Here is a 115,343-nt window from a genome sequence, read left to right as displayed (position 1 = left end):
CTGTGCTCATCTTATCCATTTCATCCACTGCGGCAATACCCATGTCTGCCATGACAAGAGCACCTGCTTCCAGAGTCCAGCGACCGTCCCCCATATCATCACGCACTGCAGCAGCAGTAAGACCACTTGAAGAAGCACTTTTACCCGATGCAAAGACGCCCCTTGGAGAGATTTTTACCATGTAACGAAGTAACTGACTTTTTGCAACACCCGGATCACCCACAAAGAGCAGATGGATATCCCCACGTACCCTGGAACCATCAGGAAGATGTTTTGCAACACCTGAAAATAACTGAAGGGAAAGAGCTTCTTTTATATCTTCATAACCATAGATCGAAGGAGCTATCGACCCTATCATTTTATTGTAAACTTCCGGATCACGGCTCATAGCAAGTATTTCTTCTTCCTCTTCTGAACTGATCTCAAGTTCGTCAAACTCCTGATCCATATATTCAATGGAATTGGCCTGAACTACCAGATCGTAGAATGGAGATTTACCTTCCCTAGTAGTTCTCTGGTGTGAACGCAGGACACCGTTGATTATAACGCGGTCTCCAGGCCGTACAATACCGGCAAGATCGTCCTCAGCATCAATATCAAGACTTTGGGGTTGTGAACCACCTTTGAGGTTCTCCGGAGATTCCTGCACCTGGAGTTTCTGGGCATCGATAAAAACGGACTGATTGATTAGTATCTTAAAAGGACCTTTTCTTCCACATGTCTCATTCTCACACTCAATAGGTTCCACGAATTTAATTTCATTCTGTGGAATCATTGTCACGTGTTCACAACGCATGCACTGGAATGCAGCATTGAGCACTTTAGGACGTACTTCAGTTGCCTTGCGGATCATACCTTCGATGGCAACGAATTGCAGGAGATGTTTGCTACGAAGATCCCTGTTGGGTATCTTATTAGGTATTTTTACGAAGCGAACCTTTGCATCAAGAAGAGTTTTCTCTATAGGAAGATCAATCTGCTGAAGTGCATTGTCTGCGCTGGGCAGTACTTCATCAGGATTGAAAAGAAGTTCATTGGCAATTTCCCTGTCAAAAACTTCAAGATCAGAAAAATCCACTTTCAGACTACGCTGATCAGGATAATTGTTCGCAAGCTGCAGAATACTATCCCAATAATATTTCTTAAGGAACACTACGAATTTTTCGTCCCACTTACCTTCAGTCATAGTTACACAATAATTAGTTAAAAATCATTTAGGGAATGCAACATAGGCTTCAAATGATATGAACATTTCGAAACATACCCTGGCTATCAATCATCATACTCGTTAGCATAATCATCTTGTTCAGCTTCGCTTTCATAAGTCCTCTGGACCTTACGTATAATACCACGTAGTGTCTGCACTTCACGGGGAAGCAGACATGCTCTTCCAAATATTCTCCTAAGCATCAGTTCGGTTTTTTCCTTTTTATGATCAGGATAGTCAATATCATCAAGAAGCTCTGAAAGATGCTCATACAACAACCCTATGTCAAACGGATCAGCAAGGGGAGTGTCACCCATTACTATACTACTGAATTCATAGAGGACAACAGCTACTGCGTGGGATAGGTTCATGACCGGATATACCCCGGATGTTGGGATTGTCATTATCATATCACATCTTTTGAGTTCCTCTTTTGTAAAGCCGTTATCTTCCCTTCCAAAAAGAACTGCTACCCTGCCACTTATACCATTAAGGCGCTCTTTCATCTCACCAGGGGAGTAACCCGGCACGCGAAGGTGCAGATCAAAACGAGAACCTGTTATGCCCGTAGTTCCTATAATAATACTGCAGCCATCGATAGCCTCTTCCAGAGAGGACACTATTTTTGCGTTCTCCAGCAGATCCCTGGCATGTGAAGACATTGCCCTTGCTTCCCCCTCAAGTTTACAGGGGTTTACAAGTACAAGATCAGAGAAACCAAAATTCTTCATTGCCCTAGTGACAGAGCCCACATTTCCCTGATACAAAGGTTCAACGAGTATGATTCTGAGGTCCATTTTATAAATACAACCTTTTGCTTCATTTTGTTTTTTGCCTACTTAAGCATGTAACGACATATAAGGTTATTTAACCATGAATTGGTCCCTATGCGATAAATATACACAACAATACGGCTCCTGATGTAGATTTTACCGATGAAAATGTTTAAATAATATCGACACCACACTCATGCAAACCAAACCGGTTACTTATAAGTAAAAAAATTTCAATTCTTGTAATAATTATACTTATATCGATATTAGGAGAAAATTAAATGGCTATGGAGTATTTTGCAGGCGTAAGTGACGCCTTAAGGCTTACATTTGTGCAGGTTATGATAATGGCGAACCTGTCTATTGGCATTTTCATTATAGGAATGTATATAAACATTAAGAAGTGGGGAATGGGTTCCACCGGCTATGGACAGGCACCTTCAAAAAGCATCCTTGCCTTCCCTAAAATGCTCATGTACCAGATGAGCGAGCATGCCCATGTACACAACCAATCCATTCTGGAAACCTTTGTTCTTGACATAGTATTCCAGAGAAGAATACTAAGAAGAAGCCCTCTCAGATGGTTCATGCATTTCACTATTTTCGTTGGCTGGATGGTCCTTTTCGTAATGTCCCTTGCAATGTTCCTTGTCGAAATGATACACATGGTAACTGCGAAGATGGGAATTCACGGACTTCCTGAGTTTTTAGACCCTGAGATATTCAGAGAAATACTTGCAGTACCAAACGACATATTCAGTTACATACTGCTTGTAGGAATTATAATCGCAATCTACAGGAGACTATTCGTTGCAAAAGCAAGAGAAGCTACCATTGCGTACGACTCAGTACTTCTTATCGGACTTACAGTTATCACAGTATCAGGATTCATTGCAGACGGAATCAGAACCGGAAGATTCTGGGGACTTGATATGCCTGTTGAATGGGCACCACCAGCATCACTGTTTCACGTAATCATTTCACTGCTGTTCTGTATAGCATACATCCCATTCAGCAAATACATACATATGATCGCAATACCACTCGCACTCCTTGCAAACAAGGGAGGAGAATAAAATGGCAAAACGTGAAGCTTCCATTAATACAGAGAATTTTACAGCAGTCCAGCTTATGGAACTGGATTCATGCAGTCGCTGTGGCGAATGTGTGGACTGGTGTCCAACATATGATGCATCCGGAAAAGAACCGGGACTTGCACCAAGAGACAAGATTCTCAGGTGGAGAGAGTACATGAACAAGTCCTACGGACTTCGTGCAAAGCTCTTTGGTCCAAAAGAGATCCCTGAAGAAGAGATAGAGCAGTTCAAGAACGATGTATACGGCTGCACAACATGTGGAATGTGTGCAACTGTCTGTGAATCAGCAATAAACACTGTAGAACTCTGGGAATCTATGCGTGCAAACCTTGTAAAACGTGGAAACGGTCCATTCGGTAAGCAGGGCGCTTTCCTCAAACTCATCGGAGAGTACAAGAATCCTTACATGGAAGACAACAAGAACAGAGTCAACTGGTTCCCTGAGGACATCAAGGTAGAAGACAAGGCAGAGATCCTTTACTTCGGAGGATGTACCGCAGAACTCAAGCAGAGGAAACTTGCACTTGCAACCACACGTGTACTCAACAAGTTGGGAATCAAATTCACAATGCTCGGCGAAGATGAGATCTGCTGTGGTTCCGCACTTATCAGGACTGGACAGTACTTCATCAATGACACTGCAAAAATTAACGCCCAGGCGAACATCGACAACATCAAGGCAAAGGGTGCAAAGATAGTACTCTACGCATGTGCAGGTTGTTTCAGAGCATCACTCATCGACTGGCCAAGACTCACAGGAAAGGAACTTCCATTCAAGGTAATGCACATCACACAGTTCCTGCAGGACCTTATCGAGAAAGGCGAGATCAAATGGGAGAAATCCATTGATAAGAAGGTCACATATCACGACCCATGCCACCTTGGACGCCACGTTGGTGTCTTTGAGCCACCAAGAGCTGTTCTTGAAGCAATTCCAGGTATCGAATTTGTCGAGATGGAAAGGATTGAGAATAACCAGCGCTGCTGTGGTGCTGGCGGTGGTGTGAAAGCAGGTATCCCTGATCTTGCACTAGGTGTTGCTTCAACACGTGTTGAAGATGCACTTGCAACAAAAGCAGACCTTCTTTCAAGTGCCTGTCCATTCTGTAAGAGAAACCTCAGTGACGGAAGGGATGCTATTGGCGCAAAAGAACTTGAAGTAGAAGATGTAGTAGTTCTTACAGCTGAAGCAATGGGAATTGATCTCAGCGATGCACCAGAGTGATTTTTATCACTCTTCCTTTTTTATTTTTAGGGCAAACTGAATATACTTATAAGGACAATTTACTTTTCGCATGCAAATTCCATACGAATTACTTGGCAAGATATTCATTTTACTTGCAATAACTGCGCTTATAGTGCTGGGAATAGCATTGTTGCTTGGTGCATACAGTTTCAGAAAACAAAGGATACTGTTCCCTAATTTTGTACTCTTCATCCTTTACCTGTTTTACGGCCCTGCAAAATGGATGTGTAGAATATTTGGTATTAAGGACACTCTGGTAGACGAAATTCTGGTTGAGGTCCGCAATGCTGTCATGCTGGAAGCATTTCGGAAAATAAAGAACGGACGAGTTATATTTTTACCACAATGCCTGAGACACCCTAATTGTAAAGCCCGTTGCGACCCTTTGATAGGATACGAATGTAAAATGTGCGGCCTTTGTGACATAGGAACTATATATAAAGCTGCCAACGAGAGAAAATTCGAAGTTTATGTCATACCTGGTGGCAGCTTTGTTAAGAAAATAATAAAAGCTCACCGACCTGAAAGTTGTATAGGTGTAGCGTGTTATCCGGAACTGGCAGAATCAATGCAGGGAGCGTCACCTTTCATGATAGTCCAGGGAGTTTCACTCCTACAGGATGGATGTTATAATACTAGAGTCGACGTCGAGGAAGTGATAAGGAAAATGGAGGAGTGCGATGTATAGAACAATCGGGATTATTGTAACTATTATTTTCATATCATCTCTTTTACTTGCAACTCTTGCATTAGCTATGAGCCGTATCAGTCTTAATAGACATGTATGGCTTTCAGGATTCTTCGCAGGGATACTGGATTTTTTCTACATGCCCTTGAAATACTTCTTCTACAAATTCTCAGATCCCCGGATACTAGATAAATGGATGGTATCCCTGAAGAACATATCCAATAAGAACACCTTCATGAAAACGAATAAACGCATGATAATAGCCCCTCATTGCATGCGTGCCATGGATTGTCCGGCATCTTCCACAAAAACAGGCATACAATGTATTTCCTGTGGAAAATGCATATTTAGCAAACTTAAGGACGATTCCAAAACGTATGGATATGACCTATACATCGTAACAGGTTCCTCATTCGTAAAACATGTTCTCAAAGAAAAGAGCTACGATGCAGCTTTATTAATAGCCTGTGACTATGAACTGAACAAGGTCATGATGGGCCTTAAAGGCAAGAAAATTGTTACCTATGGAATTCCTATGCTCAATGACGGATGTTTCAATACGGAAGTTGAGTATGAAAAAGTAATAGAGACTTTGGAAATGCTTTCAAATTAACCCTTTGAGAAATGTGGTGCACATATGTATGACCTTATAATCATTGGTGCTGGACCTGCCGGTTCGTCTGCTGGAAGAATAGCAGGAAAGAACGGACTTAAAACGCTTGTAATCGAGAAAGAAATGTTCCCCCGATACAAACCATGCGGAGGAGCATTATCTGAACATGCGAAATCCTATCTTGATTTTGAAATACCGGAAGAGATCATAGAAAGGAATATTTTAGGAGGAAGGGTTCGCTTCCGTGGAAAAAGTATAGAGTATTTCAAAGATTACCGGCTTTCTGTAATTGTAACAAGAAGTATATTTGATAATTTCCTGCTTGAAAAAGCAAAAGAGACGGGCATTGATATTCATCATGGGGAAAAAGTTACAGATATATCCCAGAGTGATTCACACGTTTCCATAACAACAAATAAAGATAGTTACAAAGCCAGATATGTGATAATTGCGACCGGTTCACAGGGTAAGCTTAAAACAGTAGTCAGAAGAGAGGACAACAAAAGTGAATGCGGTGTTTGTCTTGTCACTGAAATTGAGGAAAATGATGAAATTATTGACCAATACATAAAAGATGCTATCGAAATGCACTTTGGTGTATCCGGAGTAGGATATGGATGGGTATTTCCACACAAAGGATACTATTCAGTAGGTGCTGGCAGTGTGATGGCAAAGCATCTACCATACCCTAAAAAAGCAATGCAGGATTATCTGAAAGTTAATGGTTTCACTGGAGAATACAAACTCACTGGGCATGTGATCCCATGTGGCGGCCACAAAAGAAAACTGGTCGAGGGAAGGATAATATTAAGTGGTGATGCAGCAGGCTTTGTTGATGCATTTACAGGTGAAGGACTGGCCTATGCCATCCGCTCAGGACAACTTGCAGCAGATATCATCACAGAGAATGCAGGAAACGGGTCAAATCTTCAGGAACTCGTAAATTATGAAAAAATATGTTACTCTGAATTTGGGGAGCATCTGAAATATTCACTTATTTTCACAAAGATAATGCACTATTTCCCTGAACGGTCTTTCAATGCTTTTATAAAAGAAACTGATATCCTTGATATGTTCCTTGAAGTAGTGACTTTTAATAGAACGTACAAAGACCTTGTTAAATGGCTTATATTCAATTTCAAATTACGCTGGCTCAAAAAATAAGAAGGTATTGAGTGAGGAGAGTAAGCTCCCTTCTGTTAATGCAATATATTCATCCCGCATGGCAGGATTATACGCTCCTAAGAGCTGCATTGACGGCATTCGGCTACGCGTCCACAAACTTCGGGAATGGTCTAAACAACCATTGCCCCCTACTTCTGACTTGCACCCACGAGGATTCGCCGTTCCATCCGCGATCCATGCGACCTCAGCTTTTCAGCATCATAGCATTAACATGGTACGGTATCGTTTCTGTGCCAGCATGCAGCGAACTGCATGAGTTGCAAAGCAACTGCCCGGGCTCTCGCCCGATGTCCTTTACAGACATTCGTGTGTTTAGAAGGTGGGGAGACTTTCCTCAGGTCAAATGACCCGGCGACCGTCCTTCCTCTCTCAGGCACAGACTGGATACCATGTGATATATACCTTATGATTAAAAGAACAGGGCTAATCATTTAGTGTTCATAAACAAAAAAATAAGAAAAATGAATTTAATAAGTCAGAGCTTTAGTACGCCACAACCACAGCCACGGTTAAGCAGGAAATCTACTTTTGAAATAATCTCGTCCTGATGGAAATCAGATAGCTCTTCGAATTCATCCTTATGTTTAGTCTTCACATGTTCTATCATTTTTTCCTTTGCTGCTTTGGGATCATTGTCAATCACAATGAAATCATCATTGAATCCAAGGTCTCTGCATTTTAGTATATGTACTATAATAAAACCTCCCTGAATAAAATAGAAGCTTCTGATTTATTAATTTTTGTTTTAACTGCTAAAAAGAAGGGTGTAACCACCGTACTTCAGAGGAAGAACGAAACACCGATCAGAATGAACAAAATACCAGCTACTGTTGAAATCGTCCTCTTGTTGATCCTCTCCATAAGCACCTTACCTACAAAAATCGCCAGGGAGGAAAGAACGAACAATGCAATTATCACACCTATAAAGACCAGAACAGGATCATACTGTGTAGCAAAAAGAGCAGAGGCAAGTTGTGTTTTATCTCCCATCTCAGACACAAGGATCAACGCAAATCCTGAAATAAAAGGACTTTTCAGTTGGTAAGAACCATCATCGTCATCATCCTCCCTGTTCAGCAGAGTTGTAATACCAAAAATAATGAACATGATACCCGCTCCTATGCGCACATAATCCATTGGGACTTTATTTGCTATGAAATTTCCTAAGAGAATTGCAAGACCGTCCGTCAATATGAATGCAAGCATCACACCTGCGAGCAATGATGCATACTTTTTTGTCTTGGTGGATAATACAAGCACTGCAAGCTGAGTTTTGTCACCCAGTTCAGCAAGACCTACAAGCAGGAACGGTATCAAAATGTCCTGGATCATACTCCATTATTCCCTAACCTATTATTTAAACTATGTTAAAGCAGTCTTTAATTTATAATAAATCTAAAGGACAAAAAAAGGACAACAATATGTTTCCTGCTTCAATAAAAGATAGACAAAAAAGCACCATGGAAAAAACTTGCAGGCCAACTTTCCATTGGATTTTTTATTAATTATATTTCTGTGTTAAAAATAGAAGTTGATTAGTCCTCAACTTCAAGTGACTGGATTATATCATGGACGGTAAACTCGCCCTTTGCAACTCTGAGCACCATTGGATATATGAAAGAACAATCATCAATTGCACTCCAGCGTTTCTCCCCAATTGTCCTGATAACTTCATCCATAACTTTTCCGCACTCATTACAATACTTTGTTTCACTTTCAATACCACAAACAATACAGTTCATGAATCTACCTCCACTTGTTGTTTCCCACAGGCAAAATCTATGGTTATTTGAACTGTTTGTGCTGATAGTATATAGTCTTTGAGTTGTGAGAAAATAAAAATATACATGAATAACAGCCTGCAAAAACAAGCCATCTTTACGACATCTTTTAGTAGATTAGTTTAAAAACACTAAATAGACAATTTTACAGGGGACATAATAGTGATAACAAACAACATTGAAAGGATTCATTTTGATAGTATGAATACATGTCATCTGTGCATGATGGAGCTGGAGAACGTGTACGAGGCCCTTGTATTATCTCCGGAAGAGATAGATCTGCTTGACATGCCAAAACGTTCCTTCACCGTACATTTCCCTGTGCGCATGGATTCCGGAAAAACAAAAATGTTTGTAGGTCACAGAGTTCAATATAACGATGCCCGTGGACCTACAAAAGGTGGAATCAGATATCATCCCAAACTTGAACTGGATGGTCTTAAGAATCTAGCATTTCTGATGGCACTTAAATGTGCACTTGTAAACATACCCTTTGGCGGAGCAAAGGGTGGTATCGTCGTTGACACGAAGAAGATAAGCAGAGGCGAACTGGAAAGTATAACGAGAGCCTATATACGTGAGATATCGGACATCATGGGACCTTTCAAAGATATACCGGCACCGGATGCATATACTGATGAAAATGTCATGGTCTGGATATTGGATGAGTTCGAAAGGATAAAGGGCAGACATGTACCCGCAATAGTTACAGGCAAACCGATTGAACTGGGCGGCAGTCAGGTAAGGACCATTTCCACGGCACTTGGAGGAATCTTTGTACTTGAAAAAGCACTACAGACCATTGAAATGGAAGTAGGATCTCCATGTGTGGCGATTCAGGGATTTAGGAATGTGGGTAAGAATGCTGCAAAGATACTTCATGAAAAAGGATACCGCATCTGTGCTGTCAGTGATTCCAGCGGAGGAATACGCAACGTTAATGGAATTGATATTCCAAAACTTATCGAACACAAACATCAGACAGGTTCTGTACTTGACTTCCCGGATACCACCAAAATAAGTAACGAAGAATTATTGGTATCTGATTGTGGTATCCTCATTCCTGCAGCCCTTTCAAAACAGATTGGAAAGGATAATTCAGCAGATATAAAGGCAAAAGTAATACTGGAACTGGCAAATGCACCTACAACTCTGGAAGCTAGTAGATCTCTGGTAGACAGGGGAGTACTGGTGATACCTGATATACTGGCAAATGCCGGCGGAGTTGTTGTAAGCTACTTTGAGTGGATTCAGAATCTGAATCAGGATTACTGGAAAGAAGAAAAAGTGCTGGAAAGACTCAGATATACAATGACAACGGCTTTCGCAAGTGTTCACAATGTCTGCACGAATCAGAACTGCAGTATGAGAAGAGCTGCTTTGCAATTTGCTATCAGAAGTATACTTCATGCTGAAAGATTGAGAGGAAATCTGCAACCATAAACCGTTATATTAATAAAATCACTTCGTAAAAAGAGTTATAGTACTTAGTTTATTTAATGTCTGCAATGTATATTAATTTTAGTGTTTCTGCTTTAACCATTGGAAATACATCATGAATTGATAGCAACAATAGTACCCTATGCTCTAATTAATGTATCCTCACATATTATCCAATAAGTTACTACTTTTGATATAGGAAGGATAATGAATAGATTCATCAAAATAGAAGTAGCTTTATGAAATACCTTTTTTGAAGCTCTTCGCTTTCACTCTGCCTGAAGCATATGCATATTATTGCAGTTTCAAAAACCCAATAATGATCTTACCACTTGAACAAGAAACATATAAGAAAGTAAACCTCTATCGTCAGCAATTCCGAACATCCGCATTAACTTCATTGGATACACTGACATTTGCAAGTATCAAAATGAAGTGTTTTATCCGTGAAATGTTTGCCGAAAGCACCAAGTAGCTACATAATATCAGCAAATTCTACTATCAGAGGCATATGGTCACTCTTGAGAAGGCGCCAATCAGCATATTTACCTACAGAGAACGATTTCATTTTATCGATTATGTCTGCTGATGCAAACATGTAATCTGTGTGATATGGTTTCTGTTCATTGAATGTGAGAAAGAACGTAGGGTCTTCTTTTTCAGCACCAAAGTCTAGATTGTTGTAAGAATGATACATGCTATGAATGTTGTACTGTTCAAGCAAATCCCGTACATCTGCAAATGTCCCTCTTAATGGAGCATCAGCATCATAATCCATCTTGATGTTCCAATTGAAATCACCTGCAATTATTACAGGGGATTTAAGCAGGTTTTCATAGTAATCCAATGAACTGTAAACCTCTCCAATATATCGTCTGTTTCGCTCTTCTTTGTTATTTTGTGACCAGATGGCGATGAGGTTTACACTTCTTTTGTTCTCAGAATTGGTGACCACGACGGGAACAGCATACTTGTATTTGTCACAATACGACTCATGTATTTGAATATTGATGTTATTAAAGCTGAATACTCCCAACCCTTTGTTTTCATTGTCCCCGACCCATACAGACTGATGATAAAATTTCGTGTTAATCTTGTAAGGATTTTCGCATTCAAGTATAACTAATAAATCAGGATTAAGTGAAAGAAGATGAACATGCTTCTTTTTGAAAGCTCTACAACAATTCCAAGTTATGACTTGCATATCAAATAATTGTTCATGGCTGTATTAAATCTTATTCAAATGGATGTTTATCACATTTCTCGGAACTGATTTGTGTAATATGATAAAGTCTTCATGCGCTTCGAACCCCAAGTCAACACTAAAAGTATTGACTTTGAATTAAAATTATTATAAAGTTTTATATATACGTTTGCACTGGAAATGGAGCTTACAGAAATTGTTTATGATAATATGAGGATTAAAATAGAAGCCAATAGAGAAAAGATATTGTGGAATAGGCATCTTATTAAAGATCTGGATAAGATGGTTGCTAAAATGCAATATCAAAAGAAATATAGCGAACCTCTTTAAAAGACGAAGACGTATAAGTAATTGACTATGAACGAAACAAAAGATTTCAGTGATATGGAAAAATCATGGAAGGTCTTGTTGGAACAACTAATTCCAGAAGGCAATGATTTCAAGACGGTTGGCATAAAACGTAGGAAGGATGACAATTACTTCAATGCTAGGGTTGCAGGGCAACAGATAGTTGTAGACGTTGCCAAGATGCACAAGAGTTCATCACATCTAAAGGCAGAGAGGTACATTAATTTCAATCAATTCAAGTGTGTTGCAGGCAAATTTAACAAATACGTCTCAGGCGTTAAGGGTGTCAGACCTGAGATGATAGATGAATGTGGTCAGAACACATCGTACTTGATATCATTGATTTATCATCTATTGTGAATGTTCAATACTTTTTTCCATACATTTCAATATATTTGAAAACTTTCAATATTTTCATATATAATGTTGCCACTTGTATTTATATACGAATTTAAATATATTACAAACAATTTTTTAAACACATTGTGGATATTCAATGAAAATAAAAGGCTTCCATCCTGCAAAGTGCTTGAGTTGCGATTCAGTAAGTTTTCCTGCTAAACGGGTAGCTGCGCCGTGCCTATAGAGATGAGGGTACACGGTGCGTTAGACACCTATCGCTTTAGCAGCATCTTTTACAATTCTCTGTGCTCTGGTGTCAGACATCCTACCGTTTTTTGTCCTGATAAGATACCTTCCTCGTACAAGAGTCTGCATATACTGCTTCAGATATGGAACACTCATGAAAAGTCTCACAGGCCTTGGTCCGGTATTTCCCCCAAACGACCACTCGTATCGTATAATATTGATATGAAAAGTTGGTCAGGTGTTGTTATTTTCTGTACCTGTTTTATTTCCATCCAATCTACACATTCCGGGTATAATCCCTTCTTTTTCATCTGTGCAGCCCCCCGGAAGTGAACCCACTTGAAAAATGACCGAATATTGATTCCGTAATATCCTAATGTTGATTGTGATATTTCATTTCGTCCGGGTTGACTATTACACCTGAATGCATCGGAATCAATATAATCTTCAATATAATCTTTTGTCAAGTCCTCGAATGCTTTATCACGATAGTAAGCACCTATCGCTTTGATAGTGTGTACCTTACCTGAGATTGTCCTTATACTCTGATTCTGGTCTTTGCAGTATCTGACATATCTCTTAATCGTTTCCTGCTGCATAGGGTTCTCTATGCTATCGATGTGTTGTAGTACCAGTTTTTCATAATTTCTTACCATTTTAAGCACCTATATTTTTTTATTTAATACATATATTTACTTGTTATTTTTTAAAATTCTTTTGTATAGTTCGCATGTATGCACTATATAAACAGTTGGGTACTAAAACGCAATTTACACCACAATTTTAATAATAGAACCAATCATTAAACAGCGACATAAATAGTAATTCGAAAATTACAATTAAAATTAATATTTACCCGAGGTAAAAACGTGTCTGATAATCTTTTTGATATTAAAATAGGAAATGTTTCTTTTAGAAACCCTATTGCGCTTGCCCCAATGGGAGGAATAACCGACAGTCGTTTTGCAAATGAAAAGGCAAAGGATGCCGGACTTGTAATACTTGGAGGATACAACCTTGATGCTGCAACACAGAAAGCAGCATCAGAGATTGTTGCAAGAGGCAGGGAAGAGTTTGAATCCAGTGAACCTTTGAAGCTTATTGAAAGCGAAATCAAGGCAGTAAATAATGGACCTGTGGTAGCTGTCAATGTGAGAAGCTCAACAGTAGAACCCCTTATAGAAGCTGCAAAGCTCGTAAAGGATGCAGGTGTTATCCTTGAACTGGATGCTCATTGCAGGCAGAAGGAAATAATAGATATCGGTGCAGGACAGGCACTACTAACGGATCTGGCTAAGCTCTGTGACTGGATCAAGCACATAAAAGAAACAGGTGTCGTGCTCTCTGTGAAAGTACGTGCAAATGTTGTGGATGACATTGAGCTGGTGCAGCAAATCGAGTCTGCTGGCGCAGACATACTCCATCTTGATGCTATGCAGGAAGGTGCAGGTGCTGATCTGAAACTCATAAAGAACATAAGGGACTCCACAAGGATGTTCCTGATATGCAACAATTCAGTAACAGACATCGAGATGGCAAAAGATATGTTCTCAAGGGGGGCAGATATGGTTTCCGTTGCACGTGGAGTTCTTGAAGACTCTGCACTTGTCAGCCAGCTTGTAAACAATATATCAACACAACAAAAAGACATGGGATGGTACAATGCACCAAAACATGTATGCAGAGGAGAAGGTGACCTAAGAGGACTTGCTTTCTGCTGTCTGCCAGTAAAACCATGCCCTGTACACAACACCATCAAGAAGCTGGGGTACAGCGCACAGGAATTTACGGATGTCAAAATGGAATATGCCAAAGATACGATGCTTGAATTTGGCGATAGCACGTGCTTTGGAAGCCTTGTGTGGTGCTGTAAAATATCAAAACCATGTTATCTGAGGGATGGAGTACTGGAAACACTTGGTGTTTCGGATGCAGAGTACATGCGCCTTAAAAAAGAACTTGCAGACTATATTATCGACAATGCCAAAAAACCAATCAATGGCTAACAGAAATGAATGATGCACTTTACACAATAAGCAGGGGAATTTACCCCCTCTCATCTTATATTGCACGCTGTGCACAGCTTGCAATGTGCATGGAGGTTTCCGCATCTCCAAAACCAGGCAATATTGACAGGCATGATAACTATGCTGATACACGCTATGAGCATTTTCTGACATCAGCCAGTTCCGTATATCCCGTTGTGGAGGAGGCATCATCACACGAAAAAGGAGTTGGGCAGTTCATCAAAAAAGCTGTAATAGAAAGTGTGAACTGGCAAAACGGAGGAAATACCCATTTTGGAGCATTCATTCTACTAATCCCTCTTGCAATGGCTGCAGGAGAGATATTCCAGGAAGATGAGACTTTTACTATCCAACAACTGGTTGAAAGCGCATACAGGATAGTTAAAAACACTGACACGGAAGATTCGATTAATTTTTACAGTTGTTTTGATGCGGCAGGTGTGAAAGTAAATCCTGTAGATGAATTTGATTTGCGTGACAGTACCGCCATTGATGAACTAAATGATAAAAACATGACCCTTTACAAACTCATGGATATTGCCAGGGGATATGACATAATTGCCAATGAGTGGGTAACAGGTTTTAAGAGATGTGTCCGATGTGCTGAAACAATAATTGATGGCATGAACGGGCTGCATGCCCCGAAGATCGGAGCTGATATCAACGATGTTACAGTCTATGCATTCCTGAAGATACTTTCGGAGAATGAGGACACATTCATCAGTACAAAATACAATGCGCAAACGGCGTTATATGTCTCTGGCAGGGCAAAGAAAATAATTGAAGAAATATATAAAATCAATGAGAACTTTGATACTATATTACCGATGATAAAGAAACTGGATAGTGAGCTTCTTGAGAAGAAGATAAATCCGGGTTCCACGGCAGACATAGTAATTGCCGGTCTCTTTATTTCATTGCTTGCAGGAGTTAGATTCTAATGTCTAAAAATTTAAACCTTGATGATTTTGGCATTTATGAAGGTATATCAGAAGTTATAGTGACAACCATCCATGGATGGACACCAAATGCTGCCCCCATGGGTATCATCCGGAGGAAAGGTAAGTTATTCCTGCGTCTGTTCAAGGGTTCCACAACCTACAGTAATGTGCTTTCCGAGAAGATGATCGTTGCAAATGTTGTATGGGATCCTGCAATGTTTGTGTGCTCTACGTTTACAGACCTGGAAGATTCTCATTTTGAAACGGTTAATTTTAAAGGCAGGAATTTTGTCACACTAAAAAATGCCCAGTGCTGGCTTGCCTTTGAGTGTACTAATACAAAACTGACCTCAGATGCACTTGTAACAGAACTGGTGCCCATGAAGGTCCACATAAACAAATGCATCATCAGAGCGCCTAACAGAGGCCTTTTTGGAGTTATCGAATCCTGCATACATGCAACCAGATACCAGCTTACAGGCGAAGAAAAATATCTTAAGCTCATAAAGGCCTACGGGGATATTGTAGACAAATGCGGCGGAGACGAAGAAAAAGAAGCAATGAAACTGCTTTATGGTTTACTCTGATACTTCCCGGTCAAAAGACTATTAATAAGAAAAAGCCTATTTTCTCCCTATGACAAAAACGATAGCATGGGGAATTACCGGAGCTGGTCATTTTCTTGCATCCAGTTTTGAGGTATTCAAACAGATTAAAAGTGAACACGACATTAGAGTGAATACATTCCTTTCCAGCGCCGCCGAAGAGGTTGTCAGGATGTATGGACTTGAAAAAGAATTGGAAACAATATCCTGTGGAGAATATCTTGAAGAGATTTTTCTTGAAACACAGCAGGGCAAAAGCTGGCCAAAAACAGGCCGTTTCCTGCTTGACAAATATGATGCCCTTATAGTTACACCTGCCACTTCCAACACTGTATCCAAGATCGCACACGGTACAGCAGATTCACTTGTGAGCAATGCAGTTGCTCAGGCTGTAAAAGGAAGTGTTCCTGTCTATGTTGTCCCTGTTGACATAGCAGGCGTTGTGATATCGGAACTTCCCTTTGGTATTGCCAGGGAACTGTGCCAGAAATGCGACCCTTGTCCACCCGGGGATAACTGTCCCAATGATGCAATTACTGACCAGATAGACCTGCTGAAATGCAGTGGATGTGGAATATGCAAGGAACTCTGCAATTTCAATGCCATTAAAGGCGGGCCGGTTGAACTGAAAGTAAGGGATATAGATGCGAGGAATGTGGATATCATCAAGGAACTTGAAGGCATTAAAGTACTGGAAAAGCCTGAAGATATACTAAAAATTCTTGCAGACACCTAATCCAGACAAAATCAGATATGTCATCTTATTCCAAGACGCCTGCCAAGTTTATTCAAATGACCAATGAACATCTGTTTAACAACAAATGACATTGGAGTTTTTCCACCACCGGGACGAGTATTACCTTTACGTATGGCATCCAGCACGCTTTCAACTGTTCGAAGCTGCGCATCGATCTCAGTGTATGACCTCCCCACCATCTCTGCTTCGTGTGAATCACTACCGCCTACCATGGGAAATCCAAGTTCCTGAGCAGCTTTTCTGGCCTTGTTGTTAGGACCATCGGTCACACAGCGGGAGTTCAATACCTCGATCGCATCGGCATCCAGTCCTTCAATGTAGCCAATGCCATGAGATGTCATCTTGAAGGGATGAGGGATTATTACCACAGCACCCTGCTGACGTGCTCTTTCAATCGTTTCTTCGGGGCTAAGCCCTGGCTCTATGAGTTCACGAACACCAAGAACAAGCACATGGCCTTTGGAAGAACTAACTTCCACGCCAGGTATGACTATCATATCTGAGCCGATCTCCTGTGCCCTCCTGGAACAGGCAATTCCACCTTCTATCCGGTCATGGTCACATATGGCAAAACCATCAAGACCATTTCGGGCTGCGTGCTCAAGAATATCATCAAGACTGGCATTGCTATCTTTTGAATAACAGGAATGGACGTGAAGATCGAACTTCATGAAAATACCATAGTCTTCAGAGTTTATAAAGATATTTTAAGAATAGAAGCTATGGATGGTAATGCGAACGGGTAATAGAATTTATTGGTTGGTTGGTGGTTGGATAGGATTGGTGGTACATTAGAGAAGTAATCCCCGTTCGCATATATACAAACTATCTTATTGTATATACACTTTACGGTTGTTCATAGATAGCCCATTTATTACAAAAACAAGGCTAAAGATAGCTTTTCAACTAAAGAAACAGCTTTGCTTATTATCTTGTCTCTGGCTTCAAAATCTATTGAGATCCCATTATCATAATTCACACCATGAACAAAGCCTTCATTAAAGATCCATGCAACTATAGACATCCCCTCTTTAGAGATCGGAAATGAAAGGGTCACACGCTTCCATTCAGGAAGTAGATCACGCATCTGTGATTTTAGTCCATCAAATCCAGAGCCTGCTTTTGCTGACACAGCCACGGGATTGGGGGCAAGATAACCAAGAATTAACATACATTCCTGTAATTCTTCCTCCGATATAAGGTCTGTTTTATTGAAAACTGTAACAATGCCTACGTCCTGTAACTGATCCCACATCGTTTCATGACATACAAGCAGTTTCTTGCGTATTATTTCAAGAGGTTCAGATGAATCCACAACAAGCAGAACAACATCTGCAAGGAATATCTCATCAAGGGTTGACCTGAAAGCATCAACCATCCAGTGAGGAAGGTCCTCAATGAAACCAACGGTATCCGTGAGCAGGACATCACGTCCCTGTACGTCCAGAGATCGGGTGATGGGGAGCAGTGTTGTGAACAACATGTCCTTAGATTCTACATTTTCAGCCACAAGAGCATTGAAAAGAGTACTTTTTCCTGCATTAGTATATCCGGCAAGTGCAATCAGTGAGAAACCCTGGGAATGCCTGTGTGCCCTGAGGGATTCATTATCCTTCTTTATAGTCTCCAGCTCGCTTTTGATGCGGATCATGCGGTTCTTTACATCCTGTGCATAAGAATCCTCATAGCCACCAAGACCCATAAAACCCGGTCTTTCATCTTTTTTAAGTATGGAAATTACAGCCCGGGCACGGGGGAGTTCGTATTCCAACCTTGCGAGTTCCACCTGTAATTTGGAACGATGAGTGGTTGCTCTGGTTGCGAATATCTCAAGGATGAGCTGGAACTTGTCAATGGTCTCGCAACGACATGTCTCTGATATATTGTATATCTGCATGGTTGAGAGTGGATTATGAAATATCACTTTATCCGGTTTAAGATCAGCAACAATCTGTGCCAGTTCATCGACCTTGCCCCTTCCAAGATGATACTTCCTGTCCGGATGTCTTGTTTGGGTCATCTCAGCAATGACACTATAGCCTGCTGCTTCGGCTAGTTCCCTGAGTTCATTCATCTGAAGTTCGTTCTTTTCATCTTCAGATCTTGGATCATTCCTTTTCACTAGAATAGCACGCATCATAGGAGTTCCTGTTTGTGGATATATTACTGGATACCCAGCTCTTTAAGAAGAAGTTTCCTTGAGCTAAGGGATACATGATGAGCAATCTCAATGCATCGTCTTTCGCTAAGGGATTCCTGATATTTGAAATCGTGGGTAAACATGTTGTCAATTAACCATTGGGGCTTATTATAGAAATCACCTGCTTCTGTGACAATGGTACCAGAGAACTTCAGCTCAGAAACAGTATCTTCAACCATCTTCACAACATACAGGATATCAGGTGCAGAGTTACTCCTGAAGGACCTTATAGCTACCTGGTTGACCTTCTCGATATGGTCAGCAGTAACAGATGCAGCAACAGAAGCACAGACCATGAGATATTCATCTTTTACCTTATGACGTCCCGAAATGTCTACTGCTATTATATCAAACATCTTTTAAAACAAATACAGGTATATTATATAAGTTTGAGCAGACGAGTATAGACGGCAGTTTACTTAGAAAACAATCACAAAAAAGAAAAAAGCTGACAGGACATCCGTCCCGTCATAGATATTTTAATTATTCATTCTTTCTTAAGAACAAGCAGTGCAAGAGATACAACGCCAATTCCCATAAGTGCACCGAATCCGGGAGAATCCTTTGTATCTTCTTCTACTGGCTCGGTCTCCTCTTCAGGCATAGGTGCTGAAATCGGAGTTTGTTCTGCAATTGAACCAATCTCATCTCCCACTACACTGAATATAGAGAAAACCAGTGTTTCAGAGTAGAAATAGAGGTAACCGTCCTCCTCCCTTTCCTGATATGTTGGAAGGTCATTCCACTGCTCACCATGATACCGTGTCATACGAATGGTGGAAACATCGATGTCATTCTCTTCTATCCATTCCTTACTAACCTTAAAGCGGATCATGATGTTGTCGGCATTACCAGAGGAAATAGTACCTTCACTTCCCACATCGATACTCATGACCGAATAGGAATTACCTTCTGAAGCAGGTACATCAGATGGTCTGCTGTTAAGGACCTGTACCTTCGTTACAACCAAGCCTTCATCGGTCTTTGCATTGAAACTTACACCAATTACAGGGTCATCTCCACCTGAAAGATCGAAATCCGCGGAAACACCACCTACAACACGCTTTACGGATATATCGGTGCTTGTTACTATTTCAGATGGCTGTCCCGGACTGACGGATGCACGGGTTCTGGAACTGGAACGTGATGGACTGCTACTTGGAGTATCTTCAACGTAAAAAAGTCCAAACGTGCCAAACTCAGAGAGGTTTGCAGAGACATAATTGCCTATTGTGTTAAGAGAAGTACCATTTATTTCAGTCCAGTTGCTTCCACTTAACATGTAGAGATTTACTGAAGATTCTTCGGAACTGCTCATTCCGGAATCATCATAGAGGAAATCAAAAACCATTGTGTCAGGCTGAGAAATATCATCAGGATTGATAGTGGAACGTGTAATCGTCACGTACCCATTGACATTCTCCTTACCTGAAAAAGCATTTGAATTTGTGTCATTTCCACTTATTCCTAATGCAGATTCATCATTCTCAAAAGAGAGCTGAGTTGGAGTATCTGATAATGACAGAGTGTCCACGGTGCCTGTAGAGTATCTTGAATAGAAATCATAGTCACCATTTCCTATGGCTGTATTGTCTGTCAAGGTTGTGTTTTCAGAAAAATACACTATGAAACCACATGAATACTCAGGAGCAGGTATACTATCAGGAGATACAATACTATTTGTGACAGATGAGACGGAAGCACCACTACCAGAATTGTAGTTGGCAGTATTATTGGTCAGAACATTGTTGTCAGAACTTCGAATATAGATACCTGTAGCTGAATCACTAATCACGATCATAGGTTCTGCGACAGAATCCAAATTCACTGAACCAACTTCAGCATGATTATAAATGTTGTAACTGGCAACATTGTCCGCCAGGGTATTACCATCACTTGACATAAGATAAAATCCATATAATTCATTTGAATTGGCATTGTTACTTAGCAATAAGTTGTCATTTGAATCTTCAAGACAAATACCATAGTAATCGTTGGAATTGGCAGTATTATTAGTCAAAGTGTTATTACTTGAACCTTCAATATAAATTCCATACTCATTATCACTGGCATTATTGTTGGTCAAAGTATTATAATTACATGAATCATAAAGATAAATACCCGTATTATCGCCGTAACTGGCTGAAATACTATCCAGATTATTGAATGAAGAATTGAACAAATAGATTCCCTCATACGTATTTGACACAGTCACGTTTTGTATTGTGGAATTATCAGTGTATGCAAATGTAACACCATAATCTATAGTGGAGAGTTCAATATCCCTAACAGTGATGTTAGTGGAGTGGATTGCATACACAGTTCCTGCATCCAAAGGCACTTCTGCATCTGAAGCGTTAATCCAGTAATAGATTGGTTTGCCATCAACCAGATTGGACACGCCTATATCATGCAAGTACTCTCTTAAATTCTCACCCTCAACTCCAAAATTAGAATATTCATTTGAGGACATCACATTATTGATCAAAGTGCTATTGCTGGAATAGTCAATCCAAATGCCGTAATCGTTGGAACTGACAGTATTGTTAGTCAAATTATTGTAATCTGAATCTTCAAGTTCAATTCCTTCATCATTGTTATTGACAGTATTGTTGGTCAAGCTATTATAATCTGAATCTTCAAGATAAATTCCATCATCATTGTTACTGACAGTATTGTTAGTCAAATTATTGTAATCTGAATAGTAAAGATAAATTCCTTGATCAGAGTTGAAACTGAAAATATTGCCAGTCAAATTATTAGAATCTGACTCTCCAAGATAAACACCTACCGACGTGTTAATTATGTAGTTATCCGAAATATTACAAAAGGAAACGTCATACAAGTAAATACCAGATTCATAATAATCAGACTCAGCATCTTGAATAGTAAATCCTTGAATAGTTACATTGTTGGCGTTTATATCAAATACAGTGTAACCACTCCCATCAACGATAGTATATTCATAACCATTCTCAGAGCGAATTGTAATATTGTCTGTCCAAATATCTATATTTTCATTGTAAGTACCGTCAGATACAATGATAGTATCACCGGGGTCTGCAGCATCGAGTGCGAGTCCAATAGTTGCATATGTCTTCTCACTACCAACCGTTAGATTAGCTGCGGAAACTGTCCCTGCACATAATAGTAAAATCAATACTATTATTGAATATTTTAGAATTGGATTGTCTTTTGGTAAAATGTTACTCACCAGCCCATGTTATCAATATGTCTCGCTCATCTTATTAACCAGATAATGAAACAGTATTATTAATACAATAAAGAACAATAATAACATAATAATAGATTGAAATATATATAAGTATTTTGATGTTTCCTTATATAGTTGAATTATCCATATGATAGACTCGTTTCCAGTTTGGACATGAAAATGACTCATTGTCATTAAAAAGAACAAATTCGGATCAGACTTCCAAAAACATGAAATCACAGTGTTTTTGATATGAGATTACAGAGCTACACCTACAGTTCACTTAACTTTCGTTTTAGTACAGACAGCGATTTAGCTGGAGGATAGTCAAAAAAATAGATTAATGAGATAAAAGAATAAGAAGGACTTTAAAGTCCTCCTTTGCCTTGCTGTTATTTGACCACCAGAATTTCCAAGGTGCGAGGTTTTTTACAACGCCAAAATCATTACATCTTTATTCTGCCGATGTCGATATACTCGATACCACTTGCAAATTCTACAGAATATAACATCTGTTTCCTGACACTGTTGGCAAGTCTCACTGCCCTTGACATAAGAGGAAGGAAGAATTCATAATCCTGTGGAATTGCATGTACCAGATAATCCGAATGAGGAAGCTTGTTCAGTGATTTAACTTCATTGTATACCCTGAAATGAGTACCGAACTTAAAACCGGTCTTTGGAACAAATCCCCTGCTGCGGAGGTCAATATATGTGCTGTACTTGCGTTCAAAATCAGGATCAATGGATGCTGCTGTCTCTGAAAATACGCCAAGGTCAGGAATATTACCTGTTGTGCCATCCTTTATCTCTATGAGACCCTGCTCAAGCAGGTATGCAGATTCAACAAGTGATAACTGGAGACGCTCATTGTCAAGAGGTTTACCGTAAAAACCGTTTTCATAAAGCAGATGTGAAGCCTCTTCATTCCATATCAGGACACGGTCCTCCAGCATCGTTGCAGGAACAGGATCATCCTCTGGAAGGATTGCATCCATACTCCCTTTGATATCAGCTTTCTTCACTTCATAATATGTGAGATCACTTTCTTCATCAACTATAGCAAGCACCATTTGCTTGCGAACATTTACCGCTGCAGTGTACTGAGACAGAAGATCCTTTATAGGCATTGGAATACGCTCGGACCTTACATAGACAAACATCTTTGCCTGTGTCTTGCCTGGGTGACCACCCCTTGGATATACTCTGAAATCCGTAACACTGGGCTGAACATAGTAACCTCTCTCACGGAGGTCTTTGTAAACGATGTATTTCAGCTCGAAAAACTGCTGTCTGTTAGAGGCTTCTATGAAAAATTCCTGAAATGTAAGGGTCCTTTCATCCATGGTGATTTCAAGCCTGTTCTTGTAAAGCAGATATGCTGCTTCAATAAGCGTGAGCTCAAGAACATCGCCCTTTGGACGTCCGTAATACCCGGTATTATACAGCTCATTTATAGCCTGTTTCCCGGCTTTTACCCTATCTTTAACAAGTTTTCCAATCAAAAAATTCACCTGAATTAAGTAAGAATATGAAAATAATGTATATGAGTTCAAATATTGAACTACCTATTTAACTATAGTGGACTGGAAAACTCAGACAGCATCATTTTTCGCTAAAAAAGAATATCAAAAGCTTACTCAAAGGTAAGCTTCAGTGACATAGCGATGCATCATCCGGTGAGTGTTGAAATAATAGGCTATCATTTCAATAGAATTGTTCATCAGGTTTATCCATTCATCTTTTCTGTTATAGTACATAGGGATCATTATGTATTCCAGTTTATTATAAAGGTCATCCAGCTCCATTATCCTGATCTGCTCAGGGGGCTTCTCAACCTCCGGTTTGGGACCAATTGCATAGCCCGTGACACCTTCCACACAACCTTCTATCCACCAGCCATCAAGCACACTAAAATTTACAACACCATTATGAGCTGCTTTCATTCCACTTGTACCTGATGCTTCCAGTGGTTTTTGTGGATTGTTGAGCCAGATATCTACACCAGAGACCATTTTCATAGCAATACCCATATCATAATTCTCTAGGTAAGCAATCTCGATCTCACCTTTTAGCTCCTTAGCATACTGATGTATCCTTTCTATGAACACCTTGCCCATGGTATCCCTTGGGTGGGCTTTTCCTGCAAATATCAACTGGATCTTTCCTGCATCGTTAACCTTTTTGAGCCTTTTCAGGTCTGAAAAGATAAAAGTCGGCCTCTTATATTCAGTAACGCGCCTTGCAAAACCGATTGTAAGCGTATCATAGTCCATGTTAGCATCGCATTTGCTGTTCACAAAATCGATAAGTTCCTTTTTTGCAGATTTGTGGGCATCCCATATCTCATTATCAGGTATACTCCTGACTCTTACAAGGAGTTCCGGTTCGTTTGCCCATCCCGGAAGATACTGGTCATAAAGTTTCCTGAAATGTGAACTTACCCATGTATAGGAATGGACTCCGTTTGTGATGGAAGAGAACTTGTATCCAGGGAACATCTCCTGAGAAATTTCCCTGTGTCTTTTTGCAACTCCATTAACATAGTTGGAGAGATTCAAACCGAGGACAGTCATGTTCAATTCATACTCTCCACCATACTTTTTAATGGTTTCAAAGTCCACATAATCTTCCATTAATTCCATTACAATATCATGCGAGAAAACATCATGACCACTTTTTATCGGTGTATGGGTTGTGAAAACACAGTGATCTTTAACTCTTTCAGCGTTCATTCCATTCTGACGTAATAGTTCAATAGCAAGCAGGCTTGAATGACCTTCATTCATATGATATTTGGATATGGAACAACCCAGACTGTTCAGCATCCTAACGCCACCAATACCAAGCACCATTTCCTGCTTAAGCCTGTATCTCCTGTCACCACCATAGAGACTATGTGTGATTTGTCTATCATCAGAAAAATTACCTTCAAGGTCCGTATCAAGGAAAAGCACTGGAATTTTTTCTTCAGTGAGACTGCGGTGTTCATAGAGCCATGCCTTGACCTTTACATCCCTTTTCTGTATCTTAACGGTCACCTCGTATGGCAAAAGCTCCATGTAATCCTCTGGAGACCAGTCCTGATGATGTTCGGTCTGCCTGCCTTCTGAATCGAGTCTCTGCATAAAATACCCTTTCTTGTTAAGAAGGGTAACAGCGATCAAGGGAAGACCCAGATCTGCACTTGCTCTTATGGTATCCCCTGCCAGAATACCCAGACCACCACTGTAAGTAGGCATCTCGTTATTCAGTCCGATCTCCATTGAGAAATAGGCGATCTTCCTTCCATTTGGGCCTAAGATATTATACATGTTGTCTATACACCTTTTCATTTAGTAAATATCACTAAATATCAATTAATATATTATATAGAAATGCCTTTAAGAAATAAAAAGACTTTTGGATAGGAATCTACAATTAATGCAGATTCTTTGTTTTATAGAATCAAGATCCTGTAAAACTGCAAACCTTAAAAGTTCCCTAAGATCAGGTAGCTGTTGACAATGCCCTCTTCCAGTCAGCATCTGTATGCTTAAGAGGGGGGCAAAGTAAGAAGTAACAGTCTTTGCAATATTTTTGAAATATAGCTACTCGAATTCATTCCCCATCATGCAGTCAACGAAGCTCCTCGCAAACTCCCTGTAAGAACTCGCGACCAGATGAGCATAGCACCCAAGTGTATTGTTAACTGTAAGCCCATCCCATCCATCAATTATACCAGTGCCACGGGAGAGTTTTATAGCAAACTTCGCATCCTTCGGCATATCTGTCACTTCGGAGTGGTGGAACTCGTGTCCACGGAAGGAGTTTCCTGCTTTACCGATGACTGAATCAATTGCAAGTGAACCGATATTGTAGCTGACAACACGTTTGTGACCCATGAGAGTATGCCCCGGAAGAGCACCAACCATATCATGGGTGGATTCAGGCATATCTGCCATGTTATGTGCTCCCTGTCCTTTCACTCCTGTGCTGAGTTTCTCGGTCAGATACATCAGACCACCACATTCTGCATAGATAGGCAGGCCGGAGCGTGATACATTCAGTATATCTTCACGCATTGAAACATTGTTCTCAAGCTCTGCGGCGAAAAGTTCAGGATATCCACCGCCAAGGTACAAACCGTCCACATCCGGGAGTTTTTTGTCGTGGATAGGACTGAAGTATTTTATATCTGCTCCTGCCATTTCGAGCAGTTCAAGATTGTCGTGATAATAGAAATTGAAAGCTTCATCAAGGGCAACGCCAATTACCGGACGCTCACCTTCGATCTTGCGAGGAGTGAAAACAGTCTTTTGCGGACGCTCAAGAGCCGGAGCTGTTTGAGCCATCTCCAGAAGGCGGTCTATCTTAATACCATCCTTGATTGCATTTTTAATGAAATCTATCCGCTCATCATAATTATCAGCCCGGCGGCGTTCCTCTATTGCCGGAACAAGGCCGAGATGCCTCATGGATATCTTCATTGAATTGTTGCGGCGAATCACACCGATAACAGGAATACCGGTATAGTATTCAATAGCTTCAGTGGCTTTTTTCTCGTGACGCAGGCCGCCTATGTTGTTAAGAATGACACCGGTTATGTGCACATCCTTATCGAAATCCTTGAAACCATTAACAAGGGCAGCCGCCGAGCGAGTAATGCTCCTTGCATTGATTATAAGGATAACAGAACATTTCAGTATCTTGGCTATCTGTGCAGTACTGCCAGTATCCGAAAAACTGTCAAAGCCTTCAAACAGACCACGAACACCTTCGATTATAGCGATATCAGCCTCACCGTCTGCTTCCGTACCATGGATGAAAACATCCCGCACACCCTCCTCGTCCATGAGGAAACCATCGATATTGCGAGCTCTGCGACCCGTTATCTCAGAATAGTAACTGGGATCTATGTAATCCAGCCCAACCTTATACGGCTGGACCTTATACCCGGCCTCTGTAAGAGCCGCAAGCAGACCGATAGTAATAGTGGTCTTGCCTGAAGAGGAACTGCCTGCTGACAAGAGTATCCTCGGCATTTCCTTTTTTCCTTCCTTTCTTTCCGGAACCGGAGGATTGTCGGACATAGTATCAACCTTTAGCGTGTCAATTCACGGAGTCTTTCATCTTCAAGAGCTACAGGCATGACAGAACCTTCATTGGACATGATGGCATGTGCAAGTTCACGATAGACACCTGCAACAGGTGAATCTGGGGCTTTTTCAAGCACAGAGAAACCATCCCTCTCGCAGTCCTGGACAATCTGTTCCTTTGGAATAAAAGCCATGAGCCTGCTGCCTATCTCATCTGAGAACTTCCTCACAATCTCCTCCTCCCTTGTTACACTTCTGGAATTGCATATAATGCCAGAGAGAGGAGTATTTATTTTGGTAAGTCCTCTGCAGATATTATTTGCAGCATAAAGCGGCATATATTCACCCGACGTAAGAATGTAAGCCTGATTCACAAGACCTTTGCGTATTGGTGCGACAAACCCACCACATACGATATCCCCTGGGACATCGTAGATAATGAGGTCCATGTCATCGATGGACTTGCACATCTGCTGCAACTTCTGGATGGCAACGATTATACCTCGTCCGGCACAACCAATTCCAGGCTCGGGGCCGCCTACTTCCACGCATTTTACACCTTTGTAACCTTCATGAACGATGTCCTCTTCCTTGACATCAATTTTCTGCCTTAGAAGGTCAAGGATAGTTGGTATTCTCTTACCGCCAAGAAGTGTGATGGATGAATCGCTTTTAGGATCACAACCAATTATCATTACTTTAAAACCTTCATCTGCACATGCAGCCGCAACATTAGAAGCAGTGCTGGATTTACCGATGCCGCCTTTGCCGTAAATGGCTATTCTTTTCTGTGCCATCAAGCAGCCTCCTGTTCTCCATTCAGCATGTCCTTTGCAACTTCACGCATCGTTGCCCCGAATTCGGATTCAACAATGTGATTCACACCAAGTGTCTTGGGATGCAGGTCTATCTCCACAATAACGTTCGCATGTCCCATATCCTTTAGCGGGAATACCTGTCTTGGACCATTGGTAACTGAAATTACCTCCATTCCCTGAAGGTTGTCCATGGGTATTGCATGAGGTACACCGGTGATAACGGCAAAATCAAAGTCACTGTATTTTTCAGCTATCAGTTCACTAACCCTGTCACCTGTAATAGGATACTCATCCATACCACCTATATTCTCATGGATGATGATTCCTTTCTCATTGAAATCGTTCATGATGCATGTCGCATGATGACGAACACGTGGAAGACCAAGAGTATCATCCACATTTGCCATATTGATAACATTCCCTTCGACACCAAGTTGTACAGCCACCTCATTGATTGCAACAGTAATATCGGCAAACATGTAACCAGTTTCCTTCTTGGCATTCATAATAGTAAGACAGCGTTTGCCTTCTTTCAGGTAACTGATAATTTTTTCAGCTACCTTGTATTTCAGGTCTCCACGTGAAGGGACAAGGTATTCCTTACTTGCTGCACCATGGCGCTTCTCAACATTGGTTGCTTCCTCAAGAAGGATCTTCTGCCTTTCAAGTTCCCCTACATCAATGACACCTGCTTCACATGCAGATTCCAGAGCTATCAATACACCTTTGGTATTGTTTGGGTATCCGGCATGGACTTCCACCTCTATAACAGGTACATCCAGGTTCGCATCCTGTATAGGCTCACGAAGTTCCTCACCAATGATCATACTGGCACACGTACCCACCACACCAATGAGTTTAGGATTGAACATCTCATTTACTTTTGCAAGCAAAGATGAGAGCTCATCACGTCCTCCAAAGACAAAGCCATTCTCATCAAGAGCAGTGGTCACAACATGTATGCCGTCCTCTTCAAGGAGCCTTGCATGTTTGAATGAGCAACCTGGCGGACCGTGAAGTATAGCAACATCAACATTCAGGTCACGTAATGTGTATAATGCAGCCACGATAGAACTTGGCCGCGGGTGTATTATTGAGATATCTTTTTCTGCCATATCTATCCCTTTTATTAATTCAGGAGTTATGCAATATTATATTTGTTAAATTTAGTAATAAATAGTATACTTAAAGTATCACTGTTTTTCTGCACTATCTAGTTCTTTATTGTATAAAAGCACTAATCATAATAAAAAAACAAAGAATAAAAGTCAGACAACATAAAAGATAAAGAGGCTAACCTCACCTGAAACATTTGACACACGACAGTATGATATCGCTCTTAGAAGAGGATTCAAGTGCCATACTTAGTCCTTCTTCAAGTCCTAGAGCATACACAACATTCTCCCCATCTATGCCCTGCATTCTTTCACCCACAAGTATCAATTGTCCGATATCCATACCACGCCTGCTAACAAACTCTGAAACATTATCAGGAGGTAGACCTTCACAAACCTGGGCAGCTTCCTCACCAAGTACCATAATAACACTACCTGAAATAGCAAGCTTACGCAGAGCATAATCAAGTGCTTTTTCCGCTGAACGTATATCCATACCGGAATTGGAATTATCAATGAGTTTCCTGCCGGATAACTCTTTCTCCTGCATTCTTCCCTGCAGACCTTCAAAAGAAGCAACAACAGATAATATATTTTCCATAGACACATGCATTCGGATAGCTACGGAAGCTGAAGCAGCGAAGGCAGTCGCATATGAACTATAATTGTAATTAGGTGACAGGGATGAGATAAAATACCCATCTCCTTGTCCATACCTGTATTTTATAACTATATTGCCATTATCAAAATGAACCTGCAGGTCAGCTTCCACTTCTTCTGAATCACTGAATGTGAAATATTTTCTGTTATTGTCCCCTGCTTTATCCAATGCCTTTCTGTCCCTGGAATTCAAGAAGAAGACCTCCTCGGATCCACCATCGGAAAGTACACTCATCTTTGAATCACTGGCTTTTGAACTTGAAGCTGCGATCAGATAATCTGGTTCCAATGTAGTGATAAGGCCTATGTCAGCAAATCCAGTCAGACCGATTGAAACCTCAAAAATATAGTAATCTGCGACAATACCAAGCTCATTCAACCTGTCAGTTGCAAGTAGTATACTTCCCGGAGCGATACTTAACCCCAGTTGGAGTATTGTTGAGTAGCCCATTTCCCACAACTCCAGACCCCTGGAAGTGTGAAGTACTACTTTCTTCTCCATAGAAAGCATTTCAGCAAGCAAGGATGCAGAACTGGTCTTGGCTTTTGACCCTGTGACCTCAATAACTGTGGCATTATCGAAGGAACCGATTATGGATAATATGAATCCTACAGCCCGGTGATGGGTCATTATCTCAATATTTTGTTCCCTTGCAGCAACAAGCATTGGATAAACGGGGTCCAGATGTGCCGGGCTTACCACCATATCAAATTCATCCACTGGTAGCGGGTATTTTGAAGAAATAATGCCATATTCGGACAAAAGTCCTGAGAGAATATCCTCATCCACTGTTTTGTAGACGTCTATTGCAGTTACATTAAAACCAAGACTTGCGAATTTCTCAGCAATAATAATGCCTGCATGAGTCAGGTCAAGAACTGCAATATTGGTATGATCTAACATAATACCTGTTTAATATTGAATTCAAAAGAGAAGGAATAAGTTAAAAATCAGAATGAAAAAGAAAGAATAGGAAAAACCTAGTTCTTTCCATCATCTGCTTCATCGTCTTTGTAACTGTCAGAACCTACCATTGCAGCGGAAATTGAATCAATGCCATCAAGCCATTCTGCAACCAGGCCATAAGGAACTTCTTCCATTACTTTTTCAGATAACTCTTTACCACTAATTACAAGGGCACCTATTTCTGCAACTGTGCCAAGAGCTATCGCAATATCATCAGAGGATTCTGCTTCAAGAGCAACCTTCACAAGATCCCCGATATCAACACTGCTATCATAGTCGCCACTCACGTAAGCTTCACATGCTGCAAAACCACCCATGAGAGATGCCTGAAGAGAATCAATCATCATATCTGCATCCTCTGAGATCGAATCTATCTCTGCAAGTGCAATATCCCTGATCAGTACAAGATATTCCAATGCAGAGTCCTGGGAGATCTGCTCTTTTTCATATTTCGCGATTATCTTTAAACATGCGAGAATTATGTCATCCTCCATGTTTACAAATATCGCTCCTTCCTTTCCATCTGGTTCATCAGATTCTTCAAACTTGAAGTCACTGTCCTTTACCTGTTTGATCCAGTTGTTCCAGCGTTCTGCTGTATAAAAATCATGATGTAATACACCACCTGCCTTCCCTGACATTTAATTACCTCTATAATATTGATAAATCTTATTTTTTATTTATTCCTACGAATTGCTTTTTTATATAAAAGATATTCGCAACGAAACTATAGTTTTAGCTCCACCTTTTTTAAAGAACATCCAGGCACCATGGTTTCATCCATCGGACCAAGTACCTTTACAACTGTACATTTGTCCCCTTCCTTAAGGCATTCAGGATAGAGGATATCATATACACTATCATCGAACTCCTTACATTTAGGAAGCTCATAGCTTATTTTTGATCCTTCTACTGCCTTTCGTGAATCGATTGCCGCAACTATTGGAGAGTTTTCCACCTCAACTGTCAGTACTCCACCTTCATGAACGAAGCAGTCGTGGACAGTATCCCCCCTGAGTTTTACAACACGATACTTACGGCCAGGATCAAGATTCATGCATGTCCGCCTTAGCTTGCATTTTACACACTCACGGGATTCACCCACGAATATGAAATCCTCGCCTTCTTTTGCAAGTCTTGAGCCGATAAGTGTAATAGTATTATTATCTGTCATATATAGTCACCTTGATTTACCAAATATGGATAGTGTGGAATTATGAAATTACTTTTGTTAAACGTGCGACCTTCTCCGCAGCCTCTGGAGTCAGGCCCGCCCCAAGTACAGTATATCTCTCCGGACGTATCTTATGTGCAACAAGAAGCGCCTCTAATATATACTTATCTTCAATTCCAAGTTCTTTTGCTGTTGTTGGGGCACCGATAATGTCCAGGCATTCTTTAATTTTCTTCCAGTCGCCACCATGAAGGTACATCATCATTATAGTCCCCACACCACACTGCTCACCATGCAGAGCTGCTTTTGGTGCAACCATATCCAGGGCATGACTGAACATATGCTCTGAACCGGAAGCCGGTCTTGACGAACCTGCTATGCTCATGGCAACACCACTTGAAACCAGAGCCTTCACAACTATCCTCACAGAACTTTCAAGTTCAGGCTTGATATCTTCCGGGGAATCCATCAAAATCTTGGCAGTCATCCTGGAAAGAGCCGCTGCATACTCACTGAAAGGCTCATCCCTTAACCTGTGAGCAAGTTCCCAATCCAAGACTGCAGTATAGTTTGAGATAATATCCCCGCATCCTGCAGCAAGCAGGCGATAAGGCGCACTGGATATGATATTAGTGTCAGCTATTACAGCCATGGGAGCATTCACCTCAATGGAAGTCTTCTTCCCCTTATCATGTATTGAAGCTCTGGAAGACACAATACCATCATGTGAAGCAGCCGTGGGAACACTTATGAACGGAAGATCGAGCTGTGTGGCTGCAAGTTTTGCCACATCTATGGACTTTCCACTCCCGACACCCATAAGATACTTTGAATTTGAGTCTTTGGCTGCAGATACTACTTTTTGGACCTCTCCCATAGATGCTTTGTTTGAGATAATTATGCCCGGATTGTACCTGCATTCATCCAGCAGGTCAAATACCACATCTCCTGCTATCTTTTTAGTATTCTGTCCCGTGACAATAAAAGCACCTTCCATGAGTTTAAGGTCATCACAGACATCCTTCACATCATAGATTACATCAGGACCCACAACAACATCCCTTGGTAACTGCATCCACTTTTTTTTGCCTTTTGTCGGGATCACTTCAATACCTGCCAAAAAATGAATTATTAAATGTTATTTCATAACCGAATTGAATTCGATTCCTATTAACATCTGATTAAATTATATATAAATGTACAGCCTGTGAGTAAAACAGGCATTTAACAGGGAAAATTCCTCCATGAAGTCCGCATTTCCCATACATAAATCTATTAAGTGTTAGTTGTATTAGGATATTCCTATATTACGTTACTGCTGTGATTATAATGTCATTGATAGATAAACTTACCCAATTCATTAATAATTATTACATAGACCCTATTCTGCACGATAGTGGATACAATATCGTCAATACTATTACGTGGGCAATAATACTGGGAATATGTATATTCGGTGTGGTCAAGCTACTTAAAAAGCTGGATATTGAGATAGATGACAGGCTTACAACATCAATTGTTCCCTTTGTCCTTGCTGGTTCGTCCCTGAGGGTTATAGAGGATACAGGAGTACTCACATCCCCTGCAAGTTATATTTTCATAACCCCGAACATCTATTTTGTGGTTTTCGCAATAACTGTGTTCTTCCTTATACTTTCAAAATGGCTTGTTAAATTGAAGGGAAGAGGAAATTATATGAAGGTCTTCGCAGGTTTTGGATTTGCATGGTTTGCTGTAAACCTTATGATCCTGTTCCACCTTGAGGACATGGTCCTACCATGGTTACCTGTATTTGTCATCGGTGCAGCAGGCATAATCGTTCTCCTGACAAGATTCGTATTTGACCGCGTAGGTTTTGACCTGCTCAAGAGCAAAATCAATATGGCAATTCTCTGGGTGCATCTTATGGATGCTTCATCCACAATTGCAGGAATTGATTTTTTAGGATATTATGAAAAACATGTGGTTCCTGCATATCTCATTAATCTTACAGGTACTGCATTTGTGATGTATCCGTTAAAACTATCTATATTCATTCCGGTATTATATATACTGGACAATCATTTTGATGAGGATGAGGAATCACAGACATTAAAGACCTTCCTTAAGCTTGTGATTATAGTTCTTGGATTATCACCCGCATGCAGGAACACCATCAGGATGGCATTCGGGGTCTAAGTCATGCACGACGAAAATACAAGAGAGAAATTCACAACATACCTGAAAGAGCTGAAACCTTTTGTAGGTTTAAGTCTCGCACTTTTTATATTGTCAACTATTGCAGGCTACATCTATTATTCCCTGGACCCTTCGTATGCCTTGAATTCACTGGCAGGACTGGAAGAACTTGCAAAAATGCTTCAGGAGCTTTCGGCCTTTGAAATAATGCTGCTAATCTTTGTGAACAATGCCGTTAAAATGTTTTTCTCAATATTGCTGGGTTTTGCTTTGGGCATTATCCCATTTGGATTTTTAATCATTAACGGTTTTGTTATAGGCATCTTTGCACATTACCAGACAGTTGAGAACGGAGCATTGTTTGTACTAGCAGGCCTGACACCCCATGGGATAATTGAGATCCCCATGCTGATAATATCATCTGCTATCGGGATGAAGATAGGTTATGTAGCACTTCAGGCAATCCGCTTGGAACCTGTGAGCCTTAAAGAAGAGATTATTCAGGGGATTAAGTTCTACTTGCACTGGTTATTCCCACTGATATTTCTTGCAGCTGTAATTGAGACGTTCATAACACCTGTGGTAATTTATCTGGTTGCCAGCGTTTAAAATATCAAATAAATCATTCTGGCGTAAACAGGTTTATTAATAGTAAATACAATGTCTGGAAAAAACCGAGGGCAAATAATGATAGATAGAAAAGAGATCACAGAGATCATTGAAGATTACGATTTAGATAAAGTCAAAATCGGTGCTGTTGCCTCACATTCAGCACTGGATGTCTTTGACGGTGCAATTGAAGAGGACTTCAGGACATTTGCTGTATGCCAGCAGGGACGTGAGAAGACCTATACGGATTATTTCAAGTCACAGAGAGACAGCAATGGTAAGATCGTCCGTGGTATCGTGGACGAGCACATAATACTGGACAAGTTCAGCCAGACAACCTCACAGGAAGTCCAGAAGAAGCTGGTCGAAGAGAATGTCCTTTTCATCCCTAACCGCTCATTCACATCCTACTGTGGAATCGATGAAGTGGAGAACGATTTCAAGGTACCGCTTGTAGGAAGCAGGAATATGCTACGCAGTGAAGAGAGAGGTATAGACCAGGACTACTACTGGCTCCTTGAGAAGGCAGGATTGCCATTCCCTGAAAGGATTGCTGACCCGCAGGACATCGAGGAACTTGTGATGGTAAAGCTCCCTCACGCAGTTAAGAAACTGGAAAGGGGTTTCTTCACAGCAGGAACCTATGAGGAATACCAGCAGAAGGCCCAGTCTCTGTTGAAACAGGGCGTTATCACACAGGATGCACTTGACAACGCAAGGATAGAGCGCTATGTCATCGGTCCGGTGTTCAATTTCGATATGTTTTACTCACCTGTTGAAACAGAGATGAACAAACTTGAGATCCTTGGTATCGACTGGCGCTTTGAGACAAGTCTTGATGGACATGTACGTCTGCCTGCACCACAGCAGATGACACTTGCAGAACACCAGCTCACACCAGAATACACCGTATGCGGTCACAACTCAGCCACACTCAGAGAATCACTCCTTGAGAAAGTATTCGAGCTTTCCGAGAAATACATCAAGGCTGCAGAGAAACACTATGACCCTGGTGTCATTGGTCCGTTCTGCCTGCAGACATGTGTTGACAAGGACCTTAACTTTTACATATATGATGTAGCACCACGTGTCGGTGGCGGAACAAATGTGCATATGTCAGTTGGTCATCCATACGGTAATACTATATGGAGAAAGCCAATGAGCACAGGTCGTCGTGTTGCCTTTGAGATTAGAAGGGCAATTGAAACCGATCAGCTTGATAAAATCATTACATAAAAAGAAGTGGCCTTGCGAAGTCTGAACATAACGTTCAGACTCACATCATCATGTTTTTTGCACCCGCGTTGTTTTTATCCTCTTAATAATAGTTTTTTTATATAATTACATGCATAATATAGTGAGAATGCATATTGAAAGAATCCCAACCGGAATCAGAGAACTAGATGAAATTATACAGGGAGGCTACCCACTCCAACAGGGAATTTTGATAAGTGGACCACCAGGCTCGGGAAAATCCATACTTGCAACTCATTTTCTTTACAGGTCATGCAAAGATGGGAAAAAATGCATGCTTATGCTAACTCACGTTAATGTAGAGAGTTTCCTTGAACAGGCCCTGAGCATAGGAATAGACTTCCATTCCTGTATCGAGAAAGGTACTTTGCTCATCACAAAATCATTTGAAACACGCACAAATAAAATATACAATGCTGCAAGACACGGAACAGGAGTCGGATTCCTAGAGAAAGATTGTGTCCAGAGCGTTCAGGACATACCTGATGATGTGGAAGTCGTAGTAATAGATAATCTTGACATGCTATCCCTTTATCACAGTACAGAGGATTTTGCTGATAAGTTCTTTACTATAAATGACATTCTTTTTTCTAAGAAATGCACCACGCTCTTTTTGATAGGACAGGAAGATAAAGCGATAAAGCATATCATTGCGCAGCACACAGCCTTTGGAAACATCGAACTTTTCATGGACCGTGAACCAGTCACAGGAAAAGGCATCCGCCAGATGCATATCCCTAAAATGAGATGCACATATCTGACACTGGAACCTCTTAATTTCAAGATCACAAAGAATGGCATAAAGATAGAGAAGATATTCCAGCGGGACGAGATAATAAATGATGCTTTGAACTCTATATTGTGAATCTATGCATGAGATTAAAACTTTTTTGCATTGCTTTTCATAGTAAGTTATATACATTATAAAAGGAATAAGGCATGGTTTGCCATACCAATTGGTATTTGCATTTTCAGATTGTTCGAAATCATTTAAATATGATTAATCGAATGATAGACCAAAACCTTAACAGACAATATATTAAACTTATACTAAACTTATTACACTTTTAGAACATTGCCCAACCGGGAGGGAAATCAAAAATTGAGTCAACCTAGTGTTAATATCGGCATGGTAGGCCATGTCGACCACGGAAAAACCACACTTGTCAGCGCGCTGTCAGGAGTCTGGACAGACACACATAGTGAAGAGATGAAGCGTGGTATATCTATCAGACTGGGATACGCAGACACGACTTTCAGGAAATGTCCTGATTGCCCTGCACCCCAGTGTTATACTGTTGCAGATAAATGTGAGGGATGCGAAAAACCATCAGAGGAACTCAGGACTGTGTCATTTGTAGATGCACCTGGCCACGAGACATTGATGGCTACCATGCTATCCGGCGCAGCTATCATGGATGGTGCAATACTGGTTATTGCAGCAAACGAGACTTGCCCGCAGCCACAGACAAAAGAACACCTGATGGCATTGAATATCATTGGCATCAAGAACATTGTCATTGTGCAGAATAAAATAGACCTTGTATCCAGGGAAAAGGTCATTGAACACTATCATCAGATTAAAGAATTTGTAAAGGGAACAGTTGCAGAAGGTGCTCCTATTGTTCCAATTTCAGCACAGCAGAACATAAATGTCGATGCGCTTATCATGACGATAGAAGAAATGATCCCATCGCCAGTATATAAGATCGATAGGCCACCACACATGCTTATTGCAAGATCCTTTGACATTAATAAACCAGGAACTCCTATTAAGAAAATCACAGGCGGCGTCATCGGAGGAACACTTACAGAAGGTGTACTCCATCCAGAAGATGAACTTGAGATCAGGCCAGGAAGAAAAGTAGAGAGCGATGGAACTACCAGATGGGTACCAATTACAACAAAAGTATCGTTGATAATTGCAGGCAAGGACACTGTTGAAGAAGCAACCCCTGGAGGATTGCTTGCTGTTGGTACTACTCTTGATCCGACACTTACAAAAAGCGATTCCCTTACAGGACAAGTAGCAGGCCTGCCTGGAACATTACCGCCTACCCGTGATGATCTCAAACTTGAGCTTCACCTGCTGGAAAGAGTTGTAGGAGTCTCCGACGAGGAAGAGATCGGCCCTATAAAGACCAGCGAACCACTTATGCTGAATGTTGGTACAGCCACCACTGTGGGCGTAGTAACCAGTGCCCGTAAGGACATTGCAGAGGTTAAATTGAAGAGACCTGTGTGCGCAGAAAACGGTTCTACTGTAGCCATCAGCAGACGTGTAGGTTCACGCTGGAGACTTATTGGTGTAGGAGTTATTGAGGATTGAAAGTAATAATTGATACCAATGCATTGATGATACCTGTTCAGTTCAATGTTGATATTTTTACAGAGCTGAAAAGGCTGGGATATGACACACATATTGTCCCTACAGCTGTTATCAATGAACTGGATAAATTGATTAAAAATCTCAAAGGCGAAGACAGAATAGCTGCAAAGGTTGCACGGGCAATGGCAGACAGATGTAAGATCATTACAGCAGAAGGGCATGCTGACAACGTCATTCTGGATCTTGCAACTGGCCTTTCGGCATCTGTACTCACAAATGACATAGGACTTCGGAAAAGATTGGAAAAAAGACATGTTCCGGTCATATGTCTGAGGCAGAAAAACCGACTTGAGATAATATCATAGATCAATCATAGATCAGTTTAAAATCATATAAGTTGTTAAACTAGTATACAGGATTATTGGAGTCAGTTACATGTACAAAAAGATGAAACTTGCCGACACAATTCGAGTTGCACCTGATCTTTTAGGCAAGGATGTTAACCAGAATGTCAAGAATGCTTTGAGAAGGAAACTTGAGGGCAGGATAGACAAGGAAATTGGAGCCATAGTTGCTATCACGCAGATTGATGAAATTGGTGAAGGCCATATTCTGGTAGGCGACGGTGCTGTATATTACGATGCAAAGTTTGAGGCAATAGTGTTCGTGCCAACTATCCAGGAAGTTATTGAGGGAGAAGTTGTCGAAACTGTCGATTTCGGTGCTTTCATAAGTATCGGTGCTATGGACGGACTCCTGCACGTGAGTCAGGTCACTGATGATTTCATGTCGTATGACGGAAAGAATGGAAGGCTTGTCAGCAAGGCTGGCGGCAAGTCACTTTCTGAAGGAGACAAGATCAGAGCACGTATCGTTGCGGTGAGTATCAATGAAAGGGATCCAAGGGAAAGCAAAATAGGACTTACCATGCGCCAGCATTCCCTGGGTAAATTTGAATGGCTTGAAGAAGCCAGAAGACCATCTGCAGAGAGAGTAGAATAAGAATTATATTGGAGAGATTAGATGAGTGAACAGGTTTGTCGAGAATGCCACCGAATAATCAATGGCCAGACATGCTCTATTTGCGGTTCAAGCAATCTAAGTGCTGACTGGAGCGGGATGGTAATAATCATCGATCCGGAACGTTCAGAGATAGCAAAAAAAATGGACGTAAGGGTTGCAGATAAATACGCATTGAAGGTGCGCTAATTGGGCCTTCATTTAACATTACCAGATACACTTCGCCCACGTTTTCGTGAGAGTTTCGGACGTCTTTACAAAGGAAAAGGCGACGATACCATAGAAAAGCTTTCCAGAGATCTTGGTAGTCCCACAAAACTTATATCCGTGGGTGATGTTACTACATTCCACTTGCTCAATCTTGGAATAATACCGGACATCCTTATAGTGGATGACCGGACAAAGCGCGAACCGGCATCATATCGGGTCGTAGTAGGTACCAAGCATAAAGGGTTCACCGAAATATCCGTTGACAATCCAGCCGGGGTCATAACCGAAGATCTGATAGACGCTGTAGGAAATGCGTTGAAAACAGATGAACATGTCAGGATATTTGTGCGCGGCGAGGAGGATCTGGCTGCTGTGCCTGCGATTCTTATGGCACCTGAAGGGTCAGCTGTTCTTTATGGACAGCCAGACGAAGGTGTTGTACTTGTTAAGATTACATTAGATAAAAAGGATCAAATGAAGGACCTGTTAACAGAGATACTCAATGAGCAGGACCATTCTAAAGAACAAATAGAAACTATTCGGAGGAAACTGGATGGATATCAAAATCATTAAAGATAAAAATAATGCGCTCCTCAACAGGCGTGAATTAAACATTACTGTCACTTTTGACGGAGCAACACCATCAAGAGATGATGTGAAAGGTAAACTTGCAGCTATGCTCACAGTACCATTGGAACTATTGATCGTTCAGAAAATGGATAACGAGTTTGGTATGCAGGAACTAAAAGGATACATTAAGATCTATGAAGATGAAAACCGCATGAAGCAGGTTGAAGAAGCATACGTTCTTGAGAGAAACAAGCTTCCTGAGCCAGAAGTTGTTGAAGAAGCTGCAGAGGAATAATCATGGCAGTAAAAGATTACTACAAAATCAACGGCGATTCCATCGAGCGCACCCACCAGTCTTGCCCACGCTGTGGAGAAGGATTTTTCCTGGCAGAACACAAGGACAGACGCTCCTGTGGCAAGTGTGGATACACCGAATTCAAGAAATAATTTTCATATATACAACCCTTTACGGGTTGTCTTTTTTTATTTTTAGTTTTATTATGTCATTGAGTAGTGGCATCTATGTATTCAAATTGTAGACATCTGTGGTTGGTCTACGAATGGATAACACCTATTGCAAAATAACCAAATAATAAATTATAAAATATAATACTTTTTTTATACGTTGTGCTTCGACACATTGATAATTTTTATAGCTACTGCTATGTATTTTGCCACATCAAATCCGAAATGTTTAAGTATAGGAACAATGTTGCATATATTAGTTTTAAAACAAACACACATAATGAAAAATGATTATTACTATAAAGATATAAGTTACATGCATCTTGTTATAATTCATTGTAATTAGTCATTAACAAATATATATAACCGTCAAAAAGGAGAATCACATGAATTACGTTTATGCGGCTGTAGCTGGTATACTAATAGGCATATTTATATTTGGCTTAAAAACAGGAGTAGGATGTGGATTTTCCACGGTCAGAAGAAGAGATGTCCTGATACTTGCAAGCAGCTATTTCATTATTTCAATAATACTTGGAAGTCTGGTTGAAATGGTAGACCAGTCATACCTGGAAAGTGTTTCCAATCTTGGGATGGCGCTTCATGTTTTCATAGCACTTGTGCTCATTATTGCAGGAATATATACACAGAAAAAATGGAACTGTGGACTTGACGTTTCAAAGAAGACTTTCCTTGTTATTTCCGTACCCTGTCCTGTTTGCCTGACAGCACTTTTTGTATCCTGTATGATACTGGCTTCAACCCTTGAGGTCAGCGGGTGGAAGGTCGGGGTCCTTGTAGGATTTGTCTTTTTCATATCAGTAATATCATCAACATGGGTTTTCAGGAAGATGAAAAAAACACCTGAAGATCTGGGAACAGCAATGATGTTTTTGGGAATTTTCTATCTTCTTGGAGCAATGGTGGTTCCTGCCTATATCAAAGCAAAAAAGCTCAATATGATGCTCAACAGCGGCGGAGAGTTTGAAATTATCCCATTGTTGATATTCACTATTTTCATAATTGGAGGCTATGCCCTCAACAACATAAGAGGTCAATAAAAATGGATGCAACATCTTCGTTGTTTGGTATATTATACACATTTTCAGCTTCATTGCTGTACCCGGTGATAATCCTTCTGATATTACTGGTGGTATTCTCCTTAATGCTAATTGGGGAATTCCTTTCAGAATACTCAAAAAGACACCGTGATATCGAAAATCTGGAACTCTGCTGTAACAGTGTCAGAAAACATGTAGCTTCTCAGGAATTTGGAATTGCTGCAAACTCACTGCGTAATATCAAGCAGAATTTCATGGTTACAAATTTTGCAGTTTCTGCTGCAGACCATCTTGAAAAGAATATGATACCAGCCATCGAATGGCTGTCACAGGAATATGAGATTAAGATGGCAAAGAGACTAGAACAGACTAGGATCGTTGCAACAATCTCACCAATGCTTGGTCTGATGGGAACACTCATTCCCCTGGGACCTGCTCTTATTGGTCTTTCACAGGGTGACATTGTACAGCTTGCCAACAATCTCATGATAGCTTTTGCTACAACTGTTATTGGGTTGTTTGCCGGAACTATCGGATACGTTTTAACCCAAATCAGAAAAAGATGGTACTGGCAGGACATGGCTGATATAGATTACGTTCTGGATACCCTGGAGGTAGCGGAGTGAAGAAAAGAAGATACAGACGAACTGGACTCATAGATAATGAGGACGAACAAAACCCCCTGACCGGGGTTGCCAACCTTTTTGACATCGCCATGGTCTTCTCAGTTGCACTTCTAGTGGCACTGGTCATGTCATACCAGTTGCCGGAGCTGCTCAGTCCCACCGATGATATAGTACTAGTCAAAAACCCGGGTGAGAAAGATATGAAGATAATCATCAAGGAAGAAGGACAGCCTATTGAAGTCCTGAATATGACAGACCAGATCGGTGGTGGACAAGGTGAAGCCCTGGGTACAGCCTATAAACTGGCTGATGGAAGAGTTGTTTATGTGCCAGAGGAGGGTAATACCACCTCTACTTAGTTTTTTTAAATTTTGGAACGAGCTGCCTTGTTTTAAATCAACTTTTATTTCAAATGAAATGGATGGAAAATAAACGATTAAAAGAAAGTGCTAGAGCATTTCAGTACCGCCTCCAAGCAAAGTAACTGAAATGCCCGCACGCTATCGGGTGATAACATGCAACTAAAAAGAAGATTGATATTATTCATAAATTTATTGTTACTACTATCGCTAACAACCGTAGTATCAGCAGAAGAAAGCCATTACAAACTAATTGCTAATACAACCAGTAACTATGATGGTAATTTTATTTTAGAAGATATTCCTAATGGAGATTACACTCTGGTGGCAGTGAACTGGTCTGAGCAGAAGATGTTATGGTACACAGGAATAAAAAATGTAACATTACAGAGTACAGACCTAACAGACCAAACCATAAAGGTAAACAGCACAACAGATGTGGACATCAGTTCTATTTATGGATTATTTAACAGCTCATCTATCTCAGGCATGACCTATGTCATGAAAACTGATTATCCAAGGGAGAGTACTGTAGTTCTCCTTGACAAGCAAACAAAGAAACTGATAGTAGACACAAACTCAGATGAAACTGGAATATACACTTTTACAGACATCCCTGATGGAGACTACAGTATAGTTGCAGTGAACTACTCAACTGAAAAGGAACTATGGTACAAGGGAATCATCAATGTGACACTTACAGGTACCGACCTTACGGACCAGAACATAAAGGTAAGCAGTTCAACAGACATAGATGAAAACTACGTACTGGGACTTGTTAGCAGCTCATCTATATCAGGTATGACATATGTCATGAAAACGGACTATCCAAGAGAGAGTACAGTAGTCCTCCTTGACCAGCAAACAAAAGAGTTGATAGCAAATACAAGCTCGAATGAAACTGGAATTTACACATTTAATGATATCCCAAGTGGAGACTACAGTGTAGTTGCAGTAAATTACTCAACTGAAAAGGAATTGTGGTACAAAGGAATTATCAATGTAACACTTAATGGCACTGAACTTACAAACCAGAACATAAAGGTAAGCAGTTCAACGGATATTGATGAGAACTATATTCTGGGAATGCTTAGCAGGTCATCCATATCAGGTATGACCTATGTAATGAAAACAGATTACCCCAGACAGTGTCTTGTTGTTTTGCTTCAGAGAAAAGGTGATGGTGAATATACAGACATACCTTCTGCATCTGATGAAGAGGAAGAACAGAACGATACCAGTACTGAAGAGCCAGCAGATGATACAGGAGACACATCTGAGAATACAACTGATAACACTTCATACAGCACTGGTTCTGCCTATGAATACTTCCTCAGCCTTACAAGCAATGAACTGGGTGATTTCATCTTTGAGAATATCCCCTACGGTGAATACCAACTCTCAGCTGTGAACTGGAGTTCAGCAATGGGAGGAACCTGGCTGACAAACGTAACAGATGTCACAGTTAAGAGCGGAATGCCGGTTGAAATCGGCAACATAACAATGAGAAGTAACGATGACATCGACCACGATGCAATACTCTCAATGATGAATGAGACTTACATTTCAGGCAGGACCATCGGTAAAAAAGGCGATTACAAAATTTCAGATCTGGTACTAACAAACCAGCACGGAGAATACATGGCTGATACCACAACAGACACTGAAGGAGAGTTCCTGTTTGAAGGAATGAGGAATGGTGAATACACAGTGTCCGCCGTGAACTGGAGTTCAGCAATGGGAGGAATCTGGCTGACAAATGTAACAGATGTCACAGTCCAAAACGGAATGCCAGCTGAAATTGGCAACATTACGATGAGAACGAATGCTGACATTGACCACGAGGCTATTCTCTCAATGATGAATGAAACTTCCATCTCAGGAAAGACAATTGGAAAGAAAGGTGACAACAAGATCAGTGAAATAGTGCTGATGAAAAAAAGGGCTGTAGCTTCATCAAATGAGCCACACCTGAATGTCGCCTTTGTAACCGGCTATTCATCATATGAAAATGAATTCATCGCCCTGGAAGAAAGAATCGATTCCAACAGTGAGCTTAATATTGACTTCAGTTACTATGTCACAACCAGTCTTCCTGATGACATTGACCTGAGCAATGAAGATATAATTTACATTGTCATGGTCACCCAGAGTGCGGCTATCCTTGAGGATAATGTCCAGGATGCAATTGATAACGGTGCTGTGGTAATAGGTTCGAACACCTATCTGCCTGAGAGCAATTATGCCGTACCGGGTGAATTTGCAGATCAGAGCGAGTTTAAGACCCATCTTGCACAATACTGGTCAGGTGGATCTTCAGACGGATCAAACTTTGATAGCCTTATTTTCTACCTTGCACAGGAATATTATGAACGTGACGATCTTACTGTTGAAGAACCAACCGGCTTTGACAGTGCCATCTACCATCCTTCAATGACAACAACACCTATGGAATACTTCACCGGTGATGCTGATGAGTATTTCAGCTGGTATGCAAACAGAACTGACGGACATACTTTTGATGCGAATGCCCCAACAGTTGGTATCACATTCTATAATTCCTACTATCCGGATGATATGGACCCCATTAACAAGCTCATTGAGGGCTTTGAGAATAATGGTGTCAATGTTGTCACATGTTATGGAAATGCCAATAACTATCTTGACGGCTACCTCAACCACAGCTGTGAAACAAAGGTTGATGCAGTGGTTTCATTCCACTACCGTGGCAACTACTTTGACATAGAAGGACTTGGAGTTCCTGTAATGAACGCCGTGCTTAACGGCTATATGAACACAAGCGAGTGGATAGAAAGCACCACACCTCTGCCTGTGACAAATATGCTCAGGATCTACGGTCCTGAGACAGAGGGACTCATTGATCCGATTATGATCGGTGCAAAGGAGACAATAACTATTGACAACAGCACTGTGGAGAAATACATCGGTCACGATGAGCAGATCGACTGGCTTGTTGAACGTACAATTGCACAGGCTAAGCTTGGAACAGAAGAAGAGGCTGACAAGAAAGTCGCTATTATCTATTACAACCACGGTGGCGGTAAGGACAATATCGGTGCATCATACCTTGAGGTCACACCAAGTATCGTGAACCTGCTTGAGGGAATGGCAGATGACGGATACGATATTGACAGCAGCCTTATACCAAACAAGACAGAACTTGTGGATCTAATGGTCCATCAGGGAAGAAATGTTGGTACCTGGGCACCCGGAGAACTTGAAGCGCTTGTTAAAACAGATGAAGTAGAACTGATTCCGGAAAGCACATACCTTTCATGGTTCAACGAGCTTCCTGAAGAGAGAAGGGAAGAAGTAATAGAAACGTGGGGAGAGGCTCCTGGCGAGATAATGGTCTACACAGATGATAGTGGAGACAAATTCATCGTCATCCCAACAATAAGTGTCAGTGACAATGTGATACTTGCACCACAACCCACAAGGGGATGGCTGCAGAACAATGAAGTACTCTACCATGACACAGAACTGGCACCACACCACCAGTACATCGCATTCTACCTATGGATGCAACATGAATTCGATGCCGATGTAATGGTAAACATGGGAAGGCACGGAACAGTGGAGTGGCTACCCGGAAAGGACTTTGGTCTGCTAAGCGATGAGTGGCCAGCAATCATGGTTGGTGACATACCAGTTATCTATCCATATGTAATGGATGGAATGGGTGAAGGTTTGCAGGCAAAACGCAGGAGTAATGCCATAATTATTGACCATCTAATACCACCAGTTGTTTCCGCAGGTCTTTATGGAAATTACAGCCTACTCAGCAGTGAGATCACTACCTACCAGACATCACTTACAGAAGACGCATCCTTAAATCAGGCACATATACAGGAAATTGTCAACCTGACACTTGAACTCAACCTTGATGAACAGGTAAATGTCAGTCTGGCACAGGACAACGAGACAGTGGAAGTGTTCCTCGATGAGCTTGGTGACATCCTTGATGATCTCAAAAGCCAGTCCATGCCTTATGGACTACACATACTTGGAGAAGCACCAGAAGGAACGGCTCTTGTCGGAATGGTAAACTCCATGCTTGGAGATGGTTTCTCAGATCAGGTGACAGCATATAATACTACGGATTCCGCAGCTATTGACCTGTTATCACTTGTACTGCTGGATAATGTGTCATCTTCCGATGCACAGACACGTATTCTAGGGACAAATGACACTGCCATAGATGCAGAGCTCAGCGCTGCCATTGACTATGCAGAACTGCTTGGTAAAGCCGACAACGAGATCGAGCAGGTACTTGCAGCCATGAATGGTGAATTTATCAGTCCGAATCTTGGCGGGGACCCTGTACTTAAAACTGAAACACTGCCATCCGGTAGCAACTTCTATGCATTTGACGAGCTGTTGATCCCTACAAAAGAGGCGTGGGAAGAAGGTAAAGCCCTTGTGGACGAATGGCTTGCCTCATACTACGAAGAGAACGGGGAATATCCAACAAAGGTAGGATATATCCTGTGGGCAGGAGAATCCACACGCCACGAAGGAATAATGGAAGCACAGATCCTCTACCTCATGGGAATTGAACCTGTTTGGAATGAAGACAACAATGAAGTTGAAGATGTACAGGTCATCAACCCCAGCGAACTTGGAAGACCACGTATTGACGTCATAGTCCAGATATCAGGTTTGTACAGGGATACCTTCCCGATGAAGGTTGAACTCATTGACAAAGCTGTAAGACTTGCATACGCAGAAGGTGAGACGGATGAGTACGAAAATCACGTTACCCTGAACACTGATGCACTGCAGGTTACACTTAACGAAACAATACAGGATGGAAACCTGTCACTTGATATTGCACAGTTCAGGATATTCGGTCCTGCAGATAGGGCATACGGCACAGGAATGGCAAATGCTGTCAGTGCCAGTGATACCTGGGAAAACAATACCGAGCTGGCTGAACTGTATATTGACAAAATGAGCTTTGTTTATGGACAGAACATCTGGGGACATAGCATAAGCGACTATATAGAACTGCAGACAGGTCAGATTGTTGATATTGACAGTACAGTTGTCTTTGAGAATAATCTCAACGACACCCAGGCGATATTCCACAGCAGAAGTTCCAGCACATACGGTTCCCTTGATACTGATGATTTCTACCAGTACATGGGTGGACTGTATAACGCTATTACTTACGTGTCAGGAGAAGCACCGGATGCATATGTTGTGAACCTGCAGGATCTAAGTGACCTGGAAGTACAGACACTTTCAACCTATATATCCAACGAACTCTATGCAAGATACTTCAACCCAAGCTGGATAAGCGGAATGCAGGCGCATGGTTACGAAGGAGCCAGGGAGATGGAAAGCTTCATTGAGAATCTATGGGGATGGGAAGCACTTGACCCGGGCCTTATCAGTGATGATGTATGGAACAGTGTTTATGACACCTATTTTACAGACGCAGAGCTTAGTGGCTGGCTGAAAGAGAACAACCCATATGCCTATCAGGCAATGGTTTCCAGAATGACAGAAACTGTTCGTAAGGGTAACTGGGATGCCTCTGATGAAGCCCTCCAGAGTCTTGTTGAAGAACAGATTAAGTCTGTGAACGAGAACGGTGCTACCTGTTGTCATCACACCTGTGGAAATTTCCTTAACCAGGAATTTGTGGATGGAATTGCACAGACTCTGGTAGAGGCTGGCGAGATCAGCCAGGCTGAACTGGATTCATACAGGGAGATTTTAGAAACAGCCACCACTGCGACAGAAATCTCTACAAGCACATCAACAAAATCCAGTTCATCCTCAAGTTCAAGTTCCAGCAGTAGCAGATCAGAACTCAAAATAGTAGAACCAAGCTCAGGCTCAGGAAACCAGGCTACAGTAAGTGATGCAGGTGCAGGTGAAGACCTTGACACAGAAGCTTCATTGAAATCTCCTTCCGAGGATAACTATGTGGAAGGTTATGAGATGACAAAGGAGAGTACGGATCAGAATGCATCAAGCACCGGAACCTCAATTTCAGGTTCTGATATCCTTGCCTCTCTTTTAGTACTGGCAGGTGTTGGAGCTATGTATATTGGATTTGTGAAAAGGAAACAATAGTAAAATTGAATTCGGGCACTTTTCTTTTTTTGTGCCTTTTAATATATGAATTGATAAAAATACATACAAAACAAATGTGTACACTCCCCCTAAAAAGCCGCCAAGCATGATGGAGGAGTGTCACTACAAGTTATCGGGGGATAACATGCAACTGAAAATTAGATCGATATTAGTATTAAGCATATTGTTGGTATCATTAATTGGTATAGCAGCGGCAGATGAAGACAAAGTAAATATAATGTATATAGCATGGATGCCTGACCCGGCACTGGAAATGGCAAGTCAGAACGCATCCTTTGCCGATGACATCAATTACATCTACATACCGTCATTTAACACCACAACATGGACCGGACCCAGCGACGAACTCATTGAAGCTGCAAACAACGGACTACTGGAAAAGCAGGATGTGATCTTCTGTGACATGCTGTCCGGAGCGGTCTACGATCCTATCAATACTTCTTTTAAAGAGGCACACGACAACGGAACATCCCTTGTGGATATTAACCCCATTGACACTCCATCTTATTTTGATTATGTGAGCGATGGAACAGATGATGACACTATCTGTAACCTGTACAATAATATGGGAGTAGATACAGAAACCAGCAGAGAGAATGCAGAAGAGCTTCTGAAATATCTGGCTATGGAGTATGGAAACTGGGAAGACATAACTGACCTATGGGAAGAGGCTGCTGATACTATCAATATCCTCTATATCGCATGGCAACCAAGTGATGCACTGGAACTTGCAAGCCAGAACAATGTCCACAGCGGCGATATAGAATACACTTACATCCCTTCATATAATACAACAACATGGGCAGGTCCAAGTAATGAAATCATCGAAGCTGCAGAGAGCGGACTTCTCAATGAGCAAGACGTGATTTTCTGCGACATGTTATCGGCAAGCATTTATGAACCGCTGAACGATTCATTCAACTCTGCTCATGATAATGGTGTTTCATTGGTGGATATCCGTTCTATCAACACACCGGAATACTTTAATTACGCATCTAATGGTTCAATAGATGACCCGATTTGTAACTATTACAACAGCATGGGAACAGATACCGAAGTTGAAAGAATGAATGCAGATAACCTGTTGACATACATTTCAAAAGAGTACGGCAACCATCCTGAAATTACCGATTACTGGCAAACAATAAAGATACTCTACATCGCATGGGCACCAAGCGACGCCCTGACAAATGCAAGCCAGACAAACCCATACAGCCAGAATATCGAGTACAAATATTTACCATCCTATAACACTACAACATGGGCCGGACCTAGTGATGAACTACTGGCTGCTGCCAAAGGAGGACTGCTGGATGAACAGGATGTAATATTCTGTGATATGCTTGCAGGCAGTATTTTTGAACCTATAGACCAGTACATCACTAGCGCACATGATAACGGTACTGTGCTTGTTGACATACGTTCCATGGATACTCCTGAGTATTTCGATTATGTTTACAATGGAAGCGAGAACAATACCCTTTGTAACTATTACAACAACATGGGAACTGCAACCAGTGCCCAATTGAACAATGCAGAGAACCTGTTGATACACCTTGCAAAACTCGGTAATCAGGCAGAACTTACGGATGAATGGGAATACGTTGTACTTGATACTGCCTCACTCCCGGATATTGGACTCTACCATCCGGATTATGAAGGAAAGTTCTTCGAAAGCACCGAAGAATACCTTGCCTGGTATTCTGATGACAGCGGAACCCACAGAGTATACGACCCATCCAGACCAACTATCGGCATGTGGATGCACAGGTCGGATGTCAAGGAAGGACATACTGAGGTTGCAGAGGCTATCCTGAGAGACCTCGAATCAAAGGACTGCAATGTGATACTGGGATTCGATACTTTTGATGACATTGTCAAGTACTACTGTGATGAGAACAACCAGTCCCTTGTCCAGTGCGTTATCTCAATGAAGAGTTTCAGGCTGAACTATTTCGATAATGAGAAGGGGTTACGTGAACTCGAAGCACTGGATGTTCCCGTATTAAGGGGAATCGTAGTCGAAAGTACGAACACATACGACCCTGCAGATGCAAACCGTGGAATTCCAAATGGACAGGTTGTCCGTAAGACAATAGGTCCTAACGTTGATGGTATCTTCGAGTTTATAGTCGTTGGAGACAGCGTATATGACCCTAACACAGAAACCAGTGTACAAACACCAAGTGATGCACAGGTTGACTGGATAGTTAACAGGTCCATAAACTGGGCTGAGCTTAAACTCAATGAGAACAAGGACAAGAAAGTAGCAATTATCTACTACAACTATCCTTCAGGAAAAGACAACATAGGTGCAAGTTATCTTGATGTGATATCCAGTATGCGACTGATGCTCAACAAGATGAATGAGAGTGACTTTACGGTCACAGATATCCCAGAGAACAACAGTGTACTCCTTAACAAGATATGGGCACAGGGTATCAATGCAGGTTCCTGGGCACCCGGTGTCATGTACGAGATGGTGGAGAATAGGACTGAATGGGGACTCCAGCTCATACCAATGGACACTTACAGGCAGTGGTTCGAGGAGGACATACCTGAAGACCTAAGAGATGACGTCATTGAACAGTGGGGAGCACCCTGGGATGAGGATCTTCCGCAGAACCAGAGCCTCATGATATGGGAAGATGACAATGGAGAGAAGTTCATAGTAATACCAACTGTGCAGTTTGGAAACGTCTGGATAATGCCACAGCCTGCAAGGGGATTCATGCAAAATGATGATACGCTCTACCACAGCAGTATTGTGCCACCACCCCACCAGTATATTGCATTCTACCTCTGGTTGAATAAGGACTGGGATGCAGATGCAATAATTCATCTTGGTACCCATGGTACGCATGAATGGCTGCCAGGACAGGCATACGGTATGAACCGTTCTGCCGAATGGGCACCATTACTATTGCAGGATCTTCCAAACATCTACCCATATATCATGGCAAACGTAGGTGAAGGACTTACTGCAGAATGCCGTGGTAATGCGCTTATCATTGACCACCTGACTCCAACACTTGAAAGGTCAGGAACCTATGGCCAGCTTGAGAACATGTCACGATTCATACAGGAGTACTACGGACCTGAAATGTCACTCCAGACAAAGCAGGCCTACCAGATGCAAATCATAGATGAAATGATAGAAGCAGGTGTAGACAGTGACCTTAAGATTAACGGATCTGAACTCTACCTGTACAATGAGTCACAGTTTGATATATTCGTCAAAAATACTCTTCATGAATATCTGGAGGATATTGAAGGCGAGAACATACCATATGGAATGCACGTACTTGGAGTAGTTCCTTCCACAAATTCAACTGACCCGGCCTCCGATGAACTTTCAGCTATGGTCAGAGCAATGATGGGAAGTTACTTTGAGGATAACATTACAGCAGCGTATTATCCTGCTGATGAATATCCTCTTGGTATTCCCTTCAACGATACAAAAATTGACCAGCTTGTATGGGAGATTGTTACCAACGGAACCAAGCCATCTGATGCACAGATGATGGTCTACGGTGAAGTTGATGAATCACTTAACCTCGACCTTGAATTTGGTCTTGATTGCAGGCAGAATCTGCTGGACAGTTCCATTGAAATGGACCGTGTGATATCGGCCCTTAGTGCCGGATTTATTCCTGCAGGACCGGGAACTGACCCTGTGATGAATCCAAATGCAGTGCCAACAGGACGAAACTTCTACGGTGTCAATCCTGAACTCTATCCTTCCGAAGCCACGTGGAAACTAGGAAAGATGCTTGCACAGCAACTCATAGATGATTATTACCAGAACCACGGAGAATATCCGGATAAAGTCTCATTCTCAAGGTTTGGTGTGGAGTTCATCCGGGACCACGGCACACTGGAAGCAGAAGCACTTTATCTGCTGGGTGTCCAGCCTGTCTGGGACAGGAATGGAAAGGTAACTGGTGTGGAACTGATACCTGAAGAAGAACTGCTTCCTAACTACAATAACTCTACTGCTGGAAGACCACGTATTGACATAGTATACACCACTGCAGGTATGCGTGATGCATTCCCTGACAAGCTGAAGATGCTTGATGAAGCCTCAAAGCTGGCAAACCTTGCAGAACCAGGCAACTATCCGAACTACGTCAATAGCAGCACACAGGCAATCTATACAGACCTTTATGCATCCTTCTTGAACAGCACAGGTAACGAGACATATTCAGCAGAGATGGCAACTACATTATCCACCATGCGCTGCTTCGCAGTCCGTGACGGAACTTACGAGATTGCTGTTGGAAATGCTATCGTATCCAGTGGTACATGGGAGAATGAGTCGGAAATTGCTGAGTTGTATCTTGATAAGATGGGATATGCCTATGGTAGCGAACTCTGGGGCTTCGACAGTTCCGAACTGCTTGAAGGCAACCTGATGAACGTGGACGCTTCTGTGCATTCAGATTCATCTAACCTGTATGACACTCTGGACAATGATGATTTCTTCCAGTACTTCGGTGGACTGAACCTTGCCACAAGATACGTTAGCGGAAGCACACCTGACATGTATGTCTCCGATACAAGGAACCCTGATCAGGCTGAAATCGTGGAACTTGGCAGATACATCAATGTGAACATCCGTTCTAGGTATCTCAATGACAAGTGGATAGATGGTATGATGAATTCCGGTTATGCAGGTGGCAGGATGATGTCCGAGTTCGTTGACAATCTCTGGGGATGGGAAGTCTCTAATCCGGAATTGGTCGACGACCAGATGTGGGAGAATGTGTACTACAGATACGTCAATGATGACATGGAGAGTTTCTTCAATGAAAACAATCCCGGAGCCTACCAATCAATTACAGGTAGGATGCTGGAAGGGGTACGCAAGGGATACATTGACCTGCCTGATGATGTTGTCAACGACCTTGTGAAAGAGTATATTGAATCTGTGGCAGAGAACGGTGCGACATGCTGCCACCATACCTGTGGAAATCCACTCCTTGATGATTTCGTGCAGGGTAACATGGGAGCAGCAGGTCTTTATCAGGAAGTGATGGATCAGTATGACAAGAAACTTGCCGATGCTACAAAAATACCAGAATCACAGTCAAACCCTACTGAAACAACTTCTACATCTTCATCCAGAAGCAGTTCCAGCAGTAATACTGGAACCGAACTCAAAGTAACTGAATCAGGTTCCGGTTCATCAAACCAGACTCTGATGTCCGGAGCCGGAATGGATATGGAAACACCTGCAGAGGATGCTGTGAAGTCAACTACTGACAACTATGTTGAAGGCTATGAGATGACTAAGGAAAGTACCAGTGCACCTGAAAGCAGCAGCTTTTCGTTTACCGGTTCGGATATATTTGCATCCGTGTTTGTACTAGGAATGCTTGGAGCTATTTACGTAGGTTTCTGGAGAAGGAAGAATTAAAATGATTAAGTTTTAGGGTGTTTTTACTTTTTTGAAATGCCACTTTATCCAGTGCCTGAACCAAAAGGCATTGGATTTTACTTAAGAACAAATATAGTCCATATTTACTTTTTTTATATAAAAATGAATAAACTTAAATGTTTGAAAGACAATATAGGAGCTTAATTATTTATACTAATTATTATAAACTGAAGGCTTAATTATGTATATCTTAATAACTCCTGCTAAAAATGAAGAAGTAGACCTCCCTTCAGTTGCTGATTCTGTCATCAATCAGACAATAAGACCATTAATTTGGCTTATTGTAGATGATGGTAGTACAGATAATACGCCGGATATAATCGAAGGTCTCAAGCAGGATCATAGCTGGATAAGGAGTATCAAACTCCCTCCAAAACCCAGAGACATTACTTTTCACGTAGCTTATGTCTACAAAGAGGGTTTTGATAATATAATCAGGCTTTGCGATAAAGAAAACATCCAATATGATTATATTGCATCATTAGATTCAGATTCTATAATAGAGCCGGAATACTTCGAAAAACTTATCAATGAACTTAAAGCAAATCCTAAGCTTGGAATTGTTAGTGGCGGAATCTACGAAAAAATAAATGGTAAGCTTGAATGGCGCAAATCGAATGAAACAATTCCTTCAGGGTCAGGAAGGATATGGAATAAAACATGTTATTTTGAGACAGGAGGTTATACTGGTGAACCTTCATCGGATTCAATATCGAATACCAAGGCTTTGATTAAAGGATGGGAAACAAAGCAACTTAAAAATGTAGTACTTGCCCAAACAAGATTAACCAGTAGTGCTGAAGGACTATGGAAAGGCTATAAAGCAAATGGATTTATGGCATATTATGTAAACAAGCATCCTTTATTGTTCGCTCTGACTGCAATGAATTTGATTTGTAAAAAACCATATTATCTGTTTATTCCTTATTCATATGGTTATTTATCATCCTGGATTAAAAAAGAGAAAAAAGTAGAGGATGAGGAAGTTAGAAAATACCATTGGGAAACCCGACTGAATGAATACAAAATTATGTTCATGAATAAACTGAAAGGTTCTCGAAAAAGTAAAAAGTAGCTGTCATTACTAAAGAATTTTAGCTTATAGAACTCATTAATAAATTAGAGTGGAGGATACGGTCAAGGTACATTTCACTCAAATTGCGTTTACAAACATCAGGAATTTGCACTTGAAATTCCTGAAGACTACAACTCCACGTTTCCAGAGTCATATACACTTCTCTTTTTTGTCTAACATCGAGATTTTCCATACTGATGACTACAAAGATGTCATATAACAATTTTAGTAAATATATTTATTTTTGAATGTGTGCCCTGTTTTATATAGAATATGATGAGAATACATTGCTAGAACTATACTTCTATTTTTACCCACACAAAACAGGAACCAGTTTCATGAATATAAAAACAGTTGTGTTTATCTCTTTCGTATTGATTTTGCTTTCTTCCCTCATAGTAACAGCAAGCGATGACAATACAATATACCTGAAATCAGGTAACATAGATACAGACATTTTAGATGAACAGACTAGATCAAAAATAGCAGGAATAAAAACATCTTCTGCACCTGAACCCATTGAAGACTCTGAAAAATATTATATTGTACAATTTGACGGACATGTCACCCTGAAATGGAAAGATGAAATCAAAAACATCGGAGTTGAATTCTTTGATTACATCCCGAACAATGCTTATGTGCTAAGGATGAATGCAACTGAGAAATATCAGGTTGAATCGCTTGAATTTGTACAATGGACAGGGGAATATCTGCCGGAATACAAATATGAATTTGAATTGGCAGATCTGGAAATACAAGATACTACAGTTTATTTATTGGTTGTTCTTTTTGAATCATCGAATAATGAACTGATCACAGAGGAAATCACGTCAATTGGTGGAACTATACTTGGCAGTTCAGATACAATTCTAAGTATTTCAGTATCTTCTGACAGAATAAATGAACTTGCAGCAATTGAGGGAATCTGCTGGCTAGAAGAAAACTCAGAACCAGCCCTTTTCAGTGATGTAGCAGCTGGAATTATAAATGTGAACAGTGTGCACGATGACATTGGTTTGAATGGAAACGGACAGATAGTAGCAGTGTGTGATACAGGACTTGATACAGGGACCAACGACAATTCCATGCATGCTGATATCCGTGGAAGGATACTGTCAATAATAGATTACAATGGAGATGGTGCAGAAGATAATGGAGGTCATGGAACCGTTGTAGCAGGATTGGTTATGGGAAACGGAGCAATGTCAGGTGGACAATACAGCGGAATGGCCCCGGAAGCCAGCCTTGTATTTGAAGCAATAATGGATGATAACGGAAATTTGAACGGGATTAACAAAGAAAACCTGAACATCATTTTTCAAGACGCATACGAACAGGAAGCCCGAATACATACCAATAGTTGGGGTTACACCACCGGACTTGGTGATTATTCATCAGTATCAGAGCAGGTTGACGAATTTATCTGGAACAATCCGGATATGCTAATACTGTTTTCTGTGGGTAATGAAGCTACTGATTCTAATAAAAATGGGGTTATGGACAAAAATTCAATAACTCCACCAGCAACCTCTAAAAATGCTCTTTCTGTAGGTGCATCGGAAAATTACAGACCGGATAAAAATTCTTTATACAAGCTCTCTGTATTTCCTTTTAATAGAGATTACGTCGCAGATAATATAGAAGGCATCTATGCAACCAGTGGCAGAGGACCTACTGATGATGGACGAATTAAACCGGACCTTGTTGCTCCGGGAACATTCATTGCTTCTACAAGATCTAGTATCGTTGCAGACAGTTTGTATAACTGGGGAGTAATTAACCAATACTATGCTTATGAAGGTGGAACGAGTTTTGCCACTCCACTTATTGCTGGTGCTGCAGCTCTTGTGAGGGAGTACTATACTGATATTGAACGGCTTGAAAGCCCGAGTGCTGCACTGCTAAAGGCAACACTGATCAATGGGGCATACGACATGAGCCCGGGGCAATATGGAACAGGAACTTACCAGGAGATTGAAGGAAGACCTGATTACTCACAGGGGTGGGGACGTGTTGATGTGGGAAACTCAGTACTTGCAGCCTATCCGGAAGTCATTGCATATTATGATTATGTCCCATTATCTGATTCACAGTCATGGGTACACACATACGAATATATAGAGAATGGACAACCTGCCAAAGCAACACTCGTCTGGACAGACTACCCTTCATCTTTAACTTCATCCAAAACACTCTATAACGACCTCGATCTAACCCTTTCAGGTCCTTCTGGCACATACTATGGAAACGGTAAAGCAGATCACATAAACAATGTGGAAGGTATAGAGCTCGATAATGTGGCAGAAGGCGACTATACAATAACAGTTGATGGGTATAACATTCAGGAAGGACCACAGAACTTTGCACTCGTATTTTCATTCACCTGTGACAACAACGAGTATCCTGCTTCTGAAACCTATGCAACGAACACTACAACAGCAGTTTCCACAGATGTCGTGCACCCCGGGGGTGTGAAACAGGATTCCATACAGATGATTATCGACGGTGTCGCCGTTACTTTCACTGCCCAGGCAATAAATGATGGATACACCATACAGTACAATACGCCTGCCTCTTACCAAAGTGGAGAACACAACGTATCAATAACAGCTCAGACAGACAGTGGACAGCAATTCTCCTACGCATGGAATTTCAAAGTAAGACCTGCAATCACAGCTTTTGGATTTACAGATCCTGTAGCTGACGGAGTGGTCAATGAGGAAACTAAAACAATAGCAATAACAGTGCCATTCGGAACAGAGGTGACAGCACTTACTCCAACGATAACATATACAGGAACAAGTGTAGCACCGGCAAGCGGAACAGCACAGGATTTCACTGAACCGGTAACTTATACTGTTACGGCACAGGATGGATCAACACAGAGCTACACAGTTACCGTGAACGTCATGGCAAGCACACAAATGTCAATTACAGCTTTTGGATTTACAGATCCTGTAGCTGACGGAGTGATCAACGAGGAAGCTAAAACAATAGCAATAACAGTGCCATCTGGAACAGAGGTGACAGCACTTACTCCAACGATAACATATACAGGAACAAGTGTAGCACCGGCAAGCGGAACAGCACAGGATTTCACTGAACCGGTAACTTATACTGTTACAGCAGAGGATGGATCAACACAGGAGTATATAACTACAGTCAATGTGATGCCAAGTGCAGATAAGTCAATTACAGCTTTCAGATTTGCAGAACCTGATGTTGATGGGATCATTGACGAAAATGCAAAGACTATAACTGTGACAGTACCGGAAGGAACAAACGTAACAGCACTGGTGCCAACTATTATTCACACAGGAGTCAGTATATATCCAGAGAGTGGAGTGGTACAGAATTTCACAAATCCGATAAACTATAGAGTAAATGCAGGTGACTCAACTACCCAGAATTACACAATATCGGTTAAAGTACAGACCCAAAGCACCACAAGCAGTGCATCCACCAGCGGCGGGGGTGGAGGAGGAGGTGGGGGCGGTGGCACCACAGGTGAAGAGTTTGAAAATATAGAACTCAAGGATGTCAGTTCCATTTTTGTGACAAAAGACATGTCTGTGAAATTTGAATTTCAGAAGGAAGGAAATGATATCCAGTATGTAGGTTACGAATCATTGAAAAATGCAGGAACCATTTCTACAACAATAGAAGTCCTGAAAGAGAAATCGACTTTCGTTGATACACTCCCATCCGGAGAAGTTTACAAAAACATTAATATCTGGGTTGGAAAAGTAGGTTATGCAACTGAAAGCAACATTGTTGATCCAGTAATAGGCTTCAAGGTCGCAAGAGACTGGATAGAGGATAGTGGCATCATTGAAGACACTATTGTGCTTAACAGATACGATGGTGACTGGAGTGGACTTACAACTGTGCAAACAGGCTCAGATGAAGACTATCTATATTTTGAAGCATATACATCAGGGTTCTCATCGTTTGTAATTACTGGTGAAAAAAAACTGTTTTCTGTTCCTGATGAACAGTATTCCACTATTGATGAAAGTGAATCTGGTGTCAATATTTCAACAGAAAGTGAAACGCAAGAAGAGAACACGCTTGCGACACTTTCCGCTTTGATGAGTATATTGATAATCTCTTTTGTGTGCTTCCTTGTCAGGAAGCACTAACTTTTTTTAAATGATTATGCCTGCACAAACCACATGATATATTTTTGTTATTATACCTGCGAATATATAAATATGGTTAAGTTATAATATATAGCTATTCTGAATACAAGTAGGGATGGCACTTAATGTACAGAAAAACAGTATCCTGATACTAGTTATGCTTATGATCATAGCAACAGCTTTCAGCACCAATACAAGTGCAGACAATGAAAACAACAGTAAACTCCTGCTATTAAAAGCAGGACAGGTAAATACCGATACAATTACTGAGTCTGAAAAATATGCAAGCCAGAGTTTCAACACCCGGTCCGCAGAGGAAACAGAACAATACTATATAGTACAATTTACCGGGCATGTTGACGAAAAATGGAAACAGAACGTAACATCAACCGGAGCCATCATATACAACTATATCCCTCACAATGCATTCGTATTCAGAATGAACGAGGATGTAAAACTTCAGGTTCAATCACTGGATTTTGTCCAATGGGTTGGTGAGTACAAACCCTCATATAAATATGAAGCTGAATTACCGGAAAAAAACGATATTCAGCTTTCCAGTTCAGATCAAGATAATGATAACACATATACAGTACTGCTTTTCTCTGCATCAGACAACAAAAGAATAATTACGGAAATCGAAGATTTTGGTGGAAATGTCCTTGCAAACTCAGGAAAAATATTGCAGATAGAGATTCAGACAGACAATTTGTCCGAAATAGCCTCCATCAATGGTATAAGCTGGATAGAGGAATATATCCAACCAACCCTGAACAATGATGTTGCTGCAACCATTGTTAATGCAGCTACCGTTTATGAGACCTACGGACTGAAAGGAAACGGACAGATAGTAGCTGTTTGTGACACCGGACTTGACACAGGAGTTAATGATAATTCAATGCATGCCGATATTAGAGGCAGGATATTGAACATCACTGATTACTCTGACAACGGACCGGAGGATGATGCATCTACTATGTATGGTGGAGGACATGGCACCCATGTTAGTGGTTCTGTTTTAGGAAACGGAACAATGTCAGATGGACAGTATGCAGGAACGGCTCCTGAAGCAACGCTTGTCTTTCAGGCAGTACAAGATTCCGATGGGAGTCTTGGTGGAATAGATAATATGGCCGACATTTCAGTATTTTTCCAAGATGCCTACGAACTGGGTGCAAGAATACACACCAACAGCTGGGGAATGTCCACATATGGAGCATACACGATTGAATCACAGCAAGTTGACCAATTCATGTGGGACCATCCTGACATGCTTATTCTTTTTTCCGCAGGGAACGAAGGAAGAGATACAGATAACAACGGAGTTATTAATACAGATTCTATCGGAGCACCCGGAACTGCAAAGAACTGCCTTACTGTTGGTGCATCTGAAAACTACAGGCCTGAGATCACTACTATATATGGAGCATACTTTTCTTCAAATGATGTAATAAAGTATGATTACAGAGCCGATAACGACGAAGGAATTGCTGCATTCAGCAGCCGAGGACCTACCGACGATGGAAGAATTAAACCAGACTTGGTAGCCCCTGGTACATATATAAATTCTACAAAATCCAGCTTGACCAGCGGGACCGGAGATTACCTCTACATGAGCGGGACAAGTATGGCCACACCAATTACTGCTGGTTCTGCAGCTATTGTCAGACAGTACTATACAGATGTCAAGAACCTGAGTAGTCCAAGTGCTGCATTGATAAAAGCAACACTGATAAACGGAGCTTATAACCTTACACCCGGCCAATATGGCAACGGTAGCACACAGGAAATCAACGGAAGGCCCGATTACGCTCAGGGATGGGGACGTGTTGACATCGAGAATGCTATATATCCACAATATCAGGGCATTATAAAGTATTTCGACAACATGCCTTTGAGCACCGGTGAATCATGGAATGTAAGCTACGATATAGCTGATGCGTCTGAAACATTAAGAGCAACGCTTGTGTGGACAGATTACCCGGGAGATGCCGCTGTGCAGCTGCAACTTATTAACAATCTTGACTTGGTGGTTACAGCTCCTGATGACATATATTATGGTAACGGAGCTGCTGACACATTAAATAATGTTGAAGGAGTTGAATTGACAAATCCATCTTCAGGGACATACACATTTACGGTCACAGGTACAAACATCCCACAGGGACCACAGAATTTCTCACTTGTACTTTACTTTACACCTGGCTACAATGAATATCCACGAAACAATTCATTCACAAACAACAACACAATTGCAGTATCATCTGACCTCATATGGCCTTATGGAATAAATACAAGTTCAATAACTTTGACTATTGATGGTTCAGATGTAATTCACTCTCTGGAAATAATCGATGATGGCTACAGGGTCGAAAATGTGACATCTCAGCCTTACTCCGAAGGCCAGCACAATGTATCGGTCACAGCACTTACAAACCAGAGCCAGCAGATGAACTATAACTGGACTTTCTATGAGGATTACGGAGACCCTGTTATCACCGATCTGATAAATTCCAGCAGCTCATCCTCCATTACACTCTCATGGAGGCAGTCCGAAGACACTGACCATGTGGAAATATGGAGAGACGGCACATTTATTGTCAATAATTCCGCTTCACAGATGACAGACACAGGACTATCTTCAAACACTACTTACAACTATAGCCTAAAACCCGTGGACTTTGCCAAAAACAATGGAAACGGGACAAATACAACCGTAACAACATCCGTAAGAACTGCTACACCAAGCTCTTCAGGTGGTGGAGGAGGCGGTGGTGGAGGAGGGACTACTGGTGAAGAATACGAGAATATTGAATTAAAGGACGTACTTTCGGTTTTTGTGAGTAAAGGCGAAACCGTAGAATTTGATTTTGATAAAGAGAACAATGATATTGATTTTGTCCGTTACACATCACTAAAAAATGCAGGAAAGATCAGTACTACAATTGAAATACTGAAGAATACATCCACATTTGCCGACAAACCTGTTCAGGGAAAGGTATACAAGTATATGAATATCTGGGTAGGAAAAACAGGTTATGCCACTGAATCAAATATTAATGACCCGGTCATAGGGTTTAAGATTAACAAACAGTGGGTTGAAGATAACGATATTGATACTGAAACCATATCAATGAACAGGTATAGTAATGGCATATGGAATGCGCTTGAAACAAAACAAACTAATTCCGATGAAAATTACATCTATTTTGAAGCAAGCACTCCTGGATTTTCGCCATTTGCCATCACAGCAGAAGAATCAGCGACGAAGTCCTCTGTAGAATTAGGAACTACTCAGGTTAACGCAGGTAGTCCGACGACAAAAGAGAACAATGCAACCAAATACCCTGAAGAAAATGAAAGTGATGAAAATAGAAAGCTCCCTGCAATATCTCCATTAGTAACAATGATAATACTTGTCGCCACCTGTGTACTTCACAGGAAACAGCAAAATTAATATTCAACCGGCTCCCATTTAGCGCCGGAGAAATAAAGTTGAAAGGAACAGTGCTTGGCATCGAAGGAACTGCATGGAATCTCAGTGCTTCCATCGTTAATGAGAAAGAGGTTATTGCAGAGGTTTCTGATATGTACCGTCCCTCTACAGGGGGAATACATCCCAGGGAGGCAGCACAGCACCATGCTAAATATGCCTCCTATGTAGTTAAGGGAGTTTTAGAGGAAGCAAAGAAGAAGGGAGTAGATGCTTCACAAATTGATGCTATTTCTTTTTCCCAGGGACCCGGACTTGGTGCCTGTTTGCGTACCGTGGCAACTGCAGCCAGGATGTTGGCAATAAGCCTTGATGTACCACTGGTAGGTGTAAATCACTGCCTTGCACATGTGGAAGTCGGCCGCTGGAAAACGCCTGCAACCGACCCTGTAACCCTGTATGTCAGTGGTGCTAATTCACAGGTACTGGCTTATAGAATGGGAAGATACAGGGTTTTCGGGGAAACACTGGATATCGGACTTGGAAATGCTTTTGACAAATTTGCAAGGAGTGCCGGGCTTGGACATCCGGGCGGACCGCAGATCGAGCAGTTTGCCAGAAACGCATCAAACTACATTCCACTCCCTTATGTTGTGAAAGGAATGGATCTCTCATTTTCAGGATTATCCACAGCTGCAACCGAAGCTCTGAAAAACAATTCCATGGAGGATGTATGCTATTCTTTCCAGGAGACAGCCTTTGCAATGGTAGTAGAAGTTACCGAACGCGCCCTTGCACACACCGGAAAGAGCGAGGTGCTTCTTGCAGGTGGTGTCGGAGCAAATATGAGACTCCAGGAAATGCTGGATATAATGTGTACAGAACGCGGAGCTTCCTTTTACGTACCTGAAAAGCGTTTCATGGGTGATAATGGTGCAATGATAGCATACCTGGGACTTTTGATGTATGACTCAGGGAACGTAATTGATATTGAAAACTCGCATGTTAATCCGAATTTCAGGCCAGATGAAGTGGATGTTACATGGCTTCCAAAGGATTTTAAAGACAGGAGGCAGACATGTATCTGACAAGTGGTGCTGAAGCAACTGTGAGAGTTGAAGACGATATACTAATCAAAGAAAGGGTACCAAAAAACTATCGCCTAAGAGAACTTGACGAAAGAATCCGCAAAGAAAGGACTAAAGCTGAAGCCAGGCTTTTATCCGAAGCCAGGCGAGCCGGCGTACCGACTCCCATCATTTATGACGTTGAGAATTGCACGATAAAAATGCAGTATTTGGATGGAACTGCATTGAAACACGTCATAGATGAGGATCTCAGTGAGCAAATAGGAATCCTTGTAGCTAGACTACATGAAGCTGGAATAATCCACGGAGACCTGACAACATCCAACCTGATTCTTTTCAACGAAAAGATATACATGATAGACTTTGGCCTTTCATTCTTTGACAGCAGCACCGAAGCACACGGTGTAGATGTGCATGTTCTGTTCCAAACTTTTGAAAGCACACATAGTAATCATGAGAAGCTAATTGATGCATTCTGCAGGGGTTACAGACAGGAATTCAAACATGCCGATGAAGTGCTTGAGAGAGTAAAAGAAATAGAGAAAAGAGGAAGATATGCGTAAAATTATATTTGTCACAGGTAATAAGGGTAAGTTCCGAGAAGTCAGGGATATACTTACATCCAGAGGATATGAAGTCATACAAAACACCGATGGCTACCCTGAACTTCAGGAAGATGAACTGGAACCTATTGCCGCATACGGTGCAAAGCTTGTATCAGAAAAACTGGGAATGCCTGTTATAGTTGATGATTCCGGACTGTTTATCAACGTACTCAATGGTTTTCCAGGACCTTATTCTGCCTTTGTAGAAAAAAATCTTGGAAACCAGAGAGTCCTTAAGATCATGGAAGGTGAAACTGACAGGAAAGCCCTGTTCAAGTCAGTCATAGGTTATTGTGAACCCGGGAGTGAACCACTCACATTCACCGGAACTGTAGAAGGAAAGATAGCGTTTGAAGAATTGGGAAGTGGAGGGTTTGGATACGACCCTATATTCGATTACAATGGAAAGACTTTCGGAGAACTCGGAGATGAGTTCAAGAATACAGTTTCACATCGTAGAAGGGCTCTTGACAAGTTTTTAGAATGGCTGGACTGAAAAATATCAGAAAACGGAGAGTGTATGTGAAAGCAAAAAAAACTTCATTTATTAAAGACACCCGTGCAGCTGATACCATTCCCCTAAAGATGGTATTTTACCTTGTAATAACAGGTGCTGTAATATTTCTTATGGCTTTTTCATGGAACAGCTTATCCCCTGTGTACTCCGGAACAAAGGACAGCAAACAAATAAATGATGCTTCAATTGAATTGATGTCAATACAGAATGGATACCCCAGAAACCTTCTGGAACAAAATAGTCCTGATGGCTCAACCTGCACAATCAAGCTTTCTATGCCTCATATCAGCTATCTTGCGTTTGGTGTGGACCCTGACCCCGATATGGATGGAGATTTGACCGACACCTATTGGATTCAGGAGAACAACACAATCATCTGCCAGTATGGAAATGGTGTGAAAGACAGATACCATATTGATGGAAATACCATCTATTTCAGAAAAGGAATATTGGATAATAACGGAAAATGGATTATGGATAATAATCCTGACATAAATAGAAGTCTTGGTGTTGTAATTAAAGGACCAGTTGAAGGGGACTTTGATTTCGAACTAGTTCTGGAGGAAAAAAAGTATACAATATCCTGCTTTTAAGGTGTTCAATACCTAAGCAGGATGTACTTTTCATCGAAATAAGCACCAGGAGTTGTAAAGTCAAACACCACAAGAGCTCCGGCCTCTGGCCTTACCTGGAAAGACACTTCTGTTCTTGGAGTAAGACCTTCGTACTCTTCATCCTCATCCAGGAAAACTCTTCGTATATCGACCACCACTTCCATGATATCACCTGTTCTTAACACAGGTTGTGTGGCTTTGAATACAGTCTGATCACGTGTTCTTATTGGGCTTACTGAAAAGTACTCATCTGTTGGCAGATGTATGACGTCACTTGTATCTGCCGTATCATACCTTATATTAGCAACATGTGAACCATCTGAAAGATAGATGATAAGTTGTGACAAATCAACATCCTCACTGCCAGGACCAAGGGATACGGAAATGTGTAACTTTGTGATCTCACCATAATCAACCGCACTATCCACAGTAACAGAACCTGTAGTACTACCGGAAGTATCGGTTACAGTGAAATTATGTGAACCAGCACGCGAAAAGCGATATTCATAATAAGAACTATCCTCTACAGAAGTAGCATCTTCGCCATCTACAGAAATATTGAATGCTCCTGATTCAGATATCCATTCAATCATTCCACCTTTTGAACAGCTTAAGCTTGTATCCGATAAGACACCATCCGTGACCGTTACCGTGGTGTATGTTGCACGCTCACCTTCCACACGATCAATTCTCATGTTGGAAGCAACTTCACGCGTCGTTTCTTGGCCGGTCTGTGATGCCTTTTGCTGTAGCACACCGGAAGTCTTGATTAAAAGAGCTGACGCTACTGCTGCCACAAGTACCATGGATATGAAAATGATAAGGGTACCTATACCTACCTGTGCACGGTTGTCACTGTGCATTAAATGCTTCTGATTTGCTTTCGTGCGATTCCCTCATGAAACGTTTTAGCAATCGTGTAACAGTATTAGATTACGAGTTATACTATATTAATCCTGTTATTTAATAGTTTTCAATCGCTATTATTGCTATTTGCATATGTATAAGATATTATATATCATATTATAATATAAGTTGTATTTAAATTAAACTATAAATTCATCCATGTCTTAAAAATGCCAGCCACTATTCAAAAAAAGATGAATCCAGTAAAATCGCACGTGCTGGTGCACCATCGCAACCGATAATCTTTAACGGAAGACATATAAAATAGTAAACAGACTCAACGACACCAAATAAGTGCAAATACTCAACAATATTTATTCCATGACTCAAGAACAGATGATGATTGGGAAGGGAAGACTCAACATCAACTGAAAGAGTATCAACCCCAACAACCTGAAAACCATGTTCAAATATCCACATACCTGCACTTGTTGCAAGCATCCTATCTGAAACCAAAACTTTACTGGAAGGCGAATAATTCTCCGTTTTTATCAAAAGGATGTCTATATCTTTCTCATCTGCAAATTGAATATAAGATTTCTCAAGATCATGGTCAGTTATGCAGCCTTCACCTGACGACATGTCCAGCAGAACAGCTTTTCCCATAAATGATTCGGGAAGAAGCTTATCAACGGTTTTTCCACCCCCGAATATGTGAGAAGGCGCATCTACATGAGTACCTGTATGAGTGCCAATACTGACTCTGGATACCACGAATCCATCTTTTTCAAGAGATGATACTTTTTCAATCAGAGGTTCAGGATCACCCTCATACACAGGAGTATCTTTAGATATGCCCGTGCTTATATCAATTATCCTGCCTAGCATTTTTAAAACAAAAAATATAAAGTTTTTCAATCCAGGAAGCGGATAGAATTATTTAGCACTTCATATGCCTGCTTTTCAGTCATCCCGGCACCCATGGCAACTTTCAGGGCGAAGTCCCTTGTAATAAGATTGCCCGGACTATGTGTGTCAGTATTAACTACAAGAGTGGCACCGGCTTCCATACCAATTCTTGCAACATGACCGTTAGTCCTGTTATGACCATTCCTGGCAGTAATCTCCAGGCATACATCATTTTCCCTGGCGGTCTCAGCTTCTTCAATCGTAATAAAACCCGGATGTGCAAGTATATCAACATCTGCAAGTTCAACAGAAGCTGCATTAGTACCGGGCATGACAGGCTCGTTTATAGTCTCACCATGGACTACCACAATTTCTGCGCCCAGCTCTTTTGCCATCCTTGCAAGAGGAGCAATTTTACGGGGCGGAACATGTGTGATTTCCACACCTACTTTAACCTGGATGTCAAATTCATCCTCAAGGTATTTTGCCTTGCTTACATTTTTTATAATGTGTTCCACATTTGTAAAGTCAGCATGATCGGTGATGCCTATTGCCCTATATCCATGAACTACTGCCCTTCTTACAAGTTCACTGGGAATAAGTTCACCGTCACTGAAAATAGTATGAGTATGCATATCTATCATAAGAATACCTCACCAATTATGGGAATGAATTCTACATATGTCCTAAAATTAGATAAAACCATTCCATAGGAAGACAAAAATAATATAATGTTTAATAACAATGTTCGTAAGCTTATATATTCAAAGAATTATGACTTTCTAATCAGGAAGGATGAAAAATTGACAGGTGTTAGAAGATTGGTTCTGGATGTGCTTAAACCCCATCATCCATCAATTGTTGAATTGTCCAAGACACTTAGTGTACTCCCAGGAGTGCATGGAGTGAATCTCAGTCTTTATGAGGTAGACCAGCAAACAGAAACGGTCAAGATTACCATTGAAGGTGAGAATCTTGACTATGACGAAGTAAACCAGTGCATCGAAAATCTCGGAGCTGTGGTGCACAGCATAGATGAGATTGCTGCCGGAAAACGGCTTGTGGAAGAAGTTGAAACATTGCAGGAAAGATAAGGATATCGAAAAGATATTCTTATATTACCAATACATCTTTTTTTTCTTTTATTTGAATATTGTAGTAAAATGTCACGAACTGTTGACGATTATAGATTTGTATTTAGTCCATCTTTTCAATAACATCTGCAAAGGCAAAATTAGGCTTTACATCCTGAATCTTTATTTTCACGTGATCTCCGATTTCAACATCTTTTATAAAAACTACAAAACTATCGATGAGTACTGCACCATCGCCGCTTGAACCAAGCTCTGTGATCTCAACGTCAAACTCATCCCCACGCCTGACAGGAGAAGTTAAGAATTTCTTGCCAATCACATATATTTCGGCACTCTGTGATCGCGATGCTTTGGGAGAATAAGAATGAGTGTAACTGAAATTATCCTTTACTTCCTCGAGGAAAGCCTTGAACATGTCACCCTGAAAAACCTTTACAACAAAGTGTCCTCCTGGTTTTAGTATCTTCTTTGCACATCCAAGGGCAGACCTGGTCAAATCGATGGACCTTGCATGATCATAGCTCCAGTTACCGCTAAGATTTGGTGCAGCATCACATATAACTACATCTGCCCCACCTTGTCCCACAAGGCCAAGAATCTTCTCTATAGTCCGGTCTGAAGTGATATCCCCTACAATAGTTTCAACACCCTCTATGGGCAAGATCTTTTTGAGATCAACACCCACTACTCTGCCACCTGATATCTCCTTTGCAACTTCCAACCAGCCACCGGGAGCAGCACCCAGATCAACAACTGTATCGCCTTCTTCAATTATATGGTGCTTGCCATTGATCTGGAAAAGCTTGTATGATGCACGGGAGCGATAACCCTGATCTTTAGCTTTCCAGTAATACTTATCGCGTCTATCTCTTGCCATATGAATACTTGATACTACCTAAAAGTCAAATACCTTGTGCCGACTTCAGAGATTCTATTCTACTACTGAGTTCTTTTATTTCATCCTCGATAGCAGATATATTTTCCGGAAGCCAGAAACTGTAGTCATAATATTGATTCAGTATGTCACTATACCTGTGTTCCAGGTTTTCCAGATCTTTTTCATGGACTTTTCCTTTATTGACAGAATCAATTTTATTATCCAGATTTTTTATCCTTCGATGCAGGTTCCTGCTGATCCTACCGGAAACTTTAGTGAGATCTACTTCTCTCTTTGTCAATTCAAGGATATCAATAACCTCACTTAATTCGAAAGGAACTTCCGGAAAAGCATTTGGACCAGCTATGTAATAGGCAAGATCGCTTTCCTCCATACCTTCAACTTCGTCCCAGGAGACAGCAACAATCAGATTTTCATTTTCAGAATCGTCACAGATATTCTTGATTTCAGGCATGGATCGTGGAACATCACCCCTGAGAAGAGACATTTCCTTTGCAACAGAATATATCTCCCCTACAGTCAGGGCTCCAATTGCATCAATTACCCCACAGAGTTCTTCTTTACTCAACATAATCATACCAACCTCTTTAGAACCTATATCTGCGACAAACCAACAATTGTGTTAGGATATCGGAGATATTATGTTTTTCTATACGAATATCAGATGATGAGAATATCTGTTTAATATCGATAGGAACATTTTCTGTAATTTCCTTTCCAAGCTGGAGATCCCCTGCTATGAAAAGGTAATCGATACTGCCCCGGAATTCCTCAAACATATCTTTAAGGGATGATTTTACCTTGTCGATGTGGTGTGCTATGTCTTCATCTCTCAGGCGTTCAAATCTCCTCTGGCTGAAACCGCCCTTTGCATGTTTGGCTTTCACACTACTTTTGATCACCTGAAATGAATCAAACTCTTCCATGTCAAGAGAGTAACCTACAAAAGATTCACCGGCATGTGCCACCAGTACACAAACACTTAGCTCTCTGTTAAGTGATTCCGTGACACCGCCCGTACTAAATGAATCCCCTGCAACCCAGTAAGACTTTTCCACAGGTAACGGAGGAATTATCATTTCGTTCACCAGATGATCAGGAGAATAGAACAATACAAATCCGCTTGATGAGACTACCTTTTCGATCAACGCAAGAGTTTCACTGTCTATCCGCTCCATTATTACTTCATGATCCTTAAGATCGATCAACTGCTCACCGGCAGCAACGTTTACAGTCAGCAATGAACCTGAGGGAGATCTTAATGAAGAAAGAGACAGGAGGAACTCTTCAGTTCTTGTTTTACTAAACTGATCGACACGGGTAAATGATAATTCACCTGAAGCATCCGTTCTTTGTTTTTCCAGCTCATGCTCCATTGTACGGAGTCTTACCTCTGCAGCCTTTAATTTTTCTTCTGCTTCCTGCTTTGATGCAATTGCCTTCTTTTCAGACTCAGTACTTTTTTCATACCTTATGTTGGCAGTTCTCACATCCAGCTCAAGCTCAATCATACGTGACTGTAGCTTTTTTATTTCATTCTCCAGTTCCTCTTTTCCTGAGTACCTGTTGAAAATGGAACTGATGTTATCAACAAATTTGTCCTTCTCTTTCATTTTATACCAGAAATAGAAACTTACTGGATATATAACCTGTCTATATGCTTGCAAATGGATATCTCAGTTGAACTAAACTTCATAAAATAACCTAGCCGGTCAGTTACATTAATAAAATAAAAAGAAAACTATATATAACTACAAGAAGCGAATTATAACATCTATTTATCAAAACAGGGATGAAATATGAAAACAGGCAGTGCAGTTATTGTGATATTAGTTATTCTGGGAATCCTGCTCACATCAGGATGCACAGATAACGAAACATCGGAGAAGACAACAGACGTTATTACTGTTGGAATAATGGGACCATATACAGGTGCTGCAGCTGATTACGGTATTGCTGTAAAAAATGGTGCAATGCTTGCATTTAACGAATCAAATATGCCTAATATTCAAGTAGTTACCAAAGATACCATGTCAGAACCGAAAGAAGCAGCAACAGCTATGAATAAATTGATAAGTATTGACAATGTCCAGGCCGTGATTGGCGACCTCATCCCAGCTGCAACCCTTGCTGCAGCACCAATTGCAGAACAAAATAAGGTTATTATGATATCTCCGGCATCTACAAGTACTGAAATATCAAATGCAGGAGACTATATTTTCAGGACAGTACGCGCAGATGACCGTCATGGTATTTTTTCAGCAAAAACAATGAATAACGCAGGTTACACAAAACTTGCACTTCTCTACACAAATGACCAGTATGGTAACGGCCTTGCAACTACAATTACAGAGGAATTCACAACACTTGGCGGAGAAGTCGTTGCAAATGAAACCTACCAAGCTGGATCATCCGATATGAGAAAACAGCTTACGAAAATAAAAAATGCCGGACCAGAAGTTGTCTATATCATTAGTAACGCACCTGAATCCAGTGTTGCACTGCTTAGCCAGCTAACAAACATGGGAATCGAAGCTGATATATATGGATCAGAAGGTCTCAAAGATGCTTCAATACTAGAACTTGGAAGTTCAGTTGAAGGAGTTACTATTGTGTCCGTAAGTCCGGAATCTGAAGAATTCAAGCAAAAATATATAGAAGCATATGGCAAAAAAGCACCCCTTTTTGCTGCCCAAGCGTATGATGCAGCAACTGCAATCATCATGGCAATCGAACAGGGAGCCACCAATGGAGAGGAAATAAAGAATGTGCTGTATGAGATTGAATTCGATGGTGCTTCAGGACATATCACGTTCGATGAAAAAGGAGACATTGAAGAAGGATATGTACTTGTACAAGTCCGGAATGGGGCTTTTGTTACACTAGAATCGTAAGCTCATTTAATCTTTCATTAAAATATGAAATATATCAAAAAAATGTTACACTTGTGAGAGATGCTAAAAAAAGTCAAATTCAAATCGAACTAAAAAAGAAATATCAACTAAAGCAAGATGGCTTTAGTCTTTTTTAAATAAATTAAAATTATGCATCCATTGCAAGACGGAAACCTATTGATAGATCACCATCACGTGGATCCTGCTTCCTTCTGTATGAAGTGTAAAGTGCATTTTCCTTGCTTGAGTAACTGCCACCCCTGGCAACTCTGAGGGAACCTTCGCCCTTCTCTACTGCACTACCATCCTCGCTTGCACCACCATAGTTGTCGACCCAGCTGTCCTGCACATATTCCCATACATTACCGTGCACGTCATAGAGACCAAATTGGTTTGGCAGTTTTTCGCCTACGTTATGCGTCTTCTCATAGGAGTTCTCCTGATACCAGGCATAGTCTGAAAGGAATGGACCTTCATCCTCATCTATTTCACCAAATGAATAGAGTGTGGTTGTTCCTGCAGCTGCTGCATATTCCCATTCAGCTTCAGTAGGAAGACGATATGCATCGGTTCCTTCCATCTCATTGAGTTTCTCAATGAATTGCTGGATCTCTTCCCATGATACGCTTTCAACAGGCAGATTGTCGCCCTTGGTTGCTGAAGGGTTGCTTCCCATTACTGCTTCCCACTGTGCCTGTGTGACTTCATACTTACCAATGTAGTAATCATTTGCAAGCCTTACTTCATGCACTGGCTGGGAGTAAGCATACTTTGATGTACCCATATCAAAGGTTCCGGCTTCAATAAACTGAAACTCAATATCAACAGAGCTTGATGATGATGAAACACTGTCCCCACTGTCGCTACCATTATCTTCAGATGTGCATCCTGTTACAGAGATTGCAAGAAGGAGCACAGCTAGAATTATTATTGCTTTTTTTATACCTATCCGCATAATAAGTCCTCTTTGTGACTTTTTTCGGGCACAATAGTATTAATAGATATCTATTTGAAACTGATATGAAGCATCAGACACAATAAGAGTATAATGGATGCTAAGAAATAGGTGTTACCTTTCTATGAAGTAACCCAGCAGACTTCCAAGAATAACTGTCATTACGATCATCGGAAGAAGGCTCATGGGATCAGTCCATCCAACCAGCATCCCTATGGAATCAGGAGTAAAATGGATATTGTCAGACCCTTCAAAATCGGACTCATTTTAAGGTTCGAGGTTGATATCAGAAATCCTGTAACCACCCAGTGAGCAAAAGCAGACAGATTGGCATCCCACGTTAGATTCTGCACCACCATGGGAATTACATCAATGACACCTGCAATCATGCCGAATAAAATGCCCTTTTTTACTTGTCTGAATTTCCCAGAATAGTCCCTCCAATATAATCTAATCCAACATTGGGATCTGTAGAAAAACTACTTTCATTTTTCTTCAAAATACTCGAATGCATCGATTATGTCAAGGTAAACACCATCGAAACCTGCATCGATTATTTTATCCAGATATGCATCTTCATCCCCATAGATGAGAGCCTGCCACTCTTCACTCCAGTAGCGTACCTTATAGTTGCCTTCCCAGTCTGGATTCTCGGCTTCAAGCCACTCAGGAGAGCCTACGAGCCATGAGTTATTCCAGTAGTAGCGATAGTCTTCAGCTTCACCGATGCTCATGTAGGCTATTACCAGCCTTGAGCCACCGTTAGCTTTGGTTTTCAGAGAGGATATGTCATCTGCTGTCAAAGGTGTATCATTGTAGAACAGATCAATGAGAATTGTATCATAATCTGTTTCCTGTAATGCCAGTAAAAAATCTTCCTTGTTGTCAAATTCTGCAGGATCGATGACGTATAGGAAGTTCTTAGCAGTATCTAGGGATTGAATATTATTAGCATTGACATTGAAAGGCTCACCCGGATAGTCAGGAATTGAATCAAGGTCCCTGCTGTCAGTAGCAAAGGAGATGTAACCCCTTTCGGAATTCTTACGATAGGAAGTATCGACATACGACAAACTCCAGCAGTAATCTGTTACCAGCACCATTACACCATTGTCCATGGCAAAATCAAGCAAATATGCCATGTCTTCAGTATCCTTATCCTCTGTTGGAACATTGTCGTCATCATAACCAAAGAACAGGTCTTCCTTGCCAACTCCGTCTATTGCCGCAATGTAATCATTCGCTAGCAGAACGGCCGGATGACCCCCATAGGTTAAAAGTTCTTGACCGTTCTGTGGGATGATTATGAAATCAGGGTTCTTCTGTTTTGAGTAAGTACTGATGCCTATGACAAAATTACGCATCTGCTGCCGGTAGTCGACATCTGATGTGAAGTTAGTGGTGTTATAAGAAGCATCAGATTCAGTAATTTCTAAAGGACTGTCATTGTCATTACTTTCTGAAACATCATTTTCATTATTCACACAACCGGATGTAAGGAGCATGAGTGTAACGAAGAATGTGAAGAGAAGGGGGAGAAAATCCATATATAGTAGTTTTACAGGAGGAGGTAATAAAGTTTGTTAAAGAATGTTATTGTTTCAAGCAATCTCCTTTTCCCTGACAGCATCCAGTATCTCAAAATAGGCATTCTGGACTTCTCTGGGGTAATCAGGTAGCTTAAAAGTTTTGATACCTATTTCGGACTTATAGAAACCCTGCAATATAACAAGTGGGAAAAGTAAGAACAGCAAAGTAAGGTGTCCAATCCCATAACCAGAGATATAATCCGTAATGACGAATCCCATCATAGCTGAAAAGATAAAATATACAACATAAAATCGATTATAATATCTACGGAATTCCAGCGTGATAATATGTTTATTCAAAAGTTTGGCAGTGTTTATATTCACAGTTAAATTATTTCGAATAAAGATTCTATTTCTTTTTGTATTAACACGATATTTATTACGACCAAATTCCACAGTAGCATCCGCAAATTGAGAAAGAGAAAAATCAGTGTCAACCCTACCAGATGTCCATACGTCAGCAAATACAACTTCACTTGGCAAAAGTTGAAGATCCCTATCAATCAGTTTCCTTTGAGCCATCGATTTGTAAACTTTTGGAACAATAAATGAAGTTCTGTCCTCATCAATTGAAAAAAATACATCCCTCATAACTGCATCATGAGGCTTATTGGGATTTAACCTTACAGCTATTTCATCCCCCTCAAGAAAACCATATCGATAGAATAGAGAAGTCCTCAAATTGTTCATTTCAAGACAATTCTCACCTTGATAGTCATATGTGAATAAAACCAATGAACCTCCTCTTTCTTGTCCACGTGTTGAGTCGATGCGACCGATGGAATCCACACCCTGAACGTACAGGTGTTTCAGGAAACGCATTCTTCGAACAAGCAAAATCAATCCAATTAAACTTATGACCATCATTGCTATTGTCCAATAAGTAACGGATAATTTTGCACCTGGGAGAAAGATTAAAAGATAAAATAACCATGGCAATATCATTATCCATAAACTAAAATAAGCAGCATAGTCTACTTTCAGAATCCTGTAATAATCAAACTCTTTTGTCATGACACTCAGTTTTTAAAATTATTAAAATATGACTGAAAAGAATAGAATAAATATTTTTTGATATTTGCTTCAAATATCCGGCAGCTTCATTAACTCATTCAAGGATTTCTTTTCCTGAAGAAAGTAGCCAAAAAATAAATGGATTTTCAACCCATTAACTCACCGGCTTTAAAATAGCACTCTTCTGCCTCTTCGGTCCTGTTTAACTCTTCGAGAACATTTCCTTCCAATTCCCAGACTTCACTGGATTCCGGCTCTAATTCCAAAACCTTTTCATAAGCATTCAGAGCTTCATCATAATCCCCTGTGGACTGGCTGACAATACCTTTCATTGTAAGAGCCTCAACATCATACGGGTTTAATTCAATAGCCTTGTCGAATGCATTAATAGCCTCTTCTGGCTGATCCAGCGATTCATGCAGCATTCCCTTCAAAATCCACGCAGTACCTTCTTCAGGATTATACTCCACAGACTTATCGACAGAACTAAGAGAGTCAGTATAATCGCCATAGTCGTAATAGCTCATACCCCTCAATAACCAGGCATCTGCATTTTCAGGCTCAGACTCCAGTGCTTTATCAGCTGCAGCAAGTGCCCCATCATAGTCCTCATAAAAGGCATAGTAAGTTCCTTTCAGAACCCATGCATCTGCATGCTGGGGATCAATTTCCAGAGCCTGATCAACAGAATTTATACCTTCATCATAATTGCCTAGATAGTAATAACACATGCTTTTGAGGTACCATGCATCTGCATATTCAGGATTGCTATCAAGAGACTGATGACATGCCTCCAACGCAAGCTCATACTGCCCGTTATTGTAGTATTCCATTGCCGTTGCATAGAACTGTTTTGCTTTTTTTGAATCCGAATCAATGCATCCCGCACTAAAAATGAGTAATAGAATAATCATTACAAGAATGGTTTTTGTTTTCATGAAGTCACCACTTTAACCTGATTTCTTGTTGTATCCTGTTCCTGCGAGAAATGCTCAGCATTATTTTGAATAAACAACAACTAATTAGATAATTTTATTATTATATTTATTAGATAAAAGCTTTGCTTTTTAAATTAACAAGAAATAAGCCCTAATCCTCATCTCACAAATCACGAAAATCAGGATTAAACCACGCCATGGGAATATCAGCCTCAAATCCGCCGTCTTTTCGCCGAATCTTCTTCTCCATCCTGCCTTCCTCCACAAAACCAAGGGACATGTATAGGTTTCTGGCAGCATGATTGCTCTCCTTTGTTATCAACTCGACCCTGAGAACCTCGGGATGGTCTGATCTCACCTTTTCGAGCATGGTTGTGAAAAGCATCCTGCCTATTCCTTTTCTCTGGAAGGATGGATGTACGGTAACAGTCAGATGTTCAAGGACATGAGAGAACACGCAGAGAGAAGGTTTGTATGTGTGAATCTCACCGATTATCCGGTCACTATCAACATCATCGATTACGAGGATTATGCCATCTGCTAAGCTGTTTGTGAGGAAATTTTCAATGTACTCCTCGGTAACCTCATGAGGTTCACGGATAATACCACCGGAGATTGAGGCCACCTTACGGTAGAGAATGAGGAGTTTGGGTTTGTCTATAAGGGTTGCAGGACGGGGAACAGGAAAATGATTCAAAATTTAACACCTTTATTGAATATACTATCTAATACAGTTCAAGTATAATATAGTAAAGTAGCACAAAAACAAAGTAAAAGTTAAACTTACTTATCCACCCCACTTAAATACTAAAAATCCACTTATTTAACCAAACAAGGATAGAATATGTCTCAAATTCCAAATGAACACCCAACCCTCTGGATAAAATCCGGCACATCCCAGTCGCTTCAGGGAAAGACCATCGTACTTGCAGTCACAGGCAGCATTGCTGCTGTAAGGACAGTGGAACTGGCAAGAGAGTTTATCCGCAGGGGAGCAGATGTCTATGCAGTCATGAGCGAGGCGGCCGGATGGATAATCAACCCCATGGCCCTGCATTACGCTACTGGGAACGAGGTTATCACAAGTATAACCGGGAAAGTGGAGCACGTTGAATTCTTTGGTAATCTTGGCAGGGCAGACCTGTTGCTTGTGGCTCCTGCAACGGCCAATACCATCGGCAAGATAGCAGCAGGGATAGACGATACACCTGTGACAACCTTTGCAACCACAGCCATTGGGGCAGGCAAACCTGTGATGATAGTACCTGCAATGCATGAGGATATGTACAATCATCCGGCCGTTCTGGAGAACATAGAGAAGATAAAAGGATGGGGAATCAGCTTTATCGGACCCAGGATCGAAGAAGGCATAGCAAAGATAGCTACAAATGATGAGATCGTACTTGAGGTTGAGAGGAAGATCGGGATAAAGACACTCTGCGGAAAGAAGATACTCATTACAAGTGGCTCCACGGCAGAACCCATCGACCCAATACGTATCCTTACAAACAGAGCATCCGGGAAAACAGGGAATGAACTGGCACTTGAAGCCTACCGCAGGGGCGCTGATGTCACAATAGTCCACAGGAACAAACTTGGGGTTTTTGGCATCAATGAGATACATGCCGAAACTGCAACCCAGATGACAGATGCTGTGCTTGATGAACTTGGAAAGGGCTACGATGCACTCATAAGTTCTGCAGCCATTGCAGATTATACAGTAGATGCCAGCGAGCAGAAGATCAAATCCGGAGAAGGACTTGAACTTTTATTCAGATCCACACGCAAACTCATAAAAGAAGCCAGGCAGGCATATCCACAAGTGAAGATAATAGGTTTCAAGGCAGAAGCCGGAGTGGATACGGAAGAGCTACTCAAAAGGGCAAAGCATACCCTTGAAAACTCAGGGATTGACATGATAGTGGCCAACGATGTCAGCAAAGGGGGCATTGGAACAGACAACAATAATATTACTATATTATACTCCACTGACAAAGAGAATCTCAAAATCGAAGGTTCCAAAAGTCTTATTGCAAATGTCCTTATGGATGAGATAACAGGACTGCTAACAGCAAAGGACGAAGAATAGATGCCATGTAGATCATGTACAAATACCTTTACAGCAAGTGCTTTTGCACCGGCTCATATTACAGGCTTTTTTCAGATACATGACCATCATGAGCCAATGAAAAAAGGTTCTACAGGTTGCGGATTGGTACTTGACAGAGGAGTTGACACCACTGTGACAATTACAGAGGATATCGAAAGTACCGAGATATACCTTAACGGAGAGAAAATTGCAGGAGAAACAAGCAGGTCTGTTGTTGAATCCATAACTGAACTTCCTCTAAAGGTTGAAAGTGTATCAGATATACCCATTGGATGTGGATTCGGAGCATCAGGAGCCGGAGCGCTTGGAACGGCTTATGCACTAAACCATGCGTTATCACTTGGTCATACAGCAAGCCAGCTCAATGATATCGCACATGTGGCAGAGGTCAGCAACGGCAGTGGACTTGGAGATGTCACCGGACAGGCACACGGAGGTATCCTTATCCGAAAGACACCGGGAGCGCCATCCATAGCTTCGGTTGACCAGATCCCCTCAAAAGAGAACGAGGTTTATTGCGTAGTTCTTGGTGAACTGTCTACAAAATCAATCTTGAGCAATCCCAAGATGGTGAAAGACATAAATTATGCGGGAAAGGAAGCCATGTCAAAACTCATGAAAAAGCCTTCGGTGGAAAATTTCATGATCTGCTCAAAGGAGTTCACAATTAGGAGCGGGCTTGCAAGTGACAGAGTAATGGAGGCAATAGAAACTGCTGAAAGCATAGGTGTTACAGCATCCCAGGCAATGCTTGGAAATGCGGTATTTTCAATGCCATCCCCATCACAAAGCAATGAACTTGATAATTTATTCTCGGAGTTTGGTACCGTATTGAAATTCAGGATAAGGACAGGTAGTATCAAAATAACCTGAGTGAAAACATATTTAACAGTTCCATTTATAGATGAAATAAAAAAGGTTTTAATTAAGTATCGGAGAGGTAAAAGAATGGTTGCTGAAGGTGAATGGGATCCGGAACCTAGAAGGACACCTGATTTCCCAATTAAAGATATACCACCTATCGCGGGTAAGATATTCCGCTCAATTGCAGTGGTTTTTGTATTATTGATAATCTTTTCAGTTATGTTCGGTTCAATTTTCGTATCAGTTGGGGCAGGTGAAGTAGGAGTAAAATTCAACCAGTTCGGTGGTGTGGAAGAAGATGAACTTGGCGAAGGACTACACATAGTCCCACCATGGGTCAGTGTGACAAAATACTCGGTCAGAAGTGAAACATACACCATGAGCGGAGTGACGGGCGAAGGTCAGGTAGTAGGAGATGACCAGATCAAAGCCCTTACTGTAGAAGGACTTACACTGGGACTGGATATCACTGTCAGGTACAGACTGATATCAGATGAGGTCAGCAACGTACACCAGAATCTGGGAACTAACTACGCCGAAAAGATAATTCGTCCTACAATAAGATCATCCATACGTGAGGTCGTATCCACCAAAACTGCTTTACAGGTATATGGTGAAGAAAGAGAACTGGTAGCTGGAGAAATGCTGACCAATATCGATGAAGCTTTGGGAAGCGACGGGATCATTGTTGAAGAAGTGCTGGTCAGAAACGTTGTATTGCCAACAAAAGTTGCTGAGGCCATCGAGGCAAAGCTCCAGGCAGACCAAGATGCTCAGAGAATGATATTCGTAAAGCAAAAAGAACAGCTTGAAGCTGAAAGGAAAATCATCGAAGCTAATGGTGTTGCAAATGCAACCATAGCAGAAGCATACGGTGAAGCTGAAGCACTCAGAATCATCAACGAACAGCTGGCAAAGAATCCTAACCTCATCAACTACAAGTACATACAGATGTTGCAGGGACAGGATATACAGACAATGCTGGTACCCACGGACCAGGGAATAATACTTGATGCCAGCAAATGAACACAAGGAGAAAAAGGACTGAATGACAGGAATTCCGAAGGATCACCCCAGATATGAATCCCTTATCACGAGGGAAAAGATAGTTGAAGGAGTAAATATTGGCATCACCAGCAAGCAAGGACTGGTTGCACAGGGACGTGGCGAAGCCTTTGACTATATACTCGGGGAGAAGACCATCGAATCTGCAGCCATTGCCGAAAGGGCTGCGGTTGCCTACATACTTCTGGCAGATAGTCCAATAATATCAGTAAATGGAAACACTGCAGCCCTTGTACCTGACCTGATGGTATCTCTTGCTGATGTCACCGGTGCAAAACTGGAAGTGAATCTATTTCACAGAAGCGATGCCAGAGTTCATAAGATAACAGAGCACCTGAAGGCACATGGTGCTGGTGTCATTCTTGGTGTTAAAGGGGACAAGAGGCTTGACCTTTCACACGACAGGGCCATTGTTGATGAGGATGGCATTTTCAGTGCGGATGTTGTACTGGTACCACTTGAAGACGGAGACCGTTGCCAGAAGCTTGTGGAAATGGGAAAGACCGTTATTACGATCGACCTTAACCCACTTTCAAGGACATCACTTACAGCCACTGTCACCATTGTGGACAACGTTACCAGAGCACTCAACAATATGGTTCAGTTCACAAAGGATATGAAAGGCAGCAGCAGGGATTCGCTTCAAGCCATAATTGATGCATATGATAATGACAGGGTTATATCGGATGCACTGTACTCCATGCAGGAACATCTGAAGAACAAAGCTGAAGAGAGAGGCATTACATGGATCTGATAGAGACCACGAGGCAGTTCGTTGCAAAGGTACTGGAAGGTGAACCCAGTACACACGATATGTCACACATTGAAAGGGTTGAAAACACCTGTATGAAGATACATGAGAAAGAAGGTGGCAATCTCCGTGTATTGCGCCTTGCAGCTCTCCTGCATGATGTGGGTATTGTAAGAGAACATGCAGAAGGTGGAAATCATGCGCAGTACAGTGCAGAGCTTGCACGTGATTTCCTTAATGAGAACGGAGCTGAGACAGAGCTTGTCGACCATGTAGCCTCATGTATCCTTACACATCGTTTTAGCCGTGGAATGCAGGCAGAAACAATCGAAGCCCGGATACTTCAGGATGCGGACAGGATAGATGCACTGGGAGCCGTAGGAATCTTTCGTTCCCTGGTATCCATGGGAGCATTAAGGACACTGAAACAGACCATCGGGACAGTGAAGGAAACGTCCATGAACGCTTATACGGATGACCCATTCGATGGTTTTTATGATTATATGGAGAGGAAGCCTTTCAAAATACAGGAAAGGCTGAACACAGAAACCGCAAAGGAAATTGCAGAGCGAAGGATTGCAATTATGCGGATGTATCTGGAAGAATTAAAAGAAGAAACATCAGGAGACATATAATGGCTGATATTATAATCAAGAATGCCTATATCCTCACAATGGACCCCGCCGTTGGTGACATAGAGAACGGAGTCGTTGTAATAGAAAATGGCACAATAAAAGAGATAGGCACATCCACGCAGTGCAACGCAGAGAAAATCATCGACGCTAAAGGCTCAGTCCTTATGCCAGGACTTATCAACACACACTGTCATGCAGGTATGACAATTTTCAGAGGCTATGCAGATGATATGCTGTTAGAGGACTGGCTTGAGAATCACATATGGCCTGCTGAAGCACAACTTACAGATGAGGACATCTATGCCGGTACAAGACTTGCATGCCTTGAAATGATACGCTCGGGCACCATTGCCTTTGCAGATATGTATATCCATGAGAACAGGGTTGCACAGGCTGTGGATGAAGCGGGCATCCGTGCTGCACTTTCCTACGGAATGATCGATTTCGGTGATAAAGAGAAAGCAGATAAGGAAATGGAAGTAGGCAGTGCATTTGTCAAAGAATGGAATGGTAAGGCTGATGGCAGGATAGACACAATGTATGGGCCACACGCACCCAATACATGTTCCAGGGATTTCCTCATAAGAGTGAAGGAACAGGCGGTAAAAGATAGCGTGAAACTGCACATCCACGTACTTGAAACCGAAGCTGAGCTCAATTATATGAAAGAGAACTTTGGCATGTGTTCAATACATTTTCTCAAAGGCATCAATTTCTGGGGACCTGATGTACTTGCAGCCCATTGTGTCTGGCTCTCTGACGGTGACATAAAGATACTTGCAGAATACGGAGTCAACATTTCCCACAACCCTATCAGCAATATGAAACTTGCATCGGGCATTTGTCCTGTAGCCAAACTTCTGGATGCCGGAGCTAATGTATGTCTTGGAACAGACGGCTGCGCTTCCAACAACAACCTTGACATGTTCGAGGAAATGAGAACCGCGGCTCTTTTGCAAAAGGTCAGTACAATGGACCCTACAGTACTGCCTGCACGTAAGGTTCTTGAGATGGCAACCATTAACGGTGCAAAGGCACTTGGCATCAACAGCGGAATGCTGAAGGAAGGGTACAACGCTGATATGATTATAGTTGATATGAATAAGGCACATCTGACCCCTGTCTATGACGTTGCATCACACCTGGTTTACGCTGCCAGCGGTAAGGATGTGAAGACGACCATCGTAAATGGTAAAATGCTCATGGAAGATGGAAAAATACTCTCAATGGACGAGCAGGAAGTAATAGACATTGCAATTCAGAGGTCAAAAGACCTTATATTAAAAATTAACAATTGATGCAGACTAGCAGATACATATTACATAATACATTATCAACACAAATAGGAGAATTTAGATGAGCGATACTGAAATGATAGAATCCGGAAATATGAAAATAGACTGGGTTCTCAACCATATGCCTGTTCTTAATATTATCAGGGAACAGTTCGAGAAAGATAAGCCACTTGCAGGTCACAAAGTTGGTATGGCCCTACACGTAGAGGCAAAGACGGCCGCACTGGTGGAAACCCTGGCCATTGGAGGAGCAGAGGTAGCCATTGCAGGCTGCAACCCGCTAAGTACACAGGATGACGTTTCTCTTGCACTTCATCAGAAGAAGAACATCAAGTGCTTTGCAAAGTATGACTGCTGCACTGAAGAATACTATGAAGCTATTGACAAGGTTCTTGACTTCAAACCTGACATTACCATAGATGATGGTGCAGACCTCATTTTCAAGCTTCACACAGAGCGTACTGACCTTTTACCAATGATCCTCGGTGGCTGTGAAGAAACAACAACAGGTATTCACAGACTCAAAGCTATGGAACGTGATGGTGCACTGAAAATGCCCGTCATTGCGGTAAATGATGCAATGACGAAGTTCCTTTTCGACAACCGCTATGGTACCGGACAGTCAGCATGGGACGGCATCATGAGAACAACGAACCTTCTTGTTGCAGGCAAGAACGTTGTCATTGGCGGATATGGCTGGTGTGGTAAGGGTGCTGCAATGCGCGCAAGCGGACTTGGTGCAAACGTCATTGTTACCGAGATAGACCCAATAAGGGCACTTGAAGCACGCATGGATGGAAATCAGGTCATGCCAATGAAAGAGGCTGCAAAGATAGGTGACATATTCCTTACAACCACAGGTAACAGAGATATATTGAACAGGGAAGACTTTGAGGTTATCAAGGACGGTGCCATACTTGCAAACGCAGGTCACTTCAACGTAGAGATCAACCTTGAAGACCTTAGATCCATGGCAAGCTCTGTAAAGACCGTCAGGAACAACATAAAGGAATACACCCTCAAAGACAGGCGTGTCTATGTACTTGCAGACGGAAGGCTTGTGAACCTTGCAGCAGGTGACGGACATCCTGCAGAAGTGATGGATATGAGCTTTGCAAACCAAGCACTGTGTGTAAGATATATCGCAGAGAACAAGCTGGCAAACGGAGTACATCCAGTACCCCTTGCACTGGACATAGGAGTTGCAGAAATGAAACTCAAGTCCATGGGTATAAACATCGATAAACTGTCAGATGAACAGACAGCATATATGGATGGCTGGGAATGTGGGACATAAAGTCCCTCTATTTTTTAAAAAGCGATAAGTTAAGTCGCTACACCACTAAAAATCGCTGTTTTACAGGAAGATTGTAGCTGAGGTTTGAGTAAAACTACACCTACTTTGTAAAAAGTGAAAATAATATGATATAAAGATGCTGCTTTGGATTGATTTTAAAGTACATTCATAAAAAACATATAAGTATTAGAAGGTCATTATAAAATGTGGCAGTTCGAACACAGTGAAGAAGCACGGAACCTTTATATACCATAAGTGCTTTTATCCACCGCTACACCGAAGTCGATGAACGTGAAGCAGCCTCAGCAAATCCACCCAACATATTGGGCTCGTAGCTCAGTCAGGCAGAGCGTCTGGCTTTTAACCAGACGGCCTAGGGTTCAAATCCCTACGAGCCCGCCATTATTTTGCAAGAGTGTTCACGTTCACATTTTTGAGGGAGGAGTAATATATTGAGAAAATTTAGCCTGCTCGACCACCAGTTAATTCCGAAACATGAGATTATGTCGGAAGATGAACTTAAGTCTGTTTTAAAAGAATATGCAATTGAGAAGGAGCAACTGCCAAAGGTAAAGGTTGTTGATCCGGTCATACAGGAAATAGGGGCACAGGTTGGAGAAGTAGTCAGGATCACCCGTATCAGCCAGACTGCCGGCGAAGCATTTTACTACCGACTTGTAATCGCTTAAGTGAAGCGATTTACAAATTCACAAATAGAGACCATTTGACATGGCTTTTTTACAATTAATACAAACCATATAAAGAAGGTGCTATCATAGCGTTAACTAAGGGACAGATCCCACGTTCGTATTTCACGAAAGATAAGATCGTACAGCATCACATCGACTCATATAATAAGTTTTTGGAGAGCGGTCTTCAAAAGATCATCGATGAACAGAAGATCATTGAGACTGATCTTGAAGACACATACATTAAGCTTGGTACGATACGCGTAGAGAATCCGGTGGTAAAAGAAGCAGATGGAGCCATAGAGAATCTTTACCCGAATGAAGCAAGGCTCAGGAACCTATCATACTCAGCGCCACTTTACCTGCAAATGAGCGTTGTGGAGAATGACGAGGAAAAGGAACCTCAAGAGGCAAAGATAGGCCAGCTTCCAGTAATGATCAAATCCAACATCTGTAACCTTGTTGAGCTCAGTGAGGAAGAAATGGTCAAATTCGGAGAAGATCCACTTGACCCGGGAGGATATTTCATCGTCAACGGAACCGAGCGTGTGGTCATGACCCTGGAAGACCTCGCTCCGAACAAGATACTCACGGAATTCGGCGAAAGATACGGCGACACCATCGAAGTGTCAAAAGTATTCTCACAGAGAAGAGGATACAGAGCACTTGTTGTTGTAGAGAGAGGCAGAAAATCACTCCTGGAAGTATCATTCCCTTCCATTTCAGGACGTATCAACTTCATAACACTTATGAGAGCACTTGGTGTGGAGACTGACGAAGAGCTCGTAAAAGCTGTATCCACAGACCCTGAGATCATGAAGTTCATGTTTGAGAACCTTGAAGAAGCAGAGGTTGACAACATAGAAGACGCAATGGAGAAGATTGGTTCAAGGGTTGCCTCAGGACAGGCCAGAGACTACCAGATAAAACGTGCTAATTATGTAATTGACAGGTACCTTTTACCACACCTTGGAAATGAGCCGACTGACCGGGCTTCAAAGGCAAGCTTCCTTGGAAGAATGGCAGAATCCTGCTTTGAGCTAGCACTTGCAAGGCGTAATCCGGATGATAAGGACCACTACGCCAACAAAAGACTCAAACTTACTGGTGACCTTATGGAAGACCTTTTCAGAGTTGCATTCAACCGGCTCTCAAGAGACGTCAAATACCAGCTTGAAAGGGCTAACATGAGAAACCGCGAGCTAAATGTGATAACCCTTGTAAGAGCAGATGTACTCACAGACAGACTGCAGCATCCACTTGCAACAGGTAACTGGGTTGGCGGCAGAACCGGCGTATCACAACTACTGGACAGGACAGATTACATATCAACACTTTCTCACCTGCGACGTGTAATTTCCCCACTATCAAGAGCACAGCCACACTTTGAGGCCCGTGACCTTCACCCAACACAATGGGGCAGACTTTGTCCATCAGAAACCCCGGAAGGACCTAACTGTGGTCTTGTGAAGAACTTTGCACAAATGGTAGAGCTTTCAACCGGTACCAATGAAGATAAGAAAATAAAGAGTGTCCTCTACGACCTTGGTGTTGTAAAGACAGTCCTTAACTCTACTCTCAAAGTACTTCCCGAATATGATGAAGAACTTGATGACTTCCTGGAAGAACTGGAAGTGAAACCATTAGTAGATGCAGAAGAACAGAAAGCGGAACCCATTGGGTATACGAATTATTCAGATTCATTAGATGACATGGGAGGACTTCTCGATGAATGAAGCTAAAGTTTTCCTCAACGGAGAACTCGTAGGAACTCATACAGATCCTGCAGAACTGGTAGAGAATGTCAGGGAACAGCGCAGGGCAGGAATGATCTCAGAGCAAGTCAATGTTACATATTACGAAGACATACACGAAGTACTTATCAGCACTGACATGGGCCGTGCAAGAAGGCCACTCATCGTTGTGAAAAATGGTGAAGCTCTCATGACAGAGGAAGAGGCGGAATTACTTGCAGAAGGTAAGATGTCCTATTCCGACCTTATAAAAGCTGGAAAGGTTGAGTATATTGATTCAGAAGAAGAAGAAAATACATTCATAGCCCTTTACAGGAGTCACATTACTGACAAGCACACCCATATGGAGATCAACCCTGGACTCATGTTAGGCATCTGTACCGGAATGGTACCATATCCTGAACACAATGCTTCCCCGCGTAACACAATGGGTGCGGCAATGGTCAAGCAGTGTATCGGAGTATCAACATCCAATACCAAACTCAGGCCAGACACACGTGCACATCTTTTACATTACCCACAGAAAGCGATGGTCAGAACACAGACATGTGAATCCATCCACTTCGACGACAGACCGGCAGGACAGAATTTCGTTGTAGCTGTCATGTCATATGAAGGACACAATATTGAAGATGCACTGGTATTCAACAAGGGTTCCATCGAAAGAGGACTTGGAAGAAGTCATTTCCTCAGAACATTTGAGGGTGAAGAAAGACGTTACCCTGGCGGACAGGAAGACAAGTTCGAAATACCGGACTCCGAGTTCAGAGGTGCACGTAGCCCTGAATCCTATGCAAATCTGGATATTGATGGTCTTGTTAATCCTGAGACTATCGTAGGTCCAAATGATGTACTTATTGGAAAGACCAGTCCACCGCGTTTCCTTGAAGAACAATCTGATTTTGGAATCACCATTGAGCAGCGCAGAGAAAGTGCAATCACCATGCGTTCCAATGAGATGGGAGTCGTTGACACAGTCATTCTTACAGAATCCATTAATGGAACACGTCTTGCAAAGGTAAAGATAAGAGACCAGAGAATCCCCGAGATTGGTGACAAATTCGCATCAAGACACGGACAGAAAGGAGTTATCGGCCTTATTGTACCTTTCGCAGATATGCCTTTCACAGAGAAAGGAATGGTACCGGACCTTGTCATTAACCCGCACGCAATCCCCTCACGTATGACTGTAGGTCACGTGCTTGAGATGATAGGTGGTAAAGTCGGTTCCATGGAAGGAAGAAGAGTCAATGCAACCGCATTCTCAGGAGAGAATGAGGACGACCTCCGTGCAGGTCTGAAACAACACGGATTTGCACATACTGGAAAGGAAGTTTTCTTTGACGGTGTAACCGGTAAGAAGATTCAAGCTGATGTGTTCGTAGGTGTTATCCTTTACCAGAAACTGCACCACATGGTAGCATCAAAGATGCACGCCAGGTCACGAGGACCAGTACAGGTGCTTACAAGACAGCCAACTGAAGGCCGTGCCCGTGAAGGAGGTCTGCGTTTCGGAGAAATGGAGCGTGATGTGCTTATCGGACACGGAGCTGCCATGACCCTTAAGGAAAGACTGCTCGATGAATCTGATAAAGTAACAGAGCTTGTCTGCGGACATTGCGGAATGATAGCAACGTTTGACAGGAAGAGAAATGTAAGGTACTGCGCAAACTGTGGTGCTGAGACAGATATACACCCTGTGGACATGAGCTACGCATTCAAACTGCTGCTAGACGAAATCAAATCTCTTGGTGTTGCTCCAAGACTACAACTTGAGGATGCGGTATAATGGGTGATTTTAAAATGAACGATATTCCATCAATTCCAAAAAGAATCGGTGCTATAAAATTTGGTCTGCTCTCCCCTCGCGAAGTAAGGAAGATGAGTGTCACTGCAATTATTACCGCTGACACCTATGACGACGACGGCTATCCTATTGATATGGGCCTTATGGACCTGCGTCTTGGAGTTATTGACCCCGGTCTGAAATGTAAGACCTGTGGCAGCCGTGCCGGCGAATGTCCGGGACACTTTGGACACATTGACCTTGTTGCTCCAGTCATACATGTAGGTTTTAACAAGACCATACGAAAGGCACTGCGGTCAATCTGCCGCAACTGCAGCAGACTGCTCCTTGATTCGGAAAAGAAGAAAAACTTCCTTGCACAACTGGAAACTTCAAAAGAAATGGGACACCTGCCTGACGATATTATCAATGAAGTATTCAAGGAAGCACGCAAGTCAAAGACCTGTCCATACTGTTCAGCCGAGCAGCTTGAGATCAAGTTTGAAAAGCCCAGTGATTACGTAGAGGACGGACATAAGCTTACACCAACTGAAATACGTGACCGCTTTGAGAACATACCTGACGAGGACGTGAGGGTTATTGGAATGGACCCTGAAAGTGCAAGACCTGAATGGATGATCCTTACAGTCCTGCCAGTCCCACCAGTAACGGTCAGACCTTCGATCACCCTTGAATCCGGTCAGCGCAGTGAAGATGACTTGACCCACAAGCTCGTGGACATCATCAGGATCAACCAGAGATTCCAAGAGAACAGAGATGCTGGTGCACCACAGCTTATTATAGAGGACCTGTGGGAATTGCTCCAGTACCATCTTACAACATTCTTCGATAATGAAGTATCAGGCGTACCGCCTGCAAGACATAGATCAGGAAGACCTCTGAAAACACTTACACAGCGTCTAAAGGGTAAGGAAGGAAGATTCAGAGGAAGTCTGTCAGGTAAGCGTGTGAACTTTTCAGCACGTACTGTTGTATCCCCTGACCCTAACCTGAGCATCAATGAAGTTGGAGTTCCTTTCGCAATTGCCAGACAGATGACAATACCTCTAAGAGTAACTACAAGGAATATAGAACTTCTTCGTATGTATGTACTGCGTGGTAAAGAAGTGCACCCTGGAGCAAATTATGCCATACGTGAAGATGGAAGGCGTATCAGAGTATCAGAGATCAACAAGGAAGAACTTGCAGAGAAGATAGAACCAGGATGGACAGTCGAAAGACAGCTCATGGACGGAGATATTGTTCTCTTTAACAGACAACCATCCCTCCACAAGATGAGTATCATGGCTCACAGGGTCAAGGTACTGCCTAACAAGACATTCAGGCTTAACCCTGCAGTATGTGCCCCATACAACGCCGACTTTGACGGTGATGAAATGAACATGCACGTTCTCCAAACCGAAGAGTCAAGGGCTGAAGCCAGCATACTCATGCAGGTACAGGAAAATATCCTGTCCCCTCGTTTCGGAGGACCTATCATCGGCGGTATACACGACCACATCTCAGGATTGTTCCTGCTCACAAGGAATGAGAACGCAATTACCAAGAACGCAGCTCTTGAACTGCTCAGGAAATCCGACGTAAGAGTTCTTCCAGAACCTTCAAGTTACTCAGAAGACGGAGAACCACTATGGAACGGAAAGCAGATCTTCAGTCAGATCCTTCCAAAGGGACTCTATCTTGAATTCCCGGCACAGGTATGTTTCAAATGTGACACCTGTAAGAAGAAGGATTGCGAGTACAATGCATACGTGGTCATAGAAGACGGAGAAATGCTTCAGGGCACTATCGATGAACAGGCCATTGGTGCTTTCAAGGGCAAGATTCTTGATAAGGTTGTTAAGGAATACGGCTCTGAAGCAGGTGCCAATTTTGTAGATGACTTTACAAGACTTGCTATCCGTGGCGTGATGAAAACGGGACTTAGTTTCGGTATCAGTGACGAAGACATACCCAAGACTGCAAAGCTGCAGATCAATAATCTCCTTAAAGAAGCGGAAGAAAACGTAAAAGAACTAATTAACGCTTATGAAGCGAAAGAACTGGAACCTTTGCCAGGACGTACACTCAAAGAGACCATCGAAATGAAGATTATGCAGGTACTGGGTAAAGCCAGAGACCAGACCGGTAATATTGCAGGTCAGCAACTTGGTCTTGAGAATTCTGCGGTTATAATGGCCAAGTCCGGTGCAAGAGGTTCAATGCTTAACCTGACCCAGATGGCTGCCTGTGTTGGACAACAGGCGGTTCGTGGTGAAAGGATCAGAAGAGGTTATGCAGGAAGGACACTCCCGCACTTTGACAAGGGTGACCTTGGTGCAGATGCCCACGGATTCGTTAAAGCAAGTTATAAGAGCGGATTGAATCCAACTGAATATTTCTTCCACGCAATTGGTGGTCGTGAAGGTCTTGTGGATACTGCAGTCCGTACTTCCCAGTCAGGTTACCTTCAGAGGAGACTTGTAAACGCATTGCAGGATCTTGAAGTCCAGTATGATGGATCTGTACGTGAAACACGTGGAGTTATCGTCCAGTTCAAATATGGAGAGGACGGTATTGACTCCACAAAGAGTGACTATAGTAAACCTGAGGCAGTACACAGGATTGTCAGAATGGTCACCGGGAAGGAGGTGAACTAAATGACAATCAGTGAAGCAACTATTGATTCTATGATCGCTCAACTCGACCTACCTAAGAACATCATGGGAACATTGAAAGACGATGTTATGAAGGTAGGTGTTACAAAGAAAGAGCTTGAAGACATCATTGAGCGTCTGGCAGCCAGTTATGAATATGCATGCGTGGAACCTTGTGAAGCGGTGGGTGTTGTGTCAGCACAATCTATTGGAGAACCAGGTACACAGATGACTATGCGTACCTTCCACTACGCTGGTGTCGCTGAAATTAACGTTACACTTGGTTTACCACGTCTCATCGAGATTGTGGATGCAAGGAAACAGCCAAGCACACCAATGATGACAATTGCACTGGAACATGAATACGCAACTGACAGGGATAAGGCACGTAAGCTTGCATGGGAGATTGAGGCAACTCATATAGAACATCTCGCAGACATCACAACGGACCTTGCCAACATGCGCCTTATACTTGATCTTCACGAGAAGACACTGATTCAGAGGGCACTTATACCTGATGAAATTGCAGAAAAGCTGCATGAAGAACTTGATGTGATGGTACATGTCTCAGACAGTATAGCAAACCAGATCATAGTGACTCCAAATGCACCTTCTTACCGTGAACTTCTCCAGCTTGCAAAGAAAATTCACTTCATAACCCTGAAGGGTATCGAAGGAATTAAAAGAGTTGTTATCAGAAAGGATGGAGAGGAATATACACTTTATACAGAAGGTTCAAAGCTTAAAGAAGTACTCCAGATAGAAGGAACAGATGCTACAAGAACACATACCAACAACATCGGAGAGATATTTGAGGTATTTGGTATCGAAGCTGCAAGGAATTCCATTATTAAAGAAGCTACTGACACTCTTGCAGAGCAGGGCCTTACTGTAGATATCAGGCATATAATGCTTGTATCCGACATAATGTGCTGTGACGGAGAAGTGAAACAGATTGGAAGACACGGTATTTCGGGTGAGAAAGCCAGTGTGTTTGCACGTGCAGCTTTTGAAGTTACTGTGAATCACCTGCTAGATGCCGGTATGCGTGGAGATCGTGATGAACTCAACGGTGTTACCGAGAATATTATAGTAGGACAGCCCATTAAGCTGGGAACAGGAGATGTACATCTCATTTCAAGATGACGTATTAGTGTTCATTATATAGATACATATAAAGAACAACCAGAAAGTAAATATACGGAATCACTTATTAATACAAATCTCAAACTGACATTATAAATGAGTTGATATAAATGGATATTAACATTGACAAAGCACTGATCAAAGTGATCAGAACCGGAAAGGTGATCATTGGATCTAACAGGACTATTGATGCTGCAATTAACAACGAAGCAAAAATGGTCGTACTTGCCGCAAATTGCCCTGCAGATGTAAGAGCAAAGATCGAAAGCCTGAATGTACCGATATTAAACTACTCCGGCACAGGAACAGAACTTGGACCTGCATGCGGAAAACCATTCCTCATTGCTGCAATGGCAATCATTGACAGCGGTGAGTCTGATATTCTGGCTGCTGCTGCTTAAAGGAGTTGCAATATTTGGGCGAGATCAAGTTATCCACTGAAAGTCTCAGGTATATCACATTATTTGAAAATATTACAGGTGCAGCAGTCAAAGATTGCATTATCGATGATGGCCGAATAATATATGTGATTAAAGCGGGTGATATGGGTGCCGCAATTGGAAAAAATGGCGACCATATCAATCGGATGAAGAAGAATGTGGATAAACAAATTGATCTTGTCGAATACTCGGACGAACCTGCTGCGTTCATAAAAAACGCATTCGGCCCGGTATCTGTTAAATCAGTGAATATTACGAACAGGAATGATAAGCGATTGGCTTATGTAGAAGTATCTAATAAAGACAAGGGTCTTGCCATAGGACGCAATGGTAAAAATATTGAGAAAGTAAAACTTGTCGCTAAGAGACATCATGATATAGATGATGTCATCCTGCAGTGATAATTCAAATAATATCATACTCATCAAAGACATTAATTGGAGACATAATTATGCCAAATGGAAAATATGCAGCTCATACACTTCAACGCATGCGAAAGGATGCAAGATGGAAGGACTCCCGCTATAACAGACGTACACTCGGACTTGACGTGAAAGCAGACCCTCTTGGTGGCGCACCTCAGGGAAGAGGCATTGTACTTGAGAAAGTGGGAATTGAGGCTAAGCAGCCAAACTCAGCTATCAGGAAATGTGTAAGAATACAGTTGATAAAGAACGGACGTCAGGTGTCAGCTTTCTGCCCTGGAGACGGTGCTATCAACTTTATCGATGAGCACGATGAAGTTACAGTAGAAAGAATAGGTGGCCGCATGGGTGGTGCAATGGGTGATATTCCCGGAGTACGCTTTAAGGTCACTGCTGTTAACAATGTATCCTTAAGAGAGATGGTCATTGGCCGCAAAGAGAAACCAAGGAGATAATCAGATGTATAAATTATTTGGGAAATGGGATCTCACTGAAGTTGAGGTCGCTGATCAGGGTATCAGAAGGTACGTAAGCCTCGAACCTGTGATTATTCCCCACACTAACGGGAAGCATGCAAGACAGCAGTTCAACAAGTCAGACATAAGCATCGTAGAACGTCTTGTTAACAACGTCATGCGTAACGCACAGAATACAGGAAAGAAACAGAGAGCAATGATGATCGTCTCTGAGGCTTTCGATATAATCAACACAAGGACAAAGAAGAACCCAGTACAGGTACTGGTAGAGGCAATCTCAAACGCAGGTCCTAGGGAAGAAGTAGTCAGACTTAAGTACGGTGGAATATCCGTACCAAAAGCAGTAGACACTGCCCCACAGAGACGCGTTGACAGTGCGCTCAGGCACATCACAATGGGTGCAAACAAGGCTGCGTTCAAATCCAAGAGAAGTGCAGCAGACTGCCTTGCAGCAGAACTTATTGCAGCTTCAAACCGCGATGCTAAATGCTTCTCCATAAACAGGAAAGATTCCAAGGAAAGAGTCGCAAAGGCAGCACGTTAACCGAGCCTAGGCAGTTAGTAAATAAGGATTAGGTAGTAAAATATGGCTAGAAATGATAAAATGGTCGACCGTGTAGCAGCGCTCATGAGTCAACCAAAAATGATACGTAACATGGGTATTGTTGCGCACATAGATCACGGAAAGACAACTTTATCAGATAACCTTCTTGCAGGCGCAGGAATGCTCTCAAAGGAACTTGCAGGTAACGCATGCTGGACAGACTCTGACGAAGAGGAACAGGCAAGAGGCATTACAATTGACTCTGCAAACGTATCCATGGTCCACGAGTACGAGGGCAAAGAATATCTCATCAACCTTATCGACACACCAGGTCACGTAGACTTTGGTGGAGACGTTACACGTGCAATGCGTGCTGTAGACGGTGCTGTTGTAGTTATTGATGCTGTAGAAGGCACAATGCCACAAACAGAGACAGTTCTCAGACAGGCATTGAAAGAACATGTCAAGCCAGTTCTGTTCATCAACAAAGTTGACCGCCTCATCAATGAGTTGCAGGTCGACGGACAGGAAATGCAGATCAGACTAGGTAAGCTTATCGATCACGTAAACAAGCTCATTAAAGGTATGAATGAAGAGCGTTACAAAGCAGGATGGAGAGTTGACGCAGCAGAAGGTACCGTGGCTTTCGGTTCAGCATTGTACAACTGGGCTATCAGCGTGCCAATGATGAAGAAGACCGGAGTAACTTTCCAGCAGATCTATGATTACAATAAAGCTGATGATGAAAAAAGCATCAGGGAACTTGCAGAGAAGTGCCCACTCCACGAAGTTCTCAACGATATGGCAATCAGGTTCCTTCCATCCCCTCTTGATGCACAGGAAGGAAGAATCGATGCTATCTGGCATGGCGACAAGGAATCCAAGATTGGTAAGTCAATGATCAACGCAGATCCTAATGGAGATCTTGCTTTCATGGTGACGGACATTACAATGGACCCACATGCAGGTGAAGTTGCAACCGGAAGGTTGTTCAGCGGTACACTCAGACGTGGTATGGAAGTTTACGTATCAGGTACATCTAAGACTAACAGGATTCAGCAGGTAGGTGTATTCATGGGTCCAAAGAGACTTGAAGTGGAGAACATCCCTGCCGGAAATATTGCAGCTGTAACCGGGCTTAAAGATGCTATTGTCGGTTCAACTGTAACCACCCTTGATGGCATGGAGCCTTTCGAGAGTATCACACACGCAAGTGAACCTGTAGTTACCGTCGCAGTAGAAGCTAAGCACATGAAGGACCTTCCAAAACTTGTAGAAGTATTGAGACAGGTTGCAAAGGAAGACCCAACACTTAAGATCACACTTGACGAAGAGACCGGTGAACACCTGATGGCAGGTATGGGAGAACTCCACCTTGAAGTCATTGCACACAGAATTGAGCGTGACAAGGGAGTAGAGATCACAACAACACCACCTCTAGTAGTTTATCGTGAAACCATTCGTGGCAGCGCTGGACCGGTAGAAGGAAAGTCACCAAACAGACACAACAGATTCTACGTTACAGTCGAGCCACTTGAGCAAGGAGTTAGGGACCTTATCAAGGCTGGCGAGATATCCATGCGTATGCCTGAAGTTGAGCGCAGAGAAAAGCTCATGGAAGCAGGCCTCACCAAAGATGAAGCTAAGGGTATTGTAGACATCTTTGAGAGTAATATATACATAGATGTCACAAAGGGTATCCAGCACCTCAGTGAAACCATGGAACTTATCCTTGAAGGATTCCAGGAAGTAATGAAGGCAGGACCTCTTTCAAGAGAACCATGTATGGGCGTAAAGGTCAAACTCGTTGACGCAAAGTTACACGAAGATGCAGTACACAGAGGACCAGCACAGGTAATTCCTGCATCCAGACAGGGAATCCAGGCAGCAATGCTTATGGCAGATGACACACTTCTTGAACCATATCAGAAGGTATTCATCCAGGTTCCACAGAACAACATGGGTGGCGCAACCAAGGAGATACAGGGACGTCGTGGTACTATCATAGACATGACATCCGAAGGTGACATGACCATTATCGAGTCCAGAGCACCAGTATCCGAACTGTTCGGATTTGCAGGAGATATCAGGTCTGCAACTGAAGGCCGCGCAATGTGGAGCACAGAATTCGCAGGCTTCGACACACTTCCAACTAACCTGACAGCAGAAATCGTTTGTGGCATCAGAGAAAGGAAGGGACTTAAAAAGGAACTACCGCAGGCATCTGATTACCTCAGTATGTAATTGAAGTTTTTTGTAGCCATAGGCTGCAAAAACCCCAATTCGTCAGAAAGGTTTAAACGTAGAAACAACTATTAGGTCAAATCATATTCAAATTAACATTTAATAAGGAGTAATTAAACATGGCAGCTGACAAACCACACATGAACTTGGCAGTTATCGGTCACATTGACCACGGCAAGTCAACCCTTGTCGGAAGATTGATGTTCGAGACAGGAGCAGTACCTGCTCACATGATCGAGAAATACAAGGCAGAGGCAAAAGAGAAAGGAAAAGAATCTTTCGCATTCGCATGGGTCATGGACTCACTCAAGGAAGAGCGTGAAAGAGGTATCACAATCGATATCGCTCACAAGAGATTCGACACCGACAAATTCTACTTTACAATTGTAGACTGTCCAGGTCACCGTGACTTCGTAAAGAACATGATCACCGGTGCATCCCAGGCAGACGCAGCTATCCTTGTAGTAGCAGCACCTGATGGTGTAATGGCTCAGACAAAGGAACACGTTTTCCTTTCAAGAACCCTTGGTATCAACCAGCTCATCATTGCTGTAAACAAGATGGATGCAGCAGAGTACAGCGAAAAGAGATACAATGAGGTCAAGGATCAGGTAAGCCAGCTTCTCGGTATGGTAGGATTCAAAGCAAGTGAGATTCCATTCATCCCAACCTCAGCATTTGAGGGCGACAACATGAAGGGACCAAGTGCAAACACACCATGGTACAAAGGACCATCCATTCTTGAAGCACTCAACCTCCTTACAGTCCCAGATAAACCAGACACACTTCCACTCAGAATCCCTGTACAGGATGCATACACCATCTCCGGTATCGGAACCGTACCAGTAGGTAGGGTCGAGACAGGAATTATGAAGAAGGGTCAGAGCGTAACATTCAACCCAAGTGGCGTAACCGGTGAAGTAAAGTCCATTGAAATGCACCATGAAGAACAGGCTCAGGCAGTTCCTGGTGACAACATTGGATGGAACGTACGTGGTATCGGAAAGAACGATGTCCGCAGAGGAGATGTCTGTGGCTCAGCTGACAACCCACCTTCAGTAGCAGAAGAGTTCACAGGACAGATCGTTGTACTTCAGCACCCATCAGCTATCACAGCAGGATACACACCAGTATTCCACTGTCACACAACCCAGACTGCATGTACCCTCATGTCCATTGACAAGAAACTTGATCCAAAGACAGGTCAGGTCAAGGAAGAGAATGCAACCTTCATTAAGGCTGGAGATGCAGCAATCGTAACCATCAGACCAACAAGGCCAATGGTTATCGAACCAGTAAAGGAAATTCCACAGCTCGGTAGATTCGCTATCCGTGATATGGGTATGACCATTGCTGCTGGCATGTGCATGAGTGTCAAACAGAAGCAGTAAGACACTCAAACTTTCCTTTTTTATAGGAGAAGAACATGTCACAGAAAGCAAGAATAAGATTATCAGGAATCAGTCCTGTAAACCTCGATGGTGTTTGCGATCAGGTAAAAGCCATTGCAGATAGAACAGGGGTAAGTATCTCAGGACCAGTTCCACTACCTACTAAAAAGATGGTAGTACCTGTCCGTAAAAGTCCAAGTGGCGACGGAACCGCTACATGGGATCACTGGGAAATGCGTGTACACAAGAGACTCATCGACATCGCAGCAGATGAACGTGCACTCAGACAGCTTATGCGTATCCAGGTTCCTAAGGATATCAACATAGAGATAGTACTCCAGAACTAAACTATAGTTATTGCTAGCAATAACTATATCCTTTAAGTTACAGATTAAATCTGTAACCTCTACTTCTCATCTTCCAGCCGGTACTCAAGAGTGCTGGCTATGAAAGATTTTTGCATAGAACTGCTATAAAATATCTGTTTTGATAGGTTCTTCCATTTCCTTAAATACTACTGAGATAAACTATCAGTACCGCAAAATATATCTAAACTATGAACTCATTAAAAATGTGGGGTTTAATTATGAAAGAAAAGGTACTGATATTAGGAGCAGGCTATGCCGGATCGGTGGTAGCCAATATACTAGCCAGAGAATTCAGAAACAAAATCGCTAAAGATGAATTGGAAATAACTATTCTCGACAAAAGTGACATTAATATCAATCAAGGCGGCTTTACTTTTATTCCTTTTGAACTTTATACACCTGAAGATATCACAAGGCCACGAAAAAAGCTCATTAGCCCCAGAGTTAAAGCATTTTATGGAAATGACGGGGAAGTTAAAACTGTAGACCTTCAAAATAAAGAGATTACTGTCAAAAGCGATAAAAGATACACTTACGACCATCTTGTAATTGCAATGGGGTGCAGGGCTGATATAGATGCTGTTCCCGGACTTGCAGAAGACATTAACACATTCTACACTTCTATGGAAGATGCTTTTAAGGTAAGAGATCTGGTAAAGAACATCAACGGTGGAAAAGTTGTAGTTTCTGTTGCCTCAATGCCAATTCCATGCCCGGGTGCACCAGTGAAATTCACTTTTATGCTTGAGAGCTATCTGCGCAACATTAAGAAAAACAGAGACGATGTGCAATTGACCCTTGTATGGCCGATGGAACCCATTGGACCGCCTGAATTTAACAAGTTTGTAACTGGACAATTAAATGAAAAGAATATTGAGGTCATAAGAAATTTCCCGCTAGCTAACGTTGATGGTGCTAAAAAAGAATTGACATCGAAGAATGGAGATAAAGTGAACTATGACCTCCTGATTACTGTTCCACCACATAAAGCTCCACAGGTTTTGATAGATTCCGGCCTTACCGATGAAAAGGGTTGGTTATCTGCAGATAAAGCAACACTTCAGTACCGTGGCCCGGCAGGTAATTTTGACAATGTATATGTTCTCGGGGACCTGGGACCTGTTGAGATTCTGAAAACAGGAATCGGTGCACACTATCAAGCTATTGCAGTAAGTCAGAACCTGATCAACGATATTTATGGGAATGGTATTAAAACACCTTATGAAGGAGAAACAGGGTGTCCGATAGTCACTGAAATTGAAACTCCAAACACAATGGGGAAAGGGTATATTGCTACCTGGAGATATGGAGTTCCCCCTGCACCATTCACAACCACAAAAATGGGTTGGTTCCTGTACCGCATGTATTACCACATTCACTGGGACATTAGTGTAAAAGGAATGTTCTGAGGAGGAAGGAATATGACAGACGAAAATATTACAGAACAAATGTCAGGAATGGGAATAACACCTACTGATGTAGAAGCTGTTTTGGATCTTGTTCGAACAGTAGGAATACTTCAGAACTATATTAATGATCAGACTGCACACGGAATTGCAGATCTCATGTCAACTGTGTTAAAGATAACAAATGCCATAATGAGCACTGACCTTGTGGATGTGATGGAAAGAGGACTTCAGGATCCTGAACTCGACAAAGCCCTTCTCAATCCACCAAAAGTAGGATTTGTTGGTTTACTAAAACAAATGAATGATGAGGATTTCCAGAAAGGTCTCGGAGTCATGCTGACACTCGTTAAAGCCATTGGAAGAGCCACAGAAGACTAGAATATAATTTGGAAAGGAAATGTCCGCTCATCGCGGAGATTTCATTATTATTTTCAGACATTGGTCATTTCTTCTTTGTTCTCATCTACTATATCGTTGCTACAAAATCTTAGTATAAAGATTGTGCCAGATGGAAAATTATCTTCCAGGGATATATCCCCATATCTTTCAACTATTCTTTTTGCAATATACAGGCCGATGCCCGTATGCCCGGATTCACCATATTTGAACCCCTCATCGAACACACGTCCTTTTATTATTTCAGGGATACCAATACCATTATCTGCTATCCTCAGCTCACAAAAACCCTTTTTCTCTTCCATGAAGATATCCACTGCATCAGCCTTGCCATGGACTATTGCATTCTGGACAATGTTGCCAATAACCGAATGAAGGCCGCTATCGGCTTTAATAGAACAATTTCCATTGACATTCACAGTAATGGGGAACTCCTGTGACACTTCGAGCACAAGCTGATGAAGATCGATTATTTTCAGTTCCCGGACATACATTAGTGATTCAAAGTCCTTCATTTCATTAATTATCTTAAGGCTATGTTGCACAGCCTTTTCAGATATGTCGAGTTCCCATTCATCCATCCTCTCCTTGAGATTACCGACTGAAAGGATAATAATGTTCAAATCATTCAGGATATCGTGACGAAGTATTTTATTTACAAGACCCAGTGTTTCCAGTAAATGTTCCTGTGATTCTTTTTTCTTTACAAGATCATATTCCCTCATCTTCAATTCCCTATAAAGAAGATCATACGGCCTTTTAAGACTTGTAACGACTATAGCCTTGTATATAAAGTAAAATGAAAGTAATTTAAAATAGTGGCCTACTAGATTTGAAAAACCATAGACATCTATGTAAAAGGTGAATGATAGTTCTGCAAATATTGTGAAGATAATGACACCTGAAAGCAACATATAAACATCGGAATTGAATTCTTCTTTATGCTTATGAAGCATGAAAAGCGAAGCTAACAGAATCAGGGAAATAAAGTACTCACTTATTATTTTAAACTGTGTCAGGCCACTGCCTTCAATTAAACAATCAGGAAAATAGCCCAAGAAAATCGATGCAAGAATTAAAAAGGTAAATACAAAATATATTGAAAAAACTTTATGCACATTAAGTTCTTTTCTCAGCATAAAAGGAGCTATCAAAAGGGAAATACTTTGCAGATACCTTGCAGCTATCCATAACTGAGTAGGCAGATTCGATCCATTATCAGGAAAAATACCCATTCCTTTATAGCTGATTATGTGTAAAAATCAATAACTGCCACAAAAAAAAAACTTATTCCAAGGAAAAGAAGGTATGAATTCTTCAGGTAATACCTGGAGTTCCAGGCAATTAGAAAAACAGCAGATAAGATTACGACACTGACTACCTCAACAATGCTGTGGAAAAGGAGAAAACTCGCCAGACTTACGAAGTACAGACCTACCAGAATAAGAAACATGATCAAAGTATCTGAATATTTTTCATATGAATCTTTGAAAGCCATAGTTCAACCCTGTTTTTTTGAGATAATCTATAATCATATTAAATAATGCTGATATATAGCACTGTGTATATTAATTTCATTTAATACAAAGGTAATTAATTTAAAATAATAAGTAACTTATTCAATATTCTGTGTGTTGACACCTTATCGCTATTCTACAGTAGCCTGAAGCAATAAAATGCTTTAAATTTATAAAATATGATCATTCACCTGTGCAACAGCTAATTCTATGATGAATTTCGCGCCCGCAGGATAATTATCCTCAACACGTATGGAGCCATTACAACGTTCGACTGTTCTTTTGGCAATATAGAGTCCAAAGCCAGTATGACCCGTATTTCCATACTTGTATCCTTCATCAAAAACTCTGGGTTTTACTTCATCCGGGATACCTGTTCCATTATCAGCAATCGAAATTTCGCATTTACCATTATGACTCATTATTGAGATGTCAATCATGCTAGCATTCCCATGTGAAATAGCATTGCCAACAATATTATCGAATACAGAGAACAGAGCTTTGTCCCCCATAACGATACAATTGCCGTTGACATTGAATTTAATTGAATACCTGTTTATGACATCATCCAGCAGATTCTTGACGTTTAAAAGCTCTAACTCAACATCACCAATAGAGAAATAATCGATTTCCTGTACATTCTGAATCAGTGAAATACTTTTTATTGCGGCCTTTCTTATCATAGAAATATATTTTTCATCCTTGTTCTCTTCAAGAAGATCCAGCGCCCCGGTGACAACTTGAAGATTATTTGCAATATCATGCCTTAGAATACGATTTGTGGTACGAAGCATTTCTGTTAGCTTTACCTGCTCCTCCCTGGACTTAAAAATTTCATGATTACGCCTTATATTAGAAATTCCAAGTCCTGCAGCTTTTGCAAGATCATATCCGGCACTTAAGTATTCATTCAGATATTCAGGAAAAGCAACATCATGTATCTCAATTATACCAAGAAGATTCTCTGTTGTTGATATTTTTATTGCGAAACCATCTTCAGTATCAAACACTAAGTAATTTGCACCGGAATCCTTCAGTTTCATTATGGCTTTCTGGTCGGTGCCAGATAACTTACAATGTTTGAGTTCCATCCTATCTTCATAAAAAGAATAGTAAATTACATTCTTTGGGGCAAACATTGTACTGAATAGCTTACAAATAGATTCAACTGCAATTGATTCATCAGTAAGGTCAGCAATTGTTTTAATAAAATCAATTGACATCGCATATGAAGCCGCCTTCCTGTTGCATACCTTCAACTGGTTTTGTTTCAATTCAATATTCCATTGAATTACCAGATTATCAAAAGCAAGTTTGAAATGTTCCATACCAACATCAAGGACGTTAAATGGAACACCTGTAAATTGGGAAAACTCTTCTGCCTTTGCCAAAAAGTCCGGATGAATACCCGTATCCAGTATCAGAATCGAATCATATAAATGTGAAAATGAAGCATCCGAATCCTTCTTATACATGTCTGCAGAATTCAAGTTATACTGCCATTTTTCGAGCCATCCTGGAACTATAACAAAATTATTACCAACTTCATGACTCTGCAATATTCTTCTCTCTGCAAAGAGAACATATATACTTTCTACCCTTTTTATTTTGACTGAGCCTGAGTATTCATCCGGAATGGATATTTCAGAACATTCATTGTCACACAGGAGCAATATATCATTATCACATTTTAATTCCCTTATAATATTGAAAAGAATTTCCGGATTTCTGAAATCCTGTGCAGAATTAAAATATCCAGATCTAATTCCTTTAAGTCGGATATCGTTGGAAATCACGTGTTCAATTTCCTTTCGGAGAAATTCAGGTACAAGGAGATAGTGATCATAAAACATGGAATTCACCTGGGATATTGACCCCATTTGTTTACAGATTCTGAAATATTCTTTAGAACTTCTGAAGGAACAGGGTATGGAATTTCCCCATGGTTATCGGAAAGAATATAGCCTCCTCCACTAGCTGCCTTCTGAATTGCGTCTTTTACTTTATCTTCAGTTTCCTGCCGTGACCAGTTCCTCATCTCTATACCATTCAGATTACCAAGTACTGATATTTTGTTTTTGCATGCAGCTTTCATCTCTGCAAGGTCTTCCAGCACACTTGTGCAGACTACGGCAGTCCCTGTTTCTACAATATCATTAATTATGGGCAGGCACCTGCCTGAAGCCATGTGGGTTGCAGTAGGACCATTTATTCTGGAAAGCGTTCGTCTGGCAACTTTAAAACCGGTCTTCCGATATAACTCAGGAGGAATAATTGTTGACGAAGATACAGGATCAAAATAGCAAATAGCAGTTGCTCCGGACTCAATCTGAGCATTTGCCCACTGGATACAGAATTCTTCATTGATTCTCATCAGTTCCTTAAACATATCAGGTTCCTCATATATCAAATCTAAATACTTTTCAAAACCCATCTGCATAGTTGGTAATGCAAATGGAGACATAACTACCCCGATTATGGGCACATCCCCTCCTGCATGCTTTTTGAGGAGTTTTGTAGTCTTCAGAACGTTCTGCAGTTGCGGGGATTCACACACATCTGGTGCTTCCATGGAAGAAATATCTTCAAAATTATGAATCACAGGTCTTCCGGAATTCGGGGGTGCATCATAATAGAAAATAGACTCATTGCCCCATGCTTCAACTTCAAGAGAAGCATAATAAAAAGGATAGTAGCAATCATGGCCATATTTCTGCTGCATTCTTATCTGGGCTTCCGCAACCATTTCAGGCTTTGAGAAATATTTCTCTATCGAAACGTTGAATTCCCTGGAACCCTGTGTTGTCAGTAACAGGAAAAGCGGGACACGATCTGGTTCCTGGTGTCCCAATGTCGTGAGAACTCTTTCCATGGGAGTCATTTCATCACGAATCATGTGGATACCCCCAGAACCTCATGTATTTTGTCAACAGATTCCATGGCATCAACTGCCATAGCATCAGCACCAACTTCCTTCCAGAGATCACTGTCAAACAAAAAAGGTGCACCACCCACTATTATTTTGGTCTTGATACCTTCACGCTCAAAAATGGACCTTAGTTTTTTGACCTCAAACGCAAGATTGAGCATTAGTGTGGAAGCCATAAGGACCTCTACACTATCTTCCCTGACTTTTTGGGCAACTATTTCAGGGCCCATGTTGCCGTAATCAAATATATTGAAGCCATTGGCTTTCAGGAATGAAGCAACAATTCGCTTTCCAAGCATATGTTCATCCCCAAGGGTTGTAATGCCAATCATGGGCATGTTTTTGCGGACCGGGCTTTCAAGAGGGAGGATGCTTTCTACAATTTCTTCACATATCTTACTTGCCATGTATTCCTGTGACAATGCAATTTCACCACGTGTCCACATCTCACCAATGCTTTCAAGAACTGGTGTAATGAATTTAGTAATCAGTTCAAAGGCATTATCACCTGTGAATTCCCGGGTAATCTGATTCTTCGCAGCAACTCTGTTCAGGGAGAGAAGTGCTTCTTTAAATTCCAATACCTGTAACCGATTTCCGTCTATACCTACACCACCATTAATGCAAGTTTAATTACGTAACATAATTATATAAAGTCACTATTAAAAATATCTCTGATTATTAAAAAACCTGATGATATAACAATATTTCATAACTCAAATTTTAGAAAGAGAGTCATAACAATTTGCTTTATTAAAAAAAATGAGAAATAAGTATATAGTAAAAAATGTAATTAACAATTGTGAATATCAGGATATAAATGCAGCCTATGATTAAAAAATAATAAAGGTATTATTCATGACCTATATTGAAAAAACAGCACTCGATACAAAAAAAATCAAAAAAGAAATACTGCAACTCAAAAAAGAGCACAATGCAGTGATACTTGCCCACAACTACCAGATAGATGAAGTGCAGGACATAGCTGACTTCACAGGCGATTCACTGGAACTTGCCAGGAAAGCAGCCAATCTGGATGCAGATTTAATAGTATTCTGCGGAGTGGATTTCATGGCGGAGACAGCAGCCATACTCTCACCAGAGAAAACTGTACTGTTGCCAGCAGCAGATGCGAGCTGTCCTATGGCTGAGATGATAACAGCAGGCGAGCTCCGCGTTCTCAAGGAGAGGTTCTCTGATGCAGCAGTTGTATGCTATGTGAACACCTCAGCCGAAGTGAAGGCAGAGAGCGATATATGCTGTACATCCTCCAATGCTGTGAAAGTTGTTCAGTCACTTGATGAGGACCAGGTGATTTTCGTACCCGACAGGAACCTTGGAAGCTATGTTGCTCGTTTCACCGACAAGAAGGTAATGCCCTGGGAAGGGTTCTGTTTCGTCCACGACAGGATCACACCGGAAGATGTGATTAATGCACGCAAGCTCCACCCTGACGCAGATGTACTTGTTCACCCTGAATGTCGTTCAGAAGTGGTTGACCTGGCGGACTATGTGTATTCAACATCCGGCATGATAGAACACGTATGCAGGAGCGAGAAAAAGGAATTTATCATCGGTACAGAGGTAGGCATTATCCACAGGATGAAAAAGGACTGTCCTGATAAGTCATACTACCCGCTATCAGAGAAAGCCATCTGTATCACAATGAAAAGAACGGACCTCTACAAAGTGCACAAGTCCCTTGAAAGTCTCACACCAAGAGTAACGGTACCTGAGGATGTAGCATACAGGGCAAGGCTTGCCATCCAGAGAATGCTTGATATCAAGTAGTCTAAATGATCTTATAAAATAAAAAAGGGATCAGGAATTATAGGCTTCCCCGGGTATCCAGCGCTCTCCTGATTCACCTACTTCTTTTTTCCATATGGGGACACTTTCCTTTATGCGTTCAAGGATGTATTCACATGCATCGAATGCCTGCTTGCGGTGTCCTGAACCTACGATAATAAGAAGTATATCCTCACCTACCGGAAGGTCACCAATGCGGTGAATAACATCCACACTCTCTATCCCGAACTTTTCGAATGCCTCGTTGCGGATAGATTCAAGCTCTGTGATCGCCACTTCCTCATATACCTCAAACTGAAGGCTATCTATTCCATCATCCCTGACTGTTCCCAGGAAAGTAACCATTGCACCCATTTTGCTGGTTCTTGCCTGAGATATCATTGCATTTATATCAAAGTCATCATGTGTAATTTTTATCATAGGAATCACTCCTGCTGATCTGTAGAACCTGTGGCAGTTCCACATATCACACAATCACATCGCTTTGACACTCTCATGTATTCCATTTCAGAACAAAGACCGTTCCATATCATCAAACGATCGGTCAGGAGTTCACCTGTCCTGAGCAGACATTTGATAGCTTCATTTACCTGTACCATTGCTATAATACCGGGAGTAACACCTAGCACAGGGAATACTTCCACAGGTGGAGGAGATGGGAAAACACAGTTAAAACAAGCACTTTTCCCTGGAACGATTGTCATTACCTGACCATCAAAACCACGAATGGCTCCATGAATAAGAGTAATACCTTTCTCATGGGCAACCTGGTTTAAAAGATAACGTACAGGATAGTTGTCCATCGCATCAACTATAATGTCGGCATCACCTACGAGTTCATTTAGATTGGAATCATCTATAGTGACGTGGAATGTCTCTACCTTAATGTGAGGATTGATATCACGAAGCTTCTCCTCAACAGATAATACTTTCTCCCTGCCGATATCTGGTTCCCAGTGAAGCACCTGCCGGTTCAGATTGCTCATCTCCACAGTGTCGCGGTCAGCTATTCTCAGGTTCCCTACTCCGGCAGCTGCAAGATAAAGGGCAACAGGACAACCAAGACCTCCTGCACCTGCAATGAAGACCGTTGCATTCTTTAAGCGTTTCTGGCCGTCTTCGCCAAAGAGCATGATCTGCCTGCTGTAACGTTCAAGTTCATCTTTGCTTAACATGGGACAAATCCTTCAAACATGTCAATTTTATCAATATTCGATATAGAAGTCAAAGGTTATCTCTTTTGACCTTCAGTTTATAGTTCCCTGCAATTTCCTTAAGAGAATTTGCAGGATAGTTGACCTCTTACCGCATTATGACTGTGCCAAACATGCACAATACGGTTTAAAGCGGCACTTTTATCGTGTAAAATATTTCGGATTCACTATTGTGAAATGTTAATTAACAATTGTGAATATATAAAGTTATTGCATAGTTAAGAGACACTTGTAACGCAAATTACAGAAAAGCCTTTTAAGATTCGAGTCGTATTCACAATTGTGAGTTGAACTAGTTCTCAGGAATACTTATAACATAGAACATAGAGGATACTAAAATATGGAATTACCCTGTCAAAAGATTGTCTGGGATGTACTGCCAGCCATCCGAGCAGCAATTGCAGAAGAACTTCTAAATTGTGGACTTTCACAACAGCAAATTGCAAAAGAACTTGATATGGCACCTTCAGCCGTTTCACAATACCTTTCTAAAAAAAGAGGATACCGCATCATATTTGATGAGGATATCAAAAAAACCATACGTACCCTTGCAGAAGAAATGAAGGAAGGTAAAGTGAACGACCTTACAGGAAGGATATGCAACATTTGCCAGCAATTGCGAAAAGACGAGCAGCACTGTATTAATGGTTAAATCGTAGGAATCACAGTCTGTTAGCTGCCGCTGCTTTGATACTTCGGATGGATAGTATGCTTAATGTAGAGCGCATAAGAGCTGATTTTCCCATACTTACAGAAATTTCCTATATGGATAGTGCTGCAACCAGCCTATCCCCCGAACAGGTGCTAAATGCTACGAATGAATTTGAAAGGCATTACCGGTCCAATGTGGGAAGAGGTGTACACAGACTTACTAACATTGCTTCCCAACGATACTGGCATGCCCATGAGAAGGTAGCACGTTTCATTGGGGGAGAAAAAGGTACAACGGTCCTGACAAAGAATACAACTGAAGCCATAAACACAGTTGCCAACGGAGTCCGCTGGAACAAAGGTGACAGTGTCATTACAACTGTTCTTGAACATCATTCGAATTACCTGCCCTGGATAGATCTGCAAAAAAGAGGGGTTGATGTTTCAATTCTAAAAACATATCCTGATTGTTCACTGAACCTTGAGGACCTTCAGAATTCAATTAATGAAAAAACAAAGATAGTAGCCATCACACATGCTTCCAATGTACTTGGGAACATTGTGCCAGTAAAGGAAATAGCTGCTATTTGCCACGATCATAGCGCAAAGTTGCTTGTAGATGGCGCACAATCCGTCCCGCACATGCCTGTTGATGTGAATGATATGGGATGCGACTACCTATGTTTTTCAGGACATAAGATGCTCGGACCTACGGGAACAGGCATACTATGGATGAAAGAAGCAGATATTGAACCCCTGTTGCTGGGTGGTGGGATGGTCGGCGAAGTGGGCATGAATAATTTCACTTTTGCAGAGGGCTATGAAAAATACGAAGCCGGAACTCCCAATATTTCCGGAATGATAGGACTTGGCAGAGCTGTGGAATACATTGAGAATATTGGAATGGAAGCGATAAAGGGATGTGAGGAAAAGCTCACGAAAATGTTGCTTGACGGACTAAGGGATATTGAAGGTGTAACTATCTACGGCCCGCAGGACAATTACAACAGGATAGGAGTTGTGTCATTCAATGTTGACGGATTGCACCCCCACGAGGTTGCACATATTCTTGATGAAGGTGCCGGTATTATGGTCCGCTCAGGTAAACACTGCTGTCAGCCTTTAATGAAGCACCTGGGACTGAAGAACGGTACCGTCCGGGCAAGCCTTTACCTTTACAATACGGAAAAGGAAGTTGAGCTGTTTGTTGATACTATGAAGGAACTTGTTAGGCGATTATAATGTACAGGAAAATAGATTGCATAAAAGGAAACAACGGCTCTTTTGAACTGGAAGGCCATCAGGTCATAGAAGAAATGCCCCTAGCTGTAAAGGTTAACGGAAGGCATGCATTGACTGCTATGATCAGTCCCGATATGCTAAGGGAGTTTGTGATAGGTTTCCTTTTTACTGAAGGTATTATCAAGGACGCTGATGAAATCGAATCCATCAAGATCGAGGGTACTGATGCAGGCGTTCTGACTAAAAGCCCTTTTAAGATCCTTGTCTCAAAGAAAACGGTTCTCAGTGGATGCGGAGGATCAATGTCATATCTTGACATTGCCAAACTTCCTGAAATCGAGTCGGAACTCACACTTGATTCAGAAACTGTACGTAACTCTGTGAAAGAAACCCTGGATTCGAAGCTTCATGTTCTTACAGGAGGAATACATGTTGTAGGGCTATATGATGCAAACGGGAAAGTATGTGTCGTTGAGGATATTGGCAGGCACAATGCGCTTGACAAGATAATCGGCTATGCCCTTGAGAAGGGCATCGATCTTTCCAGTACATATATCATCTGTTCCGGAAGGATATCATCGGAAATGGTGAGGAAGTGCCTTGCTGCGAATATCCCTGTTATTGCCTCAAGAGGAGCGACCACAACACTTGCAGTTGATATCGCAAGATCCCGCGGGCTTACTATTGTTGGTTTTGTACGCAGCAAGAAGATGAATGTTTATTCATGGGGTAAAAGAATAACGGATATACCGGTTTCCGTTTCTGAATCTTTGCTGGAAGACGAAAAACAAGAAAGTCAGACAAAATGAAAATATTCCGGCTCAGCCGCCGAATACGACCTGCATTATGCGGACATCATCATCGCTATTAAGAACAGCATCCACAGGAATTATATGCCCATCCCTCGACACAAGTACTTCTCCCTGACTGATATCCAGAAAGCGCAGCAGCTCTTCAACAGTAAGCGGTCCTATATTCATTTCTTCAGTTTTACCGGATGGCAATTTTACATTCATGGCACAGCCTGATAGGGATTATGAAAAAATAAAACAAGGAGTTCTGGACTTCTATGTTTATATGTTTTAGCAAGAGCCAGTAAGGCTCCTGCACATCTGAAGGAAGCGAGGTGGAGAAGACCTCAAAGCCAAGGTCCGGATTCGAACCGGAATAGAATCGCTCTGCAGGCGATTGCGTAGCCGCTCCGCCACCTTGGCAGTCGTTTTTCATCACAATCGTGAATACTCCTAATACACAATTGTGATATATAAGAGTATTGTTCGCAGCTAAACTAACCAAATGTACAGGAGGATGAGTTAGAACAATATCCTGTCCGACATTATTACATTCTTACATTATATTTATCTTCAATGAGAAACATGCAGAATAAGATTATAGTCTCAAATTATGGACCTGTAGTGTAGCGGATATCTTTTAAGAGCACCCTTGAGTGTAACAAAATGTATATTTTAAAAACAGAATCAGTAGCATTGATGTTATGCATTGGGTGATTATATGCCAAAAATAAGCAGAAGAAAAAGAAATGATAACAAATTTTTGGTTACTACAAACAATAAAAAAGAGATATTCGACAGGATTAGAAATACAACTGACACGGACTACAAACCAGAAGATGATGAATTAACAAGAGAAGCACTTCATCAAAATTATGTTGTTGGATATTTTCTTTCTAGGTTGAATTCTGATAATACTCGTAGCAGATATCTTAATGAAGTCGTTCAATACTGCTACGAATGCAAAATGTTACCTGAACAATTGATCAGAGAAGCATTTGATGATGATTCTGAAAATATCCTAGAAATGAATCATATTGTCAAAATTGAAAATTATCTCGAATACATACGGGAAGCAGGATATCCGGTCTCATATTCTGATGGCACTGAGGGCATCAAACATTATTCATCCACTACCTTAAAAACAATATTATCTGGATTAAGAAAGTTTTATAGAGAATTTGGTATAGAAACACCTAATAATTATTTTAAATTACTACCTAACGAAAAATCTGATGACGGTGAAAATGACTGGACACCGAATAAAAAAATAATCCGTGATATAGTTGATTCTTCATCAGGCGTTTTGAAGGCAATAATTCTAGCACAGTCTTCTTCTGGATTAGCAGGTATCGACTTGTTCAATATCACAATCGTTCAATATGAAAATGGGAAACAAAAAATAAAAACAAAAGTCGATGAAGAATATGTAGAAGAAACAATCTGTATGTTAGAGATAAAAACGAGAGAGAAAAATAAGAACAAAAATACTGATCCTTTCTATACATTCTTTAGCATTGAAGCCTGCAAAGAGATAGATACCTACCTTAAAAGTAGAAATACAAAACCAACAACTAGTAATGAAACTACATTGCTTGCATATGAAAAACAAAGATATGATATTGATCTAGAAAATGGAAAATCGTTAGATGATATATACCTGTTTGTTAAATCAGAAATCAAACAAATATTTTTAGATGAAAGAGATGAAAGACATAGACAAATAACTGTTGCAGGATATAATTATCTCTTGAAAACAAAAGCTAAAAATTGTGGATATACAACAAAGGAATTCCAATGGGAAGATATTCGTAGTCATAATCTTAGAAAATACTTCGGTAACCTGTTAGAGAACTCAAAAAATATCAGTGATAAGAAATTAGTTTATCACATGATGGGACACAAGATGGGAACGGTAAAAAAGGCTTATTATAAAGCTAAGAAAGAAAGATTGATCAAATTTTATGCAGATGAATGTCTTCCAATAATACAATTCAGAGATACAGAAACAATTCAAATAATTGATTCTAACGATCTTAAACAACAGGAAAAAGATAGAATAGCTATGTTAATTCTCAATCATGAATTGGCACTTGAAAAAGCAGAAGAGAAGAAATCCGAAGCTGAATCAACAGATGATATTTTAAAGTACAACCTTCTTATCAATAAATACAAAAAATTGATTAGACTCAACAAAACTAAGCAACTCGCTCTATTGAAAAATAAAGAAATATCTGAAGAAGAGTTATTTGAAGATATTTTTGAAAACGAAACAGAATAGAGTTATTTTATTTTAGGGTATATATGAGTGTGAAAACTAAGATATACCATTAAGGCATTGAGATTCAACAAAGGGCTTGTAGGGTAGTGGATATCCTGATGGTTTCCGGTATAGCATCACTATGGAAATAACCATCGACCCGTGTTCAATTCACGGCAAGCTCGTTTCTTTTTAATTGATTATTCTCTATTCTTCAATGAACCTGATCAAATCTGGACTCATACTTAATTCTCTTTCCATCTTTGTTATAATTTCATCATCGGATAGATTATCTGCTTTATCGTCACATAACACATTTCCAATACAACATTTCGTATCAATTGTTGCATTATCTCTTTTTCTGTAAGATTACCTCGAATCAAAATTGACTCCTGCTTCCGTTTCAGAAATCTCCATAATTGTCACGCAACGTTTATAAGCCAACTGTTATATTTTTATAAGCAGTGTAAAATAAAATTGAAGTCAAAAACGAATAGATACAATAAGGAATGGTTAAGGCCAGATGAAGTTAAGAAAATACTAGCATTGCCAGACATTGATGAAAAGTATGAGATATGGATATTGCTAATGTACGACCCTGCACTGAGGGTATCTCAGAAGCAATTAACATAAGACTACGTGACCTTGACATAAATGGCAAATGCATTGAGATATATGGTGGCAAAGGTCAGGATGATAAAGAGATGCGGAAAGCACCCTGCAAAGTAGAAACTCTGAAGAAACTAATCAGTTACTGCAAGAATAATAATCTCAAACCTAATGATTATGTGATGTTTGCAAACAAATCCAAACAAGTTCATCGTTCCCAGGTATACAGAATTGTCAATCAATTATGTCAAAAAGCAGGAATTGATAAGACAACTCAAAGTTGAATCTTAAGAAGCAAATGCTAAAAATGAACCTTTGATGCCATATGCAGTTTTTGAATATAGAGGATTTCGAAAAAACCTATTTTTTGAAAATCGGCATATATACTCCTTATAACCAATTGGTTGAAAGTGGGGGTTTATCGAAATCCTCTATTCTTTTTTTCCTGGGTTTTCTCACTTCTTATTGTCAGGCGGAGAGAGTGCCTTCGGCACAGCGGGACGAACACAGGAACGAATGAGGTTTGTTATCACCTGATACCTAAAAAACCTGCATGATTAATTTTAGTTTTGCTTCCACAAAGTAAAATGAGTAAATATTTATGTAATGTGAATATTCTGTTTTATATAGAAAATCAATTCAGGAAATAAAGCATGAGTGATACTCGTATTTTCAAAATCGATGGGGAGCAAGCTCAAGAACTAAAGGGATCATCTGTTGCATTGGAGAAATCCCTGCAGACCTATATGGAGAAAAATCTAGAACCATTGTTGAGTATCAGATTCCTTGCTAGTGAATATTCAACTGGCAAAACCCATAGAGGACGAATTGATACACTTGGAATTGATGAAAACGGTTGCCCTGTCATTATTGAATATAAAAGAGCTTTGAATGAGAATGTAATCAACCAAGGATTATTTTATCTTGATTGGCTCCTTGACCATAAAGCAGAATTTGAGCTTCATGTAATGAAGATGCTAGGCACAGAAGATGCTGAAAGTATTGAATGGAGCAATCCACGTTTAATTTGTATAGCAGGAGACTTCACAAAATATGATGTCCATGCAGTACAACAGATAGAACGTAACATTGAACTGATTCGTTATCAAAAATATGAAGGTAAACTTCTCCTTTTAGAACTGGTAAATGCAACCGAAGCTCCTAGTGTCAATACCAAAAAAGAGATTTATGATTCAAGTGAATTAAAAATAAAAAGCAGTTCAAAATCTTTTAATGAATATTTGAACCAATGTGATACTGATCTCCGAAATCTGTATGATGATTTGAAAGTATTCACCGAGTCATTGGGAGATGATGTTCAAATAAAAGTTCTTAAAAATTATATTGCTTTTAAAAGACTGGCAAATTTCGCTTGTGTGGAAGTACATCCACAAGCAAAAGTTATCCTTGCTTATGTAAAAGTCAATCCTGATGCTATTGCACTTGAAACAGGGTTTACAAGAGATGTAAGGAAGATTGGGCATTTTGGTACAGGGGATTTGGAAATTAGAATAAAGTCTCATGAAGATTTGAAAAAAGCAGAAGATTTAATTCGTCAAAGTTATGAAGATAATTAACAGCAATCAACATCCATGGTAAAAGCAAATGATAGACGCTGAAATAAATGGGAAATTACCTGAAGTTCATAATTTAGAAGATGCATTGACTTCATGTTACTTTGGATTAATTAAGTATTGCTCTATTACAGTATTGAATAACTTTTTTATTAACACCTTGAAAAACATAGATGGTCAGCAATTTTACTCCAATTCCATTTCAACTGATTGGAATTTTAAAATTGTATTTTGGCCAAGATTAGATGATCGTTCTGAACCGGATTTATTAATTGCAATTACTGATGCATCATCACATGTTAAATATCTCTTTATGGTTGAAGTGAAGTACTTCTCTCAACAAAATATATATGAAACATCTGAAGAGGATTTCGATAAACTGCTATCAATCCCCCATACAATTTAATAAAAATTAAAT

The 115,343-nt window shown here is 41.3% G+C and carries 104 protein-coding genes, 2 tRNA genes, 1 other RNA gene and 1 pseudogene (1 of these 108 running past the window's edge); 66 read left to right on the top strand and 42 right to left on the bottom strand.

Annotated elements, in window-relative coordinates; translation table 11 throughout:
• A protein-coding gene (locus QZZ23_RS03385; RefSeq protein WP_292466831.1) for a minichromosome maintenance protein MCM crosses the window boundary here: on the bottom strand, positions 1 to 1,186 show its 5' portion. The gene continues 905 nt to the left of window position 1, outside the view; the window shows 1,186 of its 2,091 coding nt (coding positions 1-1,186); the start codon lies at positions 1,184 to 1,186; its stop codon lies off the left edge, out of view.
• Between the two features lie 86 nt (positions 1,187 to 1,272).
• On the bottom strand, positions 1,273 to 2,004 hold the full coding sequence (locus QZZ23_RS03380; RefSeq protein WP_292466829.1) for an RNA methyltransferase: 732 nt from the start codon (positions 2,002 to 2,004) through the stop codon (positions 1,273 to 1,275).
• Positions 2,005 to 2,261: 257 nt separating this feature from the next.
• Between QZZ23_RS03380 and QZZ23_RS03375 the strand changes: the two genes are divergently transcribed.
• From QZZ23_RS03375 to QZZ23_RS03355, 5 genes are all read left to right on the top strand, one after another.
• The gene (locus QZZ23_RS03375) at positions 2,262 to 3,056 is read left to right on the top strand and encodes a disulfide reductase (protein WP_292466827.1); all 795 of its coding nucleotides are present in this window, start codon (positions 2,262 to 2,264) and stop codon (positions 3,054 to 3,056) included.
• A 1-nt stretch (position 3,057) separates the two neighbouring features.
• The gene (locus tag QZZ23_RS03370) at positions 3,058 to 4,302 is read left to right on the top strand and encodes a (Fe-S)-binding protein (protein ID WP_292466826.1); all 1,245 of its coding nucleotides are present in this window, start codon (positions 3,058 to 3,060) and stop codon (positions 4,300 to 4,302) included.
• 70 nt (positions 4,303 to 4,372) lie between these two features.
• Positions 4,373 to 5,011 carry a DUF116 domain-containing protein gene (locus QZZ23_RS03365; protein WP_292466824.1) on the top strand — a complete coding sequence of 213 codons (639 nt, stop codon included), beginning with the start codon at positions 4,373 to 4,375 and terminating at the stop codon, positions 5,009 to 5,011.
• Positions 5,004 to 5,624: a DUF116 domain-containing protein gene (locus QZZ23_RS03360; protein ID WP_292466822.1), complete on the top strand. Its 621-nt coding sequence runs from the start codon at positions 5,004 to 5,006 to the stop codon at positions 5,622 to 5,624. Before QZZ23_RS03365 ends, QZZ23_RS03360 begins: the two co-directional genes overlap by 8 nt.
• Positions 5,625 to 5,648: 24 nt before the next feature.
• Positions 5,649 to 6,788, top strand: a complete 1,140-nt coding sequence (locus QZZ23_RS03355) for a geranylgeranyl reductase family protein (protein ID WP_292466821.1) — start codon at positions 5,649 to 5,651, stop codon at positions 6,786 to 6,788.
• A 9-nt stretch (positions 6,789 to 6,797) separates the two neighbouring features.
• On the opposite strand, the gene rnpB is transcribed toward QZZ23_RS03355, so the two are convergent.
• The 4 genes from rnpB to QZZ23_RS03335 all read right to left on the bottom strand — a co-directional run bounded on the left by rnpB (position 6,798) and on the right by QZZ23_RS03335 (position 8,551).
• An RNA gene (rnpB, locus tag QZZ23_RS03350) (RNase P RNA component) lies at positions 6,798 to 7,180 on the bottom strand.
• A 104-nt stretch (positions 7,181 to 7,284) separates the two neighbouring features.
• A complete protein-coding gene (locus QZZ23_RS03345; RefSeq protein WP_292466819.1) occupies positions 7,285 to 7,452 on the bottom strand; it encodes a hypothetical protein in 168 nt (55 codons plus the stop codon).
• Between the two features lie 137 nt (positions 7,453 to 7,589).
• Positions 7,590 to 8,141 carry a TMEM165/GDT1 family protein gene (locus QZZ23_RS03340; protein ID WP_292466818.1) on the bottom strand — a complete coding sequence of 184 codons (552 nt, stop codon included), beginning with the start codon at positions 8,139 to 8,141 and terminating at the stop codon, positions 7,590 to 7,592.
• A gap of 203 nt (positions 8,142 to 8,344) precedes the next feature.
• Entirely contained in the window at positions 8,345 to 8,551 is a 207-nt protein-coding gene (locus tag QZZ23_RS03335; protein ID WP_292466816.1) for a hypothetical protein, read from the bottom strand.
• Between the two features lie 201 nt (positions 8,552 to 8,752).
• Between QZZ23_RS03335 and QZZ23_RS03330 the strand changes: the two genes are divergently transcribed.
• A complete protein-coding gene (locus tag QZZ23_RS03330) occupies positions 8,753 to 10,033 on the top strand; it encodes a Glu/Leu/Phe/Val dehydrogenase (protein ID WP_292466814.1) in 1,281 nt (426 codons plus the stop codon).
• Between the two features lie 472 nt (positions 10,034 to 10,505).
• On the opposite strand, the gene QZZ23_RS03325 is transcribed toward QZZ23_RS03330, so the two are convergent.
• On the bottom strand, positions 10,506 to 11,234 hold the full coding sequence (locus QZZ23_RS03325; protein WP_292466812.1) for an endonuclease/exonuclease/phosphatase family protein: 729 nt from the start codon (positions 11,232 to 11,234) through the stop codon (positions 10,506 to 10,508).
• A 357-nt stretch (positions 11,235 to 11,591) separates the two neighbouring features.
• Here QZZ23_RS03325 and QZZ23_RS03320 point away from each other — a divergent pair, with 357 nt between their 5' ends.
• Positions 11,592 to 11,942 carry a hypothetical protein gene (locus QZZ23_RS03320; protein ID WP_292466810.1) on the top strand — a complete coding sequence of 117 codons (351 nt, stop codon included), beginning with the start codon at positions 11,592 to 11,594 and terminating at the stop codon, positions 11,940 to 11,942.
• A 246-nt stretch (positions 11,943 to 12,188) separates the two neighbouring features.
• On the opposite strand, the gene QZZ23_RS03315 is transcribed toward QZZ23_RS03320, so the two are convergent.
• Both QZZ23_RS03315 and QZZ23_RS03310 read right to left on the bottom strand, forming a co-directional pair.
• Complete coding sequence (locus QZZ23_RS03315; RefSeq protein WP_292466809.1) at positions 12,189 to 12,326, bottom strand: hypothetical protein; 138 nt, start codon at positions 12,324 to 12,326, stop codon at positions 12,189 to 12,191.
• An 8-nt stretch (positions 12,327 to 12,334) separates the two neighbouring features.
• Positions 12,335 to 12,826, bottom strand: a complete 492-nt coding sequence (locus QZZ23_RS03310; protein ID WP_292466807.1) for a phage integrase N-terminal SAM-like domain-containing protein — start codon at positions 12,824 to 12,826, stop codon at positions 12,335 to 12,337.
• Positions 12,827 to 13,039: 213 nt separating this feature from the next.
• Here QZZ23_RS03310 and QZZ23_RS03305 point away from each other — a divergent pair, with 213 nt between their 5' ends.
• From QZZ23_RS03305 to QZZ23_RS03290, 4 genes are read left to right on the top strand one after another with little or no spacing between them, the layout of a single operon-like run.
• Entirely contained in the window at positions 13,040 to 14,176 is a 1,137-nt protein-coding gene (locus QZZ23_RS03305) for a methanogenesis marker 9 domain-containing protein (protein WP_292466805.1), read from the top strand.
• 5 nt (positions 14,177 to 14,181) lie between these two features.
• A complete protein-coding gene (locus tag QZZ23_RS03300; RefSeq protein ID WP_292466804.1) occupies positions 14,182 to 15,138 on the top strand; it encodes a triphosphoribosyl-dephospho-CoA synthase in 957 nt (318 codons plus the stop codon).
• Positions 15,138 to 15,725, top strand: coding sequence for a DUF447 domain-containing protein (locus QZZ23_RS03295; RefSeq protein WP_292466802.1), 588 nt, complete (start codon positions 15,138 to 15,140; stop codon positions 15,723 to 15,725). The genes QZZ23_RS03300 and QZZ23_RS03295 overlap by 1 nt, the downstream gene beginning before the upstream one ends.
• A gap of 49 nt (positions 15,726 to 15,774) precedes the next feature.
• The gene (locus QZZ23_RS03290) at positions 15,775 to 16,479 is read left to right on the top strand and encodes a dihydromethanopterin reductase (acceptor) (protein WP_292466800.1); all 705 of its coding nucleotides are present in this window, start codon (positions 15,775 to 15,777) and stop codon (positions 16,477 to 16,479) included.
• A gap of 20 nt (positions 16,480 to 16,499) precedes the next feature.
• Here QZZ23_RS03290 and QZZ23_RS03285 read toward each other — a convergent pair whose 3' ends face one another.
• The 13 genes from QZZ23_RS03285 to QZZ23_RS03225 all read right to left on the bottom strand — a co-directional run bounded on the left by QZZ23_RS03285 (position 16,500) and on the right by QZZ23_RS03225 (position 32,837).
• Positions 16,500 to 17,171, bottom strand: coding sequence for a PHP domain-containing protein (locus QZZ23_RS03285; protein ID WP_292466798.1), 672 nt, complete (start codon positions 17,169 to 17,171; stop codon positions 16,500 to 16,502).
• Positions 17,172 to 17,374: 203 nt separating this feature from the next.
• On the bottom strand, positions 17,375 to 18,640 hold the full coding sequence (hflX, locus tag QZZ23_RS03280; RefSeq protein WP_292466796.1) for a GTPase HflX: 1,266 nt from the start codon (positions 18,638 to 18,640) through the stop codon (positions 17,375 to 17,377).
• A gap of 23 nt (positions 18,641 to 18,663) precedes the next feature.
• Positions 18,664 to 19,056, bottom strand: a complete 393-nt coding sequence (locus QZZ23_RS03275; RefSeq protein ID WP_292466794.1) for a DUF2209 domain-containing protein — start codon at positions 19,054 to 19,056, stop codon at positions 18,664 to 18,666.
• 131 nt (positions 19,057 to 19,187) lie between these two features.
• Positions 19,188 to 21,860, bottom strand: a complete 2,673-nt coding sequence (locus QZZ23_RS03270) for a NosD domain-containing protein (protein WP_292466792.1) — start codon at positions 21,858 to 21,860, stop codon at positions 19,188 to 19,190.
• Positions 21,861 to 22,360: 500 nt separating this feature from the next.
• Positions 22,361 to 23,419 carry a tRNA-intron lyase gene (gene endA, locus QZZ23_RS03265; protein ID WP_292466790.1) on the bottom strand — a complete coding sequence of 353 codons (1,059 nt, stop codon included), beginning with the start codon at positions 23,417 to 23,419 and terminating at the stop codon, positions 22,361 to 22,363.
• Positions 23,420 to 23,554: 135 nt separating this feature from the next.
• A complete protein-coding gene (gene glgP, locus QZZ23_RS03260; protein ID WP_292466788.1) occupies positions 23,555 to 25,228 on the bottom strand; it encodes an alpha-glucan family phosphorylase in 1,674 nt (557 codons plus the stop codon).
• A gap of 276 nt (positions 25,229 to 25,504) precedes the next feature.
• Positions 25,505 to 26,986, bottom strand: a complete 1,482-nt coding sequence (cfbB, locus tag QZZ23_RS03255; protein WP_292466787.1) for a Ni-sirohydrochlorin a,c-diamide synthase — start codon at positions 26,984 to 26,986, stop codon at positions 25,505 to 25,507.
• An 11-nt stretch (positions 26,987 to 26,997) separates the two neighbouring features.
• A complete protein-coding gene (gene cfbC / locus QZZ23_RS03250; RefSeq protein WP_292466785.1) occupies positions 26,998 to 27,792 on the bottom strand; it encodes a Ni-sirohydrochlorin a,c-diamide reductive cyclase ATP-dependent reductase subunit in 795 nt (264 codons plus the stop codon).
• A complete protein-coding gene (cfbD, locus tag QZZ23_RS03245; protein WP_292466783.1) occupies positions 27,789 to 28,925 on the bottom strand; it encodes a Ni-sirohydrochlorin a,c-diamide reductive cyclase catalytic subunit in 1,137 nt (378 codons plus the stop codon). Before cfbD ends, cfbC begins: the two co-directional genes overlap by 4 nt.
• A gap of 184 nt (positions 28,926 to 29,109) precedes the next feature.
• Positions 29,110 to 30,489, bottom strand: coding sequence for a coenzyme F430 synthase (gene cfbE, locus QZZ23_RS03240; protein WP_292466780.1), 1,380 nt, complete (start codon positions 30,487 to 30,489; stop codon positions 29,110 to 29,112).
• 77 nt (positions 30,490 to 30,566) lie between these two features.
• On the bottom strand, positions 30,567 to 31,193 hold the full coding sequence (locus QZZ23_RS03235) for a DUF2150 family protein (protein WP_292466778.1): 627 nt from the start codon (positions 31,191 to 31,193) through the stop codon (positions 30,567 to 30,569).
• Positions 31,194 to 31,279: 86 nt separating this feature from the next.
• A complete protein-coding gene (locus tag QZZ23_RS03230; protein WP_292466777.1) occupies positions 31,280 to 31,726 on the bottom strand; it encodes a UPF0179 family protein in 447 nt (148 codons plus the stop codon).
• A 40-nt stretch (positions 31,727 to 31,766) separates the two neighbouring features.
• On the bottom strand, positions 31,767 to 32,837 hold the full coding sequence (locus QZZ23_RS03225; protein ID WP_292466879.1) for an NAD(P)-dependent glycerol-1-phosphate dehydrogenase: 1,071 nt from the start codon (positions 32,835 to 32,837) through the stop codon (positions 31,767 to 31,769).
• Between the two features lie 218 nt (positions 32,838 to 33,055).
• Here QZZ23_RS03225 and QZZ23_RS03220 point away from each other — a divergent pair, with 218 nt between their 5' ends.
• The 23 genes from QZZ23_RS03220 (at position 33,056) to QZZ23_RS03110 (ending at position 65,429) form a co-directional block, all read left to right on the top strand.
• Positions 33,056 to 33,904 (top strand): DUF63 family protein, encoded by an 849-nt coding sequence (locus tag QZZ23_RS03220; protein ID WP_366931305.1) that lies wholly within the window; start codon positions 33,056 to 33,058, stop codon positions 33,902 to 33,904.
• A 3-nt stretch (positions 33,905 to 33,907) separates the two neighbouring features.
• The gene (locus tag QZZ23_RS03215) at positions 33,908 to 34,513 is read left to right on the top strand and encodes a stage II sporulation protein M (protein WP_292466775.1); all 606 of its coding nucleotides are present in this window, start codon (positions 33,908 to 33,910) and stop codon (positions 34,511 to 34,513) included.
• Positions 34,514 to 34,591: 78 nt separating this feature from the next.
• Positions 34,592 to 35,749 carry a formate--phosphoribosylaminoimidazolecarboxamide ligase family protein gene (locus QZZ23_RS03210; RefSeq protein WP_292466773.1) on the top strand — a complete coding sequence of 386 codons (1,158 nt, stop codon included), beginning with the start codon at positions 34,592 to 34,594 and terminating at the stop codon, positions 35,747 to 35,749.
• A 127-nt stretch (positions 35,750 to 35,876) separates the two neighbouring features.
• Complete coding sequence (locus tag QZZ23_RS03205) at positions 35,877 to 36,632, top strand: ATPase domain-containing protein (RefSeq protein ID WP_292466771.1); 756 nt, start codon at positions 35,877 to 35,879, stop codon at positions 36,630 to 36,632.
• A gap of 237 nt (positions 36,633 to 36,869) precedes the next feature.
• The gene (locus QZZ23_RS03200) at positions 36,870 to 38,096 is read left to right on the top strand and encodes a translation initiation factor IF-2 subunit gamma (protein WP_292466769.1); all 1,227 of its coding nucleotides are present in this window, start codon (positions 36,870 to 36,872) and stop codon (positions 38,094 to 38,096) included.
• Positions 38,093 to 38,461, top strand: coding sequence for a DNA-binding protein (locus QZZ23_RS03195; protein ID WP_292466767.1), 369 nt, complete (start codon positions 38,093 to 38,095; stop codon positions 38,459 to 38,461). The genes QZZ23_RS03200 and QZZ23_RS03195 overlap by 4 nt, the downstream gene beginning before the upstream one ends.
• Before the next feature lie 70 nt (positions 38,462 to 38,531).
• Complete coding sequence (locus QZZ23_RS03190) at positions 38,532 to 39,098, top strand: DNA-directed RNA polymerase (RefSeq protein WP_292466765.1); 567 nt, start codon at positions 38,532 to 38,534, stop codon at positions 39,096 to 39,098.
• 21 nt (positions 39,099 to 39,119) lie between these two features.
• Entirely contained in the window at positions 39,120 to 39,305 is a 186-nt protein-coding gene (gene spt4 / locus QZZ23_RS03185) for a transcription elongation factor subunit Spt4 (RefSeq protein ID WP_292466763.1), read from the top strand.
• Positions 39,306 to 39,899, top strand: coding sequence for a GTP-dependent dephospho-CoA kinase family protein (locus QZZ23_RS03180; RefSeq protein ID WP_292466762.1), 594 nt, complete (start codon positions 39,306 to 39,308; stop codon positions 39,897 to 39,899). It begins immediately after the preceding gene.
• Entirely contained in the window at positions 39,880 to 40,191 is a 312-nt protein-coding gene (locus QZZ23_RS03175) for a 30S ribosomal protein S24e (protein WP_292466760.1), read from the top strand. The genes QZZ23_RS03180 and QZZ23_RS03175 overlap by 20 nt, the downstream gene beginning before the upstream one ends.
• Before the next feature lie 2 nt (positions 40,192 to 40,193).
• Entirely contained in the window at positions 40,194 to 40,343 is a 150-nt protein-coding gene (locus QZZ23_RS03170; protein ID WP_292466759.1) for a 30S ribosomal protein S27ae, read from the top strand.
• Positions 40,344 to 40,747: 404 nt separating this feature from the next.
• Positions 40,748 to 41,422 (top strand): DUF2162 domain-containing protein, encoded by a 675-nt coding sequence (locus QZZ23_RS03165; protein ID WP_292466758.1) that lies wholly within the window; start codon positions 40,748 to 40,750, stop codon positions 41,420 to 41,422.
• Positions 41,423 to 41,424: 2 nt separating this feature from the next.
• Complete coding sequence (locus QZZ23_RS03160) at positions 41,425 to 42,048, top strand: MotA/TolQ/ExbB proton channel family protein (protein WP_292466756.1); 624 nt, start codon at positions 41,425 to 41,427, stop codon at positions 42,046 to 42,048.
• Positions 42,045 to 42,407 (top strand): DUF2149 domain-containing protein, encoded by a 363-nt coding sequence (locus QZZ23_RS03155; RefSeq protein WP_292466754.1) that lies wholly within the window; start codon positions 42,045 to 42,047, stop codon positions 42,405 to 42,407. Before QZZ23_RS03160 ends, QZZ23_RS03155 begins: the two co-directional genes overlap by 4 nt.
• Before the next feature lie 156 nt (positions 42,408 to 42,563).
• On the top strand, positions 42,564 to 48,515 hold the full coding sequence (cobN, locus tag QZZ23_RS03150; protein ID WP_292466752.1) for a cobaltochelatase subunit CobN: 5,952 nt from the start codon (positions 42,564 to 42,566) through the stop codon (positions 48,513 to 48,515).
• 145 nt (positions 48,516 to 48,660) lie between these two features.
• Entirely contained in the window at positions 48,661 to 53,955 is a 5,295-nt protein-coding gene (locus tag QZZ23_RS03145) for a cobaltochelatase subunit CobN (protein WP_292466750.1), read from the top strand.
• 202 nt (positions 53,956 to 54,157) lie between these two features.
• A complete protein-coding gene (locus QZZ23_RS03140; RefSeq protein ID WP_292466749.1) occupies positions 54,158 to 55,051 on the top strand; it encodes a glycosyltransferase family A protein in 894 nt (297 codons plus the stop codon).
• A 338-nt stretch (positions 55,052 to 55,389) separates the two neighbouring features.
• Complete coding sequence (locus QZZ23_RS03135; RefSeq protein WP_292466748.1) at positions 55,390 to 59,193, top strand: PGF-pre-PGF domain-containing protein; 3,804 nt, start codon at positions 55,390 to 55,392, stop codon at positions 59,191 to 59,193.
• A gap of 115 nt (positions 59,194 to 59,308) precedes the next feature.
• Positions 59,309 to 62,650, top strand: coding sequence for a PGF-pre-PGF domain-containing protein (locus QZZ23_RS03130; protein ID WP_292466747.1), 3,342 nt, complete (start codon positions 59,309 to 59,311; stop codon positions 62,648 to 62,650).
• Between the two features lie 38 nt (positions 62,651 to 62,688).
• Positions 62,689 to 63,714: a bifunctional N(6)-L-threonylcarbamoyladenine synthase/serine/threonine protein kinase gene (locus QZZ23_RS03125; protein WP_292466745.1), complete on the top strand. Its 1,026-nt coding sequence runs from the start codon at positions 62,689 to 62,691 to the stop codon at positions 63,712 to 63,714.
• Positions 63,705 to 64,277 (top strand): Kae1-associated kinase Bud32, encoded by a 573-nt coding sequence (locus QZZ23_RS03120; protein WP_292466744.1) that lies wholly within the window; start codon positions 63,705 to 63,707, stop codon positions 64,275 to 64,277. Before QZZ23_RS03125 ends, QZZ23_RS03120 begins: the two co-directional genes overlap by 10 nt.
• On the top strand, positions 64,270 to 64,815 hold the full coding sequence (locus QZZ23_RS03115; RefSeq protein WP_292466742.1) for an XTP/dITP diphosphatase: 546 nt from the start codon (positions 64,270 to 64,272) through the stop codon (positions 64,813 to 64,815). The genes QZZ23_RS03120 and QZZ23_RS03115 overlap by 8 nt, the downstream gene beginning before the upstream one ends.
• A gap of 26 nt (positions 64,816 to 64,841) precedes the next feature.
• Entirely contained in the window at positions 64,842 to 65,429 is a 588-nt protein-coding gene (locus QZZ23_RS03110; protein ID WP_292466741.1) for a hypothetical protein, read from the top strand.
• Positions 65,430 to 65,434: 5 nt separating this feature from the next.
• Here the strand turns inward: QZZ23_RS03110 and QZZ23_RS03105 are convergent, their stop codons facing one another.
• The 3 genes from QZZ23_RS03105 to QZZ23_RS03095 form a co-directional block, all read right to left on the bottom strand.
• Positions 65,435 to 66,313, bottom strand: a complete 879-nt coding sequence (locus QZZ23_RS03105) for an archaellin/type IV pilin N-terminal domain-containing protein (protein ID WP_292466740.1) — start codon at positions 66,311 to 66,313, stop codon at positions 65,435 to 65,437.
• Positions 66,314 to 66,536: 223 nt separating this feature from the next.
• Positions 66,537 to 67,184 (bottom strand): cyclase family protein, encoded by a 648-nt coding sequence (locus QZZ23_RS03100; RefSeq protein ID WP_292466738.1) that lies wholly within the window; start codon positions 67,182 to 67,184, stop codon positions 66,537 to 66,539.
• A 26-nt stretch (positions 67,185 to 67,210) separates the two neighbouring features.
• Positions 67,211 to 67,849 (bottom strand): histidinol phosphate phosphatase domain-containing protein, encoded by a 639-nt coding sequence (locus QZZ23_RS03095; protein ID WP_292466737.1) that lies wholly within the window; start codon positions 67,847 to 67,849, stop codon positions 67,211 to 67,213.
• Between the two features lie 159 nt (positions 67,850 to 68,008).
• On the opposite strand from QZZ23_RS03095, the gene QZZ23_RS03090 reads away from it, so the two are divergent.
• Positions 68,009 to 68,299, top strand: coding sequence for a DUF211 domain-containing protein (locus tag QZZ23_RS03090; protein ID WP_292466736.1), 291 nt, complete (start codon positions 68,009 to 68,011; stop codon positions 68,297 to 68,299).
• A gap of 103 nt (positions 68,300 to 68,402) precedes the next feature.
• On the opposite strand, the gene QZZ23_RS03085 is transcribed toward QZZ23_RS03090, so the two are convergent.
• From QZZ23_RS03085 to QZZ23_RS03075, 3 genes are read right to left on the bottom strand one after another with little or no spacing between them, the layout of a single operon-like run.
• Positions 68,403 to 69,176 (bottom strand): 23S rRNA (uridine(2552)-2'-O)-methyltransferase, encoded by a 774-nt coding sequence (locus tag QZZ23_RS03085; protein ID WP_292466735.1) that lies wholly within the window; start codon positions 69,174 to 69,176, stop codon positions 68,403 to 68,405.
• Positions 69,177 to 69,201: 25 nt separating this feature from the next.
• Entirely contained in the window at positions 69,202 to 69,774 is a 573-nt protein-coding gene (locus QZZ23_RS03080) for a hypothetical protein (RefSeq protein WP_292466733.1), read from the bottom strand.
• A gap of 10 nt (positions 69,775 to 69,784) precedes the next feature.
• Positions 69,785 to 70,810: a Vms1/Ankzf1 family peptidyl-tRNA hydrolase gene (locus QZZ23_RS03075; RefSeq protein WP_292466732.1), complete on the bottom strand. Its 1,026-nt coding sequence runs from the start codon at positions 70,808 to 70,810 to the stop codon at positions 69,785 to 69,787.
• 186 nt (positions 70,811 to 70,996) lie between these two features.
• Here QZZ23_RS03075 and QZZ23_RS03070 point away from each other — a divergent pair, with 186 nt between their 5' ends.
• Positions 70,997 to 72,091, top strand: coding sequence for a penicillin-binding protein activator (locus QZZ23_RS03070; RefSeq protein ID WP_292466731.1), 1,095 nt, complete (start codon positions 70,997 to 70,999; stop codon positions 72,089 to 72,091).
• Between the two features lie 148 nt (positions 72,092 to 72,239).
• Here the strand turns inward: QZZ23_RS03070 and QZZ23_RS03065 are convergent, their stop codons facing one another.
• The 5 genes from QZZ23_RS03065 to QZZ23_RS03045 form a co-directional block, all read right to left on the bottom strand.
• Positions 72,240 to 73,046, bottom strand: coding sequence for a formylglycine-generating enzyme family protein (locus QZZ23_RS03065; protein ID WP_292466730.1), 807 nt, complete (start codon positions 73,044 to 73,046; stop codon positions 72,240 to 72,242).
• Positions 73,047 to 73,531: 485 nt separating this feature from the next.
• Positions 73,532 to 74,593, bottom strand: coding sequence for an endo alpha-1,4 polygalactosaminidase (locus QZZ23_RS03060; protein ID WP_292466729.1), 1,062 nt, complete (start codon positions 74,591 to 74,593; stop codon positions 73,532 to 73,534).
• A gap of 54 nt (positions 74,594 to 74,647) precedes the next feature.
• Entirely contained in the window at positions 74,648 to 75,649 is a 1,002-nt protein-coding gene (locus QZZ23_RS03055; RefSeq protein WP_292466728.1) for a hypothetical protein, read from the bottom strand.
• A 146-nt stretch (positions 75,650 to 75,795) separates the two neighbouring features.
• Positions 75,796 to 76,587, bottom strand: a complete 792-nt coding sequence (locus QZZ23_RS03050) for a tetratricopeptide repeat protein (RefSeq protein WP_292466727.1) — start codon at positions 76,585 to 76,587, stop codon at positions 75,796 to 75,798.
• Between the two features lie 163 nt (positions 76,588 to 76,750).
• Positions 76,751 to 77,284 carry an N-acetyltransferase gene (locus QZZ23_RS03045; RefSeq protein WP_292466726.1) on the bottom strand — a complete coding sequence of 178 codons (534 nt, stop codon included), beginning with the start codon at positions 77,282 to 77,284 and terminating at the stop codon, positions 76,751 to 76,753.
• A gap of 147 nt (positions 77,285 to 77,431) precedes the next feature.
• Between QZZ23_RS03045 and coaBC the strand changes: the two genes are divergently transcribed.
• The 22 genes from coaBC (at position 77,432) to QZZ23_RS02935 (ending at position 100,311) form a co-directional block, all read left to right on the top strand.
• On the top strand, positions 77,432 to 78,676 hold the full coding sequence (coaBC, locus tag QZZ23_RS03040; RefSeq protein ID WP_292466725.1) for a bifunctional phosphopantothenoylcysteine decarboxylase/phosphopantothenate--cysteine ligase CoaBC: 1,245 nt from the start codon (positions 77,432 to 77,434) through the stop codon (positions 78,674 to 78,676).
• A gap of 96 nt (positions 78,677 to 78,772) precedes the next feature.
• A complete protein-coding gene (locus tag QZZ23_RS03035) occupies positions 78,773 to 79,570 on the top strand; it encodes a pantoate kinase (protein ID WP_292466724.1) in 798 nt (265 codons plus the stop codon).
• 75 nt (positions 79,571 to 79,645) lie between these two features.
• A complete protein-coding gene (locus tag QZZ23_RS03030) occupies positions 79,646 to 80,587 on the top strand; it encodes a prohibitin family protein (RefSeq protein ID WP_292466723.1) in 942 nt (313 codons plus the stop codon).
• 22 nt (positions 80,588 to 80,609) lie between these two features.
• Positions 80,610 to 81,380: a 4-phosphopantoate--beta-alanine ligase gene (locus QZZ23_RS03025; RefSeq protein WP_292466722.1), complete on the top strand. Its 771-nt coding sequence runs from the start codon at positions 80,610 to 80,612 to the stop codon at positions 81,378 to 81,380.
• Entirely contained in the window at positions 81,371 to 82,012 is a 642-nt protein-coding gene (locus tag QZZ23_RS03020; protein WP_292466721.1) for an HD domain-containing protein, read from the top strand. Before QZZ23_RS03025 ends, QZZ23_RS03020 begins: the two co-directional genes overlap by 10 nt.
• Positions 82,012 to 83,310, top strand: coding sequence for an amidohydrolase family protein (locus QZZ23_RS03015; protein WP_292466720.1), 1,299 nt, complete (start codon positions 82,012 to 82,014; stop codon positions 83,308 to 83,310). The genes QZZ23_RS03020 and QZZ23_RS03015 overlap by 1 nt, the downstream gene beginning before the upstream one ends.
• 58 nt (positions 83,311 to 83,368) lie before the next feature.
• Positions 83,369 to 84,604: an adenosylhomocysteinase gene (locus QZZ23_RS03010; RefSeq protein ID WP_292466719.1), complete on the top strand. Its 1,236-nt coding sequence runs from the start codon at positions 83,369 to 83,371 to the stop codon at positions 84,602 to 84,604.
• 325 nt (positions 84,605 to 84,929) lie between these two features.
• Positions 84,930 to 85,006, top strand: a tRNA-Lys gene (locus tag QZZ23_RS03005).
• A gap of 50 nt (positions 85,007 to 85,056) precedes the next feature.
• Positions 85,057 to 85,293, top strand: coding sequence for a DNA-directed RNA polymerase subunit H (locus QZZ23_RS03000; protein ID WP_292466718.1), 237 nt, complete (start codon positions 85,057 to 85,059; stop codon positions 85,291 to 85,293).
• A gap of 107 nt (positions 85,294 to 85,400) precedes the next feature.
• The gene (locus QZZ23_RS02995) at positions 85,401 to 87,029 is read left to right on the top strand and encodes a DNA-directed RNA polymerase subunit B'' (protein ID WP_292466877.1); all 1,629 of its coding nucleotides are present in this window, start codon (positions 85,401 to 85,403) and stop codon (positions 87,027 to 87,029) included.
• Positions 87,022 to 88,836, top strand: a complete 1,815-nt coding sequence (rpoB, locus tag QZZ23_RS02990) for a DNA-directed RNA polymerase subunit B (protein WP_292466717.1) — start codon at positions 87,022 to 87,024, stop codon at positions 88,834 to 88,836. Before QZZ23_RS02995 ends, rpoB begins: the two co-directional genes overlap by 8 nt.
• 14 nt (positions 88,837 to 88,850) lie before the next feature.
• A complete protein-coding gene (locus QZZ23_RS02985; protein ID WP_292466716.1) occupies positions 88,851 to 91,493 on the top strand; it encodes a DNA-directed RNA polymerase subunit A' in 2,643 nt (880 codons plus the stop codon).
• Entirely contained in the window at positions 91,494 to 92,636 is a 1,143-nt protein-coding gene (rpoA2, locus tag QZZ23_RS02980; RefSeq protein ID WP_292466715.1) for a DNA-directed RNA polymerase subunit A'', read from the top strand.
• 110 nt (positions 92,637 to 92,746) lie between these two features.
• Positions 92,747 to 93,037, top strand: a complete 291-nt coding sequence (locus QZZ23_RS02975) for a 50S ribosomal protein L30e (protein ID WP_292466714.1) — start codon at positions 92,747 to 92,749, stop codon at positions 93,035 to 93,037.
• 14 nt (positions 93,038 to 93,051) lie between these two features.
• On the top strand, positions 93,052 to 93,477 hold the full coding sequence (locus tag QZZ23_RS02970) for a NusA-like transcription termination signal-binding factor (protein ID WP_292466713.1): 426 nt from the start codon (positions 93,052 to 93,054) through the stop codon (positions 93,475 to 93,477).
• Between the two features lie 50 nt (positions 93,478 to 93,527).
• Positions 93,528 to 93,956 (top strand): 30S ribosomal protein S12, encoded by a 429-nt coding sequence (locus tag QZZ23_RS02965; protein WP_292466712.1) that lies wholly within the window; start codon positions 93,528 to 93,530, stop codon positions 93,954 to 93,956.
• Between the two features lie 4 nt (positions 93,957 to 93,960).
• Positions 93,961 to 94,521 carry a 30S ribosomal protein S7 gene (locus tag QZZ23_RS02960; protein WP_292466711.1) on the top strand — a complete coding sequence of 187 codons (561 nt, stop codon included), beginning with the start codon at positions 93,961 to 93,963 and terminating at the stop codon, positions 94,519 to 94,521.
• 42 nt (positions 94,522 to 94,563) lie between these two features.
• Complete coding sequence (locus tag QZZ23_RS02955; protein WP_292466710.1) at positions 94,564 to 96,765, top strand: elongation factor EF-2; 2,202 nt, start codon at positions 94,564 to 94,566, stop codon at positions 96,763 to 96,765.
• 119 nt (positions 96,766 to 96,884) lie between these two features.
• Positions 96,885 to 98,156, top strand: a complete 1,272-nt coding sequence (gene tuf / locus QZZ23_RS02950; protein WP_292466709.1) for a translation elongation factor EF-1 subunit alpha — start codon at positions 96,885 to 96,887, stop codon at positions 98,154 to 98,156.
• Positions 98,157 to 98,191: 35 nt separating this feature from the next.
• The gene (rpsJ, locus tag QZZ23_RS02945; RefSeq protein WP_015052947.1) at positions 98,192 to 98,503 is read left to right on the top strand and encodes a 30S ribosomal protein S10; all 312 of its coding nucleotides are present in this window, start codon (positions 98,192 to 98,194) and stop codon (positions 98,501 to 98,503) included.
• 239 nt (positions 98,504 to 98,742) lie between these two features.
• Positions 98,743 to 99,933, top strand: coding sequence for an FAD-dependent oxidoreductase (locus QZZ23_RS02940; protein ID WP_292466708.1), 1,191 nt, complete (start codon positions 98,743 to 98,745; stop codon positions 99,931 to 99,933).
• A 12-nt stretch (positions 99,934 to 99,945) separates the two neighbouring features.
• On the top strand, positions 99,946 to 100,311 hold the full coding sequence (locus QZZ23_RS02935; protein ID WP_292466707.1) for a DUF1641 domain-containing protein: 366 nt from the start codon (positions 99,946 to 99,948) through the stop codon (positions 100,309 to 100,311).
• Positions 100,312 to 100,364: 53 nt separating this feature from the next.
• On the opposite strand, the gene QZZ23_RS02930 is transcribed toward QZZ23_RS02935, so the two are convergent.
• The 5 genes and pseudogenes from QZZ23_RS02930 to QZZ23_RS02910 form a co-directional block, all read right to left on the bottom strand.
• Positions 100,365 to 100,823 carry a HAMP domain-containing sensor histidine kinase gene (locus QZZ23_RS02930; protein WP_292466876.1) on the bottom strand — a complete coding sequence of 153 codons (459 nt, stop codon included), beginning with the start codon at positions 100,821 to 100,823 and terminating at the stop codon, positions 100,365 to 100,367.
• A gap of 318 nt (positions 100,824 to 101,141) precedes the next feature.
• Positions 101,142 to 101,782: pseudogene (locus QZZ23_RS02925) on the bottom strand (MASE3 domain-containing protein); the annotation flags it as partial.
• 234 nt (positions 101,783 to 102,016) lie between these two features.
• Positions 102,017 to 103,699 (bottom strand): ATP-binding protein, encoded by a 1,683-nt coding sequence (locus QZZ23_RS02920; protein ID WP_292466706.1) that lies wholly within the window; start codon positions 103,697 to 103,699, stop codon positions 102,017 to 102,019.
• Between the two features lie 5 nt (positions 103,700 to 103,704).
• Positions 103,705 to 104,742, bottom strand: coding sequence for a uroporphyrinogen decarboxylase family protein (locus tag QZZ23_RS02915; protein WP_292466705.1), 1,038 nt, complete (start codon positions 104,740 to 104,742; stop codon positions 103,705 to 103,707).
• The gene (locus QZZ23_RS02910; protein ID WP_292466704.1) at positions 104,739 to 105,356 is read right to left on the bottom strand and encodes a cobalamin-dependent protein; all 618 of its coding nucleotides are present in this window, start codon (positions 105,354 to 105,356) and stop codon (positions 104,739 to 104,741) included. The genes QZZ23_RS02915 and QZZ23_RS02910 overlap by 4 nt, the downstream gene beginning before the upstream one ends.
• Positions 105,357 to 105,633: 277 nt before the next feature.
• Between QZZ23_RS02910 and nadA the strand changes: the two genes are divergently transcribed.
• Complete coding sequence (gene nadA / locus QZZ23_RS02905; protein WP_292466703.1) at positions 105,634 to 106,566, top strand: quinolinate synthase NadA; 933 nt, start codon at positions 105,634 to 105,636, stop codon at positions 106,564 to 106,566.
• Positions 106,567 to 106,596: 30 nt separating this feature from the next.
• Here the strand turns inward: nadA and QZZ23_RS02900 are convergent, their stop codons facing one another.
• Positions 106,597 to 107,004 carry a molybdenum cofactor biosynthesis protein MoaE gene (locus QZZ23_RS02900; protein ID WP_292466702.1) on the bottom strand — a complete coding sequence of 136 codons (408 nt, stop codon included), beginning with the start codon at positions 107,002 to 107,004 and terminating at the stop codon, positions 106,597 to 106,599.
• 5 nt (positions 107,005 to 107,009) lie between these two features.
• A complete protein-coding gene (locus QZZ23_RS02895) occupies positions 107,010 to 107,759 on the bottom strand; it encodes a HesA/MoeB/ThiF family protein (RefSeq protein ID WP_292466701.1) in 750 nt (249 codons plus the stop codon).
• 379 nt (positions 107,760 to 108,138) lie between these two features.
• On the opposite strand from QZZ23_RS02895, the gene QZZ23_RS02890 reads away from it, so the two are divergent.
• Genes QZZ23_RS02890 through fdhD form a run of 3 tightly spaced genes read left to right on the top strand, consistent with a single transcriptional unit; the run spans position 108,139 to position 110,500 of the window.
• Complete coding sequence (locus tag QZZ23_RS02890; protein ID WP_292466700.1) at positions 108,139 to 108,450, top strand: helix-turn-helix domain-containing protein; 312 nt, start codon at positions 108,139 to 108,141, stop codon at positions 108,448 to 108,450.
• Positions 108,451 to 108,506: 56 nt separating this feature from the next.
• A complete protein-coding gene (locus QZZ23_RS02885) occupies positions 108,507 to 109,691 on the top strand; it encodes a cysteine desulfurase (protein WP_292466699.1) in 1,185 nt (394 codons plus the stop codon).
• Positions 109,691 to 110,500: a formate dehydrogenase accessory sulfurtransferase FdhD gene (fdhD, locus tag QZZ23_RS02880; RefSeq protein ID WP_292466698.1), complete on the top strand. Its 810-nt coding sequence runs from the start codon at positions 109,691 to 109,693 to the stop codon at positions 110,498 to 110,500. The genes QZZ23_RS02885 and fdhD overlap by 1 nt, the downstream gene beginning before the upstream one ends.
• 12 nt (positions 110,501 to 110,512) lie before the next feature.
• Here the strand turns inward: fdhD and QZZ23_RS02875 are convergent, their stop codons facing one another.
• Together QZZ23_RS02875 and QZZ23_RS02870 are read right to left on the bottom strand one after the other, a co-directional pair.
• On the bottom strand, positions 110,513 to 110,707 hold the full coding sequence (locus QZZ23_RS02875) for a MoaD/ThiS family protein (protein ID WP_292466697.1): 195 nt from the start codon (positions 110,705 to 110,707) through the stop codon (positions 110,513 to 110,515).
• A 126-nt stretch (positions 110,708 to 110,833) separates the two neighbouring features.
• Positions 110,834 to 110,905, bottom strand: a tRNA-Cys gene (locus tag QZZ23_RS02870).
• A 298-nt stretch (positions 110,906 to 111,203) separates the two neighbouring features.
• Here QZZ23_RS02870 and QZZ23_RS02865 point away from each other — a divergent pair.
• The 4 genes from QZZ23_RS02865 to QZZ23_RS02850 all read left to right on the top strand — a co-directional run bounded on the left by QZZ23_RS02865 (position 111,204) and on the right by QZZ23_RS02850 (position 115,331).
• Positions 111,204 to 112,763, top strand: a complete 1,560-nt coding sequence (locus tag QZZ23_RS02865; RefSeq protein WP_292466696.1) for a hypothetical protein — start codon at positions 111,204 to 111,206, stop codon at positions 112,761 to 112,763.
• A 554-nt stretch (positions 112,764 to 113,317) separates the two neighbouring features.
• Positions 113,318 to 113,635, top strand: coding sequence for a tyrosine-type recombinase/integrase (locus QZZ23_RS02860; protein WP_292466695.1), 318 nt, complete (start codon positions 113,318 to 113,320; stop codon positions 113,633 to 113,635).
• 369 nt (positions 113,636 to 114,004) lie between these two features.
• Positions 114,005 to 114,928, top strand: coding sequence for a DUF5655 domain-containing protein (locus tag QZZ23_RS02855; RefSeq protein WP_292466694.1), 924 nt, complete (start codon positions 114,005 to 114,007; stop codon positions 114,926 to 114,928).
• A gap of 28 nt (positions 114,929 to 114,956) precedes the next feature.
• A complete protein-coding gene (locus tag QZZ23_RS02850) occupies positions 114,957 to 115,331 on the top strand; it encodes a hypothetical protein (protein WP_292466693.1) in 375 nt (124 codons plus the stop codon).
• Positions 115,332 to 115,343 lie beyond the last annotated feature (12 nt).

Origin of the sequence: Methanolobus sp. (assembly GCF_016278385.1) — an archaeon.
Taxonomy (GTDB): domain Archaea; phylum Halobacteriota; class Methanosarcinia; order Methanosarcinales; family Methanosarcinaceae; genus Methanolobus.
This window is presented reverse-complemented; position numbering and strand designations above follow the sequence as displayed.

Bases quoted from the DNA above. Each gene is read 5' to 3' on its own strand.
- QZZ23_RS03380 (WP_292466829.1), bottom strand. From the start codon at position 2,004: ATGGACCTCAGAATCATACTCGTTGAACCTTTGTATCAGGGAAATGTG.
- QZZ23_RS03375 (WP_292466827.1), top strand. From the start codon at position 2,262: ATGGCTATGGAGTATTTTGCAGGCGTAAGTGACGCCTTAAGGCTTACA.
- QZZ23_RS03370 (WP_292466826.1), top strand. From the start codon at position 3,058: ATGGCAAAACGTGAAGCTTCCATTAATACAGAGAATTTTACAGCAGTC.
- QZZ23_RS03365 (WP_292466824.1), top strand. From the start codon at position 4,373: ATGCAAATTCCATACGAATTACTTGGCAAGATATTCATTTTACTTGCA.
- QZZ23_RS03360 (WP_292466822.1), top strand. From the start codon at position 5,004: ATGTATAGAACAATCGGGATTATTGTAACTATTATTTTCATATCATCT.
- QZZ23_RS03355 (WP_292466821.1), top strand. From the start codon at position 5,649: ATGTATGACCTTATAATCATTGGTGCTGGACCTGCCGGTTCGTCTGCT.
- QZZ23_RS03340 (WP_292466818.1), bottom strand. From the start codon at position 8,141: ATGATCCAGGACATTTTGATACCGTTCCTGCTTGTAGGTCTTGCTGAA.
- QZZ23_RS03335 (WP_292466816.1), bottom strand. From the start codon at position 8,551: ATGAACTGTATTGTTTGTGGTATTGAAAGTGAAACAAAGTATTGTAAT.
- QZZ23_RS03325 (WP_292466812.1), bottom strand. From the start codon at position 11,234: ATGCAAGTCATAACTTGGAATTGTTGTAGAGCTTTCAAAAAGAAGCAT.
- QZZ23_RS03320 (WP_292466810.1), top strand. From the start codon at position 11,592: ATGAACGAAACAAAAGATTTCAGTGATATGGAAAAATCATGGAAGGTC.
- QZZ23_RS03315 (WP_292466809.1), bottom strand. From the start codon at position 12,326: ATGAGTGTTCCATATCTGAAGCAGTATATGCAGACTCTTGTACGAGGA.
- QZZ23_RS03310 (WP_292466807.1), bottom strand. From the start codon at position 12,826: ATGGTAAGAAATTATGAAAAACTGGTACTACAACACATCGATAGCATA.
- QZZ23_RS03300 (WP_292466804.1), top strand. From the start codon at position 14,182: ATGAATGATGCACTTTACACAATAAGCAGGGGAATTTACCCCCTCTCA.
- QZZ23_RS03295 (WP_292466802.1), top strand. From the start codon at position 15,138: ATGTCTAAAAATTTAAACCTTGATGATTTTGGCATTTATGAAGGTATA.
- QZZ23_RS03290 (WP_292466800.1), top strand. From the start codon at position 15,775: ATGACAAAAACGATAGCATGGGGAATTACCGGAGCTGGTCATTTTCTT.
- QZZ23_RS03285 (WP_292466798.1), bottom strand. From the start codon at position 17,171: ATGAAGTTCGATCTTCACGTCCATTCCTGTTATTCAAAAGATAGCAAT.
- hflX (WP_292466796.1), bottom strand. From the start codon at position 18,640: ATGATGCGTGCTATTCTAGTGAAAAGGAATGATCCAAGATCTGAAGAT.
- QZZ23_RS03275 (WP_292466794.1), bottom strand. From the start codon at position 19,056: ATGTTTGATATAATAGCAGTAGACATTTCGGGACGTCATAAGGTAAAA.
- glgP (WP_292466788.1), bottom strand. From the start codon at position 25,228: ATGTATAATATCTTAGGCCCAAATGGAAGGAAGATCGCCTATTTCTCA.
- cfbB (WP_292466787.1), bottom strand. From the start codon at position 26,986: ATGTCCGACAATCCTCCGGTTCCGGAAAGAAAGGAAGGAAAAAAGGAA.
- cfbD (WP_292466783.1), bottom strand. From the start codon at position 28,925: ATGGCAGAAAAAGATATCTCAATAATACACCCGCGGCCAAGTTCTATC.
- cfbE (WP_292466780.1), bottom strand. From the start codon at position 30,489: ATGTTAGATCATACCAATATTGCAGTTCTTGACCTGACTCATGCAGGC.
- QZZ23_RS03235 (WP_292466778.1), bottom strand. From the start codon at position 31,193: ATGTCAGGGAAGGCAGGTGGTGTATTACATCATGATTTTTATACAGCA.
- QZZ23_RS03230 (WP_292466777.1), bottom strand. From the start codon at position 31,726: ATGACAGATAATAATACTATTACACTTATCGGCTCAAGACTTGCAAAA.
- QZZ23_RS03220 (WP_366931305.1), top strand. From the start codon at position 33,056: ATGTCATTGATAGATAAACTTACCCAATTCATTAATAATTATTACATA.
- QZZ23_RS03215 (WP_292466775.1), top strand. From the start codon at position 33,908: ATGCACGACGAAAATACAAGAGAGAAATTCACAACATACCTGAAAGAG.
- QZZ23_RS03210 (WP_292466773.1), top strand. From the start codon at position 34,592: ATGATAGATAGAAAAGAGATCACAGAGATCATTGAAGATTACGATTTA.
- QZZ23_RS03205 (WP_292466771.1), top strand. From the start codon at position 35,877: ATGCATATTGAAAGAATCCCAACCGGAATCAGAGAACTAGATGAAATT.
- QZZ23_RS03190 (WP_292466765.1), top strand. From the start codon at position 38,532: ATGTACAAAAAGATGAAACTTGCCGACACAATTCGAGTTGCACCTGAT.
- spt4 (WP_292466763.1), top strand. From the start codon at position 39,120: ATGAGTGAACAGGTTTGTCGAGAATGCCACCGAATAATCAATGGCCAG.
- QZZ23_RS03175 (WP_292466760.1), top strand. From the start codon at position 39,880: ATGGATATCAAAATCATTAAAGATAAAAATAATGCGCTCCTCAACAGG.
- QZZ23_RS03170 (WP_292466759.1), top strand. From the start codon at position 40,194: ATGGCAGTAAAAGATTACTACAAAATCAACGGCGATTCCATCGAGCGC.
- QZZ23_RS03165 (WP_292466758.1), top strand. From the start codon at position 40,748: ATGAATTACGTTTATGCGGCTGTAGCTGGTATACTAATAGGCATATTT.
- QZZ23_RS03160 (WP_292466756.1), top strand. From the start codon at position 41,425: ATGGATGCAACATCTTCGTTGTTTGGTATATTATACACATTTTCAGCT.
- cobN (WP_292466752.1), top strand. From the start codon at position 42,564: ATGCAACTAAAAAGAAGATTGATATTATTCATAAATTTATTGTTACTA.
- QZZ23_RS03145 (WP_292466750.1), top strand. From the start codon at position 48,661: ATGCAACTGAAAATTAGATCGATATTAGTATTAAGCATATTGTTGGTA.
- QZZ23_RS03140 (WP_292466749.1), top strand. From the start codon at position 54,158: ATGTATATCTTAATAACTCCTGCTAAAAATGAAGAAGTAGACCTCCCT.
- QZZ23_RS03135 (WP_292466748.1), top strand. From the start codon at position 55,390: ATGAATATAAAAACAGTTGTGTTTATCTCTTTCGTATTGATTTTGCTT.
- QZZ23_RS03130 (WP_292466747.1), top strand. From the start codon at position 59,309: ATGGCACTTAATGTACAGAAAAACAGTATCCTGATACTAGTTATGCTT.
- QZZ23_RS03120 (WP_292466744.1), top strand. From the start codon at position 63,705: ATGTATCTGACAAGTGGTGCTGAAGCAACTGTGAGAGTTGAAGACGAT.
- QZZ23_RS03115 (WP_292466742.1), top strand. From the start codon at position 64,270: ATGCGTAAAATTATATTTGTCACAGGTAATAAGGGTAAGTTCCGAGAA.
- QZZ23_RS03105 (WP_292466740.1), bottom strand. From the start codon at position 66,313: ATGCACAGTGACAACCGTGCACAGGTAGGTATAGGTACCCTTATCATT.
- QZZ23_RS03100 (WP_292466738.1), bottom strand. From the start codon at position 67,184: ATGCTAGGCAGGATAATTGATATAAGCACGGGCATATCTAAAGATACT.
- QZZ23_RS03095 (WP_292466737.1), bottom strand. From the start codon at position 67,849: ATGATAGATATGCATACTCATACTATTTTCAGTGACGGTGAACTTATT.
- QZZ23_RS03085 (WP_292466735.1), bottom strand. From the start codon at position 69,176: ATGGCAAGAGATAGACGCGATAAGTATTACTGGAAAGCTAAAGATCAG.
- QZZ23_RS03080 (WP_292466733.1), bottom strand. From the start codon at position 69,774: ATGATTATGTTGAGTAAAGAAGAACTCTGTGGGGTAATTGATGCAATT.
- QZZ23_RS03075 (WP_292466732.1), bottom strand. From the start codon at position 70,810: ATGAAAGAGAAGGACAAATTTGTTGATAACATCAGTTCCATTTTCAAC.
- QZZ23_RS03070 (WP_292466731.1), top strand. From the start codon at position 70,997: ATGAAAACAGGCAGTGCAGTTATTGTGATATTAGTTATTCTGGGAATC.
- QZZ23_RS03065 (WP_292466730.1), bottom strand. From the start codon at position 73,046: ATGCGGATAGGTATAAAAAAAGCAATAATAATTCTAGCTGTGCTCCTT.
- QZZ23_RS03060 (WP_292466729.1), bottom strand. From the start codon at position 74,593: ATGGATTTTCTCCCCCTTCTCTTCACATTCTTCGTTACACTCATGCTC.
- QZZ23_RS03055 (WP_292466728.1), bottom strand. From the start codon at position 75,649: ATGACAAAAGAGTTTGATTATTACAGGATTCTGAAAGTAGACTATGCT.
- QZZ23_RS03050 (WP_292466727.1), bottom strand. From the start codon at position 76,587: ATGAAAACAAAAACCATTCTTGTAATGATTATTCTATTACTCATTTTT.
- coaBC (WP_292466725.1), top strand. From the start codon at position 77,432: ATGTCTCAAATTCCAAATGAACACCCAACCCTCTGGATAAAATCCGGC.
- QZZ23_RS03035 (WP_292466724.1), top strand. From the start codon at position 78,773: ATGAAAAAAGGTTCTACAGGTTGCGGATTGGTACTTGACAGAGGAGTT.
- QZZ23_RS03030 (WP_292466723.1), top strand. From the start codon at position 79,646: ATGGTTGCTGAAGGTGAATGGGATCCGGAACCTAGAAGGACACCTGAT.
- QZZ23_RS03025 (WP_292466722.1), top strand. From the start codon at position 80,610: ATGACAGGAATTCCGAAGGATCACCCCAGATATGAATCCCTTATCACG.
- QZZ23_RS03020 (WP_292466721.1), top strand. From the start codon at position 81,371: ATGGATCTGATAGAGACCACGAGGCAGTTCGTTGCAAAGGTACTGGAA.
- QZZ23_RS03015 (WP_292466720.1), top strand. From the start codon at position 82,012: ATGGCTGATATTATAATCAAGAATGCCTATATCCTCACAATGGACCCC.
- QZZ23_RS03010 (WP_292466719.1), top strand. From the start codon at position 83,369: ATGAGCGATACTGAAATGATAGAATCCGGAAATATGAAAATAGACTGG.
- rpoB (WP_292466717.1), top strand. From the start codon at position 87,022: ATGAATGAAGCTAAAGTTTTCCTCAACGGAGAACTCGTAGGAACTCAT.
- QZZ23_RS02985 (WP_292466716.1), top strand. From the start codon at position 88,851: ATGAACGATATTCCATCAATTCCAAAAAGAATCGGTGCTATAAAATTT.
- rpoA2 (WP_292466715.1), top strand. From the start codon at position 91,494: ATGACAATCAGTGAAGCAACTATTGATTCTATGATCGCTCAACTCGAC.
- QZZ23_RS02975 (WP_292466714.1), top strand. From the start codon at position 92,747: ATGGATATTAACATTGACAAAGCACTGATCAAAGTGATCAGAACCGGA.
- QZZ23_RS02965 (WP_292466712.1), top strand. From the start codon at position 93,528: ATGCCAAATGGAAAATATGCAGCTCATACACTTCAACGCATGCGAAAG.
- QZZ23_RS02960 (WP_292466711.1), top strand. From the start codon at position 93,961: ATGTATAAATTATTTGGGAAATGGGATCTCACTGAAGTTGAGGTCGCT.
- QZZ23_RS02955 (WP_292466710.1), top strand. From the start codon at position 94,564: ATGGCTAGAAATGATAAAATGGTCGACCGTGTAGCAGCGCTCATGAGT.
- tuf (WP_292466709.1), top strand. From the start codon at position 96,885: ATGGCAGCTGACAAACCACACATGAACTTGGCAGTTATCGGTCACATT.
- rpsJ (WP_015052947.1), top strand. From the start codon at position 98,192: ATGTCACAGAAAGCAAGAATAAGATTATCAGGAATCAGTCCTGTAAAC.
- QZZ23_RS02940 (WP_292466708.1), top strand. From the start codon at position 98,743: ATGAAAGAAAAGGTACTGATATTAGGAGCAGGCTATGCCGGATCGGTG.
- QZZ23_RS02935 (WP_292466707.1), top strand. From the start codon at position 99,946: ATGACAGACGAAAATATTACAGAACAAATGTCAGGAATGGGAATAACA.
- QZZ23_RS02930 (WP_292466876.1), bottom strand. From the start codon at position 100,823: ATGTATGTCCGGGAACTGAAAATAATCGATCTTCATCAGCTTGTGCTC.
- QZZ23_RS02920 (WP_292466706.1), bottom strand. From the start codon at position 103,699: ATGTTTTATGATCACTATCTCCTTGTACCTGAATTTCTCCGAAAGGAA.
- QZZ23_RS02915 (WP_292466705.1), bottom strand. From the start codon at position 104,742: ATGATTCGTGATGAAATGACTCCCATGGAAAGAGTTCTCACGACATTG.
- nadA (WP_292466703.1), top strand. From the start codon at position 105,634: ATGACCTATATTGAAAAAACAGCACTCGATACAAAAAAAATCAAAAAA.
- QZZ23_RS02900 (WP_292466702.1), bottom strand. From the start codon at position 107,004: ATGATAAAAATTACACATGATGACTTTGATATAAATGCAATGATATCT.
- QZZ23_RS02895 (WP_292466701.1), bottom strand. From the start codon at position 107,759: ATGTTAAGCAAAGATGAACTTGAACGTTACAGCAGGCAGATCATGCTC.
- QZZ23_RS02890 (WP_292466700.1), top strand. From the start codon at position 108,139: ATGGAATTACCCTGTCAAAAGATTGTCTGGGATGTACTGCCAGCCATC.
- QZZ23_RS02885 (WP_292466699.1), top strand. From the start codon at position 108,507: ATGCTTAATGTAGAGCGCATAAGAGCTGATTTTCCCATACTTACAGAA.
- fdhD (WP_292466698.1), top strand. From the start codon at position 109,691: ATGTACAGGAAAATAGATTGCATAAAAGGAAACAACGGCTCTTTTGAA.
- QZZ23_RS02875 (WP_292466697.1), bottom strand. From the start codon at position 110,707: ATGAATGTAAAATTGCCATCCGGTAAAACTGAAGAAATGAATATAGGA.
- QZZ23_RS02865 (WP_292466696.1), top strand. From the start codon at position 111,204: ATGCCAAAAATAAGCAGAAGAAAAAGAAATGATAACAAATTTTTGGTT.
- QZZ23_RS02860 (WP_292466695.1), top strand. From the start codon at position 113,318: ATGGATATTGCTAATGTACGACCCTGCACTGAGGGTATCTCAGAAGCA.
- QZZ23_RS02855 (WP_292466694.1), top strand. From the start codon at position 114,005: ATGAGTGATACTCGTATTTTCAAAATCGATGGGGAGCAAGCTCAAGAA.
- QZZ23_RS02850 (WP_292466693.1), top strand. From the start codon at position 114,957: ATGATAGACGCTGAAATAAATGGGAAATTACCTGAAGTTCATAATTTA.